This is a genomic window from Paracidovorax wautersii, from assembly GCF_900113035.1.
Lineage (GTDB): Bacteria > Pseudomonadota > Gammaproteobacteria > Burkholderiales > Burkholderiaceae_C > Paracidovorax > Paracidovorax wautersii.
Window position 1 is genome coordinate 168,492 of the sequence record NZ_FONX01000003.1, and the last position, 109,368, is coordinate 277,859.

General features: G+C 69.5%; 94 protein-coding genes, 1 tRNA gene and 1 CRISPR repeat array (1 of these 96 cut by a window edge). Of the genes, 48 read left to right on the plus strand and 47 right to left on the minus strand.

Going from position 1 to position 109,368, the window contains the following annotated elements:
• Positions 1–243, minus strand: partial view of a response regulator gene (locus tag BM070_RS05740; RefSeq protein WP_056662412.1) — the 5' portion only. Its footprint begins 390 nt before the window's first position; only the first 243 of its 633 coding nucleotides appear in the window; its start codon is at positions 241–243; its stop codon lies off the left edge, out of view.
• 161 nt (positions 244–404) lie between these two features.
• Here BM070_RS05740 and BM070_RS05745 point away from each other — a divergent pair, with 161 nt between their 5' ends.
• From BM070_RS05745 to BM070_RS05770, 6 genes are all read left to right on the plus strand, one after another.
• A complete protein-coding gene (locus BM070_RS05745; RefSeq protein ID WP_092938446.1) occupies positions 405–1,742 on the plus strand; it encodes a sensor histidine kinase in 1,338 nt (445 codons plus the stop codon).
• A 226-nt stretch (positions 1,743–1,968) separates the two neighbouring features.
• Positions 1,969–2,133, plus strand: coding sequence for a DUF1328 domain-containing protein (locus BM070_RS05750; protein WP_092938448.1), 165 nt, complete (start codon positions 1,969–1,971; stop codon positions 2,131–2,133).
• Positions 2,134–2,193: 60 nt separating this feature from the next.
• Positions 2,194–2,595, plus strand: a complete 402-nt coding sequence (locus BM070_RS05755; protein WP_092938450.1) for a hypothetical protein — start codon at positions 2,194–2,196, stop codon at positions 2,593–2,595.
• 56 nt (positions 2,596–2,651) lie between these two features.
• Positions 2,652–3,221, plus strand: coding sequence for a ferritin-like domain-containing protein (locus tag BM070_RS05760; RefSeq protein ID WP_245785116.1), 570 nt, complete (start codon positions 2,652–2,654; stop codon positions 3,219–3,221).
• Positions 3,222–3,341: 120 nt separating this feature from the next.
• Positions 3,342–3,656, plus strand: coding sequence for a BON domain-containing protein (locus BM070_RS05765; protein WP_092938454.1), 315 nt, complete (start codon positions 3,342–3,344; stop codon positions 3,654–3,656).
• Between the two features lie 248 nt (positions 3,657–3,904).
• Entirely contained in the window at positions 3,905–5,191 is a 1,287-nt protein-coding gene (locus BM070_RS05770) for a zinc-binding metallopeptidase family protein (RefSeq protein WP_092938456.1), read from the plus strand.
• A 115-nt stretch (positions 5,192–5,306) separates the two neighbouring features.
• Here the strand turns inward: BM070_RS05770 and BM070_RS05775 are convergent, their stop codons facing one another.
• From BM070_RS05775 to BM070_RS05805, 7 genes are all read right to left on the minus strand, one after another.
• On the minus strand, positions 5,307–6,329 hold the full coding sequence (locus BM070_RS05775) for a transglutaminase family protein (RefSeq protein ID WP_092938458.1): 1,023 nt from the start codon (positions 6,327–6,329) through the stop codon (positions 5,307–5,309).
• A 42-nt stretch (positions 6,330–6,371) separates the two neighbouring features.
• Positions 6,372–9,065, minus strand: coding sequence for a circularly permuted type 2 ATP-grasp protein (locus tag BM070_RS05780; protein ID WP_092938460.1), 2,694 nt, complete (start codon positions 9,063–9,065; stop codon positions 6,372–6,374).
• Positions 9,066–9,190: 125 nt separating this feature from the next.
• Complete coding sequence (locus BM070_RS05785; protein ID WP_092938462.1) at positions 9,191–12,682, minus strand: transglutaminase family protein; 3,492 nt, start codon at positions 12,680–12,682, stop codon at positions 9,191–9,193.
• 126 nt (positions 12,683–12,808) lie between these two features.
• Positions 12,809–13,303, minus strand: a complete 495-nt coding sequence (gene coaD, locus BM070_RS05790) for a pantetheine-phosphate adenylyltransferase (protein ID WP_092938464.1) — start codon at positions 13,301–13,303, stop codon at positions 12,809–12,811.
• Positions 13,304–13,440: 137 nt separating this feature from the next.
• Positions 13,441–14,115, minus strand: coding sequence for a 16S rRNA (guanine(966)-N(2))-methyltransferase RsmD (gene rsmD / locus BM070_RS05795; RefSeq protein ID WP_092938466.1), 675 nt, complete (start codon positions 14,113–14,115; stop codon positions 13,441–13,443).
• A complete protein-coding gene (locus BM070_RS05800; RefSeq protein WP_092938468.1) occupies positions 14,112–15,545 on the minus strand; it encodes a M16 family metallopeptidase in 1,434 nt (477 codons plus the stop codon). Before BM070_RS05800 ends, rsmD begins: the two co-directional genes overlap by 4 nt.
• A gap of 18 nt (positions 15,546–15,563) precedes the next feature.
• Complete coding sequence (locus BM070_RS05805; RefSeq protein ID WP_092938470.1) at positions 15,564–17,027, minus strand: M16 family metallopeptidase; 1,464 nt, start codon at positions 17,025–17,027, stop codon at positions 15,564–15,566.
• 410 nt (positions 17,028–17,437) lie between these two features.
• Here BM070_RS05805 and ftsY point away from each other — a divergent pair, with 410 nt between their 5' ends.
• The 6 genes from ftsY to BM070_RS05835 all read left to right on the plus strand — a co-directional run bounded on the left by ftsY (position 17,438) and on the right by BM070_RS05835 (position 24,267).
• Entirely contained in the window at positions 17,438–18,565 is a 1,128-nt protein-coding gene (ftsY, locus tag BM070_RS05810) for a signal recognition particle-docking protein FtsY (protein ID WP_092938909.1), read from the plus strand.
• Between the two features lie 280 nt (positions 18,566–18,845).
• Positions 18,846–20,465 carry a methyl-accepting chemotaxis protein gene (locus BM070_RS05815; RefSeq protein ID WP_092938472.1) on the plus strand — a complete coding sequence of 540 codons (1,620 nt, stop codon included), beginning with the start codon at positions 18,846–18,848 and terminating at the stop codon, positions 20,463–20,465.
• A gap of 124 nt (positions 20,466–20,589) precedes the next feature.
• On the plus strand, positions 20,590–21,531 hold the full coding sequence (gene rpoH, locus BM070_RS05820) for an RNA polymerase sigma factor RpoH (protein WP_092938474.1): 942 nt from the start codon (positions 20,590–20,592) through the stop codon (positions 21,529–21,531).
• A gap of 142 nt (positions 21,532–21,673) precedes the next feature.
• The gene (locus tag BM070_RS05825; protein WP_092938476.1) at positions 21,674–22,732 is read left to right on the plus strand and encodes a Bug family tripartite tricarboxylate transporter substrate binding protein; all 1,059 of its coding nucleotides are present in this window, start codon (positions 21,674–21,676) and stop codon (positions 22,730–22,732) included.
• 108 nt (positions 22,733–22,840) lie between these two features.
• Entirely contained in the window at positions 22,841–23,221 is a 381-nt protein-coding gene (locus BM070_RS05830; protein WP_092938478.1) for an oxidoreductase, read from the plus strand.
• A 128-nt stretch (positions 23,222–23,349) separates the two neighbouring features.
• Positions 23,350–24,267, plus strand: a complete 918-nt coding sequence (locus BM070_RS05835; protein WP_092938480.1) for a Crp/Fnr family transcriptional regulator — start codon at positions 23,350–23,352, stop codon at positions 24,265–24,267.
• Between the two features lie 23 nt (positions 24,268–24,290).
• Here the strand turns inward: BM070_RS05835 and BM070_RS05840 are convergent, their stop codons facing one another.
• The 5 genes from BM070_RS05840 to BM070_RS05860 are packed head-to-tail and all read right to left on the minus strand — an operon-like array spanning position 24,291 to position 28,652.
• Complete coding sequence (locus BM070_RS05840; protein ID WP_092938482.1) at positions 24,291–24,926, minus strand: SCO family protein; 636 nt, start codon at positions 24,924–24,926, stop codon at positions 24,291–24,293.
• Positions 24,927–24,933: 7 nt separating this feature from the next.
• Entirely contained in the window at positions 24,934–25,857 is a 924-nt protein-coding gene (gene cyoE / locus BM070_RS05845; RefSeq protein ID WP_092938484.1) for a heme o synthase, read from the minus strand.
• The gene (locus BM070_RS05850) at positions 25,854–27,125 is read right to left on the minus strand and encodes a COX15/CtaA family protein (protein ID WP_092938486.1); all 1,272 of its coding nucleotides are present in this window, start codon (positions 27,123–27,125) and stop codon (positions 25,854–25,856) included. The genes cyoE and BM070_RS05850 overlap by 4 nt, the downstream gene beginning before the upstream one ends.
• Complete coding sequence (locus BM070_RS05855) at positions 27,122–27,904, minus strand: SCO family protein (RefSeq protein WP_175518428.1); 783 nt, start codon at positions 27,902–27,904, stop codon at positions 27,122–27,124. Before BM070_RS05855 ends, BM070_RS05850 begins: the two co-directional genes overlap by 4 nt.
• Positions 27,840–28,652 (minus strand): SURF1 family protein, encoded by an 813-nt coding sequence (locus BM070_RS05860; RefSeq protein WP_245785117.1) that lies wholly within the window; start codon positions 28,650–28,652, stop codon positions 27,840–27,842. Before BM070_RS05860 ends, BM070_RS05855 begins: the two co-directional genes overlap by 65 nt.
• Before the next feature lie 15 nt (positions 28,653–28,667).
• On the opposite strand from BM070_RS05860, the gene BM070_RS05865 reads away from it, so the two are divergent.
• Positions 28,668–28,889, plus strand: a complete 222-nt coding sequence (locus BM070_RS05865; RefSeq protein ID WP_434803166.1) for a twin transmembrane helix small protein — start codon at positions 28,668–28,670, stop codon at positions 28,887–28,889.
• A 70-nt stretch (positions 28,890–28,959) separates the two neighbouring features.
• On the opposite strand, the gene BM070_RS05870 is transcribed toward BM070_RS05865, so the two are convergent.
• The 7 genes from BM070_RS05870 to BM070_RS05895 all read right to left on the minus strand — a co-directional run bounded on the left by BM070_RS05870 (position 28,960) and on the right by BM070_RS05895 (position 35,144).
• A complete protein-coding gene (locus BM070_RS05870; protein WP_092938490.1) occupies positions 28,960–29,841 on the minus strand; it encodes a cytochrome c oxidase subunit 3 in 882 nt (293 codons plus the stop codon).
• Positions 29,842–29,900: 59 nt separating this feature from the next.
• A complete protein-coding gene (locus BM070_RS05875) occupies positions 29,901–30,134 on the minus strand; it encodes a DUF2970 domain-containing protein (protein ID WP_092938492.1) in 234 nt (77 codons plus the stop codon).
• A complete protein-coding gene (locus BM070_RS05880) occupies positions 30,131–30,748 on the minus strand; it encodes a cytochrome c oxidase assembly protein (RefSeq protein WP_092938494.1) in 618 nt (205 codons plus the stop codon). The genes BM070_RS05875 and BM070_RS05880 overlap by 4 nt, the downstream gene beginning before the upstream one ends.
• 10 nt (positions 30,749–30,758) lie before the next feature.
• A complete protein-coding gene (locus BM070_RS25005; RefSeq protein WP_217648935.1) occupies positions 30,759–30,869 on the minus strand; it encodes a cytochrome oxidase small assembly protein in 111 nt (36 codons plus the stop codon).
• Between the two features lie 24 nt (positions 30,870–30,893).
• Positions 30,894–32,525, minus strand: coding sequence for a cytochrome c oxidase subunit I (gene ctaD / locus BM070_RS05885; protein ID WP_092938496.1), 1,632 nt, complete (start codon positions 32,523–32,525; stop codon positions 30,894–30,896).
• Positions 32,526–32,562: 37 nt separating this feature from the next.
• Positions 32,563–33,732, minus strand: a complete 1,170-nt coding sequence (gene coxB / locus BM070_RS05890) for a cytochrome c oxidase subunit II (protein WP_092938498.1) — start codon at positions 33,730–33,732, stop codon at positions 32,563–32,565.
• Positions 33,733–34,232: 500 nt separating this feature from the next.
• Positions 34,233–35,144, minus strand: coding sequence for a class I SAM-dependent methyltransferase (locus tag BM070_RS05895; protein ID WP_092938500.1), 912 nt, complete (start codon positions 35,142–35,144; stop codon positions 34,233–34,235).
• A gap of 71 nt (positions 35,145–35,215) precedes the next feature.
• Between BM070_RS05895 and BM070_RS05900 the strand changes: the two genes are divergently transcribed.
• The 5 genes from BM070_RS05900 to BM070_RS05920 all read left to right on the plus strand — a co-directional run bounded on the left by BM070_RS05900 (position 35,216) and on the right by BM070_RS05920 (position 39,378).
• On the plus strand, positions 35,216–35,947 hold the full coding sequence (locus tag BM070_RS05900; RefSeq protein WP_092938502.1) for a ComF family protein: 732 nt from the start codon (positions 35,216–35,218) through the stop codon (positions 35,945–35,947).
• A 75-nt stretch (positions 35,948–36,022) separates the two neighbouring features.
• Positions 36,023–36,511 (plus strand): tRNA (cytidine(34)-2'-O)-methyltransferase, encoded by a 489-nt coding sequence (locus BM070_RS05905; RefSeq protein ID WP_092938504.1) that lies wholly within the window; start codon positions 36,023–36,025, stop codon positions 36,509–36,511.
• A gap of 243 nt (positions 36,512–36,754) precedes the next feature.
• Positions 36,755–37,384, plus strand: a complete 630-nt coding sequence (gene gstA, locus BM070_RS05910; RefSeq protein WP_092938506.1) for a glutathione transferase GstA — start codon at positions 36,755–36,757, stop codon at positions 37,382–37,384.
• A gap of 20 nt (positions 37,385–37,404) precedes the next feature.
• Positions 37,405–38,370 (plus strand): Bug family tripartite tricarboxylate transporter substrate binding protein, encoded by a 966-nt coding sequence (locus BM070_RS05915; RefSeq protein ID WP_092938915.1) that lies wholly within the window; start codon positions 37,405–37,407, stop codon positions 38,368–38,370.
• A gap of 15 nt (positions 38,371–38,385) precedes the next feature.
• Positions 38,386–39,378, plus strand: a complete 993-nt coding sequence (locus tag BM070_RS05920) for a tripartite tricarboxylate transporter substrate binding protein (RefSeq protein WP_092938508.1) — start codon at positions 38,386–38,388, stop codon at positions 39,376–39,378.
• Positions 39,379–39,431: 53 nt separating this feature from the next.
• Here BM070_RS05920 and BM070_RS05925 read toward each other — a convergent pair whose 3' ends face one another.
• The 3 genes from BM070_RS05925 to BM070_RS05935 all read right to left on the minus strand — a co-directional run bounded on the left by BM070_RS05925 (position 39,432) and on the right by BM070_RS05935 (position 41,406).
• Entirely contained in the window at positions 39,432–39,896 is a 465-nt protein-coding gene (locus BM070_RS05925) for a MaoC family dehydratase (protein WP_092938510.1), read from the minus strand.
• 86 nt (positions 39,897–39,982) lie between these two features.
• Complete coding sequence (locus tag BM070_RS05930) at positions 39,983–40,603, minus strand: nucleotide-binding protein (protein ID WP_092938512.1); 621 nt, start codon at positions 40,601–40,603, stop codon at positions 39,983–39,985.
• 155 nt (positions 40,604–40,758) lie between these two features.
• Complete coding sequence (locus BM070_RS05935) at positions 40,759–41,406, minus strand: LysE family transporter (protein WP_092938514.1); 648 nt, start codon at positions 41,404–41,406, stop codon at positions 40,759–40,761.
• Between the two features lie 270 nt (positions 41,407–41,676).
• On the opposite strand from BM070_RS05935, the gene kefC reads away from it, so the two are divergent.
• The 3 genes from kefC (at position 41,677) to BM070_RS05950 (ending at position 46,489) form a co-directional block, all read left to right on the plus strand.
• Positions 41,677–43,563 (plus strand): glutathione-regulated potassium-efflux system protein KefC, encoded by a 1,887-nt coding sequence (gene kefC, locus BM070_RS05940; RefSeq protein WP_092938516.1) that lies wholly within the window; start codon positions 41,677–41,679, stop codon positions 43,561–43,563.
• A gap of 98 nt (positions 43,564–43,661) precedes the next feature.
• On the plus strand, positions 43,662–45,815 hold the full coding sequence (locus BM070_RS05945; protein ID WP_092938518.1) for a TonB-dependent siderophore receptor: 2,154 nt from the start codon (positions 43,662–43,664) through the stop codon (positions 45,813–45,815).
• A 131-nt stretch (positions 45,816–45,946) separates the two neighbouring features.
• Entirely contained in the window at positions 45,947–46,489 is a 543-nt protein-coding gene (locus BM070_RS05950; RefSeq protein WP_092938520.1) for a cytochrome b, read from the plus strand.
• 21 nt (positions 46,490–46,510) lie between these two features.
• On the opposite strand, the gene BM070_RS05955 is transcribed toward BM070_RS05950, so the two are convergent.
• The 6 genes from BM070_RS05955 to BM070_RS05980 form a co-directional block, all read right to left on the minus strand.
• A complete protein-coding gene (locus BM070_RS05955; RefSeq protein ID WP_092938917.1) occupies positions 46,511–46,969 on the minus strand; it encodes a MarR family winged helix-turn-helix transcriptional regulator in 459 nt (152 codons plus the stop codon).
• Between the two features lie 60 nt (positions 46,970–47,029).
• Positions 47,030–47,746, minus strand: a complete 717-nt coding sequence (gene pncA / locus BM070_RS05960) for a bifunctional nicotinamidase/pyrazinamidase (RefSeq protein WP_092938919.1) — start codon at positions 47,744–47,746, stop codon at positions 47,030–47,032.
• Between the two features lie 81 nt (positions 47,747–47,827).
• Positions 47,828–49,144 carry an MFS transporter gene (locus tag BM070_RS05965; protein ID WP_092938522.1) on the minus strand — a complete coding sequence of 439 codons (1,317 nt, stop codon included), beginning with the start codon at positions 49,142–49,144 and terminating at the stop codon, positions 47,828–47,830.
• A gap of 263 nt (positions 49,145–49,407) precedes the next feature.
• Positions 49,408–52,308 carry a c-type cytochrome gene (locus tag BM070_RS05970; RefSeq protein ID WP_092938921.1) on the minus strand — a complete coding sequence of 967 codons (2,901 nt, stop codon included), beginning with the start codon at positions 52,306–52,308 and terminating at the stop codon, positions 49,408–49,410.
• A 23-nt stretch (positions 52,309–52,331) separates the two neighbouring features.
• Entirely contained in the window at positions 52,332–52,889 is a 558-nt protein-coding gene (locus BM070_RS05975; RefSeq protein WP_092938524.1) for a (2Fe-2S)-binding protein, read from the minus strand.
• A 37-nt stretch (positions 52,890–52,926) separates the two neighbouring features.
• Positions 52,927–54,084 carry an FAD-dependent monooxygenase gene (locus BM070_RS05980; protein WP_092938526.1) on the minus strand — a complete coding sequence of 386 codons (1,158 nt, stop codon included), beginning with the start codon at positions 54,082–54,084 and terminating at the stop codon, positions 52,927–52,929.
• Between the two features lie 322 nt (positions 54,085–54,406).
• Here BM070_RS05980 and BM070_RS05985 point away from each other — a divergent pair, with 322 nt between their 5' ends.
• The 6 genes from BM070_RS05985 (at position 54,407) to BM070_RS06010 (ending at position 61,218) form a co-directional block, all read left to right on the plus strand.
• Positions 54,407–55,186 carry a maleate cis-trans isomerase family protein gene (locus BM070_RS05985; RefSeq protein WP_092938528.1) on the plus strand — a complete coding sequence of 260 codons (780 nt, stop codon included), beginning with the start codon at positions 54,407–54,409 and terminating at the stop codon, positions 55,184–55,186.
• 11 nt (positions 55,187–55,197) lie between these two features.
• A complete protein-coding gene (locus BM070_RS05990) occupies positions 55,198–56,034 on the plus strand; it encodes an alpha/beta fold hydrolase (RefSeq protein ID WP_092938530.1) in 837 nt (278 codons plus the stop codon).
• A gap of 71 nt (positions 56,035–56,105) precedes the next feature.
• On the plus strand, positions 56,106–57,191 hold the full coding sequence (locus tag BM070_RS05995) for a 2,5-dihydroxypyridine 5,6-dioxygenase NicX family protein (protein WP_092938532.1): 1,086 nt from the start codon (positions 56,106–56,108) through the stop codon (positions 57,189–57,191).
• Positions 57,188–57,865, plus strand: a complete 678-nt coding sequence (locus BM070_RS06000) for an N-carbamoylsarcosine amidohydrolase (protein ID WP_092938534.1) — start codon at positions 57,188–57,190, stop codon at positions 57,863–57,865. Before BM070_RS05995 ends, BM070_RS06000 begins: the two co-directional genes overlap by 4 nt.
• Positions 57,866–57,913: 48 nt before the next feature.
• Entirely contained in the window at positions 57,914–60,196 is a 2,283-nt protein-coding gene (locus BM070_RS06005; RefSeq protein ID WP_092938536.1) for a xanthine dehydrogenase family protein molybdopterin-binding subunit, read from the plus strand.
• Between the two features lie 2 nt (positions 60,197–60,198).
• Entirely contained in the window at positions 60,199–61,218 is a 1,020-nt protein-coding gene (locus BM070_RS06010; RefSeq protein ID WP_092938539.1) for an XdhC family protein, read from the plus strand.
• A 24-nt stretch (positions 61,219–61,242) separates the two neighbouring features.
• On the opposite strand, the gene BM070_RS06015 is transcribed toward BM070_RS06010, so the two are convergent.
• From BM070_RS06015 to BM070_RS06060, 10 genes are all read right to left on the minus strand, one after another.
• Positions 61,243–62,244: a tripartite tricarboxylate transporter substrate binding protein gene (locus BM070_RS06015; RefSeq protein ID WP_092938541.1), complete on the minus strand. Its 1,002-nt coding sequence runs from the start codon at positions 62,242–62,244 to the stop codon at positions 61,243–61,245.
• A 75-nt stretch (positions 62,245–62,319) separates the two neighbouring features.
• A complete protein-coding gene (gene catC, locus BM070_RS06020; RefSeq protein ID WP_092938543.1) occupies positions 62,320–62,604 on the minus strand; it encodes a muconolactone Delta-isomerase in 285 nt (94 codons plus the stop codon).
• 58 nt (positions 62,605–62,662) lie between these two features.
• Complete coding sequence (locus tag BM070_RS06025; protein ID WP_092938545.1) at positions 62,663–64,000, minus strand: short-chain fatty acid transporter; 1,338 nt, start codon at positions 63,998–64,000, stop codon at positions 62,663–62,665.
• A gap of 63 nt (positions 64,001–64,063) precedes the next feature.
• Positions 64,064–64,792, minus strand: a complete 729-nt coding sequence (locus BM070_RS06030; RefSeq protein ID WP_092938547.1) for an SDR family oxidoreductase — start codon at positions 64,790–64,792, stop codon at positions 64,064–64,066.
• Positions 64,793–64,832: 40 nt separating this feature from the next.
• Entirely contained in the window at positions 64,833–65,129 is a 297-nt protein-coding gene (locus BM070_RS06035; protein WP_092938549.1) for a YciI family protein, read from the minus strand.
• Between the two features lie 88 nt (positions 65,130–65,217).
• On the minus strand, positions 65,218–66,327 hold the full coding sequence (locus BM070_RS06040) for a cyclase family protein (protein WP_092938551.1): 1,110 nt from the start codon (positions 66,325–66,327) through the stop codon (positions 65,218–65,220).
• A gap of 19 nt (positions 66,328–66,346) precedes the next feature.
• Positions 66,347–67,147, minus strand: a complete 801-nt coding sequence (pcaD, locus tag BM070_RS06045; RefSeq protein ID WP_092938553.1) for a 3-oxoadipate enol-lactonase — start codon at positions 67,145–67,147, stop codon at positions 66,347–66,349.
• Between the two features lie 14 nt (positions 67,148–67,161).
• Positions 67,162–68,370: a 3-oxoadipyl-CoA thiolase gene (pcaF, locus tag BM070_RS06050; RefSeq protein WP_092938555.1), complete on the minus strand. Its 1,209-nt coding sequence runs from the start codon at positions 68,368–68,370 to the stop codon at positions 67,162–67,164.
• Positions 68,371–68,393: 23 nt separating this feature from the next.
• On the minus strand, positions 68,394–69,041 hold the full coding sequence (locus BM070_RS06055; protein WP_092938923.1) for a 3-oxoacid CoA-transferase subunit B: 648 nt from the start codon (positions 69,039–69,041) through the stop codon (positions 68,394–68,396).
• A gap of 29 nt (positions 69,042–69,070) precedes the next feature.
• A complete protein-coding gene (locus BM070_RS06060; protein ID WP_092938557.1) occupies positions 69,071–69,772 on the minus strand; it encodes a 3-oxoacid CoA-transferase subunit A in 702 nt (233 codons plus the stop codon).
• Positions 69,773–69,892: 120 nt separating this feature from the next.
• Between BM070_RS06060 and BM070_RS06065 the strand changes: the two genes are divergently transcribed.
• From BM070_RS06065 to BM070_RS06080, 4 genes are all read left to right on the plus strand, one after another.
• Positions 69,893–70,696, plus strand: coding sequence for an IclR family transcriptional regulator (locus BM070_RS06065; RefSeq protein ID WP_092938559.1), 804 nt, complete (start codon positions 69,893–69,895; stop codon positions 70,694–70,696).
• Between the two features lie 155 nt (positions 70,697–70,851).
• Complete coding sequence (locus BM070_RS06070) at positions 70,852–72,699, plus strand: methyl-accepting chemotaxis protein (RefSeq protein ID WP_092938561.1); 1,848 nt, start codon at positions 70,852–70,854, stop codon at positions 72,697–72,699.
• Positions 72,700–72,774: 75 nt separating this feature from the next.
• Positions 72,775–73,209 carry a DUF1841 family protein gene (locus tag BM070_RS06075; RefSeq protein ID WP_092938563.1) on the plus strand — a complete coding sequence of 145 codons (435 nt, stop codon included), beginning with the start codon at positions 72,775–72,777 and terminating at the stop codon, positions 73,207–73,209.
• Between the two features lie 151 nt (positions 73,210–73,360).
• The gene (locus BM070_RS06080; protein WP_092938565.1) at positions 73,361–75,928 is read left to right on the plus strand and encodes a bifunctional diguanylate cyclase/phosphodiesterase; all 2,568 of its coding nucleotides are present in this window, start codon (positions 73,361–73,363) and stop codon (positions 75,926–75,928) included.
• A gap of 115 nt (positions 75,929–76,043) precedes the next feature.
• On the opposite strand, the gene BM070_RS06085 is transcribed toward BM070_RS06080, so the two are convergent.
• Entirely contained in the window at positions 76,044–76,706 is a 663-nt protein-coding gene (locus BM070_RS06085; protein ID WP_092938567.1) for a c-type cytochrome, read from the minus strand.
• Between the two features lie 101 nt (positions 76,707–76,807).
• Here BM070_RS06085 and BM070_RS06090 point away from each other — a divergent pair, with 101 nt between their 5' ends.
• The 9 genes from BM070_RS06090 (at position 76,808) to BM070_RS06130 (ending at position 89,181) form a co-directional block, all read left to right on the plus strand.
• Positions 76,808–77,662, plus strand: a complete 855-nt coding sequence (locus tag BM070_RS06090; RefSeq protein ID WP_092938569.1) for an AAA family ATPase — start codon at positions 76,808–76,810, stop codon at positions 77,660–77,662.
• A 21-nt stretch (positions 77,663–77,683) separates the two neighbouring features.
• The gene (locus tag BM070_RS06095) at positions 77,684–78,292 is read left to right on the plus strand and encodes a GNAT family N-acetyltransferase (protein WP_092938571.1); all 609 of its coding nucleotides are present in this window, start codon (positions 77,684–77,686) and stop codon (positions 78,290–78,292) included.
• A 48-nt stretch (positions 78,293–78,340) separates the two neighbouring features.
• Positions 78,341–79,528: a vWA domain-containing protein gene (locus tag BM070_RS06100; RefSeq protein ID WP_092938573.1), complete on the plus strand. Its 1,188-nt coding sequence runs from the start codon at positions 78,341–78,343 to the stop codon at positions 79,526–79,528.
• Between the two features lie 84 nt (positions 79,529–79,612).
• Entirely contained in the window at positions 79,613–81,520 is a 1,908-nt protein-coding gene (locus BM070_RS06105; protein WP_434803167.1) for an autotransporter assembly complex protein TamA, read from the plus strand.
• A gap of 42 nt (positions 81,521–81,562) precedes the next feature.
• Positions 81,563–85,855 (plus strand): translocation/assembly module TamB domain-containing protein, encoded by a 4,293-nt coding sequence (locus BM070_RS06110; RefSeq protein WP_092938575.1) that lies wholly within the window; start codon positions 81,563–81,565, stop codon positions 85,853–85,855.
• A gap of 172 nt (positions 85,856–86,027) precedes the next feature.
• Positions 86,028–86,102, plus strand: a tRNA-Arg gene (locus BM070_RS06115).
• Between the two features lie 119 nt (positions 86,103–86,221).
• Positions 86,222–87,463 (plus strand): patatin-like phospholipase family protein, encoded by a 1,242-nt coding sequence (locus tag BM070_RS06120; protein ID WP_092938577.1) that lies wholly within the window; start codon positions 86,222–86,224, stop codon positions 87,461–87,463.
• Positions 87,464–87,573: 110 nt separating this feature from the next.
• Positions 87,574–88,323, plus strand: coding sequence for an acetoacetate decarboxylase (locus BM070_RS06125; RefSeq protein ID WP_092938579.1), 750 nt, complete (start codon positions 87,574–87,576; stop codon positions 88,321–88,323).
• 75 nt (positions 88,324–88,398) lie between these two features.
• Positions 88,399–89,181, plus strand: coding sequence for a 3-hydroxybutyrate dehydrogenase (locus tag BM070_RS06130; protein ID WP_092938581.1), 783 nt, complete (start codon positions 88,399–88,401; stop codon positions 89,179–89,181).
• Here BM070_RS06130 and BM070_RS06135 read toward each other — a convergent pair.
• From BM070_RS06135 to BM070_RS06145, 3 genes are all read right to left on the minus strand, one after another.
• Positions 89,142–91,067, minus strand: coding sequence for an ATP-binding response regulator (locus tag BM070_RS06135; RefSeq protein ID WP_353615602.1), 1,926 nt, complete (start codon positions 91,065–91,067; stop codon positions 89,142–89,144). The genes BM070_RS06130 and BM070_RS06135 overlap by 40 nt on opposite strands.
• Entirely contained in the window at positions 91,064–91,774 is a 711-nt protein-coding gene (locus BM070_RS06140; RefSeq protein ID WP_245785118.1) for a response regulator transcription factor, read from the minus strand. The genes BM070_RS06135 and BM070_RS06140 overlap by 4 nt, the downstream gene beginning before the upstream one ends.
• Positions 91,775–91,869: 95 nt before the next feature.
• Complete coding sequence (locus tag BM070_RS06145; protein ID WP_092938585.1) at positions 91,870–92,835, minus strand: OmpA family protein; 966 nt, start codon at positions 92,833–92,835, stop codon at positions 91,870–91,872.
• 687 nt (positions 92,836–93,522) lie between these two features.
• Here BM070_RS06145 and BM070_RS06155 point away from each other — a divergent pair.
• Entirely contained in the window at positions 93,523–94,569 is a 1,047-nt protein-coding gene (locus BM070_RS06155) for an alpha/beta hydrolase (protein WP_092938589.1), read from the plus strand.
• Positions 94,570–95,473: 904 nt separating this feature from the next.
• Here BM070_RS06155 and BM070_RS06165 read toward each other — a convergent pair.
• From BM070_RS06165 to BM070_RS06180, 4 genes are all read right to left on the minus strand, one after another.
• Positions 95,474–96,862, minus strand: a complete 1,389-nt coding sequence (locus BM070_RS06165) for a phospholipase D-like domain-containing protein (protein WP_092938593.1) — start codon at positions 96,860–96,862, stop codon at positions 95,474–95,476.
• Complete coding sequence (locus tag BM070_RS06170; protein WP_092938595.1) at positions 96,859–98,310, minus strand: ATP-binding protein; 1,452 nt, start codon at positions 98,308–98,310, stop codon at positions 96,859–96,861. Before BM070_RS06170 ends, BM070_RS06165 begins: the two co-directional genes overlap by 4 nt.
• Positions 98,307–98,966: a response regulator gene (locus tag BM070_RS06175; RefSeq protein WP_092938597.1), complete on the minus strand. Its 660-nt coding sequence runs from the start codon at positions 98,964–98,966 to the stop codon at positions 98,307–98,309. The genes BM070_RS06170 and BM070_RS06175 overlap by 4 nt, the downstream gene beginning before the upstream one ends.
• Before the next feature lie 205 nt (positions 98,967–99,171).
• On the minus strand, positions 99,172–100,716 hold the full coding sequence (locus BM070_RS06180; RefSeq protein ID WP_092938599.1) for a Do family serine endopeptidase: 1,545 nt from the start codon (positions 100,714–100,716) through the stop codon (positions 99,172–99,174).
• A gap of 282 nt (positions 100,717–100,998) precedes the next feature.
• On the opposite strand from BM070_RS06180, the gene BM070_RS06185 reads away from it, so the two are divergent.
• Genes BM070_RS06185 through cas2 form a run of 7 tightly spaced genes read left to right on the plus strand, consistent with a single transcriptional unit; the run spans position 100,999 to position 108,864 of the window.
• Entirely contained in the window at positions 100,999–103,326 is a 2,328-nt protein-coding gene (locus BM070_RS06185; RefSeq protein WP_245785119.1) for a CRISPR-associated endonuclease Cas3'', read from the plus strand.
• Between the two features lie 52 nt (positions 103,327–103,378).
• Complete coding sequence (gene cas5c, locus BM070_RS06190) at positions 103,379–104,053, plus strand: type I-C CRISPR-associated protein Cas5c (protein ID WP_092938603.1); 675 nt, start codon at positions 103,379–103,381, stop codon at positions 104,051–104,053.
• A complete protein-coding gene (gene cas8c, locus BM070_RS06195) occupies positions 104,050–105,909 on the plus strand; it encodes a type I-C CRISPR-associated protein Cas8c/Csd1 (protein WP_092938605.1) in 1,860 nt (619 codons plus the stop codon). The genes cas5c and cas8c overlap by 4 nt, the downstream gene beginning before the upstream one ends.
• On the plus strand, positions 105,906–106,802 hold the full coding sequence (gene cas7c, locus BM070_RS06200; RefSeq protein ID WP_092938607.1) for a type I-C CRISPR-associated protein Cas7/Csd2: 897 nt from the start codon (positions 105,906–105,908) through the stop codon (positions 106,800–106,802). The genes cas8c and cas7c overlap by 4 nt, the downstream gene beginning before the upstream one ends.
• Before the next feature lie 32 nt (positions 106,803–106,834).
• Positions 106,835–107,524 (plus strand): CRISPR-associated protein Cas4, encoded by a 690-nt coding sequence (gene cas4, locus BM070_RS06205; protein WP_092938609.1) that lies wholly within the window; start codon positions 106,835–106,837, stop codon positions 107,522–107,524.
• The gene (gene cas1c, locus BM070_RS06210; RefSeq protein WP_092938611.1) at positions 107,509–108,549 is read left to right on the plus strand and encodes a type I-C CRISPR-associated endonuclease Cas1c; all 1,041 of its coding nucleotides are present in this window, start codon (positions 107,509–107,511) and stop codon (positions 108,547–108,549) included. Before cas4 ends, cas1c begins: the two co-directional genes overlap by 16 nt.
• A 24-nt stretch (positions 108,550–108,573) precedes the next feature.
• A complete protein-coding gene (cas2, locus tag BM070_RS06215; protein WP_092938614.1) occupies positions 108,574–108,864 on the plus strand; it encodes a CRISPR-associated endonuclease Cas2 in 291 nt (96 codons plus the stop codon).
• 194 nt (positions 108,865–109,058) lie between these two features.
• Positions 109,059–109,362: a CRISPR direct-repeat array (repeat unit 33 nt; unit sequence GGTCGCGCCCCGTGCGGGCGCGTGGGTTGAAAC).
• Positions 109,363–109,368: the final 6 nt, after the last annotated feature.

Consider the following 109,368-nt stretch of genomic DNA (forward strand, 5'->3'; position numbering starts at 1 on the left):
GAGGATCAGAATGCCCATGTCGGGCGCCTTGGCACGCAACATGGCCAGGGCATCCAGGCCGCTCTGGCCGGGCATGGACAGGTCCATCAGCAGCACATCGATTTCTTCGGCACGCACGAGGTCGATGGCTTCACGGCCATTGGACGCTTCGCCGACAACCCGAAGGTCCACATGCTCGGACAGAAATTGCCGCAGCCCTGAGCGGACAATCGCATGGTCATCAACAATCCCGATCTTGATCATTAAGCTTTCTTTCTGAAGGTCGCTCTTTACGCGGTATCGTTCGGCCGCTGGTAGCCGTCGAACCCAAAGCATATCTGCGTTGCAAGATCCGACGAGCGACAAGCTGACTGTATTTGACATTATCCAGAAAACACCTGCCTGCCGTCCGGAGAAACCTATATATGCGCTGGCCCAATTTCCGCAAGATGGCCATCAGCCTGCCCCTGGCATTGCTGGCGGTGTCTGTGCTGGTGGGCATCAACGAGGTCGGCTATTCACGCTCGCGCGACGCCGTGAGCGCGCTCTCGCGCACCCATGCCACCCGCGCCGCGCTCGATCGCCTGATGCAGAACATGCTGGATGCGGAAACCGGCCTGCGCGGCTACCTGCTCACGGGTGACGACCGCTACCTGGAGCCCTACCAGAAGGCCGTCACCACCATCAGCGGCAACCTGGACGAGCTGCGCAACATCTTCGTCAACTCGCCTGAAGAGCTGAGCGATCTGGCACTGATGTCGCGGCAGATCGCCCGCAAGATGTCGGAGATGGAGCTGAGCCTGCTGCTGCGGCGCCAGAACAACAACGACGCCTGGAAGTTCGTCCTCTCCACCGATGTCGGCAAGGAGAACATGGACGCCATCCGCACCGTGGCGGCCCGGCTCATCGAGCACAGCACGGCGCAGACGGAGCACAGCACCCAGGCCATCCTGCATTCGCTGCTGCTCTCGCGCATCGGCATCGCCACCTTCGCGGCCATCGGCCTGCTGGCGTTCTACATGTACCTGCACCAGGCGATCACGCTGCAATCCGTGAACCAGCGCGAGCAGGAGATCCTGGCGCGCGAACGGGACCGGCTCGAACAGCTCGTGCGCGAGCGCACCGCGTCGCTGACCGAGCTGGCCAACCATTTGCAGCAGGTGCGCGAGGACGAGCGCGGCCACCTGGCGCGCGAGCTGCACGACGAGCTGGGCGCGCTGCTCACCGCCGCCAAGCTGGACGTGGCGCGGCTGAAGTCGCGGGTGGACGTGCAGGTGCCCGAGATCGCCGAACGGCTGCGCCACCTCACCGAGACGCTCAACAGCGGCATCGCCCTCAAGCGCCGCATCATCGAAGACCTGCGCCCCTCGTCGCTCTTCAACCTGGGCCTGACCACGTCGCTGGAAATCCTGACCCGGGAGTTCGCCGAGCGCAGCGGCATCGTGGTGGACGTGAACCTCGAAACGGTCGATCTGCCCGATCAGGTGCAGCTGACCGTCTATCGCATGGTGCAGGAATCGCTGACCAACATCGGCAAGTACGCGGGTGCGAGCAAGGCGCTGGTCGCCGTGCACAACTACCCCACGCATGTCTCGGTGCAGATCCGCGACGACGGCACCGGGTTCGACGCCACCGCCATCAATGCCAGCTCGCACGGTCTGATGGGCATGCGCCACCGCGTGGAAGCGGCCGGCGGGCGGCTGACGATCACCTCTCAGCCCGGCGAGGGCACGCTGGTTTCCGCCGTCCTGCCCTACGCCTGACTCCACTTCCGGCCCAGGGGCGGGCCGCAAGCGCATGGGCACGGCCGGGGCCCTGTGAACGGTGCCACACCCCACCAGGGCGGGGGTGCAGTCCTACATCCCTGCGCGCAGGACACCGGCATCTAGTGCGCGGCCTCCTGAATACATTGGACACATGCACCCGAGCCCTTCGGTGCTCTTAGTTCAATCACCGGCGCCCCCGGCATCCGGTCTTCAGGAGATGCTTATGTTGCACTACGCAGTCGTTTTTCTGGTCATCGCCCTGGTGGCCGCACTCTTTGGCTTCGGCGGCATCGCCGCAGGTGCCGTCGGCATCGCCAAGATCCTCTTCTTCGTGTTCGTTGCCATGGCCATCGTGACCTTCGTGATGGGCCTGATGAAGCGCCGCTGAGGCGGCTGGCTCAGTGCTCACCGCACGGCTCCCGAACATCTTCCACTGAAAGGTTTCCCCATGACTTTGCAATCCGCCACCCAAAAAGCCGCTGACACCGCACACTCCGTCGCCGAAGACGTGCTGGACTCGGCCAAGGACGCCGTGCAGGCCACCCGCCGCGCAGCGAACACGTCGCTGGACAAGGCCGAAGCTGGCGTGGAAGGCCTCAAGAGCGCCGTGAACCCCACCATCGACGATCTGGCCGCCCGCGCCCAGGAACTGGCCAACCGCAGCATCACCTACTGCGCCGACGCCAGCGAACGCGCCCGCCGCCAGTTCAACCAAGCCGCCGATGCCACGACACGCTACGTGAGCGACCAGCCCGGCAAGTCCATGCTGATCGCCGCCGCTGCCGGCGCCGCCTTCGCCACGCTGCTGTTCCTGACCCGGGGCGACAGCCGCCGCCGCGGCGACTACTGAGCGGCGAGCCGGCCAGGCCACCGCCACGCTTCCCCCACGATTCCAACGAGCGCCCCATGAAAAACACGACGACGATGAAGAGCCCGGCTCACAACGATGCCGATAGCCAACTGGTGCTGGACGAAGCGGCCCTGCACCAGGCCGCCACGGCGGACCTGGACGAAGGCGCCGTGACGCCGGCCTACGGCCCGCACCGCGACGCCATCGTCAAGCTGCTGAACGATGCGCTGGCGACCGAGCTGGTGTGCGTGCTGCGCTACAAGCGCCACTATTTCACGGCCGACGGCCTGGAATCTCCCGCGATCGCGGCGGAATTCCTGGTCCACGCCAACGAGGAATCGGCCCACGCCGACCTGATCGCCCAGCGCATCGTGCAGCTGGGTGGCGAACCCGACTTCGCGCCCGACCGCCTGCTGGAACGCAGCCATGCCCAGTACGACGAATCGTCCGACCTGAAGGCCATGGTCCGCGCCAACCTGGTGGCCGAACGCATCGCCGTCGAGGCCTACCGCCAGATGATCTCGCTCATCGGCGACAAGGACCCGACCACCCGCCGCATGCTGGAAGGCATCCTGGCGGACGAAGAAGAACATGCCGACGAATTGAAGGACTGGCTGCACCGCTGATCAGCGGCTGCGCCATCCGCACCCACAGTCCATCGACCACGGAGGGTGCAATAGGTCGATGAGCTGAAGCCTCCCAGCACCCGTGTTATGACCAACGATAGATCAGAAAAGGAAACAATCATGAAATACGCACGTGCACTCGCCTTCGCAGCACTGGCTGGCGCCACCATCATCTCCGCTGGCTGCTCCGTGGCCCGCGACCAGCAAACCGTCGGCTCCTACGTGGACGACGCCGGCATCACCACCGCCGTGAAGGCCAAGATGGCTGAAGACAAGACCGTTTCCGCCACCGCCATCAGCGTCGAAACGCTGAACGGCACGGTGCAGCTGTCGGGCTTCGCCAAGTCGCAAGCCGAAAAGAACCAGGCCGAAGCCATCGCACGCAACACCAAGCATGTGCGTGACGTGCGCAACAGCATCGTCGTTCGCCCCTGAGCGGCTTTCCAAGCGCAGACGCTCGGAACCGCTGAGCGCACTGCCGCCGGGCGCACCACAGGCAGGCTCAACCCCTGACTGGCACCGGCCGACGTGCTGAGCGGCTTCCAAGGGCCACGGTTTTTCCTATGAAAACCCGTGGCCTTTTTCATGGCGCCTGCCGCACCCGCTCCCATCGCCAGCAGCCTTCTTCAACCGGCTCTCCAACCGCATCGCACCCCATTCCCCCAACGCTCAGGCCTTTCATCATGCGAATCTTTCATTGCACCCACTGCGGCTCCCTGGTGTTCTTCGACAGCACGGAATGCCTGGGCTGCGGCGCCACCCTCGCCTTCGACCCGCAACGTCTGGACATGGTGGCCCTGCAGCCGGTCGCCGATGCGGCCGGCACCTGGGAACTGCTGGGCAGCTCGCCCTCCTCGACGGATTCCGCCACCGACCTGGGCAACGAGGCCGGCAACGCGGTGGCCGAGCCGCCCACCCCCGCCGAAGCGCCGCCGCACTATGTGCTGTGCGCCAACCGCGAGGCGCACAACGCCTGCAACTTCGCCATTCCCCAGGAGGCCGGCAGCGACGGCGCACAGGCGGCCGACACGCCGCACCTGTGCGTCTCGTGCCAGCAGACGCGCGTGCTGCCCGACCTGTCGGACGCCAACAACGTGCGCCGCTGGACGGCCATCGAGAACGCCAAGCGGCGCCTCTACTACACGCTGGCGCAGATGGGCATCGCCCACGTGGAGGGCGAAAGCGGCCCTGTTTATGAATTCAAGGCCGACACGCCGGAGGCCAAGGTGCTCACGGGCCATGCCGACGGCGTGATCACGCTGAACGTGGCGGAGGCCGACGACGACGAGCGCGCGCGCCGGCGGCTCGACCTGGGCGAGCCCTACCGCACCCTGCTCGGCCATCTGCGCCATGAATCCGGCCACTACTACTGGGACGTGCTGGTGCTGCGCGACGGCCATGCGGACGCCTTCCGCGCCGTGTTCGGCGACGAGCGCGCCGACTACGGCGAGGCGCTCAAGGCCCACTACGCCAGCGTGCCGCACACCGGCTGGCAGAACGACTACGTGAGCGACTACGCGACCTCGCACCCCTGGGAAGACTGGGCGGAGACCTGGGCGCATTACCTGCACATGGTGGACCTGCTGGAAACCGCGCAGAGCTACCGCACCGAGGTCTCCATTCCCAACCCGCAGAGCGAGCCGCGCTACGCGATGGTGAACCCCTTCGGCCCGCCCGCGCCCGACTTCGACGCGATGCTGACCGCCTGGGTGCCGCTCACGCTGCTGCTCAACAGCCTGAACCGCAGCCTCGGCCAGCTCGACGCCTACCCGTTCGCACTGGGTACGGGCGTCAAGGAAAAGCTGCGCTTCGTGCACGCGCTGGTGCATGGCCAGCTGACTCCGGTGGCCGTGGAGCAGTCGGTGAGCGACATGGCGAACGCGCCGGATGCAGCGCCCGTCGCAGCGCCGGTGGATGGCGCCGGCATGGCGCCCCCGCCCGTACAGACGGCCGAAACAGCGCCGGCATGAGTGGAGGAGCCTCCGGGGCAAGGCGGGGACAACCCATCGAGCCCCGGCGAGGCACCCATCAAAAACCATAGCATCAGGCGCAAGCTGAATGCGCGCTGCGGGCCGATTGGGCTGTCTATTGGTCTGGATCGGGCTGCGGTGGTTCCACCAGCACCTCGTCGGCCGGGGCCACCGTCACCGCTACGCGCAGGATGTGCCGGGCGCCTCCATGGATCACGCCGCGCAGCGGCGACACGTCGGCATAGTCGCGCCCCACGGCCAGGGTGACGTAGTCCTCGCCCGGCGCGCGGTCGTTGGTCGGGTCCAGGTCGTGCCAGGTGCCGCCGGACTGCGCACCATCGCCGCCAAGGCCATCGCCCTCGCCCGGCACCCACACCGCCACCCAGGCATGCGAGGCATCGCTGCCCACCAGGCGCGGCTGGCCTGGGGGCGGCTGGGTCAGCAGGTAGCCGCTGACGTAGCGCGCCGCCAGCCCCAGCCCGCGCAGGCAGGCGATCATGATGTGGGCGAAGTCCTGGCAGACGCCCCGGCGCATGGAGAGCGCCTCCAGCGCCGGCGTGCCGACATCGGTCTCGGCCGGGGCGTAGGTGAAATCGGCATGGATGCGCGACATCAGATCCCACGCCGCTTCCAGCAGCGGCCGGCCCGGCGTGAAGCTGGGCTCGGCATAGGCCACGAAGTCGGCATGGCGGGGGATGTGCGGGGAGGCGAAGGCGAATTCGGCGGCCGGCTCGTAGGCCGCGCCCCGGCGGTAGCGCAGCAGGTCGCGCACCGCTTCCCAGGCCGGGCTGGGCGGCAATACCGAGGCCAGATCGTGAGCGTCAACGCTCTCTTCCATCTCCAGCGCGTCGCCGGCACCTTCGCCTGGGCCGGCCGGCAAAGGCGTGCTCGTCTCCACCAGGCTTTCGGCGCGCACCCGCAGCGATTCATGCGCGAAAGGCAGGCTGAAGAAGGCGCGCGTGTTGCCGAAGACGTCGGTGCGCTCCAGGCATTGCGCGGGCGGCGGATCGATGCGCAAATGGTGCTCCAGCAACCGCTGGCCCGGCGCGTCGAGCGGCCGCAGATGGGCCATGTGCTGGGCATTGCTGACGGACGGAGCGTATTCGTACACCGTTTCGTGGATGACGCGCAGCAGCATCGGGCAGGTCTTTCCGGGTGAAAGGGGTGGGCGATTGATCGCTCAGGTGCCCAGGCTCTGGCGCAGCTCGCCCGAGTGGGTGAAATAGCGCGCGCCCAGCTGGTCGGACAGGCGCCACGATTCGCTCGTGCAGCGCGCCAGCGTCTCGGCGAGCGCCGGATAGCGGCCCGCCTCGTCCTGTTCGCAGAGCGCTTCCAGCGGCAGCTCGGCCGGGTCGAACAGCGTGAGTTCCGATTCGCCATCGGCCAGCCCCGGGCCGGCGTTGTGCTGCGCGCCGCGGTGCAGCTTGCGCAGCCGCCCGCGCAGGGTCTGTGCCACCCAGGCCAGCGAGCGCGGGTTGTCCTGGTCCAGCACCAGCAGGTCCACCAGGGCGGGCACGTCGTGGCGCAGCTGGTATTGGGCGCGGAAGGTGATGGTGCTGTCGAACAGGGCGACGATGGCCTCGAAGCCGCCCTCGTCGGTCACGGCGCCGGTCTCGAAGCCGCGCGCGAGCGCGTCGGAGAGGAAGCCCAGGCGCTCCAGGTTGCGGCCGATGGACAGCAGCCGCCAGCCATCGTCGCGCATCATGCGGTCGGTCTGCGCGCCGGTCATGGCGGCCATGTGGCCGCTGAGCACCTCCAGCACGCGCAGCGATTCGGGCGCGGAGAAGTCGCCTTCGTGCGCGCCCGTGGGGCACTGCTGGAAGAAGTCGGCCTCGGCGCGCACGATGAGGTTCCATTGCTCCTGCGAGAGCCGGTCGCGCACGGCTGCCGCCGCGCTCCGGATGCCGCGCAGGTTGTAGCCCACGCTGGTGGCGCGCGTGGTGTCAGCCAGGCCGGCGATCAGCGCGCGCTCGAACACGCGCCGGCCCCGGGGCGCGCCGGGCACCTGCGGCAGCATCAGGCCCTGGCGCTGCGCCAGCGAGCTGATCCAGGCCAGCAGCGGCTGGGAGGACTGGTCTTCGCCGTTGAGGCTCTGCAGCGCCAGCCGTGCCAGGCGGATGGTGTTCTCGGCCCGCTCGGTATAGCGGCCCAGCCAGAACAGGTTCTCGGCCGAGCGGCTGGTGACCTGGCGGCTGCGGTGGGTCACCGCCGGGGCGGCCTGGGCGGCGGGCAGCAGCGTGGTGGTGTCCACCGCGCCGGAGGTCAGCGCCCACACGTCGGCACTGCTGCCGCCGCGCTGCATGGAGGTCATCTCGTGCGTGCCGGTGGCGATGCGCGCCAGCCCGCCCGGCAGCACGCGCCAGGCGCCCGGCCCGTCGGACACGGCGAAGACGCGCAGCATGACCGAGCGCGGCGCGATGTTGCGCCCGCCGGTGGCGTTGCGCCAGGTGGGCATCTGCGAGAGCGGCTGGTAGGCCTGCACGGTATAGGCATCGCCTTCGCGCAGGATGCGCTCGCGCCAGGCGGCCAGTTCAGCGGAAGAGAGGCTGTGGCAGAGCACGGGCATGGCCGTTTCGCCGGCCACCGCGGCGGCGGGCCAGGTGGGGCGGATCACGCTCTGCGCCAGCTCCGGCAGCACCGCCTGGCGGGCCGCGTCCTCCCCGCACCACCAGGTCGGCAGCGACGGCAGCACCAGCTCCTCGCCCAGCACGTGGCGCGAGAGCGCCGGCAGAAAGCCCAGCAGCGCGGTCGATTCGAGGAAGGCAGAACCCGGCGCGTTCGCCACCAGCACATTGCCGGCGCGGATGGCCTGCAGCAGCCCGGGCACGCCCAGGCGCGAGTCGCTGCGCAGCTCCAGCGGATCGAGGAACTCGTCGTCCAGCCGCTTGAGGATGCCGTGGACCGGCTGCAGGCCGTGCAGGGTCTTCAGATAGAGATGCTCGCCGCGCACCGTGAGGTCGCTGCCCTCCACCAGCGTGAGGCCCAGGTAGCGCGCCAGGTAGGCGTGCTCGAAATAGGTTTCGTTGTAGGGCCCGGGCGTGAGCAGCACGATGCGCGCGTCGGCGCCGGCGGTGGTGCGCTGGCGCAGGCTGTCGAGCAGCGCGCGGTAGGTGGCGGCCAGGTGCTGCACCGGCATCTGGCCGAAGGCATCGGGAAAGAGGCGCGAGACGAGCAGGCGGTTTTCCAGCAGATAGCCCAGGCCCGAGGGCGCCTGGGTGCGCTGCGACACCACCCACCAGTCGCCCTGCGCATCACGCGCCATGTCGAACGCCGCGATGTGCAGGTGCGTGCCGCCCACCGGCGCCACGCCGTGCATGGGCCGCAGGTAGCCGGGGTGGCCGTGCACCAGCGCGCTGGGCAGCAGGCCTTCGGCCAGCAGCTGCTGCGGGCCATAGACGTCGGCCATGATGCGTTCGAGCAGCTGCGTGCGCTGCAGCACGCCGGCTTCGATGCGGCTCCAGCAGTGCGGCGTGAGGATCAGCGGAAAGAGGTCCACCGCCCAGGGGCGCTGCGGCCCGTGGGTGTCGGCATAGACGTTGTAGGTGATGCCGTTGTCGCGCACCTGGCGGCGCAGGCTGAGCGTGCGGCGGTCCAGGTCGGCGAAGCCGTCCTGGCCCAGGTGGCCGAAGAATTCGGCCCAGTCCGAGGTGAGGGGCGCGCCTGCTGCGGCACGCGCAGCCGCGGCGGGGCCGGCGGGCGCTACCGTGCCCGCCGCAGCCGTGGCGGCATCGGCCGCGTCTTCTGCCACCGGCACGCCCATGCCGCGCAGCTCGTCGTAATGGCCGGGCAGCGCGGGCGGCGCCAGGGCCGCGGCCAGATCGGCCGGGGTTTCCGGCGACTCGGGCTTGAAAAGGGATTCGTTGGGGTGTTCCACAGCCTCGGGATTGTCGGGTAAATCCAATCCCGCGGTCGTGGGCACCCCGCCGCCGCCCTCGGTGCCGCCTAGCGGCACGCCGGCCCGCGCCTCATCCGGCGGCGCGGGCCGCCCTGCGTGCTCGCTCAAGGCCGCATGGCGCGGCGCAGGTCGAGCGTGAACGGAAACTCGCGGCTGCCGGGCAGTTCGATGGTGGCGGGCGGCACGGCCAGAGGGCCGGGCGTGTGGCCCATGCGGAAGAAGCGCGACAGGCGGCGGCTTTCGGCCTCGTATGCGTTCACCGGGAAGGTGACGTAGTTGCGCCCGCCCGGATGCGCCACGTGGTACTGGCAGCCGCCCAGCGAGCGCTGCGACCAAGTGTCCACGATATCGAAGGTGAGCGGCGCATGCACGCCGATGGTCGGGTGCAGCGCGCTGGGCGGGTTCCAGGCCTTGTAGCGCACGCCGGCCACGTATTCGCCCGCCGTGCCGGTGGGCTGCAGCGGCAGCGGCTGGCCGTTGACGGTGACGACGTAGCGGCTCTCGTTGAAGCCGGTGACCGAGATCTCGATGCGTTCGAGCGAGGAATCGACGTAGCGCATGGTGCCGCCGATGACGCCCTCTTCGCCCATCACGTGCCAGGGTTCGAGCGCGTTGCGCAGGGTCAGCTCGACGCCGCGCGACTGCACCTGGCCGACCAGCGGGAAGCGGAACTCGAAATGCGGCGCGAACCAGGCATCGTCGAAGGCGTAGCCGGCCTCGCGCATGTCGGCCAGCACGTCGTGCAAGTCCTGCCGCACGAAGGTGGGCAGCAGCCAGCGGTCGTGCAGCTCGGTGCCCCAGCGGGCGGCGGGCGCCTTGTAGGGTGCCTTCCAGAAGCGGGCGATGAGCGCGCGCAGCAGCAGCTGCTGCACCACGCTCATGCGGGCATGGGGCGGCATCTCGAAGGCGCGCAGCTCCAGCAGGCCCAGGCGGCCGGTGCTGCTGTCGGGCGAATACATCTTGTCGATGCAGAACTCGCTGCGATGGGTGTTGCCCGTCACGTCGATCAGGATGTTGCGCAGCGTGCGGTCCACCAGCCAGGGCGGCATGTCCTGGCCATAGACGGCGCGGTTCTTCTCGATCTCGCGCAGGGCGATCTCCAGCTCGTAGAGCTGGTCGTTGCGGGCTTCATCGACGCGCGGCGCCTGGCTGGTCGGGCCGATGAACATGCCGCTGAAGAGGTAGCTCAGGGACGGGTGGTTGTGCCAGTAGAGGATCAGGCTGGCCAGCAGCTCGGGCTTGCGCAGGAAGGGCGAATCGGCCGGCGTGGCGCCGCCCATCACGAAGTGGTTGCCGCCGCCGGTGCCCGTGTGGCGGCCGTCGGTCATGAACTTCTCGGCCGACAGGCGCGTCTCGAAGGCGGCCTGGTAGAGGAATTCGGTGTGCTGCACCAGCTCGCCCCAGTGGTGGGCGGGGTGGATGTTGACCTCGATCACGCCGGGATCGGGCGTGACCTGCAGCAGCTTCAGGCGCGGGTCGCGCGGCGGCGGATAGCCTTCGAGCACGATCTGCACGCCGAGCTCTTCGGCCGTGGCCTCCACGGCGGTGAGCAGGTCGAGGTAGTCCTCCAGGCGCGCCAGCGGCGGCATGAAGACGTAGAGCACGCTGCTGGCTTCGCCCACCGTCTCGGCCTTGGGGCCGTTGGCGCGGCGCGGGTCGCGCGCTTCCACGCAGAGCGCGGTGCGGGTGTGGCCCTGGGCGGATTCGAAGCGGGCCGGCGCCTTCACGAAGTCGGCGGGCTCCTGCTGGGCATCGCCCTGCAGGTTCAACGCGGCGGATGCGTCCGTGCCGTCTGCGCGCATCTGCATCACGCGGCGGGCTTCGCGCGGGGCGTTCACGGCGGTCTGCGGTGCGGGGGCGCCGGGCGCATAGCGGGCGCGCAGGACGTTGGCGGCGGGCAGGTTCTGGGCGGCGACGGAGGGGTCGGCCGGCACCAGGTAGGGGTAGTCGCCCTCGCTCACCCAGGGCAGGGAATCGAGCGGCAGGCGGTAGCCCATGGGCGAGTCGCCCGGGATGAGGTACATGCGCTCGTCGCGGAAGAACCAGGGGCCGGTCTTCCAGGCCGTGCCGGAGAGCTGCGGCACGCCTTCGGCCGGCTCCAGCGGCAGCACGTAGCCGACCACGCTGTCGAGCTTCTGCGCGAAGACGCGGCGCAGGCGGGCGCGTTCGAGCTCGTCGTCGAGCCGGGCGTCGAAGGGATCGACGTTGACCGGCAGGCGGCGTTCGCGCCAGAGGTAGTACCAAGTGTCTTCATAGCCCGGCTGGATGTGCCGGCCGGTCAGGCCCAGCTTGCCGGTGAGGTGGTGGATGAAGCGGCGCGCGTCTTCGCTGGTGTAGTGCTGGGGCGTGCGCTCGTCGGCGAAGAGCGCCGGGTTGCTCCAGGCGGGCTGGCCGTCGGCGCGCCAGCAGATCGACAGGGCCCAGCGCGGCAGTTGCTCGCCCGGGTACCACTTGCCCTGGCCGAAGTGCAGGAAGCCGCCGTGGCCGTATTCGGCACGCAGCTTGTGGACCAGTTCGGTGGCGTAGCCGCGCTTGGTGGGGCCGAGGGCGTCGGTGTTCCATTCGGGCGCGTCGCGGTCGGCCACGGCGACGAAGGTGGGCTCACCGCCCATGGTCAGGCGCACGTCGCCGGCCACGAGTTCGGCGTCCACCGCCTCGCCCAGGGCCAGCACGTCCTGCCACTGCTCCTCGGAATAGGGCTTGGTGACGCGCGGAGATTCGTGGATGCGCGTGACGCGCATGTCGTGGCGGAATTCGACCTCGGCCTCGTCCACCAGCCCCTCGATGGGCGCGGCGCTGGAGGGCTGCGGCGTGCAGGCCAGCGGGATGTGGCCTTCGCCGGCCATCAGGCCGCTGGTGGCGTCCAGGCCGATCCAGCCGGCGCCGGGCAGATAGACCTCGCACCAGGCGTGCAGATCGGTGAAGTCGTGGTCGGTGCCGCTGGGGCCGTCGAGCGACTTGACGTCAGGGGTGAGCTGGATCAGGTAGCCCGACACGAAGCGCGCCGCCAGCCCCACGTGGCGCAGCATCTGCACCAGCAGCCAGGCGGAATCGCGGCAGGAGCCGCTGGCTTTTTCCAGCGTTTCCTCGGGCGTCTGCACGCCGGGCTCCAGGCGGATGAGGTATTGGATGTCGCTGGCCACCTGCTGGTTGATGGCGACCAGGAAGTCGATGGTGCGGCGCTCGGTGAGGTCGATCCTGTCGAGGTAGCTCTGCAGCAGCGGCGTGACCGGATCGGTGACCAGATAGGGGGCGAGTTCCTGCGCCTGGGATTCGCTGTAGCGGAAGGGGAAGTTCTCGGCGTGCGGCTCCAGGAAGAAGTCGAACGGGTTGTAGACCGACATCTCCACCACCAGGTCCACCGTGACCTTGAACTCGGTGGTCTTTTCGGGGAACACCAGCCGCGCTTGGTAGTTGGCGAACGGGTCCTGCTGCCAGTTGATGAAGTGGTTGGCGGGCTCCACTTTCAGCGAATACGAGACCACGTGGCTGCGGCAATGCGGCGCCGGGCGCAATCGCACGATCTGCGGACCCAGGCCGATCGGCCGGTCGTAGGCGTAGTGGGTGACGTGGTGGAGTGCGGCGTGGATGGACATATGAAGCCATCCTAGCAAGTCCCGAGCCCGTTGAGATGACGGGCGCCTGTCATCCGGATATTTCCCTTGGCGCAGGGCCTTTTTTTCTCAGGCCGCGTGGCGCAGAGGGCTCGATCCCTCCATCCGTCAATCGGCGCGGCCGACCTTGGCCTTGAGCCGGGCGAGCACGGGCGGCGAAACGAACTTGTCCACCTCGCCGCCCAGCGAGGCGATCTCGCGCACGAAGGTGCTGCTGATGAACTGGAAACGGTCGCTGGGCGTGAGGAACACGGTCTCGACCTCGGGCATGAGGCTGCGGTTCATGCCGGCGAGCTGGAATTCGTAGTCGAAGTCGGTCACCGCGCGCAGGCCGCGCACCATGGCCTTGCCGCCGCGCTCGACGACGAAGTCGCGCAACAGGCCCGAAAAGCTCTCCACCTGCACCTGCGGATAGGCGGCGACGGCCTCGCGCACCATGGCGATGCGCTCGTCCAGGCTGAACAGCGTCTTCTTGTGGTGCCCCGCCGCCACGGCGACGATCACGCGGCCGAAGAGCTGCGTGGCGCGGCGCACCACGTCTTCGTGGCCCAGGGTGATGGGGTCGAAGGTTCCGGGATAGACGGCGAGGACGTTCTGGGCCATGGCGGTGGGGTGTGGGGCTGATGGGTGGGCGGATTATGCAGTGCCGCCCGCCCGGCCCGCAGGCCATGGAATTTCAAGCAAAAACTGGCTGCAGCGCTTGATCCACCTGGGCTTTCAGCTATTTATTTAATAGCAGATCAATCGGCAGCCGCGACCGCGATTCCGCCAGGCACCGCCCGCAGCAGATGCGCGTGGACGGCGCCGGCCTTCAGGTGGCGGTGCAGTTCCAGCCCCAGCGGCGCGATCGCCTCGGCCGCGCAGGCGGCGGGCGCCTCCAGGTAGATGAAGCCGTCGGGCGCCAGGGCGCGGGCGGCGGCGGCCAGCGCCGGGGCGAACAGCTCGCCTGCGAAGGGCGGGTCGATCAGCACCAGATGCTGGCTGCCGGGCGCGAGGGCGCGTAGGGCCGCCACGCCGTCGCCGCGCTGCACGCGCACGGCCTGGGCGCCCAGGCGCTCGCGCAGGGTTTCGAGCTGCGCGGCCAGGCCCGGGTCCTGCTCGACCAGCACGACCTGGGCGGCGCCGCGCGAGGCGGCCTCCAGCCCCAGCGCGCCGGTGCCGGCGAAGGCGTCGATGCAGCGCCAGCCGGTCAGGTCCTGGCCCAGCCAGTTGAAGAGCGTCTCGCGCACGCGGTCGGGCGTGGGGCGCAGGCCGGGCCGGTCGGCCACGGGCAGGCGGGTGCGCTTCCAGAGGCCGCCGATGATGCGGATCTCGCCCGCACCGCCGCCGGCTCGGGCAGCGGGGGATTTGCGGGCGGCGGGGGCTGCGGCGGCCTTGGCAGGCTTGGCGGCGGCGTTGCGGCGCGGGGCGTTCAAGGGCGGGCTCCCGGCGCGGAAGCGGCAGGCGCGGGCGCAGGAGCCGCCGCGGCCTGTGCGGCAGGGGCGGCCGCGCCGCCCACCACCACGGTCACCATGCGGTCCGGCTGCAGCTTGCGCTGGAAGGCGGCGCGGATGTCGGCCACCGTGAGCGCGGCCACGCGGTCGGTCCAGTGCTCCAGGTAGTCGAGCGGCAGGCCATTGGTGGCGATGTTGACCACGTTGCCCAGCAGCTTGCGGTTGCTGTCGATGCGCAGCGCGAAGCCGCCGATCAGGTTGTCCTTGGCGGCGCGCAGTTCGGCCTCGGTCGGGCCCTGCTCGACGAAGCGCTTGAGCACCTCCTGCGACACCTGCACCGCCTGCACCGCCTGGTCGGGCCGGGTCTGCAGGCCGATGACGAAGGCGCCCGCGTTGAGGCCGGGCGAAAAGCCGCTGCCCACGCTATAGCTCAAGCCCCGCTTCTCGCGCACCTCGTTGGTCAGCCGCGAGGTGAAGCCGCCGCCGCCCAGGATGTGGTTGCCCACCAGCAGGGCGAGGAAGTCCGGGTCCTTGCGCACGATGCCGGGCTGGCCGATCAGCACATGGGCCTGGGCCGAGGCGAAGGGAATGTTCTGCTCCACCGCCTTGGCGAGCGGCTGCACCGCCGGCACGGGCGGCAGCGCGGCGCAGCCCTGGCCCTGCGGCGGCTGGGGCAGCTGCGACAGCAGCGTCTGCACCAGGGCCTGCGCCTGCGCGCGGCTCACGGCGCCGACGATGGCCACGCGGGCGCGGCAGGCCTGCAGGTAGCGCTGGTGGAAGGCCTGCAGATCGGCCACGCCGATGCGCGCCAGCGTCTCGGCCGTGGCGCGCTGGCCGTAGGGATGGCTGCCGAACACGTCGGCGGCGAAGGTCTGCGCGGCGACGGTGCCGGGGCGGGTTTCGGCTTCCTTGATGGCCGCGTCCCAGCTGGTGCGCTCGCGCTGCCAGATGTCGGCGGGGTAGCTCGGGTGGCCCATCTGCCGGGCCGCCAGGCGGACGGCGCGGTCCAGCAGCGCGGGATCGGTCAGCGAGCGCAGTGAATAGCTGAATGCGTCGCGGTCGGCGCTGGCGTCGAAGCCGGCGCCCAGATCGGCCCAGGCTTCGCCCAGCGCGTTCTCGTCGAGCGCGGGCGAGCCGTCAGGACCTGCCGCCACGCCGCGGGAGGCCATGACGGCCGCCGCACGGGCCAGGCCCGCCTGCGCGGCCGGGTCGCGCCGGCTGCCAGCGTCGAAATCGACCTGTACATCGACCATGGGAATGCCGGGGCTTTCGACCAGCCACACGCCGGCGCCGCTGGGCTCGGTCCAGTGCTGGATGGGCAGGATCGCCCAGGCGGAATGGGCATAGCAGATGGCGCCTGCGCTGACGAACAGTGCGCGGGCAGCTATCTTTTTGAGAGTATTGGAGAACATGGGCAGAGCGATCGGGGGTCAGTGCAGACGGCCAGCGGCATCGGCAGGCAGGGCCGGCGCGCGCTTGGCGGCCGGGTCGATGGGCTGGGGCACCAGGGTGCCGACGGTGAGCTGGTCGTCGCCGAAGTAGCGCGCCGCCACCGACTGCACCTCGGCCGGGGTCACGCCGCGCAGCAGCTCCAGCAGGCGCATGTCGGCGTCCAGCGGCAGGCCCTGCACCCAGTTGCTGCCCAGGTCGCTGGCCTGGCTCTGCAGCGAATCGCGCTCGTAGATGGTGGAGGCAGCCCACTGCGTCTTCACGCGGTTCAGTTCGGCCTCGCTCACGCCTTCGCGGGCGATGCGGGCGACCTCGGCGCGCAGGCCCGCTTCGACCTGCGCGGCCGTCTTGCCGGCCGAGGGCACGCCCGTCAGGAAGAACAGGCTGGGGCCACGGCCCACCACGGACGCGCCGCTGCCGGCCTGGTCGGCCACGCGGCCCTCGCCCTGGCGCAGGGCGCGCTCCAGGCGGGCGCCGTCGTAGCCGCTGAGCACGCCCGACAGCGCCATCAGCGCCAGCGCGTCGCGGTCCTGCGCGGTCATGCCGTCTATGCGCTGGAGGCTGGGCACGCGGAAGGCCAGCGCCACGTAGGCCTGCTCGGCCGGCGCCTTGAAGCTGATGCGGCGGATGCCGCGCTGCTCGGGCTCGGGGCGCGGCTTGCGCACGGGCACGGCGCGGGCCGGAATGCGGCCGTAGGTCTGCTCGGCCAGGGCGCGCACGCGCTCCGGGTCCACGTCGCCCGCGACCACCACCACGGCGTTGGCCGGCACATACCACTGGCGGTGGAAGGCGCGCACGTCGTCCGGGGTCATGGAATCGAGATCGCCCATCCAGCCGATCACCGGGCGGTGGTAGGGCGAGGCGACGAAGGTGGCGGCATTGAGCTGCTCCATCAGCGCGGCGCGCGGCTGGTCGTCGGTGCGCATGCGGCGCTCTTCCTTGATGACCTCGATCTCGCGCTTGAACTCGTCGTCCGGCCACTGGTTGTTGGCGAAGCGGTCGGACTCCAGCTTCATCACGTCGGCCAGGCGGCTGGCGGGAATCTGCTGGTAGTAGCCCGTGTAGTCGCGGCTGGTGAACGCGTTCTCCTGCCCGCCCAGCGCGGCCACGCGGCGCGAGAACTCGCCAGGCTTCACCGCCTTGGAGCCCTTGAACATCATGTGCTCGAGCGCGTGCGCCACGCCCGAAGTGCCATCGACCTCGTCGATGGAGCCCACGCGGACCCACACCATGTGGACGGCCGTGGGCGCCCGCCGGTCGGGCCGCACGATGAGGTGCATGCCGTTGCCGAGCGTGAATTCACGCGCCACGGGGCCGGCGGCAGCCGGGGGCTGCGGGGTGGAAGAGGCCGTGGTGGAGGGCACGGGGGAAGCCGGTGCGGCCGCGGGCTGGGCCCAGGCATGCACGCAGGCCAACAGGCCCAGGAGGGTGATAGCGCGTTTCATAGAATGGCTGCGATTCTAAGAACCCGCCAATGTTCAGTTTTTTCAAGAAAAAGCCCCCCACACCCAACGAGGGCGCCGCCACGCCCGCGCCGCCCTCCCCCACAGATGCGGCGCCTGCCGCGCCCGCTGCCGACCCGGCACCGGAATCGGCCCTGTCCAAGGGACTCGGATGGCTGCGCAATCCCTTCGCCGCCAAGCCCTCGGCCAGCGACGCCGCGCCTCCCGCCGGCGAAGCCGCTGCGCCCGGAGCGGGGGCGGCGCTGCCGCCTGCGCCGGTTGCGCCGGCCATCGCGCCAGAACCCGTCGCGCCGGCTCCCGTTGCCGTCACGCCGGCCGTGCAGCCTGCGCCGGCGCCGGTGAGCTTCGCGCCGCCGCCTGCCGCCTATGTGCCCCCGCCGGTCGCGAGCCCCGTGCCGGCACCTGCACCTGTGGCGGCTCCGGCACCGAAACCCGCAGCTCCGGCTCCAGTCCCGGCGTCCGCTCCCGCCCCTGCCGCACCCGTGCGGCCGGCCACGCCGCCCGCACCGGCGTTCGTGCCCCCGGCCCCCGCTCCCGTGGCGGTCGCCGCGCCCACGCCGGCACCGGCACCAGCGCCTTCACCAGCACCCGTTGCGGCACCGGCGCCGGCACCAGCCCCCGAACGCAAGGGCTGGCTGGACCGCCTCAAGACCGGCCTGCGCAAGACGGGCAGCAGCATCGCCACCGTCTTCACGGGCACGCAGATCAACGATGCGCTCTACGAAGAGCTCGAAGAGGCCCTGCTGATGGCCGACACCGGCGTCAAGGCCACGCAGCACCTGCTGGACGACCTCAAGCGGCGCGTGAAGGAAACCAAGACCACCGAGCCCGCCGCCGTCAAGGCGCTGCTGGCCGACGCGCTGGCGGACCTGCTGCGGCCGCTGGAGAAGTCGCTGGTCATCGGCGAATACACGCCCACCGTGATCATGGTGGCGGGCGTGAACGGGGCGGGCAAGACCACCTCCATCGGCAAGCTGACCAAGCACCTGGCCAACGAAGGCGCGGCGGTGCTGCTGGCCGCCGCCGACACCTTCCGTGCCGCGGCGCGTGAGCAGCTGGGCGTCTGGGCCGACCGCAACACGGTCGAGATCGTGAGCCAGGAAGGGGGCGACCCCGCCGCCGTGAGCTTCGACGCCGTCACCGCCGGCAAGGCGCGCGGCAAGGACGTGGTGCTGGTAGACACGGCCGGCCGCCTGCCCACCCAGCTGCACCTGATGCAGGAGCTGCAGAAGATCCGCCGCGTGGTCACCAAGGCCGACGCCACCGCGCCGCACGAGGTGCTGCTGGTCATCGACGGCAACACCGGCCAGAACGCGCTGGCCCAGGTGCGCGCCTTCGACGATGCGCTGCAGCTCACCGGCCTGATCGTCACCAAGCTGGACGGCACGGCCAAGGGGGGCGTGCTGGCCGCCATCGCGCAGGAACGGCCCATTCCGGTCTATTTCATCGGCGTGGGCGAAAAGCTCGAAGACCTGGAAACCTTCGACGCCCGCGAGTTCGCGCAGGCCTTGCTGTCCTGAAAGCACGGAGGCGCGCCCGGCACCACGACCGGGCAAGGCCCACAGAAAAAAAAGGGGCGCTTCGGCGCCCCTTCGGCTTTCTGGGGGCGCAGCGCCACGCCAGGCCGCAATGCAGTCCGCAGCGCCGCGATCGCCATGAAGGGATGTCGGACTACAACGCGGTACGAATTATTACGTTAGATTACATTTCTAACATCGCATGAACAAGGCATGAGCTGCTTGTCCACGCACCCCTCCCCACCGGACCGCTCCCCGATTCTGAATTTGAAAGCAAGAGAAGATGAACTTGAATAACTGGGCGATACGCACCAAATTGCTGGCCGGCTTTGCACTGGTGCTGGTCGTCGCCTGCATCGTCAGCCTGCTGGGCATCGCCAATCTCTCCAGCATGAACGCCCGCTCGGCAGAGATCTCCCGGAAGTCCCTGCCCAGCGTGGCCGCCGCAGGCGCCATCAGCCGCAACCTGTCGGCGCTGCGCATCGGCCGCCTGGGCCTGATCCTCACGGGCCCGAATTCGCCCATGCCCCAGGCCATCAAGGTGGTGGAAGACGCCAGCGTGGCGCTCACCGCATCGGTCAACGCCGCCGAGCCCCTGTTCGTGAGTCCCGAGGAGCGTGCCCTCTATCAGGAGGTACGCAACCAGGTCATCAACTACGGCTCCACCCTGCCCGAGCAGCTCAACTACGCCCGTGCCAACAACATCGACGCGGTGCGCGCCATCTTCGTGGGCCCGGCCGGCGTGGCCTTCCGCGCCGCCAACAAGGCGCTGGACGACCTGATCACCATCAACAACAAGGGCAGCGAGACGGCCGCCCAGCTAGCCACCGCCACCTATCAGCGGGGCCGCATCGAGCTGGTGGCCGGCCTCGCCATCATGGTGGGCCTGAGCGCGGTGGTCGCCGTGATGCTGGCCGGCAACCTCTCGCGCCGCGCCCGCGTGTGCGCCGAGGCCGCCGAGCGCATGTCCCAGGGTGACCTGAGCCAGGCCACGGCCGCATCGGGCAAGGATGAGCTCGCGCAGATGCTGCAGGCCCTGGAAGACATGCGCGAGAACCTGCGCGTGACGGTGGGCAACGTGCGCCACAACGCCGAAGCCGTGGCCACCGCCAGCGCCGAAATCTCCCAGGGCAACCAGGACCTGAGCGGCCGCACGGAAAGCCAGGCGAGCGCGCTGGAACAGACCTCCGCCTCGATGGAACAGCTGGGCTCGACCGTCCAGCAGAACGCCGACAGCGCCCGCCAGGCCAACCAGCTGGCCAAGAACGCCGCCATGGTCGCGGTGCAGGGCGGCCAGGTGGTGGACCAAGTCGTCACGACCATGAAGGGCATCAACGAGAGCTCGCGCAAGATCAGCGACATCATCTCGGTGATCGACGGCATCGCCTTCCAGACCAACATCCTGGCGCTGAACGCCGCCGTGGAAGCCGCCCGCGCGGGCGAGCAGGGCCGGGGCTTCGCCGTGGTCGCATCGGAAGTGCGCAGCCTCGCCGGCCGCTCGGCCGATGCCGCCAAGGAGATCAAGGACCTGATCGGCACCAGCGTCGAGCGCGTGGAACAGGGCTCGGCCCTGGTGGACCAGGCCGGCAGCACCATGGCGGAAATCGTGGGCGCCATCCAGCGCGTGACGGACATCATGGGCGAGATCAGCGCCGCCAGCGTGGAACAGGCCACCGGCGTGGGCCAGGTCGGCCAGTCCATCACGCAGATGGATCAGGCGACGCAGCAGAACGCCGCGCTGGTCGAGGAAATGGCCGCCGCCGCCGGCAGCCTGAAGAAGCAGGCGGAAGATCTGGTGCGCGGCGTGTCCACGTTCAGCCTGGGCTCCGACCGCGCCCTGCAGTACACGCCTCCAGCGGCGAAGGCCCCGTCGCGCGGCCAGGGGCTGCTCACCGCCGCCTGAGGATCTGGAAAGATGCCGCCGGCATCGCAGACAGCCCTGTCCTACGCAGGGTGAGGAACTTTCGCTTTAGCACTCTCTCCAACAGACTGCTAAAGTGAAACCCATGGAAGAAAGGATTTCTGGAATGACGCTTCAGTCTGGAACCGCTGCGAACGCTCTGGCGCCGGCCAGTCCGTGGGCCCTCATCCCCCCGCTGGGCAACCTCGACGCTTACATCTCGGCGGTCAACCGCCTGCCGATGCTGACGGCTGACGAGGAACGCACCTACGCTCGCCAACTCAAGGACAACAACGACGTGGAGGCCGCCGGCCGCCTGGTGATGTCTCACCTGCGCCTGGTCGTTTCCATCGCCCGCCAGTACCTGGGCTACGGCCTGCCGCACGGCGACCTGATCCAGGAAGGCAATGTGGGCCTGATGAAGGCCGTCAAGCGTTTCGACCCCGATCAGAACGTGCGCCTGGTGAGCTATGCCATGCACTGGATCAAGGCCGAGATCCACGAATACGTGCTGAAGAACTGGCGCATGGTGAAGGTGGCCACCACCAAGAGCCAGCGCAAGCTGTTCTTCAATCTGCGGTCGATGAAGCAGGGCTTCAAGGCCGATGCCGCCGCGCAGGACGCAGCGACCCACCGCGAGACCCTCTCCGACAAGGAGATCGACGCCGTCGCCGCGCAGCTCAACGTCAAGCGCGAGGAAGTCATCGAGATGGAGACCCGGCTGTCGGGCGGCGACGTGCTGCTGGACCCGGCCCCCTCCGATGACGGCGAGCAGGCCTTCGGCCCCATCGCCTACCTGGCCGATGGCGCTCACGAGCCCACCGCCATGATCGAGAGCCGCCAGCGCGACGTGATGGCGACCGACGGCATCGCCTCCGCCTTGGAAGGCCTGGACGACCGCAGCCGCCGCATCGTGGAAGAGCGCTGGCTCAAGGTGAACGACGACGGCTCGGGCGGCATGACGCTGCACGAACTGGCGGCCGTCTATGGCGTGAGCGCCGAGCGCATCCGCCAGATCGAGGTGGCCGCCATGAAGAAGATGAAGAAGGCCCTGGCCGAATACGCCTGAGCCGCGAGGCCCCGGCCCCGTCACGGGGCCACCCCATAATCCAGCGCGCAGCCCCTGACCGGCCTGCGCGCTTTTTTCATGGCCGCCTGGCCTGCATTCCCACGGGATGCAGCCCGCCGCGTCCTGCAGGAGATACCACCCCATGAAGCTTTCCCGCCGTACCTGGCTGGCCGCCAGCCTGGCCAGCACCGCCCTGCCCCTGGCCCTTTTCGGCACCAGCGCCCTGGCGCAGCCAGCCGGCGCTGCCAAGGCCGCCGCCACGCCTGCCGCCAGCGCCGTTCCTGCCACCCCGGGCTGGCCTTCCCGGCCGCTGCGCATCATCGTGGGCTTTCCGCCCGGCTCCTCGCCCGACCTCACGGCGCGCACCTTCGCCGATCCGCTCTCCCAGGCCCTGGGCCAGCCGGTCATCGTGGAGAACAAGGTGGGCGCAGGCGGCAACATCGGCGCCGATGCGGTGGCGAAGGCGACCGATGGCCACACCATCGGCCTTTTCATCAACGGCAACCTGACCATCGCCCGGCTCATCAATTCCCATGTGCCCTACGACCCGCACAAGGATCTGGCGCCGCTCAGCCTGATCGGCGTATCGCCGCTGGTGCTGACCGCCCCGGTGAGCCAGCCCGACGTGCCCGCCGGCGCCGATGGCCGCGCCTTCCTGGAGGCCGCCCGCCGCGCCGGCGACCGCTGGAGCTACGGTACGCCCGGCGTGGGCACGGTGGGCCACCTGGGCACCGAACTGCTCAAGGCCCGCGCCGGCATCGCCCCGGTGCATGTGCCCTACCCCGGCTACCCGCAGGTGGCCACCGCCATGCTGGGCGGCCAGCTGCAGATGGCGCTGCTGCCGCCCGCGCTGGCGCTGGCGCAGGAACGCGCCGGCAAGCTGCGCCTGATCGGCGTGACCTCCAGCGGGCGCAGCTCGCTGGCGCCGGGCGTGCCCAGCATGGCCGAGGTGGGCGTGAAGGACTTCAACCTGGAGATCTGGAACGCCTTCGCAGCCCCCGCCAGCATGCCGGCGCCGGTGCGCGCACGGCTCGCGGCCACGCTGGCGAACATCGCCCGCACGCCCGACGTGCGCGCCAAGCTGTTCCAGCAGGGCTGGCAGACGGTGGGCTCCTCGCCCGAAGGGCTGGCCAACCGCATCGACGCCGACACGGCCGTGCTGGGCCGCGTGATCCGCGAGCGCGGCATCCGGCAGGAGTAGCCATGGCGCCAGCCCTGGCGGGCCCGATCACCAGCCTTTGATCCAGGTCATGCCCCTGCGGCACGGTCGCCGGCAGACTGAGGCTTTCGACCACGGGGAGAGTTCGCCATGCCAGGGTTCCGCATCGCAATCATCGGCGCCGGACAGACCGGAACGCCGCTGCTGCGCCAGTTGCTGAGCGCGCCATTCGTGCAGATCGTCGGCGTGGCCGACCTGGACCTGTCCATGCCCGGCATTGCGCTGGCACGGGAGCACGGCGTGCCGGTCACCGCGGACTTCATGACGCTGCTGCAGCCCGACGGCTCGCCCGTCGATGTGCTGATCGACATGACCGGCGTGCCCGCCGTGCGCGACACCCTGCGCCGGCAGATGGTGGCCACGGGCAACTACCACACGCTGATCATGCACGAGCGCATCGCGCTGCTGCTGATGTCGCTGTCGGCGGGCCAGCTGATCAGCAGCCGGCACACGGATCTGGCCTACACCTGAGACGGCATGAAGGAATCCTCCATGCCCGCCATCCACCACGGCGATCGCTATTATTTCAATAGCTATCAACCCAATCAGAACAAGCGCCCACGGCACTTTTCATCCCTAATCCCTGGGCGGGCCGGCGCATGAACCCGCGCGCACTGGACCACAAGGCCTGCGCCGACTGCGCCAGCCGGCCGCACTGCCTGCTGGGCCGCCAGGAGAAAGCCTTGCGCGCCGCCTGGGAGCCGTACATCCGCGAACGGCGCGTGCAGCGCGGCGAGGTGCTGCAGCGCCAGGGCGCGGAGCAGGCCTTCGTGCAGATCGTGAAGGTGGGCACCGTGCTGCTGCAGCGCAGCGCGGGCGACGGCGTGGATCGGCCCATCGGGCTCGCGGGCTGCGGGCAGACGCTGGGCACGCCCGGCCTGCTGGAGCAGCCGGCGGACCTGTCCTGCGTGGCCGTGCTGCCCGGCCGGGTGTGCGAGATCGACGTGGCAACGCTGGCGCGCAGCGAGCTGCTGAGCGGCACCGCCCTGCTCGACCTGGCGCGTGAGCAGCTGCGGGCCTATGCCTTGCTGGCCGACTGGGCGCGCATCCTGCGGGTGCGTGGCGCCACGGGCCAGCTGGCGGGCGCGCTGCTGCTGCTGGCCGATGCGCAGCGCAGCACCCGGGTGCGGCTGCCCAGCCATGCGGTGCTGGCGGCCCTGCTGGCGACCACGCGCGAGACGGTGGCCCGCAGCATCACGCAGCTGACCAGGCTGAACGGCCTGGTGCGCCACGACCGATGGCATTGCGAGATCGTGCGGGATACGCTGGCCGGACTGGCCGAGGGCGTGCCCGCCGCCGGGGCCGCGTCACCACCAGAGCGGCCAGCGGCGTTGGAAACGGCAGGGCCGGTGGCGACGGCCGCCAATGTGGTCCCGGCAGCGCTGCCGCTACCTTCGCTCGCGCCCCATGCGGCGGGTGCAGCACCCGCCCGGCTGCCGGCCTTTCGGCCGCTCACGCCCCGGGCCACGCCGGCATCGCCTGCCCGGCGCGAGCCGGCCGCCGTGCGCGCCGCCTGAGCGCCTGCGCAGGCGGCTTCTTTTCAGCTCGCAGCGGGCGCCGGCTCCTTGAGCAGCACCTGCACGTCGTGCAGCAGCGCCTGCGTGCCGCTGCCGTAGCGGTTGTAGACGCGCAGGTGGCCCTGCGGGTCGTACACGTAGCTGCCGGCCGAATGGTCCATCGTGTAGCTGGTGGGCGTCTGGCCGTCCACCTTCTTGTAATAGACCTTGAAGTCCTTGGCCACGGCCGCGAGCTGCTCGGGCGATCCGCGCAGCGCGAGGAAGCCCGGATCGAAGTTGGCCATATAGGCGCGCAGCACCTCGGGCGTGTCGCGCTCGGGATCGACGGTGATGAAGATGCCCTGCATGCGGTTGCTGTCCGAGCCCAGGGCGCGCTTGACCTCGGCCAGCTCGACCATGGAGGTGGGGCAGACGTCGGGGCACTGCGTGTAGCCGAAGAACACCACAACCACCTTGCCGGCGAAGTCCTTCAGGCTGCGCATCTGGCCGTTCTGGTCGGGCAGATTGAAGTCGCGGGCGTATTCGGCGCCGGTGATGTCCACGCCCTTGAACTCGCTCACCTTCTCTTTCTTGGAGCAGGCGGCCAGAAGGCCCGCAGCGCCGGTGGAAAGGGCGCCTGCAGCTATCAATCGGAGAGCATTGCGTCGTTGGTTCAACATGGATCGGTCAGAGTACGTAGTGGTCCACCAGCAGGGCCGCGAAGAGCAGGCTCAGGTGGATCAGGGAAAAACGGAAGGTCTTGCGCGCCAGTTCGTCGGAGTAGTTGCGCCAGAGGGCGAAGGCATAGCCGCAAAAGCCCAGGCTCAGCACCACGGCCGCGGCCAGGTAGATCCACGAGCTCATGCCATAGACGAAGGGCATCAGGCAGCCGGCGAACAGGATCAGCGTGTAGAGGAAGACCTGCAAACGGGTGAATTCGTTCCCGTGCGTCACGGGCAGCATGGGCAGGCCGGAGCGGCGGTAGTCCTCCACCCGGTAGAGCGCCAGCGCCCAGAAGTGCGGCGGCGTCCAGAGGAAGATGATGAGAAAGAGGATCAGCGCCTCCGGGCCCACGTCGCCCGTCATGGCCGCCCAGCCCAGCACCGGCGGCATGGCGCCGGAGGCGCCGCCGATCACGATGTTCTGCGGCGTCAGCGGCTTGAGGATCACGGTATAGACCACCGCATAGCCCACGAAGGTGGCGAAGGTGAGCCACATGGTCAGCGGGTTGATCCACACGTAGAGCAGCGCCGAGCCCGCCGCGCAGAGCGCCGCCGAGAACAGCAGCGTCTGCAGGTTGGACAGCTCGCCCTTGGCCGTCGGCCGCCAGGCCGTGCGCTTCATGCGCGAGTCGATGCCCTGCTCCACGATGCAGTTGAAGGCCGCGGCCGCACCGGCCACCAGCCAGATGCCGGCCGAGGCCACGGCCATGCGCCCCCACTGGGCCGCATCGGGCAGGCCGGGCACGGCCAGCACCATGCCGATGAAGGCGCAGAAGACGATCAGCTGCACCACGCGCGGCTTGGTCAGCGCATAGAACTGCGACCAGCGCGAAGGCAGGGACAAGGGCGGCGCCGGGGAATGGGGCGCGGGGGCGGGAGCGGCACTCATGCGGAAATTCTCGTAGCGCCATGCGAGGGCGCCGGGGTCGATGTCGATGGCGGAACGGGGTCCGCCGGAGGGAAAAGGGAGGCGTTGTCGGCCACCTCGCCCGGCAGGGCGGCGCGGCTGGACGTGAGCGCCCAGGTCAGCACCACCACCAGCGCGGCGGCGCCGCCGGTGTGCAGCACGGCGGCCACCAGGGGCCAGTCGAGCACCACGTTGGACAGGCCCGTGGCGAACTGCATCAGCGCCAGGCCGGCCAGCCAGCGGGCCTGCGACGGCAGCGCCCGGGCCCGGCGCAGCCGCCAGACCAGCAGCGCCAGCGCCGCCAGCACCACATAGGCCGCCAGCCGGTGGACGTAGTGGATGGCCGTGAGCCCGGCGAAGCTGATGTTGCTGCCATCCTGCAGCATGCCCAGCGGGCGCCAGATCTCGAAGCCCTCGGCGAAGGCCATGTCGGGCCACCAGCTGCCGTGGCAGGTGGGAAAGGTAGTGCAGGCCAGCACCGCGTAGTTGGTGCTGACCCAGCCGCCGAGCACGACCTGCAGCGCGAGCAGCGCCGTCGTGCCCGCCAGCAGCCAGCGCAGGCCGGAGCCGATCGGCAGGCGGGCCGTACCCAGCGCGGCCTGGGTCTGCCGCACGGCCTGCACGCACAGCAGGGCCAGCAGCACGATGCCGCCGATGAGGTGCAGCGTGACGATGGCCGGAAACAGCTTCATGGTGACGGTGAGCGCGCCGAACGCACCCTGCAGGCAGACCCAGACCAGGGTGGCGGTGGGCCACCAGGGACTGAGCGCCGGCCCGGGCGCGGCCACGCTGCCGCCACCCTCACCATCGCCGCCGCTGCGGCGCGCACGCCGCCACTGGCGCCAGGCGATCACCGTGAGCACGATGATGAGCACGCCCACGCTGGTGGCGAGGTAGCGGTGGATCATCTCCACCCAGGCCTTGCCGTGGGTCACGGGGCCGGTCGGCATGGCCTGCTGCGCGGCCGAGATTTCGGCATGCGCGCCCACCGGGCTGGCGTTGCCGTAGCAGCCGGGCCAGTCGGGGCAGCCCAGGCCGGAATCGGTGAGCCGGGTGAAGGCGCCGAACATCACCAGGTCGAAGGTCAGGAACAGCGTGAGCACGGTGAGCGCCTGCACCCGGCGCAGCGGCGAGCTGCGGCGGTTGCGCAGCCACACCCAGGCCAGCGGCCCCAGGGCGATGAGCGCCCCCAGCAGCATGAGGCGCAGCAGCGGCGCCAGGTCGTAGAGCGGTTGTTGCACGTCGTTCATGGTTGGGCGGCGGTGGGCGCCGGCAGGTCGGTCTGCGGACGGCCGGGCTGGTCCCAGGAGGACGAGGCGCGCAGCAGGCGATCGAGGTCGCGCTTGGCCTTGGCGGCGCCGGCGCGGTCCAGCCCGGCGGGAAAGCGCATCATCCAGTGGCCCAGCGGATCGACGAGGTAGAGATGGTCGGCCAGCGCCTGGCCCGGCGCGGGCTGCAGCCACTGCGCAATCGCGGCCGCATCGGCGCGCAGCACGGTGGCGGTCTGCAGGCCGGGGGCGATGTCGGCCGGCACGGGGGCGGCGTCGGACACCAGCCAGACCCAGTCGAGCCGGTCCTTTTCCTTGCCCAGGCTCTCGCGCAGCTGGCGCTGCAGGTAGAGGTGGTTGCGGCAGTCGTCGCCGCAGGCGCCGGGCGCCACGCTCACCAGCAGCCACTGGCCGGTCAGCTGGCCCAGCGTGCCGGCCTTGCCGTCCAGCGTGGTCACGGGCAGCTGCGCGGGCAGCGGCGGCTGCTGGGCGATGAGTTCGCCGAAGTTGCGCCGGCCCTCGGGGCGCAGCACGTAGTAGGTGAGGTACGAGGCGATCACCGGCGCCGCGCAGACCAGCATGACGGCCAGCATCTTCCAGCGGCCGGCGCGCGAGCGCTGGGCATCGTCCAGCGCCGCGCCGGTGCCGGGCAGGCTGTGGATGGTGAGTCCGAGCGGGTGCGCGCCGTCCGCCGCTTCAGGCGGAGGCGGCAGGCTCGCCGCGTGGGCGAAGGAAGCGTCGGACGATTTGGAACCAGACATAGAGGAGTACCACCAGGCCGCAGAGCCCGAACCATTGGAATGCGTAGCCGTAGTGTTTGGCGACGCCGCTGTCGATGGCGGGCCAGTCGCGCCGCAGCCCCTGCGGGCCGGCATCGTCGCTGCCGGTCTGCAGCAGCGACAGGGGCGCCAGCGCCAGGCCGTGCTCGGCACCATAGGCGGCGAGGTCGAGATTTTGCCGGATGCGGGAAGACCCCTCCGGCGCGGCGGTTCCGCCGGGCTCGTAGAGGCGCGAAGGCGGCGCGGCGATCCGGCCCGCCACCTCCACTTCGCCCACTGGCGTGGGCACCTCGGGCAGCCGGGTGCGGTCCTGGAAATCGCGCGGCACCCAGCCGCGCTGCACGGCGACCACCACCTCGGGCCGGGTTGCCAGCCTGAGGGGCGTGACCACGAAGAAGCCCGGGCGGCCCTGCATCTGACGGTTGTCGAGAAAGACGGTGGCCTGCGGCAGCCACTGGCCCCGCAGCCGCGCCTGGCGGTGCAGGAGCGCATCGGCGGACCCGGCCTGCGCGCCCCCGGCACCCAGGGCCGCTGCGAGCTGGGCGGCATCCAGGGCAGGCAGCGCCGCGCGCTGGTCCATGGCGGCCTGCAGGGCCTCCTTCTGCGCGGCCCGCTGCAGCTGCCAGCGGCCCAGCGATGCCGTCAGCAGCACGGCCGCGAGCGCAGCGGCGGCGATGCACCAGAAGCGCAGCCCCAGGGCGGCGCGCCGGGGACGCGGAAGGGTGTTCACGGGATAATGCCTCGCATGCGATACATAGTGGTGCTGGCTTTTCTGGGCATTCTGGCCAGCCTGGGCTCGGCCCTCTTCTTCATGATGCGCAACGGCCGCGACAACCGGGCCCGCAGCGGCTACATGGCGCGGGCCCTCGCGCTGCGCGTGGCCTTGTCGATTGTGCTCTTCCTCGGTTTGCTCGCCGCCTGGAAGCTGGGCTACATCCAGCCCACGGGCCTGCCGGCCGGCAAGTAGCCCGGGACCTCGCCACCAAAGAAAAAGCGCCCTCGGGCGCTTTTTCTTTTGGCACGGCCACGTGAGCCGGTTAGAACCAATAGACCAGCACGTAGAGGCCCAGCCACACCACGTCCACGAAGTGCCAGTACCAGGCCGCGCCCTCGAAACCGAAATGGCGCTCGGGCGTGAAGTGGCCCTTTTGCAGCCGCAGCGTGATGAACAGCAGCATCAGCATGCCGATGAACACGTGGAAGCCATGGAAGCCCGTGAGCATGAAGAAGGTGGAGCCGAACACGCCCGAGCTGAGCTTGAGGTTCAGGTCGTTGTAGAGGTGGTAGTACTCGTAGCCCTGCACGCAGAGGAACACGAAGCCCAGCACCACCGTGGCCCACATGAAGCCGACGGCGCGCGAGCGGTGGCTTTCGCGCAGCGCATGGTGGGCGATGGTGAGCGTCACGCCCGAGGTCAGCAGCAGCGCCGTGTTGATGGTGGGCAGCCAGAACGGGCCCACGGTCTGGAAGGGCTCGACGATCTCCGCCGGCGATGCCGTGGCGCCGGTCGCCATGCTGGGCCAGACGGCCTTGAAGTCGGGCCAGAGCAGCGCGTTGTCCAGGCTGCCCAGCGCCGGCACGGAATGCGCTCGCGCCCACCACAGGGCCGTGAAGAAGGCACCGAAGAACATCACCTCGGAAAAGATGAACCAGCTCATGCTCCAGCGGTACGAGAGGTCGATCTTGTGGCCGTAGAGCCCGCCCTCGCTCTCGCGCACCGCGTCGCTGAACCACTGGTAGAGCACGAACAGCCACCAGGCCAGCCCGAGGGCGAGCGAATACTTGCCCCAGTCGTGGCCGTTGATCCACTGGCCCGCGCCCAGGATCACGAAGAAGAGGCCCGCCGCCGCCATCACCGGGTGGCGCGATTCGGCGGGCACGTAGTAGTAGGGCGTGGTGCCGGGGGTGGATGCGCTCATGTCTCAGCTCCTCAGTCTCGGTATTTTTGTGTCGTCGTTCGGTCGTTCGGTCCGGGCCCTCAGGCGTGCACGACCCAGTTCACGGCCACCATCAGCAGCGCCACGAAGAGGAAGGCCGCCACCAGGCCGATCACGATGATGTGCAGCGGCTGGATCTTCTCCAGGTCCTGCCGGTATTCGGCCCCCTTGCGCACGCCCAGGAAGGACCAGGCCACGGCACGCACGGTGCGCAGCAGCGAGCCCTTGCGCACCGGTGCGGCGGGGGGCGAAGGGGTGGCGCCGTCCTGTTTCATGAGCCCGCCTGGGGCAGCTGCGCGGGCGCGGCAGCGGTCGTCTGGGGCGCGGGCGGCGTCTTGCCGCCCACTTCGAAGAAGGTGTAGGACAGGGTGATCGTGGTCACGTCCCTGGAGAGCTTGGGGTCGATGACGAAGGCCACCGGCCACTGCTTCTTCTCGCCCGGCTCGAGCGTGTACTGGTTGAAGCAGAAGCATTCGAGCTTGTTGAAATGCGCGGCGGCCTGGCGCGGCGCATAGCTGGGAATGGCCTGGGCCGCCATGCGGCGGTTCTGCACGTTCTGGAATTCGTACATCACCGTCGTCAGCTCGCCCGGATGGACCTTGACCGAGCGCTGGGCGGGCTTGAAGTCCCACGGGCCGCGCGCGTTGGCGTCGAATTCGACGGTGATGGTGCGGCTCAGGTCCACCTGGGTGTTGGCGGGCAGTTTCACGTCACGGCCGGCCGTGCCGTTGCCGGGCACCTGGCGCTCGGACAGCGACAGGATGTTGATGCCCGTCACCTCGCAGATGTGCTTGTAGATGGGGATGAGCACATAGCCGAAGGCGAACATGCCGGCCGAGATCACGGCCAGCTTGCCCACCATCTTGAAGTTTTCGCGGCGCAGGCTCATGGCAGGGCGCTCAGTGCAGCCAGAGCATCTTGGCCATGAAGCCGACGAAGAAGGCGATGGCGATGGACAAGAGGACCAGGGCCATGCGCAGGTTGGCTTTCTTCTGCTCGGGTGTCGCCATCATGTGCCTCGCTTTGCTGCGGCGTCAGCCGATCACGCGGGTGGCGGAAGCGTCGAGCTTCGGCGGCGTCTCGAAGGTGTGGAAGGGGGCCGGCGAAGGCACTTCCCACTCCAGCCCCTCGGCGGCTTCCCAGGGGCGCTGGGGCGCGGGCTCGCCCTTGCCGCGCATGGCGGGCAGCACGACGGCGAGGAAGAAATACACCTGCATCAGCCCGAAGCCGAAGGCGCCGATGGAGGCCACCATGTTGAAGTCGGCGAACTGCATGGGGTAGTCGGCATAGCGGCGCGGCATGCCGGCCAGGCCCAGGAAGTGCATCGGGAAGAAGGTGATGTTGAAGGTGATGAGCGAGCCCCAGAAGTGGATCTGGCCGCGGCGTTCCGAATACATCACGCCCGTCCACTTCGGCGCCCAGTAGTAGTAGGCCGCGAACATGGAGAACAGCGAGCCGGCCACCAGCACGTAGTGGAAGTGGGCCACGACGTAGTAGGTGTCCTGCAGCTGGATGTCGATCGGCGCCATCGAGAGGATGAGGCCGGTGAAGCCGCCCATGGTGAACACGAAGATGAAGCCCACGGCGAACAGCATGGGCGTCTCGAAGGTCATGGAGCCGCGCCACATGGTGGCGATCCAGTTGAAGATCTTCACGGCCGTGGGCACCGAGATCAGCATGGTGGCGTACATGAAGAACAGCTGGCCCGTGACCGGCATGCCCGTGGTGAACATGTGGTGGGCCCACACGATGAACGACAGGATGGCGATGGACGAGGTGGCATACACCATGGAGGCGTAGCCGAAGAGCTTCTTGCGGCTGAAGGCCGGCACGATCTGGCTGATGATGCCGAAGGCCGGCAGGATCATGATGTAGACCTCGGGATGGCCGAAGAACCAGAAGATGTGCTGGTACATCACCGGGTCGCCGCCGCCGGCGGGGTTGAAGAAGCTGGTGCCGAAGTGGCGGTCGGTCAGCGTCATGGTGATGGCGCCGGCCAGCACGGGCATCACGGCGATCAGCAGGTAGGCGGTGATGAGCCAGGTCCAGCAGAACATGGGCATCTTCATGAGCGTCATGCCCGGCGCGCGCATATTCAGTATGGTCACGATGATGTTGATCGAGCCCATGATGGACGAGGCGCCCAGGATGTGCATGGCGAAGATGCCGGCGTCCATCGACGGGCCCATCTGCAGCGTGAGCGGCGCGTAGAGCGTCCAGCCCGCGGCGGGCGCGCCGCCGGGCATGAAGAACGAGCTGACCAGCATGAGCGCGGCCGGAATCATCAGCCAGAAGCTGAAGTTGTTCATGCGTGCGAAAGCCATGTCCGATGCGCCGATCTGCAGCGGGATCATCCAGTTCGCGAAGCCCACGAAGGCCGGCATGATGGCGCCGAACACCATGATGAGCCCGTGCATGGTGGTGAGCTGGTTGAAGAGCTCGGGGTTCACGATCTGCAGGCCCGGCTGGAACAGCTCGGCGCGGATCAGCAGCGCCAGCATGCCGCCGATCATCAGCATGGTGAACGAGAACAGCAGGTAGAGCGTGCCGATGTCCTTGTGGTTGGTGGCGAACACCCAGCGCCGCCAGCCCGTGGGGCCGTGGTGGTGGGCGTGGTCGTCGTGGTGGCCGGCGGCATGCCCGTGGTTGTCGAGAACTGCGCTCATCTTGGATTCCTCAATGCGTGGGGGCGGCTGCCGGGCTTCACTTGCCGCGCTGGGCCAGGACTTCGGAAGGCTGTACCAGCTGGCCCGTCTTGTTGGACCAGGCGTTCTTGGTGTAGGTGGCGACGGCCGCGAGGTCGGTGTCGCTCAGCTGCGCCCAGGACGGCATGGCGCCGCCGGCTGCGCCCTTGAGCAGGATCTGGATCTGCTTGGCGTGGTCTTCGTCCTTGACGATGGCGGAGCCGTCGAGCGGCTTGATCGGGCCTGCGCCCTTGCCGTTGGGCTGGTGGCAGGCCGCGCAGTTGGCGGTGTATACCTTCTCGCCGCGCGGCAGCATGGCCTCCAGCGTCCAGACCTTGTTCGGGTCGTCGGCCTTGGCGGCGGCCTTCTTCTTCTCGGCGGCCACCCACTGGGTGTAGTCCTCGGCGGAGACGACCTTGACGTGGATCGGCATGTAGGCGTGTTCCTTGCCGCAGAGCTCGGCGCACTGGCCGTAGTAGTCGCCCACCTGCTCGGCGCGGAACCAGGTGTCGCGCACGAAGCCGGGGATGGCGTCCTGCTTGATGCCGAAGGCCGGCACGGCGAAGGAATGGATCACGTCGTTGGCGGTGGTGATGACGCGCACCTTGCGGCCCACCGGCACCACCAGCGGGTTGTCCACCCGCAGCAGGTAGTCGGCCGGGGCATTGGTGAGGTTGCCGCTGTCGGACATCTGGCGCTGGCCCACGTCGAGCGTGGAGATGTAGGCCAGGCCCTCGCCCTCACCGCTCAGGTAGTCGTAGCCCCACTTCCACTGGTAGCCGGTGACCTTGATGGTCAGGTCGGCGTTGGTGGTGTCCTTCTGAGCCACCAGCACTTTGGTGGCGGGCAGCGCCATCAGGATCACGATGATGAAGGGCACGACCGTCCAGGCGACCTCGACGGCCACGGATTCATGGAAGTTCGCGGGCTTGGCGCCGCGCGACTTGCGGTGCTTCCAGATGGAATAGAACATCACCGCGAACACGCCCACGAAGATCACCGTGCAGATGATGAGCATCATCCAGTGCAGGTAATGCTGCTCCTGCGCGATGCGGGTGACGGGCGGCGCCAGGTTCAGCTGGCGCACGGCCGGGCCGCCGGGCAGGTCCTGCACCGCATGGGCGGCAGTGCCCACCCAGGCCCCGGACCACAGCAGCAAAGAAGCCAGCGTGTTGGAAATGCTCTTCATAGTTCTCACTTAACTTCCTGCCTCGATTTGGGGGACCCGTCCCTCGCGGCGCCTGCGTGGGGTCAGGCGGCCGGCAAGGCCCTGCAAAAATCTCTTGCCAGACGGCCGATGCGCGCCACCGGGCAGCGCCACCGACACGGCCTGGCGGCCCATCGGCCCGGCTTGTCTCCATCCACGGGCAAGCATGCCCACGCCAGCGGGTGAATGCAATACGCAATAGCCCGGGGCATTGGCACAGCGGCGACGCGAAGGGAAAGCACCGGGGCGCGGCACCGCCGGGCAGAGGGGAAAAAGCCGTTTCGGCCAAGCGCCCGACAGGCCCTGCGGGCGCTACAGGCCGAAGGCATGAACCAACGGCGGGCCACCACAGCCCCGTCCGCCAGTCCGATCCGGCCCAGGCCCGCTGCGCGCACGTTGGCGGGCGTTGGGCGCACAAAGACCGAAATTGTAGCCCGCCCTACCGAAATGCCGGGGCCTGCACGCATGGCCCTGCCGGCGGATCAGCCCTGCGACGGCCCCCGGCCGCTGTGCAGCATGGCGCGCATGTCCTGCAGCGACACGGCGCTGCTCTCGCTCACGCGCATGCGCGGCGCCGGCTTGAAGGCGTGGCCGTAGATGATCTCGAACGTCAGCGCCAGCTGGCCGTCGGCGCTGGTGCGGCCGAGCTGGTCGGCCAGGGCCTGCTCCAGCCGATGGCGCCAGGCGCGGCCGCGCAGGCCGGCGAAGCGCTGCGGATGCAGGTTGCAGCCCAGCTCGCGCAGCTCCTGCAGCAGCCGCTGCGGGGTGGCGAAGGTCAGCGTGACCCGCTCCATGTCCATCACCGGCTCGGCGAAGCCGGTCTGCACCAGCATGTCGCCCCAGTCGTGCATGTCGGTCATGGCGTGGCCCGCGGGCGGCCAGCCCAGCGCGGCATAGACGCCGTGCAGCTCGCGCACCGTGTCCGGGCCCAGGCAGGAGAACATCAGGTAGCCGTCCACCGCCAGAGCGCGGTGCCAGCGGGCGATCAGCGCCTGCGGGTCCGCCGCCATGTGCAGCGCCATGTTGGACCAGAGCAGCTGCACGCCGCCATCCGCCGGAACGCCGAAGCGCGGCGCCCCGCCCGTCCAGCGGGACGGGTTCCACCAGGGCGGCGCGAAATGCGCCTGCGCGCGCGCCTGGGCGGCGGGCGAGGAGGTCTCGGCGATGTGGCGCTGCGCCTGGGGGTAGCGCTGGCGCACGCGCTCGTGGCCCTGCAGCCCGCCGCGCAAAGGGTCCCAGTCGCACCAGGCGGCGGGCGCCTGGCGGATCCACTGCAGGCGGTCGTCCATGCGCCGCGCGATCTCCTCGTGCAGCCATGGGGAGGACGCCGGGGCGGCGGCATGCCAGCGGGCGGCGGCGACCGGGTCGATGGTGGGCGGCAGGGAGTGGGACATGCGTGGACGGACGGGCAGGAATGGCACGGCCACGAAGCGTGGCGGACAAGGGCCGCGAGTATATTGAGCCCATGCCTGCGACGCAGCCCCAAGGGATATCCACCACCTGGCGCCAGCGGCTGGCCGCTGCGCTGGCGCAGCGCGTGCCCAGCCAGTGCGCGGTCTGCCACGCCTGGCCGGCCGAGCGCATCTGCGGCGCCTGCGTGGAGCGCTTCACGCCGTTGGTGGCACGCTGCCGCACCTGCGCCGTGCCCGTGCCGCAGGGCGTTGCGCAGTGCGGGCACTGCCTGCGCCACCCGCCGCCGATCGATGCGTGCCTGGCCGCCGTGGACTACGGCTATCCCTGGGCCGACCTGCTGGCCGAATTCAAGTTCCAGGGCGATCCGGGCTGGGCCGCGCCGCTGGCCGAGCGGATGCGGGCGGCACCGGGCGTGCCCGAGTCACTGGCCGCGGCCGACTGGCTGCTGCCCATCCCCCTCTCTGACGAGCGCCTGCGGGAGCGCGGCTTCAACCAGTCGCTGCTGCTGGCGCGGCAGCTGGATGCGCGCCGCACCCGGGGCGACTGGCTGCTGCGCCTGCGCGCCACCGAAACCCAGAGCAGCCTGACCCGCGCCCAGCGCCTGCGCAACCTGCGCGGCGCCTTCGCGCTGGAGCCGCTGGCCGCAGCGCAGATCGCCGGCCGCCGCGTGCTGCTGGTGGACGACGTGATGACCACAGGCGCCACGCTGCAGACCGCGGCAGCGGTGCTGCGCGAAGCCGGCGCCGCGCGCATCACGGCGCTGGTGCTGGCGCGCACGGCCTGACGCCCGGCGCGCCCCGCAGGCGATCGGCAGGAAGGCAGGCAGACAGACAGCCGCATCCCGCAGGACAATGGCGGCATGTTCCATATCGTCCTGGTCGAACCCGAAATCCCGCCCAACACCGGCAACGTCATCCGCCTGGCGGCGAACACCGGCTGCACGCTGCATCTGGTGGAGCCGCTGGGTTTCTCGATGGAGGACCGCCTGATGCGCCGCGCCGGGCTGGATTACCACGAGTACGCCGACGTGCGCCGCCACGCCGGCTGGACGGCGCTGCTGCGCGACGAGCAGCCCGACGCCTCGCGCATGTTCGCCATGACCACGCACGGCTCGCAGTCGGTGTACGACACCGGCTTTCGGCCCGGCGACTGGCTGGTGTTCGGCGCCGAGACGCGCGGCCTGCCGCCCGAGCTGCGCGAGACCTTCCCGCCCGCGCAGCGCCTGCGCCTGCCCATGGTGCCGGGCCAGCGCAGCCTGAACCTGTCGAACGCGGTGGCGGTGACGGTGTTCGAGGCGTGGCGGCAGAACAGCTTTCTCCAGCCCTCCGCCGCTGAAGGCGGCGGCTGAGCAGCGCAAGACAGACAGCAGCGCTTGCGGCATCCACGCCGCAATGGCACGCGCCCTGCAGGCGCACGCCTGCTCGCAGGCAGGCGAAGCCTCCCCTTTTCACGCTCAGCTCCCCGAAGCCACGAAAGCCTCAGCCCACCGGCTGGGCTCTTCTGCGCCCCAGTGGAATCTCTCTTTTAATTTGCAAATTTATCGAATAGCATAAATAAAGCAATTTAAAAGCGATTGAGAGGCGGCCGAATCATGAAGCTTTATCACGAAGTACGTGGCTGCTCCCTCGCGGTGGACATCGTCGCGCGCGAGCTCGGCCAGCCGCTCCAGCTGGAATGGGTCGATATGAAGACGAAGCGGCTCCAGGACGGTTCCGACTATCTGCGCGTCAACGCCAAGGGCACCGTGCCCACGCTGGAGCTGCCCGATGGCCAGCATTTGAGCGAAGGCTGCGTGATCACCCAGTACCTGGCCGACCAGTGCCCGGGCAACACGCTGCTGCCTGCCGCCGGACTGCCGCGCTACCGCGTGCTGGAGTGGATGAGCTTCATCGCGGCCGACCTGCACAAGGGCGGCTTCATGCCGCTCTTCAAGGCCGTCACGCCGCCCGAATACAAGGCGATCGCGCGCAGCTACCTCCACGCCCGGCTGAGCTGGCTGGACAGCCGGCTGCAAGGCCGCGACTTCCTGACGGGGGACACCTTCACCATCGCCGACGCGCACTGCTACACGATCGCGATGTGGACGCGGGCCCATGCCATCGACACCGGCGGCTGGCCGCATCTCGAAGCGTATCTGGCGCGTTGCGGCGCACGCGCCAGCGTCTGCGCCGCCGAGGCCGCGGCGGCGGCGCAGGGCGAGCGATCGGCGCCAGCGCGCTGAACCACCAGCCGGCCACGACCATGATCGCCCTTCGGCGCCTGCTGCTCGCAGGCCTGGCCATGCTCCCCGCCATCGTTCTGGCCGGAGCCTACCCCGACACAAGCATCCGCCTCGTGGTGGCCTTCCCGCCCGGTGGCGGCACCGACGGCGCGGCCCGACTGGTCGCGGAGAAGCTGGCCGCCGAACTGGGCCAGGCCGTCGTGGTCGAGAACCGCGCGGGCGCGGGGGGCGTGATCGGCGCGCAGTCGGTGGCCCGTGCCCGGCCGGACGGCTACACCCTGCTCTTCGGCACCGGCGCCGAACTGCTGGTCAATCCGGCGACCCGCAAGACGGCGCCCTACGAGCTGCTGCGCGACTTCGTGCCGGTCGCGGAGGTCGGCCGCGTCGCCTTCGCCCTGGTCGCTCCGGCCGCCTCGGCCAACCGCAGCCTGCCCGAACTCGTCGCCGCGGCCAAGGCACGGCCTGGCGCGCTCAATTACGCCTCCTTCGGCATCGGCTCCACCAACCACCTGATCGGCGAACTGTTCCTGCGTGCGGCAGGCATCCAGGCCACGCACGTGCCCTTCCAGGGCAGCCAGCAGGCCATGGCCTCGCTGCTGGCGGGCGACATGGATTTCGCCTTCGACACGGCCGCCGTGGTGCTGCCGCAGATCCGTGCCGGCAAGCTGCGCGCCCTGGCCACGCCTTCGCCCCGGCGCCTGCCCCTGCTGCCGGACGTGCCCACCCTGCAGGAGCTGGGCTACGACGGCCTGGTCACCGAAGGCTGGATGGGCGTGTTCACCCCGGCGGGCACGCCTGCGGACATCGTCAAGACCCTGGCCTCGGCCCTGGACAAGGTGCTGCGCGCGCCCGATCTGCAGGCCCGGCTGGAAGGGCGTGGCGTCGCCGTGAGCGCGGCGGACGGTCCGCAGTTCACCCGCAAGCTGCAGGCGGAACTATCGACCTGGCGGCGCGTGGCGCGCCAGGCCAACGTGTCGCTGGATTGACGGACAGGAAGACCCATGCCTATTGAAACGAACCGGATCTCCCGCCGCGAGGCACTCGGCCTGCTGTCGGCCCTCGCCCTGGGGGCTGCGGGGCCCGCACGGGCCGCCGCCTGGGCGGAGCGCCCCGTGAGCCTCGTCGTGCCTTTCGCCGCCGGCGGCGGCACCGACACCTTGGCGCGGCTGATCGCGCAGAGGCTGCAGGCCCCGCTGGGCACGCCGGTGGTGATCGACAACCGTCCGGGCGCGAACGGCCTGATCGCCGCGCGCAGCGTGCTGCAGCAGCCTGCGGACGGCCACACGCTGATGTTCGGCAGCAATTCCACCCACGTCATCGCGCCGCTGGCCTCCAGGCAGCCGGTGGCGCCGGGCAAGTCGATGCAGGACAGCTTCTCCATCGTCAGCGTGGTGGCCAACGCGCCGCTGGTGCTCGCCGTGCGCGCCGCCAGTTCCGTTCAGGACCTGCCCTCCTTCCTGCGCGAGGCCAGGGGGAAGACGCTCAGCTACGGCAGCTTCGGCCCCGGCTCCTCGGCCCACGTGATGGGCGAGACGCTGGCGGAGTCGGCCGGCGTGCAACTGCTGCACGTCCCGTACAAGGGCTCCGCCCCGGCCCTCACCGATCTGCTGGGCGGCCAGGTGGATGCGGTGTTCCTCACCATCGCTGCCGTCGAGGGCATGGTGGCCTCAGGGGCCGTGCGGCCGCTGGCGATCACCGGGGAGCGGCGCCTGCCCACCATGCCGGCGGTGCCCACTTTCGGGGAACTGGGGGTCCGGGACATGGGCAACGCCGGCTGGTTCGCGGTGTTCGCGCCTGCCGGCACGCCCGCCGCGGCGATCGCCTCTCTGGCGCAAGCCCTGCGCGGCATCGTCGCGGATGCGCAAGTGCAGGCCCGCATGGTGGCGCTGGGGCTGGAGCCCGTACTGAGCACGCCCGAGCAGGCGCTGGCCATCTGGCGCCGCTCGCTGTCGCTCGCCGCGCCCATCGTCCGGCGCGCGCACATCGTGCTCTGAGCCTCTGCCGGCGAGATCGCGGAGATAGCCCGGAGGAGTTGAACGTGCAGCGGCTACGGCGCAGCGCCGTAGCTGCGCGTCAGCGATTCGGCGATGCACACCGGCTTGTCGCCGCCTTCGCGCTCCAGCGTGGCCAGCCAGGTCATCTGCACGCCGCCGGGCTCGGCGGGTTCCAGGGCCTGCAGCGTGAGCCGCGCCCGCACCCGGCTGCCGGCCGGCACGGGGGCCGTGAAGCGCACGCGGTTGAGGCCGTAGTTCACGCCCATCTGCGCGCCGACGATGGTGAAGGCCTCGTCGAAGAAGCGCGGCAGCAGCGACAGCGTGAGAAAGCCGTGGGCGATGGTCGTGCCGAAGGGGCCCTTGGCGGCGCGCTCCGGGTCCACGTGGATCCACTGGTGGTCGCCGGTGGCGCGGGCGAAGAGGTCGATCTGCTCCTGGGTGACGGTGATCCAGTCGGTCACGGCCACTTCCTGGCCCACGCAGGCCGCGAGTTCGGCATAGCTTTGGAAGGTCTTCATGCGGCCACTCTAGCGCCGGGGCGCTGCATGGGGCTGTCGGGCGGGCGACAACCGCCCGGCCGCCCTGCCCGATGCCAGGGCAAGGTTCAGGCTGCGTCCAGCCACTCGCACAGCGGCTGCCACTGCTCCAGGTCGCGCGCCACGCGGCCCGGGGCCACGTCGAAGAGCGTCAGCCCCTGCGCCGCCAGGTGGATGTAGTTCTGCGTGTCGCGCACGTAGCCCAGCACGGGCAGGTCCAGGCCCTGCACGAATTCCTGCAGCCGCTCGGCGGCCACGGTGCGCGCATCCACCCGCATGCCGACGAGGCCGATCTGCACGCGGCCGGCGTGCCGGCTGCTGGCCAGGTCGTCGAGGAATTCGCGCGTGGCGAAGATGTCGAACACGCTGGGCTGCAGCGGCACGATGACCTTGTCTGCCTGCTTGAGCACGTCCTTCAGGCGCCAGCCGTGCAGGCCGGCAGGGGTGTCGAGCACCGCATGCGTGGCGCCGCTCGGCGGGCGGGTGATGAGGTCGGAGGCCAGGTCCCAGACGCCGATGGGCCGTGCCTGCGGCGGCCGCTGGCCCAGCCACAGATGGGCCGAGCGCTGGCGGTCCAGGTCGCCCAGCACCACGCTGTGGCCCTGGCTGGCGAAATAGCCGGCGATGTTGGTGGACAGCGTGGATTTGCCCACGCCACCCTTGGGATTGGCGACTACGACCACTGGCATGCAGGACTCCTCGGCAGGTTGTCGGCGCTGGAAAGCGGGTTGCAGTGGCGATGGTAGCGCGGGCTGGAGGGCAAGCCGCCGCTACCGAGGCCAATCGCGCCCCGGCCCGCCTGCCACCTGCGCATAACGCTACCCAAAAGATAGCACCCGGCGTTTCAGCCGTGCTGCGCGCCGCGCTTGACGAAGAACAGCCCCGCCCCCACGGCCATCAGCAGGCCGCCGAACACCCGGTTCTGCGTGCGGGCCGCGCGCGGGCTGCGCATGAGCCGGCGCAGCGCGCTGGCGCTGGCGGCATAGCCGTGCATGACGACCAGATCGACCGAGACGGTGGTGGCGGCCATCACCAGCAGCTGCGTCCAGAGCGGGCGGGCGTCGGTCATGAACTGCGGCAGCACGGCCACCATGAAGATGATGCCCTTGGGGTTGGTGGCGTTGGTGAGGAAGCCGGTCAGCACCCGGCGCTGCCAGGGGCCGGCGGCGGCCGGGGTGGCCTGCGCGTCTTCCTGCAGCGCAGCGGCGCCGGCGGAACGCCACTGGTTGAAGCCCAGGTAGATCAGATAGCAGGCGCCCAGCACCTTGACCACGCTGAAGGCCATCTCGGAGGCGATCAGCAGCGAACCCACGCCCGCGCCGGCGACCACCAGGATCAGCACCAGCCCCAGCTGCAGGCCGGCGATGGTGGCGCTGGCCTTGCGCACGCCGAACGAGAGGCCATGGCTCATCGCCAGCACGGCGCCGGAGCCCGGCGAGATGGCGATCAGGCACGACGCGGCGAGGAAGGCCATCCAGGTATGCAGGTCCATGGGAGAAAAGAGGAAGATGAGAAAAAGGAAGGGGGCGGAGCGGCCCGCACGGCAGCCATGCGCGCCGGCCGAGCCGGTGCGCAGCCGGGAGGCCGATTCTAGAAGAGGCCCCGCCCGCACCTCGCCGCGGATTGCATGCAGAATAAGGCGGTAGCGCTTGTTCCGCATACGCATGCCGCTACATATTGCATAGCAAATCAGCCCGCCGGCCGCAGCACCGCCTCCACGCGGTGCCGTACCCTCCCCCGTTCGCAGCCACTTCACCGCCCCATGCAACACGCCCCTACCTGGCTCACCTACGGATTCCTCTACCTGGCCGCCGCCGTGGTCGCCGTGCCCATCGCCCGCGCGCTGGGCCTGGGCGCCATCATCGGCTACCTGGCCGCGGGCATCGCCATCGGCCCCTGGGGGCTGGGCGCGGTCAGCAACGTGCAGGACATCCTGCACTTCGCCGAATTCGGCGTGGTGCTGATGCTGTTCCTGGTCGGACTGGAACTGCAGCCCAGCCGGCTCTGGAGCATGCGCCGGCCCATCTTCGGGCTGGGCACGGCCCAGGTGCTGGCCTGCGCGGCCCTGCTCTGGCTGGCGGCCTGGGCCTGTGGCGTGCCGTGGATCACCGCGCTGGTGGCGGCGCTGGGGCTGGCGCTCTCGTCCACCGCCATCGCGCTGCAGACACTGGCCGAGCGCAACCTGATGCGCACGAACAGCGGGCAGAAGGCGTTCTCCATCCTGCTCTTCCAGGACGTGGCGGCCATCCCCATCCTGGCGCTGCTGCCGCTGCTGGGCGCGGCCGCGCTCGGGGCCGGCGGGGGCGCGGCGGCCGCGCACCATTCGCCCGCCGACATGGCGCTGGAGGCCGCCAAGATCGTCGGCGTGGTGGCCGGCATCGTGCTGGGCGGGCGGCTGGCGCTGCGGCCGCTGCTGCGCTGGATCGCGCGCAGCAACACGCCCGAGATCTTCACCGCCGCGTCGCTGCTGCTGGTGGTGGGCATCGCCTACCTGATGGTGCTGGTGGGCCTGTCGATGGCGCTGGGCGCCTTCCTCGCCGGCGTGCTGCTGGCCGAGAGCGAATACCGGCGCGAACTGGAGGCCGACATCGAGCCCTTCAAGGGCCTGCTGCTGGGCCTCTTCTTCATGGCCGTGGGCATGTCGATCGACTTCGGCGTGCTGATGCGCTCACCCGGGCTGATGGCGCTGGTGCTGGTGGGCTTCCTGGCCATCAAGGCCGTGGTGATCTACACGCTGGCGCGCGTCACCGGCACGCCCTACCAGGAGCGGCCGGTGTTCACGCTGCTGCTGGCGCAGGGCGGCGAGTTCGCCTTCGTCGTCTTCCAGGCCGCCGCCACGGCGGGCGCGCTGCCGTCCGAGACGGCCTCGCTGCTGATCGGCGCGGTGGCGCTGTCCATGCTGCTGTCGCCGCTCCTGCTGGTGCTGATGGACCGGGTGCTGCTGCGCCGCTACGCCACGCTCAAGATCGAGGTGCCGGCCGAGGCCGAGATCTCCGAGCCGCAGCAGGCGCCGGTCATCATCGCGGGCTTCGGCCGCTACGGGCAGATCGTGGCCCGCACCATGCTCACGCAGGACATCGCCACCACCGTGCTGGACCACAGCGTGGAGATGCTGGAAGTGGCCCACACCTTCGGCTACCGCGTCTTCTACGGCGACGCCACGCGGCTGGAGCTGCTGCGCATCGCCGGCGCCGCGCAGGCGCGCATCCTGGTGGTGGCGGTGGACGACGTCGAGCAGTCGGTCAAGATCGCCGCGCTGGCGCGCTCGCATTTTCCGCAGCTCACCGTCGTGGCGCGGGCGCGCAACCTGGCGCACTGGAACGCGCTGCGCGACCTGGGCGTGGAGCATGTCGAGCGCGAGCTGTTCGAGTCCAGCCTGAAGACCGCGCGCACGGTGCTGGAGCTGATGGGCATGCCCGCGCAGGAGGCGCTGCACGTGGCCGACCGCTTCCGCACCCACAACACCGACCTGGCCAACCTCATGTATCCGCACCACAAGAACCGCGAGAAATTCATCGCCGTGGCGCGCCAGGGGCGGCAGCAATTGCTCGAACAGATGGTCAAGGAACGTGCCGAGGCCAAGGCCCGCGCCGCGCAGGAAAAGGCGAACGAGGAAGAAATTAAAAGTAATGCAAACAATTCTCAATAGAATTCACACCGTGCCACGTCCGTCCACGTAGCCGCATGCTGGCTGCGTGCGGTGGCGGGAGCGGATGGCGCTCCCGTTTCCATCGCACGCATCCATCCATGTCCGCCACCCTCTCCTCCCCTTCTTTCGCCCCCGTTCGATCCACCCGCCGCCGCCCCGGCACCACCCGCTGGGCGCTGAGCCCGCTGGCCCTGTGCCTGGCGCAGGCCGCGCTGGCACAGCAGCCGCCCGAACCCGGCGCCGCCGCGCCGCAGCTGCAGGAAGTGCGCATCAACGCCAGCACCGAGAAGGACGTGGGCTTCGCCCCCACCGAGGCCCAGACCGCCGGCAAGGCGCCGATGCGCCGGCTGGAGACGCCGCAGTCGATCAGCGTGGTCACGCGCGAACAGATGGAGTCGCGCCAGATCACCAACCTGCAGCAGGCGCTGCAGACCGTGGCGGGCGTGAGCCCGGTCAACTACGGCCGGCGCGGCTTCGACGACGTCAACATCCGGGGCTTTCGCTCCACCGAATCCATCCTCATCGACGGCCTGGTGCAGAGCGCCGGCATGTGGACGCGCCTGAACCCCTACGGCTACGAGCGCTTCGAAGTGCTCAAGGGCGCCGCCTCGGTGCTCTACGGCCAGGTGCAGCCCGGCGGCATCGTCAACGCCATCAGCAAGCGGCCCAAGCGCGACGCCTTGAGCGAAGTGGGCGTGGAAGTGGGCAGCTACGGCCTGCGCACGCTGCAGGCCGACCTGAACCGCCCGCTGAACGAGTCGGGCAAGGCCGCGTTCCGCATCAACGCGCAGGTCTCCAACAGCGACGATCCGACCGACTTCGTCTATCGCCGCGACCGCTGGATCGCGCCGTCGCTGTCGCTGGACCTGGGCCCGCAGACCGACCTGGTGCTGTTCGCCACCTACAGCCAGAGCAACTGGCTGCGCCAGCAGGGCGTGACGCCCTACGGCACCTTGCTGCCCAACCGCAACGGCCCGGTGCGGACCACGCTCTTCACGGGCGACCCGAGCTTCGGCGGCTACGACATCGAGACCAAATCGCTGGGCTACGCGCTGGAGCACCGCTTCTCGCCCGCGCTCACGCTGCGCCAGAACGTGCGCTACGAAACCGAGAGCGGCGCCGGCAACCTGGTCGCCAACGGCGCGCTGCAGCCCAACCAGCGCCTGCAGAACCGCACCGCCACGCGCCAGTACATGGACGACGACATGCTGGCCACCGACACCTCGCTGCTGGCCCAGTTCGCCGCGCTGGGCGTGCAGCACCGGCTGGTCACAGGCCTGGACGCGCGCACCGGCAAGACCTGGCTGGGCCGCCGCAGCTGCCGCATCGGCGCGCTGGACCTGTTCAACCCGGTCTATGGCATGACGGCCACCTGCCCCACGGGCTACTCCAACGATGCGCCGGAGCGGCTCACCGTGGCGGGCCTCTACGCGCAGGACCAGATCAAGTTCGCCCCGCAATGGACGGCGCTGGTCGGCCTGCGCCGCGACTGGTCCAGGAACCGGATCGACGACCACGTCGCGCAGCAGCGCACGGTACAGAAGGACACCGCCACCACGCTCTCGGCCGGCCTGGTGCATGAATTCAGGCCCGGCTGGGCGGCCTACGTGAGCTACGGCGAATCCTTCCTGCCCGTGGCCGGCACCACGGCGGGCGGCACGCCCTTCGCGCCGGAAACCGGCAAGCAGTGGGAAACCGGCCTGAAGTACGAGGCGCCCGACCACGGCGTGACCGGCTCGCTCGCGCTCTTCGACCTGCGCCGCCGCAACGTGACGGTGAGCGACCCCGTCAACACCGGCTTCAAGATCGCCACCGGCGAGCAGCGCTCGCGCGGGCTGGAGCTGGAAGTGGGCGCCGACCTGCAGCGCAACCTGAAGCTCACGGGCTCCTACACCTACATCGACGCCAAGGTCACGCGGGACACCGACAGCACCCTGGTGGGCCGGCCGGCGCTGCCCACGCCGCGCCACACGCTGGCGCTCTGGGCCACCTACAAGCTGCCGCAGATGCCCCAGGTCACGCTGGGCGCGGGCGGGCGCTACGTGAGCGAGCAGCTCACCAGCTACCCCTTCAACCTGCCCGCCTACACCGTGGTGGATCTCTCGGTGGGCTACACCGGCCCCAACTACCGCATCACGGCCGGCGTCAAGAACGTGTTCGACCGGGCCTACTACGACGGCGCGATCAACGCCAACGTGGTCTCGCCCTCCATGCCGCGCAACTTCAGCCTGGGCCTGACGTACTTCTTCTGACCCGGCGACGCCATCGCCTGACGCAGCGCAAAGAGGTGGCGCGCGAGAAATGGCAAACTCGCGTGCTCCAGCGGCGGGCACTCCCCCCGGCACTCACCCCTGCCCGCCGCACCGCTACAGGAGCTCCCCCGATGCCTGCCCACTCCAACAACAAATACTCGGCCACGCTGCGCGCGCTGCACTGGACCATGTTCGCGCTCGTCGCGCTGGCCTACGCCACCATCAACCTGCGCAGCGTCTTCGAGCGCAATAGCGCGCCGCGCCTGCTGATGGTCGAGTCGCACTTCCTGCTGGGCATGCTGGTGCTGCTGCTGGTGGTGCCGCGCCTGCTGGCGCGCTGGCGCTCGCCGCAGCCACCCATCGCGCCGCCGCTCTCCGCGCCGCTGCGCATCGGCTCCCACATCGGCCACGCGCTGCTCTATGGCTTTCTCATCGCGCAGCCCCTGCTGGGCATGGCCTGCCGCCTGCTGGGCGGGCGCGGCATCGCCCTGCCCTTCACCGACGCCGTCATTCCCTGGCCCATCGAATGGGTGAACAAGGAATGGTCCGGCATTCTGGAAGAGGCCCACGAATGGCTGGGCACGGCCTTCTACTGGGTGATCGGCCTGCACATCGCAGCAGCGCTCTGGCACGCCTTCGTGCGCCGCGACAACGCGCTGCGGCGCATGTGGTGACCATTCACCGCGCGGGCCCGCTCATTCGCCCTCGTCGCTCTCCAGCATCTTGCGCAGCAGGAAATCGAGCGCCAGGCGCTCGGCAGGGTTGAGCCGACCGTAGGTGCTCTGGGTGATCTTGCGGGCGAACGGCTGCATCTTGCGCACGAGATGGCGCCCCTCGCTGGTCAGCTCGATCACCACTTTGCGCCGATCCACACGGTCGTGGTCCACGCTGATAAGGCCGCGCTGCTTGAGCCGATCGACCACGCCCCGGATGGTGGCCTGATCGATAACCGTCGCCTTGACCACCTCTGCGAGGGAGCTGCTGCCCTGGTCGTGCAGCGAGCACAGCACCACGAACTGCGCTGCCGTCAGTTGGGAGTCCGGGATGTACTCCTGGAACAGCGCCGTATGCCGCTGATAGACGCGGCGAAGCAAGTGCCCTACCTGTTCGGAGAACACATAACCCTCTTCCTGGCTATCGGTCTTGTTTGGCATGCAGCCATTGTAGGTAGCGCCCATGGCGAAGCTCTACGCAGCCCGGCCCACCATGGCGTATCAGACGGCCAGGTCGGTGGACTGGATGCGTCGCACGCCCGCCTTCTCCATTGCCTCCCAGGCCTTGGCCAATGAACCGTTGAGGTCGATGGCGCGGGTGGCGTCCTCAATGACATACACATTGAAGCCCAGCTTGCGGGCATCCAGCGCCGTCCAGGCGACGCAGAAGTCCGTGGCCAGCCCAGTGACATAGACGGTGTCGATGCCGCGGTCCTTCAGGTAGCCCGCCAGGCCAGTGCGGGTCTTGTGATCGGCCTCCTCGAAGGCAGAATAGCTATCGATGTCCTGCTGGAAACCCTTGCGCACGATGACCTGGGCCGTGGGAAGCTTCAGGTCCTTGCGCAGATCGGCATCGGCCGTGCCCTGGATGCAGTGGTCGGGCCACAGCACCTGGGTGCCGTAGGACAGCTGGATGGTCTCGAAGGGCCGCTTGCCGGGATGGCTGCTCGCGAAGGAGGCATGGTGGCTCGTATGCCAGTCCTGCGTCAGCACGATGTTGGCGAAGGCCAGGCTGATCCTGTTGATTACCGGCACCACCTCCGCGCCGCCCCCGACGGGCAGGGTTCCGCCATCGACAAAGCAGTTCTGGACATCGACCACGATCAGGGCCGAGCGGTCGTCGGGCTTCAGGCCCTGCGCCTGTGCCGCCAGCAGCTGCGACCCGAAGCCGAGCGCGGCTAGCTGGCCGATCAGTTGGCGGCGAGAGATAGCTTTCATGATGGCATCCTCATGGATCTGGCGGGCTCGCACCCGCCTTTGTTTGAAGAAAGACCCGCTGGCGCAGCATGCAGGGCTTGATCAGTCGAGCGCGCGGTTGCGCGATTCCACGTCCACGGCCCAGATGGAGAGCGCGCCGCCCACCAGCATCGCGGACAGTACGGCCAGCGCCAGCGTGAAATGCGTGGCCATGATGGGCGCAATGATGGCCGGCGCGAACAGGCCGCCAAAGCGCGCCACGGCACCCGCCATGCCCATGCCGCTGGCGCGCAGGTCGGTGGGATAGACCTCGGGCGTGAAGGCGTAGAGCGCGCCCCAGGTGCCCAGCAGCGAGAAGCTCATGAGCAGCGTGGAGCCGACGACCACCACCTGCGACGAGCCCAGGCTGTAGAGCATGCAGCCGACGGCGCTGAGCAGCAGGAAGCCGATCAGCGTGGGCTTGCGGCCCCAGCGCTCCACGCCATAGGCCGAAAGCGCGAAGCCGGGCAGCTGCACCAGCGCCAGCACTACCAGGAAGACCTGGCCGCGCATGAAGGCGAAGCCCTCGCTGCCGAGCTTGACAGGCAGATAGACGAAGACGCCGTAGTAGGCGATGGAGATCAGCGCCCAGGCCAGGAACAGCGCCAGGCTGCGGCGGCGCAGCTCGGCAGAGAAGAGCGAGAGCAGCGACTTGCGCTCCTGCTTCTCGGGCTGCAGCGGCGGGATCTGTGCGGAGTTGCCGTTGACCTTCGCCACACGTTCGAGCACCTGGCGCGCCTGGTCGGAGTTGCCGTTGCGATTCAGGTACATCGGCGATTCGGGAATGTAGAAACGCAGCACCACGCCGATCAGCGCCGGGATGCCGGTCACGAAGAAGATCACGCGCCAGGCGTCATTGCCCCAGGACACGGCCACCAGGGCCAGGATGGCCAGGAAGATGGTGCCGACGGCCCAGAACGATTCCAGCAGCACCAGCCAGCGGCCGCGGCGGTCGCTGGGCAGGAACTCGGCCATCATGGTGTAGTCCACCGGCAGCGTGCCGCCCACGCCGATGCCGGTGATGAAGCGCAGCACCAGCAGCCAGGCGAACTCGGGCGCGAAGGCCGACGCCACGCCGGCGCAGGCATCAATCACCACAGCCATCATCAGCACAGGCCGGCGGCCGATGCGGTCGGCCAGGCGGCCGAAGACGAAGGCACCGATCAGCATGCCGATGAAGAAGAAAGTGCCGGTCTGCAGCGCCTCGGGCACCGTCTTGCCGAAGGTCTTGGCAATGGACGGCGCACTGAAGCCGATGGACAGCACCTGCATGGCATCGGCCAGCCAGACCAGTCCGAAGATCACGAAGAGCCGGTACTGAAACCGGCCGACACCCGCTGTTTGGATGCCTTTTTCCACCGAAACAAATGAAGATGACATGGAAACTCCTTGGTTGTTCATCGCCTACCCGTTGATTCCTCGTTCCGGCAAGGCGCGCTGGCATGCCCTGCCTGAAAACCTCTGGCGCAAGCGGTCCCGTCGGCCCTTGGGGAAGGGTCGTTCAAGAAAACCGCTTATTCGCTATGGCCGTCCGGCGCCGGGGCGCCGCGGTGGCACCCAGCCGGTTCCGGCGTCAGATCGCTGTCAGGCGCAGGCCGGTGCTGCGCCTCGCCGCTGCCCGGACGCCGCCGGGCCCGCCCGGCTCACGGCGCCGCATGCGCCGCGGCACGCAGCCGTCTAATAGTGGTTGTCGTATCGTCTGGCCACGCTTTTTCCTCCGGTGCAAATCTCGTGCGCAGATAGCCGAGCAGATCGGCGATCTGCCGGTCGTCCAGGCTGTCCCTGAAGCCCGGCATGTAGCCCAGGGCATCGTCGGCGGGTGTCTGTATGCCGTTCAGGATGACCTGGACCAGGTTGTCTGGCGTCGCGGCATGCAGGTTGGTGTTGAGCCCCAGCAGCGGCTTGACACCGAAGAGGGTCGGGCCGCTGCCTGCCTCATGGCAAACCGCGCAGGCGTTCTGGTAGATGCGTTCGCCGTTGACGTGTCGATCCAGGGTCCCGGTGGGAGGTGGATGCGGCGCAAGCACCGGCGCGGCGACTGCCATCGGCGCGGCTGCGGCCTGCCGGGCCTGGCCCGGCAATTCCATCAGGTAGGTAGCCATGGCACGCACATCGGCATCGGGCAGCTCGGCCAGGCCGTGGATCACGGGGGCCATGGGCCCTGCGGCCACGCCGTGGCGTGCGGAGAAGCCGGTGCGCAGGTACTGGTACAGCTCTTCGCGGTTCCAGGGCAGCTTGCCTCCAGCCAGCTGGTTGAGTCCTGGGGCGCTCCAGCCCTCAGCCTCTCCGCCCTCCAGGTAGTGGATGCCGCTCTTCTCGGCACCCAGCGCGTTGCGCGGCGAGTGGCAGGCCGCGCAGTGGCCCGCCCCCTCCACCAGATAGGCGCCCCGGTTCCATTCGGGGCTGCGGGCAGGATCCGCCTTGAACGGCGTGGCGTCATGAAACAGCAGGTTCCAGCCGGCCATGGCCGGACGCAGGTTGTACGGGAAGGCGAGCTTCGTCTCGGGTGCCCGGGCCTTCACAGCGGGCTGGGACATCAGGTAGCCGTACAGCGCCTGCAGATCGCCGTCGCTGAGCTTGGCGAAGGCCGTGTACGGAAAGGCCGGGTAGAGCTGGCGCCCATCCTGGTGGATGCCCTGGCGCATGGCGCGCTCGAAGGCCGCGTACGACCAGCGGCCGATGCCGGTTTCCGTGTCGGGCGTGATGTTGGTCGAGTAGATGATGCCGAATGGCGTCTCCAGGCCCAGCCCTCCTGCGTTCGCCGCACCGCCGGGCGCGGTGTGGCACACGACGCAGTCCCCGGCCGCGGCGACGAGGCGCCCGCGCTCCAGGGCCTGCGGCGAATAGAGCGACACATCGGGCCCGGCGGTCAGCGGCAAGGCCGGCTTCAGCGGCCACACCATGGCTCCCAAGCCCGCGATGGTGGTGATGCCGGCCGCCAGCCAGCCCAAGCCGCGGCGCAGTGCTGGTCGGGCCAGGGCTCGGTTGCCAGAGCCCGCCTCGCCGGCCAGCGCCAGGCGCAATTGCTCGGGCTGGAAGGGCACTTCGCGCAGGCGCACGCCCGTCGCATGACGGATGGCATTGGCAATGGCGGCGGCAGCAGGCAAAGTGGCGACACCATTCAAGTCCAGCTGACCATGGCGGATCAGGGCCGCTTCGCCCGCATTGCCGGCCAGCAGTTGGCCGCGCGCGGCCGGTGCCTCGGCAGCGCCGGCAGAGCTGCCCCATGCGTCGAAAGCCGCAGGTACGCCCAGCAGCCGGCGCGCGCCGGCCAGCCATTGCGCATCCTGCTGCACGACTTGCGTGTGCAGGCCTGCGCCCTGCGCGGCCTGCAGATGCTGGCTGTCGTGACCCGCGACCACGCGGGTGACCTCGATCTCGCCGGTCTGCGGATGCACGGCCACCTCGGCCACCCAGGCGCTCCAGGCCGTGCGGTCCCGGCCCTCGGCATCGAGGGTCTGCAGTTGGGCAGTGGCAAAGCCGCGGCCACGCAGGCGACCATCGGTGCCCAGGGCGGCATCGGGCCACGCGGCCTCCTGGGCCACACGCGCAGCCAGCTCACGCGCAGGCCCCTCGGGCAGATGGCGCAGGCGCCAGTCCAGCGGATCCCGCCCCAGTTCCAGCGCCTGTTCATGCCACAGGCTTTCATGGGCGAAAACCTGGGCCGCGTTGAGTTCGTCCACACCGGCCTGTGTGAGGCCGGTGGCGGCCGGGCCCGACTGCACAGAGCCTGCGCCCAGCACCGTGGCGCGGCCCGCGGCGCGGGCCCGTGCAGGCTGAGCCAACAGCCGCGCGCAGCTGGGACGCACGGCCCAGGGCCGTTCGGACGCGAAGGCCAAGGCAGGTGGCGCCACTGCCGTTGTCTCGGCATCGGTCGGCCGCAAAGCGGTACCGTCAGCGGCAGCAGCAGGCACTGCCATGGGCTGCAATGCCAGCGCCGGCGCTTCGATGCACACGTCGCACGCCACGCTGACGGGCCGGCCCACGGCCTGGGACAGCAGCGCCGCATCGGCGGCCGCGTCCATCAACGCAAGCGAGTGCGACGCGTGCCCTTCCAGCTGCAGCACCTGTACGGACCGCAAGGAGCACTGCAACAGCTCGGCGATCTCGCCGACCACCATGGCCTGCACGTCAGGGGCGCAGCGGGGCAGCCACAGGCTGGTGCGGCCATCTAGGTACCACGCGATGGCCTGCGCGCCTGCCGGCCGATCGGCCTGGGGAGCTCGCCAGACGAAAGCCTCGCCACCGGCTGCGCGGACGCGGCCATCGCACCACGGCGTTCCGGCATCGGCGCCGTGCCAGTGGGGCGCGAGGCCGGCGGCCGCCTGGCGCGCGTGGACGGGTGACATGGCGACCACGCCGAGGAAATTCCTGTACTGCACCGCGGCGACCACACCGGACATGGCGCGTGCCTCGTCCAGCCGCGCACCGATCAGTTGGGTACCCTGGTACCGCAGCCCGTCCCAGCCCATCTGCGGCGGCCGGACGGCCAGACCATGCAGCAGCTCTGCAGGCAGTGCCACTGCGTCAGCGGACGAGGGCATGGCGACGGAAGGGGCCTGCAGGTTCACGGCCGGGCCTCCTGCGCTTCAGGGGGCACGGACAGGCTGGAGCGGCCTGCACGCAGCTGCACCGCACGCAGCGCGGCCTGCACGATCTCCACATGCGTGCCGCAGCGGCAAAGGTTGTGATGCAGCTCGTTGCGCAGCTCCTGCTCGGTGGGCTGGGGGTTGCGGCGCAGCAGGGCTTCGACGGTCATGACCATGCCGTTGAGGCAGTAGCCGCACTGGGCGGCCTGGCAGTCGATGAAGGCCTGCTGCGTGGGGCCGGGGCTGCGGCGCGAACCGAGCCCCTCGAGCGTGCTCACATCGCGGCCGACAGCCGCCTGCACGGGAATCACGCAAGAGCGCGCTGCCACGCCGTCGATCAACACGGTGCAGGCGCCGCACTCGCCCAGGCCGCAACCGTACTTCGGCCCGTTCAGTTCCAGATCATTGCGCAGCACATGCAGGAGCGCGGTGCCAGGCGCAGCTGGCACTTCGCACTCGCGCCCGTTCACCCGCAAACGGATACCTGCAGGAATGGCCGCGGTGCTGCTGGATCTGACGGGAACAGGGCTTTTCATGAGGGACGTTCGGCTGCGGGATGGGAGATCGGGGGGCTCAGGCGGTGGCCGCGACCTTGGGTTCCACCAAGGGCACGTTGAACACGTCGTAGCCGAAGCACCAGGACGGATCTTCGTTCGTGCGCAGCCAGGTGTTGTCGTGCGAGATGCGCTGAACCTTGCTGGCACGCTCGGCGCGGTTGGCTTCGTACAGAGCGAAGGCGAGTTCGTGGTTGTGCGCACCGACCTCCTTGAGGCAGCGTGCCAGCATGGCGCCGTCCTCGATGGCCATGGCCGCGCCCTGCGCCATGTGCGGCTTCATGGGATGGCAGGCATCGCCCAGCAGCACCATGCGGCCACGGCTCCAGAGCGGCAGCGGATCGCGTTCCAGCAGCGACCACTTGGTCACTTCGACGGTGGCATCGATCAGCGCCTGCACCGTGGGATGCCAGCCCGCGAAGGCTTCGCGCATCTCGTCCTTGCTGCTGGGCAGCCAGCGGTCGTTGAGGTCCCACTTCTCGACGGGCACACCGGTCACGTAGTAGAGCTCGTCCGCCTTGCCAGTGACGAAGTAGGTCATCATGTGGCGGTCATCGCTCCACCACTTCACGCACGCGTCGAAGGGCAGCATGCCGGCCTTGATCTCAGGCGTCGGAAACACGGCGCGGTGGGCCAGGTAGCCCGCGTATTTGGGCAGTTCGGGGCCGAGCAGTTCTTCGCGGATGCGGGAGTTCACGCCGTCGGCGCCGATGACGATGTCGGCCTCTTCCGTCGTGCCGTCAGCGAAGTGCATGACCACCACATCGCCACGGTCCTCCACCTGTGTGAGGAACTTGCCGTAGGCCATCACGCTGCCTGGCAGCGCATCGATCAGCAGCGCGTGGAAGTCGCCACGGTGCACGGTCAGGTAGCTGGCGCCGTATTCCTTGACAGCGTAGTCACCCAGCGGAATCTGGGCCAGCACATCGCCGGTCTGCCAATGACGGCTGTACCAGTAGTCGGGGTGCGAGCCCTGTTCGTTCAGCGCGTCCTCGATGCCGATGCGTCGCAGGATCTTCATCACGTTGGGCCCGACGTGGATGCCGGCACCCAGGCGCGAGAAGCTGGGAGCCTGCTCGTAGACACGGACATTGAATCCTTCCTGCAGCAGCAGTTTGGCGGCAGCAGCGCCGCCGAGGCCGGCGCCGACGACGGCGATACGAGGGGATTGGGACACGTTTTCTCTCCTTGCGGGAATGTTGAAAGTCGGACGGATGGCCGTCGCTGCAGCTGGCTCCTGCCAGGGTCAAAGCACTATCCATGCCATGAAAAACACCACTTATTTAAGCGTGTGCACCCTATTGATTGATTCAAATCAAGCGCACCACAAAGCAGAAGAATAAATCTCATCGCGCTTTTTTTGGTGCGTTTCACGCACAAAATGAGTGCAAACCCCTAAGAAAACAGCGTTTGCCAGACGGCACGACTTTTGCAAAAATAGAGCGTATACACCCATCTGATCTTTATCAACGCGCGCATCCCGCGAACAAGGCAAAGCCATGACTCAGACATTCCGCATAGGCCAGATCGTCCCCAGCTCGAACACCACGATGGAGACCGAAGTGCCGGCCATGCTGCAGGCCCATTCCACGCTGCGTCCGCAGGACCGCTTCACCTTCCACTCCAGCCGCATGCGCATGAAGAAGGTCCAGAAGGAAGAGCTCGCAGCCATGGATGCAGAGAGCGACCGCTGCGCGCTGGAACTGAGCGACGCGCGCGTGGATGTGCTGGGCTACGCCTGCCTCGTGGCCATCATGGCCATGGGCCGCGGCTATCACCGCGTGTCGCAAAAGCGCCTGACCGAGCGCACCGAAAGCAACGGCGCCACTGCCCCCGTGATCACCAGCGCGGGCGCGCTGGTCGAAGCACTGAAGGTCATGGGTGCGAAGAAGATCGCTCTGGTGGCGCCCTACATGATTCCGCTGACCCAGCTGGTCATGGACTACATCGCCGCCGAGGGCTTCGAGATCGTGGACTGGCGCGCGCTGGAGATACCCGACAACCTCGAGGTCGGCCGACACGATCCCGCCAAGCTGCCCGGCATCGTCGCCGGCATGAACTACGCCGACGCCGACGTGATCGTGCTCTCGGCCTGCGTGCAGATGCCCTCGCTGCCGGCGGTGGCCCAGGTAGAGGCAGCGACCGGCAAGCCCGTGCTCACGGCCTCCATCGCCACCACCTACGCCATCCTCAAGTCACTGGGCCTGGACCCGGTGGTACCGGGCGCAGGCGCGCTGCTGTCGGGCGCCTACCCCTACGACAACGCCGCCAAGGTCTGAGGAGCATCCGCATGAGCCAAGACACCAGCACCCTCCTCTACGGCGGCCATGTGCACGCCAACGGCATCCGCCAACACTACCTGCGCTACGGCGGCGCCCAGGGCCAGCGCGCAGGGCGCGACGCCGTCATCCTGATCCCGGGCATCACCAGCCCGGCAGTGACCTGGGGCTTCGTCGCCGAGCACCTGGGCCGCGAGTTCGACACCTATGTGCTGGACGTGCGCGGGCGCGGCCTCTCATCGTCCGGCCCGGGCCTGGATTACGGCCTCGACGCTCAGGCTGCCGACGTGGCCGCGCTCGCTGAGGCCCTGGGCCTGCAGCGCTGGGCATTGGTAGGCCACTCCATGGGCGCGCGCATCGCCGTACGTGCTGCACGCAGCCAGCCGGACGGACTCACGCGCCTGGTGCTTGTCGATCCGCCCGTATCCGGCCCCGGCCGCCGCTCCTACCCGGCCGCCCTGCCCTGGTACGTGGATTCCATCCGCCAGGCCACGCAGGGCATGGATGCCGAGGCCATGCGCGCCTTCTGCCCCACCTGGACCGATGAGCAGCGCCAGCTGCGCGCCCAGTGGCTGCACACCTGCTATGAGCCTGCGATCGTGCAGAGCTTCGAGGACTTCGGCCGCGACGACATCCACGCCGACCTGCCCCGGATCGCGCAGCCCATGCGGCTCGTCACCGCCGAGCGCGGCGACGTTGTGCGCGCCGAAGACGTGGCCGAGTGGCAGGGCTTGGCGCCCCAAACACAGCACGTGCGCGTGCCACAAGCCGGCCACATGATCCCCTGGGACAACGAGGCCGGCTTCTACGCCGCGCTGGGCGACTTCCTGGGGTCGCGGGTGGACTGACGGCGATCCGGCCCGGATCGCCTCTTGCTTGACCTCTCTCATACCTTCATCGCGACACCAAGGAGACGCACATGTCCGTCAGCGATACCGATCTGATCCAAGCCTGGAAACAGGTGCTCATGCTGTCCCGGCTCGAAGCTGGGCAAACCGTCACCGTGCTCACCGGCGCAGACACGCACCCGCAGACGCTGCGCTGCGCCATCGCCGCCGCCAGCGACATGGGGGCACGCGTCAACCGGCTGGACCTGCCGCCCGTCAACGCCGAAAAGTCGCTCAGTCGCGATTCGCTCGCCTACCTGGGAACGACGCCGCTGACAGGCAACCCAGCCGCCATCGCCGCGCTCAAGGCCAGCGACCTGGTGCTGGACCTCATGACCCTGCTCTTCTCGCCAGAGCAGCACGAGATCCTGCAGACCGGCACCAAGATTCTGCTGGCCGTGGAGCCGCCCGAGGTGCTCTGCCGCCTCGTGCCCACCGAGGGTGACCGCGCGCGCGTGCAGGCCGCGTCGAAGCGCATCGAGGCCGCCAAGCAGATGCGCATCACCTCGGTGGCCGGCACCGATCTGCGCTGCCGGCTGGGCGAGTTCCCCGCCATCTGCGAATACGGCTTCGTGGACCAGCCCGGCCGCTGGGACCACTGGCCCAGCGGCTTCGTGCTGACCTGGCCCGACGAAGGCCAGAGCAACGGCCGCGTGGTGCTGGACCGCGGCGACATCCTGCTGCCCATGAAGGACTATGTGACCGAACCCATCGAACTCACGATCGACCAGGGCTACGTCACGCGCATCAGCGGCGGCCTGCAGGCCGAGATCCTCAAGGAATACATGGCCGCCTACGAAGACCCGGAGGCCTACGCCGTCTCCCACGTCGGCTGGGGCCTGCAGCCCCGCGCCCACTGGTCCATGCTGGGCCACTACAACAAGGAAACCCACATCGGCATGGACGCCCGCGCCTTCGAAGGCAACTTCCTCTGGTCCATGGGCCCCAACAACGAAGCCGGCGGCAGCCGCACCACGGCCTGCCATATCGACATACCCATGCGCCACTGCACCGTGGCGCTGGACGGCACGCCCGTGGTGATCGACGGCGTAGTGCAGGACGAACAAGGACTGGCGCGTGCCGCCAGAAGATCCCAGCAAGGCAAGGACATCGCATGACGAACCCCATCACCAGCGCCCAGGACATCCCCGCCGCAGGCGTGCAGGGCGACATCTCCGCCTACGCCCGCCAGGGCTTCGGCACGCCGCTGCCGCTCAAGGCGCCCTTCGGCCTGCTCATCATCGACTTCGTCAACGGCTTTGCCGACCCGGCGGTGTTCGGCGGCGGCAACATACCCGGAGCGATCGCCCGCACGCGCGGCCTGCTGGCCCACGCGCGCGAACGCGGCTGGCCGGTGGCGCACAGCCGCATCGTGTTCTCGGACGACGACGCGGACAGCAACATCTTCTGCCTGAAGGTGCCCGGCATGCTGACGCTGAAGGAGGACAGCCCGGCCAGCGCCATCGTGCCGGAGCTGGCCCCCGCGCCCGGCGAGTACGTTGTGCGCAAGAGCACGCCCTCGGCCTTCTTCGGCACCATGCTCGCACCCTGGCTGGCCCAGCGCGGCGTGCAGACGCTGGTGGTGGCAGGCTGCGTGACCAGCGGCTGCGTGCGCGCCAGCGTGGTCGATGCCATGCAGTCCGGCTTCCGTCCTCTGGTGGTGGCAGACTGCTGCGGCGACCGCGCCCTGGGTCCGCACGAGGCCAACCTGTTCGACATGGCGCAGAAGTACGCGGCCGTGATGCCCCTCGACCAGGCCCTGGCCGACACCGACGCGCTGGAAAAACGCTGAACAAGCCCCTGGCATGCCCGATCGCGTGCCAGCGAAGACCGCCACCCCATGAACCTTCCCCAGCCCCAAGCCCTGCACGCGCAGCTGCTCGATCGCACCGACGCCCTGCTCGTGCTGCGCCAGCCGGTAGCGCCTCCACCACCCGCACCGGGGCAGCCGGGCTCGGCCACCAATTACGTGCCCGCCGCGCCAGAAATCTTCGTGGCCGTGCTGGCCGACGCCGATGCGCCGCAGGGCTGGCGCGCCCTGGCCTTCAACGGCCATGTGGACCTGGGCACGGGCATCCGCACGTCCCTGGCACAGATCGTGGCCGAAGAGCTCGAAGTGCCGCTGGACCAGTTGGACATGGTGCTGGGCCACACGTCCGCGTCGCCCAACCAGGGGCCGACCATCGCCAGCGCCAGCATCCAGATTTCCGCCGTGCCGCTGCGCCGCGCCGCCGCCCAGGCGCGCGAACAGCTGCTGGCGCTGGCCGCCGCGCACTGGGGCGTCGCCGCCGACCAGCTGCAGGCCCGCGACGGCCTGGTGCGCTTCGCCGATGAAGGCGATGCGCGTACGCTCCATTACGGGCAGTTGCTGCAGGACCAGCAACTGCACCTGCCGCTTGCAGCGCCCGAGCAGGCAGTCAAGCTCAAGCCCGCCAGCGACTACCGGCTGGTAGGCCGCGGCGCTGCGCGCGTGGACATCCCCGCCAAGGCCACCGGGGAGCTGAGCTTCGTGCACGACGTGCGCGTGCCAGGCATGCGCCATGGCCGCGTCGTGCGCCCGCCGCACCCGGGCCGCGACGGCGGCGGCTTCATCGGCCGCTGCCTCGTCGCGGTGGACCATGCCTCGGTCGTCCACCTGCCGGGCAATGTGCAAGTGGTCGCCGAGGGCGACTTCGTCGGCGTGGTCGCCGACCGCGAGGAGCAGGCCATCGCAGCCATGCGCGCGCTGCGCGTGCAGTGGCGCCCGGTGCCACCCGCCCCCGACCTGAGCGACCTGGCCGGCGCCATCCGCGCGAACCCGGCGCAGCGCCGGGCGCTGGTGGACGAAGGCGACGTGGATGCGGCCTTCAAGGGGCTGGAGACCGCCGCCGTGCTGGAACGCAGCTACGTCTGGCCCTACCAGATGCATGCCTCCATCGGCCCGTCCTGCGCGGTGGCCGACTTCCAGCAGGGCCGGCTCACAGTGTGGGCCGGCACGCAGAACCCGCATATGCTGCGCACCGACCTGGACCGGCTGCTGCAGCTGGGCGAGGACCGCATCGAGGTCGTGCGCCTGGAGGCCGCGGGCTGCTACGGCCGCAACTGCGCCGACGACGTCTGCGCCGACGCCGCCCTGCTCTCCATGGCCGTGGGCGCACCCGTGCGCGTGCAGCTCACGCGCGAGCAGGAGCACCAGTGGGAGCCCAAAGGCACGGGCCAGCTCATGGACGTGCGCGCCGCCATCGGCCGCGATGGCAGCCTGCAGGCCTACGACTTCGCCGTGCGCTACCCCTCCAACGATGCGCCCATGCTGGCACTGCTGCTCACTGGCCGTGTGCCGGGCCAGCCGCGCACGCTGGAGATGGGCGACCGCACGGCCGTGCCGCCCTACCGCTACGCCAGCCGGCGCATCGCCTGCCACGACATGGCGCCGCTGGTGCGCTCCTCCTGGCTGCGCGGCGTGTCGGCCCTGCCCAACTCCTTCGCCCACGACTGCATGATCGACGAACTGGCCCATGCCACCGGCGCCGATCCCGTGGACTACCGGCTCCGCCACCTCGACGACCGGCGCGCCATCGAACTAGTCGAAGCCACGGCCCGCCATGCGGGCTGGCAGTGCGGCGGCCCGGGCACCAGAGGAGTGCCCGGCGCAGACGGCCTGCTGCGCGGGCGTGGCGTGGCCTATGCGCGCTACGTCCACAGCCGCTTTCCCGGCTTCGGCGCGGCCTGGGCCGCCTGGGTCATAGACATCGAGGTCAACCCCGCCAGCGGCCGCATCGCCGTGCGGCGCGTGGTGGTGGGCCAGGACACGGGCATGGTGGTCAACCCCGACGGCGTGCGCCACCAGATCCACGGCAACGTCATCCAGACCTTGAGCCGCAGCCTGATGGAACGCGTGGCCTTCGATGCCCAGGGCGTCGCAAGCCGCGAGTGGGGCGGCTACCCCATCATCGGCTTTCGCGACGTGCCGCCTATCGAGGTGGTGCTCATGCCCCGACAGGACGAACCGCCCATGGGTGCCGGCGAATCCGCCTCGGTGCCGGGCCCGGCCGCGCTGGCCAACGCGCTTTTCGACGCTACGGGCCAGCGCTTCTACCAGGCCCCGTTCACCCCGGATGCCGTGCGCGCCGTGCTCGAAGGCTGACGGTGGAGGCCACGGACCTCGACAGCCTGGTGCTGCGCACAGCGAACAGCTGGCTGCAGGCCGGCATTCCCGCCTGGCTGGTGAGCGTGGCGCGCACCTGGGGCTCGTCGCCCCGGCCGCCGGGCTCGCTCATGACCCTGAACGCTCACGGTGAGGTGGTGGGTTCGGTCTCGGGCGGCTGCATCGAGGACGACCTGATCCGCCGCGTGCAGCAGGCCGCGCAGGCGCCGTCGCCATCGTTTTGGACTGCGGCCGTGCCCGAAGTGCTTCGCTACGGCATCTCGGCGGATGAGGCCCACCGCTTCGGCCTGCCCTGCGGCGGCACCATGGAACTGGTGATGGAACCCCTGCAGCCCCACAGCCGGCTCCCCGAGTTGCTGGACGCCTGCGCGCAGCGGCGTTACGTGGAGCGCACGCTGCATCTGGCCACCGGCAATGCGCTGCTGCGCGAAGTGCCGCACGGCGCGGCGCCGCAGCTGGATACCGAGCGCTTCGTGGCATGCTTCGCCCCGGCCGCCCGCCTGGTCGTCATCGGCGCGGGCGATACGGCGTTCTACGTGTGCCAGATCGCACTGAGCGTCGGTTTCGACATCGTGCTGAGCGATCCGCGCCTGGAGCGGGCGCCCGCCTGGGCGCAGGGGCGCATCGCCTTCACGCGCGAGATGCCCGACGACATAGTGCTGGCCCTGCGGGAAGACGCCAGCACGGCCGTGCTGGCGCTGAGCCACGACCCGAAGCTGGACGACCTGGCCCTGATCGAGGCCTTGCGCTCACGGGCCTTCTATGTCGGCGCCATCGGATCACGCAACAACAGCGCGCGGCGGCGCGAGCGGCTGCAGCAGCACTTCGGCCTGAGCGACACCGAGATGGATCGCCTGCATGGCCCCGCCGGCCTTTTCATCGGCAGCAGGACGCCGGCCGAGATCGCGCTCTCGATGATGGCCGAGGTAGTCGCGGCGAAGAACGGCGCACTCGTAGCACCTGCCTTCGTCCAGCAGACCCCGCGGCCCCTCTACGGATGAAGGCAAGTCCGCGCCCGCAGTCGATCAGTCCACGCTGGCGCCGGATTCCTTCACTACCTTGCCCCACTTCACGCTCTCCTTCTGGATGAAGGCGGCGAACTGGTCGGGCGTCTCGCCGGCGGCTTCGGCGCCCTGCTCGGCGAGCTTCTTCCTGATGTCCGGCTGGGCCAGCACCTTGACGATGGTGGCGTTGAGCTTGGCGACCACCGGCGCGGGCGTGCCGGCCGGCGCAAACATGCCGAACCACGAGGTGGCCTCGTAGCCGGGCACGCCGGCTTCGGCGATGGTCGGCACGTCGGGCAGTTCGGGCGAGCGCTTGGCCGTGGTCACGGCGATGGCGCGCAGTTTGCCCGAGCGCACGTGCTGGATGGCCGAGGGCATGTTGTCGAACATGATGGCGATCTGGTTGCCCAGCAGGTCCGTCACGGCCGGCGCGCTGCCCTTGTAGGGCACGTGCTGCATGTCCACCTTGGCCATGCTCTTGAAGAGTTCGCCCGAGAGGTGGATGGAGCTGCCGCTGCCCGAGGAGCCGAAGTTGATCCTGCCCGGATTGGCCTTGGCATAGGCGATCAGCTCCTGCACCGTCTTGAACGGCTGGGCCGGGTTGGCAACCAGCAGGTTGGGCACGTTGGCCACGCGCGTGAGCGGCGCGAAGTCCTTGATCGGATCGAAGGGCATCTTCTTGTAGAGCGCCGCGTTGATGGCGTGCGTGCCCACCGTGCCCATGAAGAGCGTGTAGCCGTCGGCCGGCGCCCGCGCGGCCAGCTGGCCGCCGATGTTGCCGCCCGCGCCGGCGCGGTTGTCCACCACCACCGGCTGGCCCAGCTCCGCGCCCATGCCCTGGGCGACGACGCGCGCCAGGATGTCGGTGGTGCCGCCGGCCGCGAAGGGCACGATGATGGTGATGGTCTTGCTCGGGAACGCGCCTTGCGCCGCGGCCAGGCCGGGCAGGAGCGCGCAGGCGGCTGCAGCGGCTGCGGCGGCGATCAGCCCGCGGCGCGGGATCGGGGAGTGGCAAAGGGTCATGGCTTGTTTCCTCTATCTCTTCTTTCTTCTATGGGGATGGCGGTGCAGGCGGCGGCGGGCACGTGGCCCGCAAGCTCATTCCTGCACGATGGACGACGGGTGGTTGGCCAGCGGAGTCACCTTGATCTGCATGTAGGGAAAGAGCGGCAGGCCGCTCAGCAGGGTGTGCAGCTCGTCGTTGCTCGCCACGTCGAAGATGCTGACGTTGGCGTATTCGCCCACCACGCGCCACAGGTGGCGCCACTTGCCTTCGCGCTGCAGCTGCTGCGAATATTCCTTTTCCCTGCGCTTGATCTCGTCGGCCACTTCGGGCGCCAGGGTGGACGGGATCTGCACGATCATCTGAACCATGAACAGCATGGGAATCTCCTTCGAAGGTTGATGGAAAGTCGGGCGGCCGCGCCGCCCCGGGGAAAACTCAGAGATGCGGCCAGATCAGCATGGTGGCCGCGTAGATGGCGCCCACCAGCAGCATGGAGACCACGGTGTAGCCCATGATGTCCTTGAGCTTGAGCTTGGACAGCGCCAGCGCGGGCAGGATCCAGAAGGGCTGGACCAGATCGTTCCAGCCGTTGCCCAGCATCACCGACATGGCGGTCTGCGCCTGCGATGCGCCCAGCGTGCGGGCCGCGTCGATCATGAACGGGCCCTGCAGCACCCAGTGGCCGCCGCCCGAGGGCGCGAAGAAATTGATGACGAAGGAACTGACGAAGCCCCAGAGCGGCAGCGTGGCCGCCGTGGAGATGTTCACGAACACGTGGGCGATGGATTCCACCAGGCCCGAGCCGTGCATGATGGCCATGATGCCGGCGTAGAAGGGGAACTGCAGGATGATCCCGCCGATGGTCTTCACGCCCTCGTTGACCTTCTCCACGTACTTCATCGGCGTGCCCAGCAGCAGCACGCCGAGGAACAGGATGAAGAAGTTGATCATGTTCAGGTCGAGGTTGCCGCCCTTGATGAAGTGCATCGCCACATAGGCCATGCCGCACAGGCCGATCAGCAGGCTCAGCACGCGGCTGTGGTTCAGGCGGTACGCCAGCGTCTTCTCGTCGCCCAGCAGGCCTTCGGCGCTGGCGGCGGGCTTGGCATCCGCCACGGTGGCCGGGTCCAGCTCGATCACGGTCTCGCCGCGCTTGGGGTGCATGGCGGCATTGAGCAGCGGCAGCGTGACCAGCACGGCCAGGCTGGTGAGCAGGATGGGCGCGGAGAAGATGGTCTGCGTGAGCGGGATCAGGCCCATGCTGCCCTCGAACGCGTGGCCCTTGGTGGAGATGAGCACCGGGATCGTCGCCGAGAAGCCCAGGCTGTACATGGTGAAGCCGGTATAGGCCGAGGCGATGATGAGCGGGTAGTGCACGCCCTTCACCTTCAGCGCCAGCTTGCGCGCCATGATGCCGCCGATCACCAGGCCGAAGCCCCAGTTGAGGTAGCTGCCCACGCCGCCCACTATTGTTGCGACGATGATGGCCTGGTGCGGCGTGTGCACGCGCGCCGCGATGCGGTCGAGAAAGCGGTCCACGATGGGCGCGGTGGCCAGCACGTAGCCCATCACCAGGATCACCGCCATCTGCGTGGTGAAGGCCAGCAGGCTCCAGAAGCCCTTGCCCCAGTCCTGCACCACGGCGGCGATGGGGCGGCTCTCCACGCCGAAGGCCAGGGCCATGGTCAGCAGCGTGAGCAGGATCGCGAAGACGAACGGATCGGGCAGGTAGCGCCGCATCAGTTCGGTGAAGAAGGCGGTGATCTTTGACATGGGTTTTGTCTCTTTGATGTTGTGCGTTTGAGAGAAAGTGAGCGGAGAGGAAAACGGTGGCCGTCAGACGCCAGCGACGCCTACGGTCATGCCGCCGCAGACGTAGAGCACCTGGCCGGTGACGAAGCCGCTGCGCGCATCGAGCAGATAAGACACGGCATGCGCCACGTCGTCGGGCGTGCCCACGCGCTTGACGGGCACCGCGTCGATGATGGCCTGCGTGCGCGGCGCATCGGGCGGGTTGGCGCGGTCGAAGAGCTCGGTGCGGATGGGCCCGGGGCCGATGGCGTTGGCCGTGATGCCGTGGCGGCCCAGCTCCAGCGCCCACACCCGCGTCATGCCGATCAGGCCGGCCTTGGTGGCCGAATACGCGGTGCGCAGCTCCTTGCCCAGGGCGGCGCGCGAAGACATGTTCACGATGCGGCCGAAGCCGGCGGCCTGCATGCCCGGCAGCAGCGCCTGCATGCACTGCAGGCTGCAGCGCAGGTTCAGCGCCACGGCCAGGTCGAACTGCTCCAGCGTCTGCTCGGCCGCCTCGGCGGGCACCACGATGCCCACGTTGTTGACCAGCCGCGTGATGGGGCCGCCGGCCAGCGCCTGCTGCAGCGCACGCGCCGTCTCCGCAGGGTTGGACAGATCGGCCTGGATGCCGCCCGGCACGTGATCGACGCTGCGGTCGATGATGACCGGCTCGTAGCCGTCGGCGCGGCAGCGCTCGGCCGTCGCCGCGCCGATGCCGGCGCCGCCGCCGGTGATGAGGACGCGTTCGCGCACGGAAATGGAGGAGCTCATGGGAGTCTTTCAGGAAAACAGGGAACGCCGGCAGAGCGCGCTACAGGTAGCACTGCCCGTCCACATAGGCCTTGCGCCAGCGGGTGAGCGTGACCCGCTCGAACAGGCCGGCCGCATGGAACGGGTCGGACTCGATGAAGCGCAGCGCCTCCTCGCGCGAATCCAGCGCCACCACGTAGAGGCCGCCGCCCAGGTCCCGGCCGTCGTCGTCCAGCTTGGCGCCGCAGGCCAGCAGCAGGGCCTTGTGCTGGTCGAGGAACTCCAGGTGCGCGGCGCGGTGGGCCTGGCGCACCTGCTGGTGGCCGGGCTTGTCGAAGGTTTCGATGATGAAAGGCATGTCGGGTCCTTCAGGAAGACAGAAAGGCAAAGGCCGAGGCCGGGGCGCAGCGGGCCGGCCTACGCAGCAGCAGGCGCATGGAGAGGGCTCAGACCGTGGCGACGGGCGTCACGGGCGAGCCCACGGCGCCGGGCAGGTTCAGCGGCGGCGCGGTCAGCAGGAAGCGGTGGCGGCCGTGCCCGCGCAGCCAGCGGGCCAGCGGCGTGAGGTGCCAGAGCTCGCCCAGGTGCACGCCCAGCTTGAACAGGCAGTGCTCGTGCAGCGGCAGCGCCGCGCAGCAGGCCGGGCCCGGGCGCGCGGGCAGGCCTTCGACGGCGTAGTTGTCTGCGGCGAGGGCGGCGAGCTGGCTGTCGGTGATCCACTGCAGCAGCTTCTCGTCGCGCCCGTCGAGCACCGCGCAAGCGCCTTGCAGCACGGCCGGATCTGGATGCCGGCGCATGCCCAGCACCACGTCGGCGAAGCCGGTGTGCAGGCAGACGATGTCGCCGCGCTCCACCGCCACGCCGTCGGCTTCCAGCACGCGCATCAGCGTGTCGTAGCCGACCAGCGTGCGCGCGTCGCCCAGGTGGGCGCGCAGGTCGATCATCACGCCCCGGCCCTGCACGCCGGTGCGGGCCATGCCTTCGATGCCCAGGGCGTGGGCGGCCGAAGTGCTGGCAGAGGCAGCGCCGGGCGCACCGGATGCACCGGATGCACCGGACGCACCGGACGCACCCGGCACGCCGGTGTCGCGCACGTCCTGCGGGCCGACGATGTGGCGGCCGGCCGCGTAGCCGTTGTAGTAGAGCGCCTCGGGCAGGCCGTCGCCGTTGGCATCGAACATCGAGCCCGCATGCGCCAGGCTGTCCCACTGCGTGGAGTACTGCAGGTAGAGGATGGCCAGGTCGTCGGACATCACGTCGGTGCGGCCCGGCTCCAGCTCGGCCATCAGGCAGTTGAAGTTGACCAGCCCCTTGCGCAGCGTGGGCCGCAGCACGGGCGGATGGCGGTTGGGGTTGAGCGCGCTGCCGCCGGGGTAGTCCAGCGGCAGGCTGAGCGCGAAGCTCAGGCCTTCGCGCACCTCGGCCACGCCCTGCCGCACCTTCTCGGGCGTGAGCAGGTTCAGGCGGCCCAGCTGGTCGTCGGGCCCGAAGTCGCCCCAGTTGGAGCCGGGCGGGCGCTGCTTCCAGCGGGGGTTGGTGAGCGGGGAGGCTTCCATGGCGGCAGTGCCTACAGGGCTAGGCCGTCGGCAGGAAGGCGGCCAGCGCGGCCTCGAAGGCCTCGGGCGCTTCCAGGTTCGAGAGGTGCGAGGCCGGCACTTCGGCCAGCTGCGCGCCCGCGATGGCGGCCTGCATGGCCTGCGCGTCGGCCACCGTGGTGACCGGGTCGGCCATGCCGGCGATCAGCAGCGTGGGCACGGCGATGGCGTCGATGGCCGAGCGCAGGTCGGCCCGGGCCAGCGCTTCGCAGCAGGCGGCATAGCCTTCGGGCGGGGTGCCGGCGATCCAGCCCTGCGCGCGGCGCACCACGCCGGGCTGGGCGGCGGTGAAGGCTTCGGTGAACCAGCGCGCGGGCGACGAGGCCGCCAGCTCGGCCATGCCGGCCGCGCCCTTCTCGCGCACCATGGCGGCGCGGGTGGTCCAGCCATCGGCCGTGCCGATTTTGGCTGCGCTGTTGGCGACCACCAGGCGATCGAGCCGCTGCGGCGCGTTCACGCCCAGCCACAGGCCCGTGAAGCCCCCCATCGAGATGCCGCAGAAGCTGGCTTTTGCGATGCCCAGCGCGTCGAGCAGCGCGACCACGTCGCCGCCCAGCTGGTCGAAGGTGTAGGGGCCGGGCGAGGCCACGCTGGCGCCGTGGCCGCGCGTGTCGTAGCGCACCACGCGGTGGGTGCGGGCGAAACGTTCGGCCTGCGCGTCCCACATCTCCAGCGTGGTGCCCAGGGAGTTGGAGAGCACCAGGGCCGGCGCGTCGGCGGGCCCTTGCACCCGCACGCGGAAGCTGCCCGCAGCGGTCTTCAGCACTTCGTTCATGGACATGCCTGCGCCCCCGCTCACACGCGTTCCAGGATCACGGCGATGCCCTGCCCCACGCCGATGCACATCGTGCAGAGCGCGTAGCGCCCGCCCGTGGCATGCAGCCGGTTGACGGCCGTGGTGGCCAGGCGCGCGCCGCTGGCGCCCAGCGGGTGGCCCAGGGCGATGGCGCCGCCCCAGGCGTTCACGCGCTCGTCGTCGTCTTGCAGGCCGAGCATGCGCAGCACGGCCAGGCCCTGGGCGGCGAAGGCTTCGTTGAGTTCGATCACGTCGAGCTGTTCCAGCGTGATGCCAGTCTGCGCCAGCACCTTCTGGGTGGCGGGCGCGGGGCCGATGCCCATCACGCGCGGCGCCACGCCGGCCGTGGCCATGCCGACCACGCGGGCCTTCGGCGTGAGGCCGTGCCTGGCGGCCGAGGCTTCATCGGCCAGCAGCAGCGCGCAGGCGCCGTCGTTCACGCCGCTGGCGTTGCCGGCCGTCACGGTGCCGCCTTCGCGCACCACGCCCTTGAGGCGGGCGAGCGCCTCCAGGCTGGTGGCGCGCGGGTGCTCGTCCTGGTCCACCACGATGGCATCGCCCTTCTTCTGCGGGATGGTCACGGCGGTGATCTCGCGGGCCAGGTGGCCGGCCTGCTGGGCGGCCACGGCCTTGAGCTGGCTGGCCAGGGCCATGCGGTCCTGCGCCTCGCGCTCGATCTTGTAGTCATCGGCCACGTTCTCGGCCGTCTCGGGCATGGAATCGACGCCGTACTGCGCCTTCATCAGCTTGTTGACGAAGCGCCAGCCGATGGTGGTGTCATAGACCGCGTTGCTGCGGCTGAAGGCGGTTTCGGCCTTGGGCATGACGAAGGGCGCGCGGCTCATGCTCTCCACTCCGCCCGCGATCATCAGGCCGGCCTCGCCCGCCTTGATGGCGCGCGCCGCCGTGCCCACCGCATCCAGGCCGGAGCCGCACAGGCGGTTGATGGTGGCGCCGGGCACTTCCAGCGGCAGGCCGGCCAGCAGCGCGCTCATGCGCGCCACGTTGCGGTTGTCCTCGCCGGCCTGGTTGGCGCAGCCGTAGAGCACGTCGGCCACCGCGGCCCAGTCCACGTTCGGGTTACGCGCCATCAGCGCCTTGAGCGGGATGGCGCCCAGGTCGTCGGTGCGCACGCTGGAGAGCGCGCCGCCGTAGCGGCCGAAGGGCGTGCGGATGGCGTCGCAGATGAAGGCTTGCGAAGAGGTCATGGTGTGGTGTCTCCTTGAGGGGTTCAGGCGCGGCGGATGGGCAGGCCCACCAGGCGTTCGAGTTCGGCGTGCTCCAGGCCGGGCACGGCGTCGATCAGCGCCAGCCCGCCGGGCGTGCAGGCCAGCGTGGCGAGGTCGGTGTAGATGCGCTTGACGCAGCCGATGCCGGTGAGCGGGTAGCTGCATTGCGCAACCACCTTGGACTGGCCCTGCTTGGTCAGCAGATCCATCATCACCCAGGTCTGCTTGGCGCCGATGGCCAGGTCCATGGCCCCGCCCACGGCGGGAATGGCGCCAGGCTCGCCCGTGCTCCAGTTGGCCAAGTCGCCCGTGGCGCTGACCTGGAAGGCGCCCAGCACGCAGATGTCCAGGTGGCCGCCGCGCATCATGGCGAAGCTGTCGGCATGGTGGAAATAGGCGCCGCCCGGCAGCAGGGTGACGGGCTGCTTGCCGGCGTTGGTGAGGTCGTAGTCCTCCAGCCCTGCCGCCGGCGCCGGGCCCATGCCGAGGATGCCGTTCTCGCTGTGCAGGATGACCTCGCGGTCGGCCGGGATGTGGTTGGCGACCAGGGTCGGCTGGCCGATGCCCAGGTTGACGTACGCCCCTTCGTGGATGTCCTGCGCCACGCGGCGGGCGAGTTCATCCTTACTACGCTTTTGATAGCTGCTCACGCTGGTTCCTTCTGCGCTCAAGGCCGATTTCATGCCGATTTCTTGAAGCCCGCTGCCTGCGTGGCCGTGCGCTCGATGCGCACGATCTGGCTCACGAAGATGCCGGGGGTGACGATGGCTTCGGGGTCCAGCCCGCCCAGTTCCACGATCTCGTGCACCGTGGCGATGGTCTGCCTAGCGGCGGTGGCCATCACCGGGCCGAAGTTGCGCGCCGACATGCGGTAGGTCAGGTTGCCCCAGCGGTCGCCGCGCTCGGCCTTGACGAGGGCCACGTCGCCGTGGATGGGGTACTCCAGCACGTACTGCTTGCCGCCGATCTCGCGGGTTTCCTTGCCCTTGGCCAGCTCGGTGCCGTAGGCCGTGGGGCAGAAGAAGGCGCCGATGCCGGCCCCGGCGGCGCGCAGGCGCTCGGCCAGGTTGCCCTGGGGCACCAGTTCCAGCTCGAGCTGGCCGGCGCGGTAGAGGCCGTCGAACACCTGGCTGTCCGCCTGGCGCGGAAAGCTGCAGATGATCTTGCGCACGCGGCCGGCCTTGAGCAGCGCGGCCAGGCCCGTCTCGCCGTTGCCGGCGTTGTTGTTGACCACCGTGAGCTCGCGCGCGCCCTGCTCGATCAGGCCGTCGATCAGCTCGCCCGGAATGCCCGCCGTGCCGAAGCCGCCGATCAGCACCGTGGCGCCGTCCTGGATGCCGGCCAGGGCCTGTGCGACGGAATCCGCAATCTTGTTGATCATGTCGTTGGAGAGGGGGGTGAAGACGTGAGGGGGACAATCCGCCCGGCTGCCGATACAGGCCGGGCAATTTGTTCGTATATCGAACATTTGTTCGTATAATGAATTCTAGGACCGATCCCCATGGATGACACCCCCTCTTCGACTAGTGATAACCCTAGGCCGGGCGACAGCTATGTGCAGTCATTCGCGCGCGGGCTGGAAGTGATCCGCTCGTTCAGCGCTGCCGCGCCCCAGCAGACGCTGAGCGAGGTGGCCGCCGCCTCCGGCCTCACGCGCGCCGGCGCCCGCCGCATCCTGCTGACGCTGCAGACGCTGGGCTACGTGGAAAGCGACGGCCGGCTGTTTCGCCTCACGCCGCGCATCCTCGACCTGGGCTTCGCCTACCTCTCGTCCATGCCCATCTGGGACCTGGCCGAACCCACCATGGAAGCGCTGGTGGACCAGTTGCACGAATCGTGTTCGGCCGCCGTGCTGGACGGGCGCGACATCGTCTATGTGCTGCGCGTGCACACCCACAAGATCATGAGCACCAACCTGGGCGTGGGCTCGCGCCTGCCGGCCTTCTGGACCTCCATGGGCCGCATGCTGCTGGCCGGCCAGAGCGACGACCAGGTGCAGGCCCTGCTGGACGGACTGCCGCGCCGGGCCCTCACCCCCCACACGCTCACCAGCGACAAGGACCTGCTGGCCGCCGTGCGCCAGGCGCGCACCCAGGGCTGGTGCCTCATCAACCAGGAGCTGGAGGAAGGCCTGATCTCCATCGCCGCTCCGCTGCGCAACCGCGCCGGCGAAACGGTGGCGGCGCTCAACATCAGCGGCCAGGCCAACCGCACCAGCGCGGAGATGATGCAGACCCAGTTGCTGCCCCCGCTGCTCAAGGCGGCCGAAACCGTCTCACGCCTGCTGGGCACGCGGCGGCGATGAGAAATCCACCAGGCGGAATATCATGAAATACCGACACTGGGCGGCTGATGCGGCGATGCGACGGGCACGCGATGGTCAAGGCACGCCTGCTGACAACTGGTCACAATCGCATCCATCCCCATTCCCCGACACCTGAAGCCACTAGCGACTCTCCTATGAAAAACCTCAAACTGGGCCTTCGCCTCGGGCTGGGCTTCGCCCTCGTGCTTGTTCTCATGGCCCTGGTCACCGCGCTGAACCTGGTGCGGCTGAACCAGCAGGACCACGTCTCGCAGGGCCTCATCAACGAGCTCTACCCCAAGGCCAACGCCAGCCAGCAACTGTCCTACGTGACGCTGGACATCTCCCGCGTCGTGCGCAACATCATCATCCTGACCGACGACTCGCAGATGGCGCCGAACAAGGCCGTGCTGGACAAGTCCATCGCACAGACGGCCGACTACATCGCCACGCTGGACCGGCTGGCCGAAACGGCCGAAGAGCGCACGCTGATCCAGGAGATCAAGACCCAGAGCGCGGCCTACATCGCCTTCAGCAAGGACGTGGCCGACCTGGGCCTGCAGAACAAGAACATCGAAGCGCAGCAACTGCTGTTCAGCGCGCGCTACGCCACGCAAGGGGCCTACCTCGCCACCCTGAAGAAGATGGTCGATCTGCAGGAAAAGAACATGCGCGACGGCGGCGCCGCCGCGCACGAGGCCTACCTGCAGGCCCGCACCATGGTGCTGGTCGCATCCGTCATCGCCGCGCTGATGGCCGTGGGCTGCGCCCTCGTCATCACCCGCTCCATCACCGCGCCGATCCAGGACGCGGTCGATGCCGCCGACCGCGTGGCCGACGGCAACCTGAGCGTGCCGATCCACACCGACGCGCGCGACGAAACCGGCGCCCTGCTCAAGGCCCTGCAGCGCATGCAGGACAACCTGGTGAACACCGTGCGCATCGTGCGCGGCAATGCCGAGAGCGTGGCCACCGCCAGCGCCGAGATCGCCCAGGGCAACGACGACCTGAGCCGGCGCACCGAGCAGCAGGCATCGGCCCTGGAAGAGACCGCGGCCTCGATGGAGCAGCTGGGCGGCACCGTGCGCCAGAACGCCGACAACGCCCGCCAGGCCAGCCAGCTGGCACAGGAGGCCAGCGACGTGGCCGTCAAGGGCGGCGACGTGGTGAACCAAGTGGTGGACACCATGAAGGGCATCAACGAGAGCTCGCGCAAGATCAGCGACATCATCTCGGTGATCGACGGCATCGCCTTCCAGACCAACATCCTGGCGCTCAATGCCGCCGTGGAAGCCGCCCGTGCCGGCGAGCAGGGCCGAGGCTTCGCCGTGGTGGCCAGCGAGGTGCGCAGCCTGGCCGGCCGCTCGGCCGACGCCGCCAAGGAAATCAAGAACCTCATCAGCACCAGCGTGGAGCGCGTGGACCAGGGCACGGCCCTGGTGGACCAGGCCGGCCACACCATGCAGGAAGTGGTGGCCTCGATCCGCCGGGTGACCTCCATCGTCGGCGAAATCAGCGCCGCCAGCCGCGAGCAGAGCGAAGGCGTGGGACAGGTGGGCGAAGCCATCGTGCAGATGGACCAGGCCACCCAGCAGAACGCCGCGCTCGTCGAAGAGAGCGCCGCCGCCGCCTCGGGCCTGCGCACGCAGGCCGATCAGCTGGTCCAGGCCGTGGCCGTGTTCCAGCTGGCCCAGGGCAGCGGCAGCCACTTCGCCGCCCCGTCGCCCGCCCCAGCGGCCAGGCATTCGGCCGGCAGCACGGCAGCAGTTGCTGCACCGGCGCCCGCGAAATCCGCCAAGCTGGCCGCAGCGCGCCTGACGTCCGCGCCCGCATCGGCCGGCAAGGGGGCATCGGCCTCGGCCACCCACGCGCCGGCGCCTGCCGCCGCCGCCCCGGCCGCACCGCCCCAGCCGCGCCCTGCGCTGGCTCCCGCAGCCCCCAAGCCCGCACCCACGGCCACCGCCAGCAAGAAGCACGACGAGGACGACTGGGAAACCTTCTGATCCCGGCCGGGATCTCGCCCCGAACCGGCTCACGCGCGGCCGGTCCGGGGCGCAGCCCATGCTACGCTGACGGCCATGTTCAATCCCTCCCAAGCCGACGTACGGCGCTTTTTCTGCAGCGTGTACGCCAAGGACCGGGCCGGCCAGCCCATGGAAGCGATCGAGACACTCGCCAGCCTGTGGATCGCGGAACACCCGGAGTACCACGCCGAGCTGGCCGACGTCGATGCCGCCCTGGCCCGCAACTACGACGAGACGCCGGACCGCACCAATCCCTTCTTGCACCTGTCCATGCACCTGTCCATCAGCGAGCAATGCAGCATCGACCAGCCCCGCGGCATCCGCCAGGCGGTCGAGCTGCTGGCAGCCCGGCTGGATTCGCTGCAGGACGCCCATCACGCCGCCATGGAATGCCTGGGCCAGATGCTGTGGGAGAGCCAGCGCTCCGGCCGCCCGCCCGACGGCGATGCGTACGTCGCCTGCGTCCAGCGGCGCGCCACGCGCGATTGACCGCAGCGGCCAGGGCCCCGTCCAGGTTGCTCATCATTTCATAGCACAATAGCGCCATTGCAAAAGCGCTGCAGGCCAAAAAGATGACTCCACCGGACTCCCCACCCACTGCCGGGTCACCCACTCGCCCTGCAGCCGGCGTGACGCGCTGATGCCACCCCGCCGCTGGCAGCCATCGCTGCGCCTGGCCATCGCCCTGCCGATGGCATTGCTGTTCGCCTGCACCGTCGGGCTGATGGCGGTCAGCCAGCACCAGCAGGTGCAGGCCTTGATCGACCAGGAGAGCGTGCGGCTGCTCAGCGCCATCACCTCCACGGCGAACAGCCGCCTGTCCAGCTATCTCGACGCGCCCTTCCAGGCGCAGCGCACCATGGCCGACGCCATCGCGCGCGAAGACCTCTACCGCCCGGGCGACATGCGCCACATCGCGGGCTACCTGCTCGATGCCGTCTCGCGGCGCTATGAGGAATACGCCCAGATCGGCCTGATGGGCTTCGGCAGCCGGGACGGCTGCTACGTCGCGGCACGCCGCACGCAAGGCCTGCAGCTCATCGTGCAGGACCGCAGCACCGGCGGCCACCTGAACATCTACCGGGGCGCCGACACCCGGGAGCTGTCCCGCTCCATCGAAGGGTTCGACCCCACCCGCAGGCCCTGGTACGTGGCCGCCGCGCAGGCCGGCCGCTCCGTCTGGTCGCCGGTGTACACCACCGTCAGCAAGCAGGGCGACGTGATCCTGTCCGCCACCACGCCCGTGGTGGTGCGCGGCGAGACGGTGGGCGTGGTCGGTGCCGACATCCGGCTGGACGCGCTGCACCAGTTCCTGCGCGACGAGCCGCTGCGCGGCAACGGCATCATCTTCATCACCGAGCCCGACGGCCTGCTGGTCGCGCAGAGCGAGCCGGAGGCCGTCATGGGCGAGCGCACCGGCTCATCGCCGCTTGCGCCGCGCGCACGGCGGGCCGCGGCGAGCAGCGCCAACCCGCTGATCCAGGCCGCGGCATCGCACCTGGCCGCCGCCACGCGCGGCGACGCCAGCTTCAGCATCCAGCAGAACGGCGCGGTGTATTTCGGCCGCGTCAGCCGCTTCACCGGCGCTCCCGGGCTCGACTGGCGCATGGTCGTGCTGCTGCCCGAATCCGACCTGCTGGGCGACACGCGCACCCGGCTGCGCTACCGCACGGCAGCCGCCGTGCTGGGCGCCGTGCTGGCCCTGCTGGCAGCGCTCTGGGCCGTGCAGCGGGTGTCCCGCCCCATCCTGCAGACGGCCGAGGCGGCGAACCGGCTGGCGCAGGGCGACTGGTCGGCCGTGCCCGTCGAGCGGGACTGGCTGCGGGAGACCGCCACCCTCTCGCAGGCCTTCAACCGCATGGCCTCGCAGCTGCAGCAGTCCTTCGGCCAGTTGCGCGACCAGCTGCTGACCGACCAGCTCACCGGCCTGCTGACCCGCCGCGGCCTGCTGGAGCGGGCCGACTGGCATGGCGAGCGCACCGTGGCCCTCACCCTGCTCGGGCTGGACGCCTTCCGCGCGCTCAACGACAGCGTGGGCTTCAGTACCGCCGACCGCCTGCTGAAGGCGGTGGCCGACCGCCTGCGCAACCGCCTGCCCGAGCCGCTCCTGATCGCGCGCACAGCCGGCGACGAATTCGCCGTGCTGCACCTGGGCGTGGAAGGCCTGTCGGAACAGGCCATCGGCAAGGCCGTGCTCAATCTCTTCGCCATGCCGTTCACGGCCGGCGACGACGAGCTGCAGATCAGCGCATCGGCCGGCGTGGTGGCCGGGCCGCTGCACAGCGGCGACCTGTCGGAATGGCTGCGCCGCGCCAGCATCGCCCTGGGCGAGGCCAAGCGCGGCGGCCGCAACCAGTGCGTGGTGTTCGAGGCGCCGATGATGGAGCGCTCGCTCGAACACTCCCGCCTGCTGACCGAGCTGCGCCAGGGCCTGGACCGCGAACAGCTCGTGGTGCATTACCAGCCGCTCATCGACCTGCCCACCGGCCGCGTGACCGGCGCCGAGGCGCTGGTGCGCTGGAACCATCCCACGCGCGGCCTGGTGCCGCCCAACCTGTTCATTCCGCTGGCCGAAGAGTCCGGCCTGATCCTGCCGCTGGGCGAATGGGTGCTGCGCCATGCCACGCGGGCGATCGCCGATCGTCTCGGCACGCTGCCGCCCGACTTCAACCTGCACGTGAACGTGTCGGCACGCCAGCTCATCCAGTCGGACTTCACCGCCCGGCTCAAGCAGGTGCTGCGCTCCAGCGGGCTGCCGGCCGGCCAGCTCACGCTGGAGCTGACCGAATCGCTGCGCATCGGCGATGGCGACGTGGGCACGCGCGCGCGCCTGGCCGCCATCCGCGCCATGGGCGTGAAGATCGCCATCGACGATTTCGGCACCGGCTACTCGTCGCTGGCCTATCTGAACGACCTGCCGCTCGACTGCCTCAAGATCGACCAGCGCTTCGTGCGCACGCTGCTGCAGTCGCCGCAGGACGCGGCCATCGTCGCGTCGGTGCTCAGCCTCGCCCGCGGCCTGGGCGTGCCGGTGGTGGCCGAAGGCGTGGAAACCGAATCGCAGGCCGAGTTCCTGCGCGGCATGGGCTGCGACTCCGCCCAGGGCTACTGGCTGGGCCGGCCGGTGCCGCTGGATACGCTCAACCTCGCGTCGCGCACCATCGGCCGGCAGCCCGGCGAAGACGGCACGGGCGACATGCACGCCTGAGCCGGCCGCACGGCAGCCGGGCAACGAAGAAATAAAGAAAGAAAAAAAGAAAAAGGCCCGGAAGATCCGGGCCCTGTGGGTGCGCAGCGCGGCAGGCGCGAAGCCCTGGCTTTCTTCAGCGAAAGCGCGGCTGCTGCACCACCTGGAGGTCGCCATCCAGCGAACCGATGTAGCCCGCCATGGCCTTCAGCTCGGCATTCGTGAACTGCTTGGCGACGCCGGCCATGATGGCGTTGGAGCGGCCCACCTTGGGGTTCTTCTCGGTCTTGTACGCCTTGAGCGCGACGTAGAGATAGTCGGCATGCTGGCCGGCGATCTTGGGATAGGACGGGTCGATGGGCTGGGCGAAATTGGCGCCGTGGCAGGACACGCAGGCGCCCTTTTGCAGCAGTGCCGCCACCTGGGCGCTGGGCTCGCGGCCGGGCTTGGGCGGCGGCGCGGCATGGCCTGCGCCCTGCGCGGCGTAGTAGGCCGACACGTCGGCGATGTCCTGGTCGGAGAGCGAATCGGCGATGCCGCGCATGGTGGGATGGCGGCGGTCACCCTTTCTGTAGGCCTCCAGCGCGGAGGCGATGTAGCGCTCGCCCTGGCCGGCGATCATGGGCACCTTGTAGACCTCGGGAAAGCTCGCCTGGTAGCCCGGGATGCCGTGGCAGCCGATGCACATGGCCACCTTCTTGCTGCCGGCCTGCGCGTCGCCCTTGACGGCCTCGGCCAGCGCCACACCCGTCGCACACGCGACAACCAAGCCGAATACCGTGTTCCGTGTCTTGTTCATTTTGCGCGCACAATTCCGTGGGTGGTTGTCTCTCTAATGAGCAGAAATTATAGGAGGGGGCCCCCGGCCCCCTTTATCAACGATTACCCTATTCACGGCCCATGAAATTCCAAGGTTCCGAGAGTTACGTCGCCACCCAAGACCTGAAACTGGCGGTCAATGCCGCCATCACGCTGCAGCGTCCGCTGCTGGTCAAGGGAGAGCCCGGCACCGGCAAGACCATGCTGGCCGAAGAGGTCGCCCGCGAGCTGGGCCTGCCGCTCTTGCAGTGGCACGTGAAGTCCACCACCAAGGCGCAGCAAGGCCTCTACGAATACGACGCGGTGAGCCGCCTGCGCGACAGCCAGCTGGGCGATGCCGACAGCAGCGAGCGCGTGAAGGACATCCGCAACTACATCGTGCAGGGCGTGCTCTGGCAGGCCTTCACCGCCGATCAGCCGGTGGCCCTCTTGATCGACGAGATCGACAAGGCCGACATCGAATTCCCGAACGATCTGCTGCGCGAGATCGACCGCATGGAGTTCTACTGCTACGAGACGCGCGAACTCATCCGCGCCAAGCACCGGCCGCTGGTGTTCATCACCTCCAACAACGAGAAGGAACTGCCCGACGCCTTCCTGCGCCGCTGCTTCTTCCACTACATCAAGTTCCCCGACGCGGACACCATGCGCCAGATCGTGGCCGTGCACTTCCCCACGCTCAAGGGCGAACTGCTGGCCGTCGCGATGAAGACCTTCTACGACGTGCGCGCCCTGCCCGGCCTGAAGAAGAAGCCCTCCACCAGCGAGCTGATCGACTGGCTCAAGCTGCTGGTGGCCGAAGACATCCCGCTGGCCGCGCTGCAGAGCGCCGACCAGAAGGTCGCCGTGCCGCCGCTGGTGGGCGCGCTGCTCAAGAACGAGCAGGACGTGAGCCTCTTCGAGAAGCTGGTCTTCATGAACCAGCGCAACCGCTGACAGCCGCTGGGGAGAGAGCCCATGGCAGCAGCCGCCTTCGTCGAACCCGTCACGCTGCGCGAGCGCGGCGTGCGCCTGGAACCGCTGGCCCTCGCGCATGAGGCCGGCCTGGCCGCAGCCGCCGCCGACGGCGCGCTCTGGAACCTGCGCATCACCTCGGTGCCCGAGCCCGAGAACACGCGCGCCTATATCGAAACGGCACTGCAGGGCCGTGCCGATGGGCACCGCTTCGCCTTCGCGGTGCTGGACGATGCCTCCGGCCGCGTGCTGGGCACCAGCAGCTACCACGACATCGTGCCGGCCCTCAAGCGGCTGGAGATCGGCTGGACCTGGTATGCGAAGAGCGTGCAGCGCACGCACGTCAACACCACGGCCAAGCTGCTCCTGATGGCGCATGCCTTCGACACGCTGGGCTGCCACGTCGTGGGCTGGCGCACCGACAACTTCAACTTCGCTTCGCAGCGCGCCATCGAGCGGCTGGGCGCCAGGAAGGACGGCGTGCTGCGCGGCCACGCGCTGCGGCGCGACGGCACCATCCGCGACACCGTGATGTACAGCATGCGCAGCGGCGAATGGCCCGAGGCCCGCGCCCAGCTGCTCTATCTTTTGCAGCGCCACGCCCAGGCCTGACGCGCGCAAGCGGCCATCCAGACCCTTGAACACCAGGAAGCACCGGGCATGCTGATCGACTTCTTCTACACGCTGCGCGCCGCCGCGCTGCCCGTTTCGGTGAAGGAGTACCTGACGCTGCTCGAAGCCCTGCAGGCCGGCGTGGTCGGCCCCCGCTCGGAAGACGGCTGGAGCCTCGACGACTTCTACCATCTGGCCCGCACCGTGCTCGTCAAGGACGAGAAGCACTTCGACAAGTTCGACCGGGCCTTCGGCGCCTACTTCAAGGGCGTGGAGATGGTGGCCGACTTCCGCAAGGAGATCCCGGCCGACTGGCTGCGCCAGGTGCTGGAGCGCGAGCTCACGCCCGAGCAGAAGGCCGCCATCGAGAAGATGGACTGGGACGAGCTGATGGAGACGCTGAAGAAGCGCCTCGAAGAGCAGCAGGAACGCCACGAGGGCGGCAGCAAGTGGATCGGCACCGGCGGCACCAGCCCCTTCGGCCACGGCGGCTACAACCCGCAGGGCGTGCGCATCGGCGGTGCCGGCAAGAACAAGAGCGCGGTCAAGGTCTGGGACCAGCGCGCCTACCGCGACTACGACGACACGCAGGAGCTGGGCACGCGCAACATCAAGATGGCGCTGCGCCGACTGCGCCGCTTCGCGCGCGAAGGCAACGCGCTGGAGCTGGACCTGGACGACACCATCCGCAGCACGGCCGCCAACGCGGGCTACCTGGACATCAAGATGATCCCGGAGCGCCACAACAACGTGAAGCTGCTGCTGCTCATGGACGTGGGCGGCACCATGGACGAGCACGTGCAGCGCGTGGAAGAGCTCTTTTCCGCCGTCAAGAGCGAGTTCAAGCACCTGGAGTTCTATTACTTCCACAACTGCGTCTATGACTTCATGTGGAAGAACAACCGCCGCCGCTTCGCCGAGAAGTTCCCGACCTGGGACATCATCCGCAAGTACAACAAGGACTACAAGCTCGTCTTCGTGGGCGACGCGACCATGAGCCCCTACGAGATCCTGCAGCCCGGCGGCAGCGTGGAATACAACAACGAGGAAGCCGGCGCCGAATGGCTCACGCGCCTGCTGCACGCCTTCCCGCGCCATGCCTGGATCAACCCCGAGCCCCAGGGCGTGTGGCAGTACCGCCAGAGCATCGCCATCATCCAGCAGATCCTCGGCCAGCGCATGTTCCCGCTGACCCTCAAGGGCCTGGAGGAGTCCATGCGCCTATTGTCAAAATAGTCCTACGAACGGGCTGGAAGCCTGAGGGCGCGGCGCAGCACGTTAAGCTGACACTATGCGCCACCACTCTTCGGGCCCCGTTTCTTGAAAGCACATCTCCCCACCGCATTCCGACTGCCCCGACCCGCCCGCCGCTGGCCCTCGCTGCTGTTGATCTGCGGGGTGCTGGCGCTGCAGGGCTGCAGCCTGCTGCCGGGCAGCAAGAAGGACGATGCCGACGGCGACGCGAACGCAACGCAGACCCTGGGCGACGCCAACGCGCCCGATGCCTTCACGCTCAAGGTGCAGGCGCCCAAGGACATCGCCGAATACCTCACGCGCTACATGGAACTGCAGCGTTACCGCAAGCTGCCGGGCCTGCAGGCGAGCGAACTCTCGCGCCTGCTGGGCGCGGCCGACACCAACGCTCGCGACCTGCTGGGCACCATGGGCTATTTCAGCCCCAACATCACCATCGAGATGCGCGAAAGCGCCGCGTCCGATGAGCCTCCGCGCACCATCACCGTGACGGTGGACCCGGGCCCGCGCACCGTGGTGCAGAGCGCTGACATCGGCTTCACCGGCCCGGGCGCCGATGCGCCCCGCTTCGCCAACCGGCGCGCGAGCATCCAGAACAGCTGGTCGCTGCCGCCCGGCCAGCCCTTCACGCAGGAGGCCTGGGACGGCGCCAAGTCGCAGGGCCTGCGCCAGCTGCAGACGCGGCGCTACCCCACCGCGCGCATCGATTCGAGCCGCGCCGAGATCGACGCCGACAAGAACGAGGCCAAGCTCTCCGTCACCTACGCCCCCGGGCCGGCCTACCGCTTCGGCCCGATGCGCGTCTCGGGCAGCGAGCGCTACGACCCCGATGGCGCACGCCGCATCGCCCGCCTGCCCGAGGGCTCCGACTACAGCGAATCGGCGCTGCTCGACGCCCAGCAGCGCCTGGCCAGCAGCGGCTACTACGACGCGGTGTTCCTCTCGCTCGACACCGACGGCTCCGACCCGCAGGCCGCACCGGTGGTCGCCCAGGTGCGCGAGGCGCCGCTGCAGAAGGTCGTCTTCGGCGTGGGCGTCTCCACCGACAGCGGCCCGCGCCTGAGCCTGGACCACGTCCACAACCGCATGCCCTGGCTGGGCTGGCGCGCCGTCAGCAAGCTGTCGGTGGACCGCAAGAACAAGCTCGCCTCCACCGAATGGACGGCGCTGCCGGAAGAATCCGGCTGGCGCTGGTTCACCGGCGCGCAGGTGCAGCGCGAGACCACGGGCAGCTACGAGGTCAACAGCGGCCGCGTGCGCGGCGGCCGCACCAAGAGCACCGACCGCATCGACCGCAGCTACTTCCTGCAGTACGACATCGCCAAGAGCCAGGGCGAGAGCGCCCCGCCCTCCAGTTCGGCGGTCAGCGCCAACTACGGCTGGACGGGCCGCTACTTCAACAACAACACCGCCCCCACGCGCGGCTGGGGCCTGGGCGCCGAGCTGGGCGTGGGCACCACGCTGCGGCCCGAGCGCGACCCCTTCGTGCGCGCTCTGCTGCGCTGGCAGGGCTTCGTGCCGCTGGGCACGGTGGACATGGGCGAAGGCATCAAGCGCGGCAGCCGGCTGTCGCTGCGGGCCGAAGGCGGCGCCGTGCTGGCCCGCGAAGGCGCCAACATCCCCGTCACCCAGCTGTTCCTGACCGGCGGCGACACCACCGTGCGCGGCTACGGCTACCGCAAGATCGGTGCGCGCACCGACAACGACACGCTCTACGGCGGCCGCTACATGACCGTGGGCAGCGTCGAATGGCAGCGCCCCATCGAGCTGCGCGGCAACCGCACCGACTTCGAGAGCGCCGTCTTCATCGACGCCGGCGCCGTGGCCGACCACGTGGGCGACATGCAGCCCCGCGTGGGCGTGGGCGCGGGCCTGCGCTGGCGCAGCCCCGTGGGGCCGCTGCAAGCCGACGTGGCCTATGGCGTGAAGACGCAGGAGGTGCGGCTGCACCTGCGGCTGGGCTTCAGTTTCTAATCTTTCCTCTTTCCCGGACAAGGCGTGCGCGCCGAACCCCGCATGGCCACACACCAGACACCCAACCCCTACGCTGCCGCCGTGGCACCCAAGCCCCCGCCGCCCCAGCGCCGCGGCTGGCGCATCGCCGGCTGGATCATCGCCGCCCTGTTCGCGCTGCTGGCCGCCCTGCTGGGCGCCGCCTGGTGGTGGGCCGGCAACGACACCTCGCTCGCCGCCGCCCTGAACCGCGCCGCGCGCTACCTGCCCGCCGGCCAGACGCTGGAAAGCCGCGACGTCACCGGCTCGCTGCGCGGCGGAGGCCGCATCGGCTGGCTGCGCTGGAGCAGCCCGGGCATGGCCGTGGAGGTCGATGACGCGCGCATCGGCTGGCGCCTGGCGCCGCTGGTGCTCGACCGCCGGGTGCAGCTGGGCGAAGTGCATGCGGCCCGCGTGCAGATCATCCCGAAGGCCACCGAAAAATCCGCCGAGCCCCTGCAGCCGCTGCAGAGCCTGCCGCTGCCGGTGCAGGTGGACCTGCCCTTCCGCATCGACCAGCTGGTCTGGGCGCCGCCCGCATCCAACCCCCTCACCATCGGCCAGCTGGCCGGCCGCTACGACTACGACGGCAGCCGCCACCAGTTGGTGATCGAGAACATCGACATCGCCCAGGGCAGCTACTTCGGCCGCGCCACGCTGGGCGCGCAGGCGCCCATGCCGCTCGACGTGCAGCTGGACGGCAAGGTCCGCACCACCCCGCCCGGCGGCGGCGCCGAGCTGGAAGCCACGGCCCATGCCACGGTGCAGGGCACCCTGGCCACCGAGGCCGCGCGCCTGCAGGTGGCCGCGCAGCTGCGCTCCTCGCTCGGCGATGGCGATGCCGCCCCATCGGCAACGGCCACGGCCTCCGCCCCCGCCCCCGCATCGGCCGCCGTAGCTCAGGCCGCCGACCCGGCCCGCCGCAAGGACCGCTCTTCACGCAAGGCCGCCGCCACTCCGGCAGCGCCCGTGCCGCCCGCAGAGCCCATGCAGGCCGACGTGCAGGCCCAGATCGCCCCCTGGGCGCCGCAGCCGCTGCTGCAGGCCCAGGCCGCCCTGCGCGCGCTGGACCTGGCCGCGATATGGCCGCAGGCCCCCGTCACCCGCCTGAGCGGCGAGGTGCGCGCCGAGCCCAAAGCCGCCACCCCCACGGCTTCCGCCGCGGCCAGCGCCGCCGCCCCGGCGTCCCCGGCCGCCACCGGCTGGAATATCTCCGCGCAGCTGAAGAACGCCCTGCCCGGCCCCTGGGACCGCCAGCGCCTGCCGGCCAGCGCCATCGACGCCCGCGCCGCCTTCGACGGCACGCAGTGGACCGTGCCCCAGGCCGCCATCACCGTGGGCGAAAACCAGGGCCGGCTGGAAGCCGAGGGTGCCTACACCCCCGCCACCCGCGCCCTGCAGGGCCGCCTGCAGCTGCGCGACCTGCGCCCCGACGCCATCTACAGCACGCTGGACCGCGCGCCGCTCTCCGGCACCGCCACCGCCCGCGGCGGCGACGACGGCCTCATCCGCTTCACGGCGGATGTGCGCAGCACCGTCGCCGCTGCAGCGCGCACCGGGGGCAAGGCCGCCGGCACCGCCCCGCTGCGCATCGACCGCCTGGCCGCCGAAGGCAGCTGGCGCGACGGCCGGCTGGATCTGGCACGCCTGCAGCTCGACGGGCTGCAGGCCCAGGTCAGCGCCCGGCAGGTGCAGATCGACACCGCCGGCCTCTCCGGCCGCGGCCAGCTGCAGGCCACCGTGCCCGGCGCCAGCCTGCAGGCCAACGGCCAGATGGCACCGCGCTCCGGCGCCGGCACGATGGACCTGAAAGTGGCCGATGCCCTGCGCCTGCAGCGCTGGATCGAGACCCTGCCCGGCGGCGCAGGCGCGCTGCAGGGCGCCCTGCTGGAAGGCAACGCCACCCTGGCCACCCGCTGGAACGGCGGCTGGCAGACGCTGCAGCGGCAGCTGCACGCCGCCGGCCTGCTGGGCGGTGCCGCTCCCGAAGGCGGCGCAGGCGGCAGCGGCTTCACGCTGCAGGCCCAGCTCGACACCCCGCGCCTGAAGGCCGACCTGCCGCCACGGCCCGGCACCAACACCGGCCCGCAGTCCCTGCAGCTGACCGATGTGCAGGCCAACCTGTCGGGGTCGCTCCAGCAGTTCACGCTGGCCTGGGACGGCCACCTGCGCCAGGGCGAGCAGCGCGCCACGCTGCGCCTGCGCGCCGGCGGCGGCCACTCCGGCGCGCCGGGCAACTGGCGCGCCCAGATCAGCGAGCTGCGCGTGGTGGCCTCCATCGACAAGCAGCCCGGCCCCTGGACGCTGCAGCTCGCGCAGCCGCTCTCGGTCACCGCGCGGCAGAAACCCACGCTGCAGATCGAAACCTCGGCCGGCGGCGCCAGCGTGACCGGCCCGCTGCCCGGCACGGCCCGCCTGAACTGGCAGCCCGTGCGCTTCGCGCAGACCCCCAAGGGCGGCATGCAGCTGCGCACGCAGGGCGAACTGCAGGGCCTGCCCACCGCCTGGGCCGATGCCTTCGCGGGCAACGACGGCCCCTGGCTGCAGCGCCTGGGCCTGTCCAGCAACCTCGTGCTGGGCGGCGACTGGAACATCGACCTGGGCGACACCCTGCGCGCCAGCGCCACCGTGCGCCGCGCCAGCGGCGACCTGCGCATCCTGGCCGGCGACACCGGCAGCGTGCCCGCCACCATCGTGGTGCGCAGCAGCGGCCAGGGCACCGGCACCGGGGCCGCGCAGATGGGCGACGGCTCGGGCACGCTGGCCGGCATCCGCCAGGCCGAAGTCCGCATCGACGCCGAAGGCGATGCCGTGCGCGCCCGCGTGCTGTGGGACAGCGAACGCGCCGGCCGGCTGCAGGCCGACGGCAGCACGCGGCTGGCCCGCGGCGCGGACGGCGGCTGGCTCTGGCCGGCCGATGCGCCGCTGGCCGCCACCATCAAGGCCCAGCTGCCCGACGTGGGCGTGTGGTCGGCCCTGGCGCCGCCGGGCTGGCGCGTCAAGGGCACGCTGCAGGCCGATGCCACCCTGTCGGGCACGCGCACCGCGCCGCGCTGGAACGGCACGCTGGGCGCCGACCAGATGGCCGTGCGCTCGCTGCTCGACGGCGTCGATCTACAGGATGGCCGGCTGCGCGCCGTGCTGCGCGGCGACCGGCTGGAGATCACCGAATTCCGCGTGAACGGCGGCCAGGGCAGCAATGCCCGCATCCCCGGCTTCAGCGGCAACCTCACGCCGGCGCCGAAAAGCGGCGGCACGCTGACGGGCACGGGCACCGTCTCGTGGGCCGGCGCGCAGGGCGGCGCGGCGGGCGGCTCCGGCATTGCCATGGACTTCAACGCCGAGGCGCGCGCCCTGCAGGTGCTGGTGCGTGCCGACCGGCAGGTCAGCATCTCGGGCAACGTGCAGACGCGGCTGCAGAACGGCCAGCTCACGCTGCGCGGCAAGCTCACCACCGACCGGGCCACCATCATCCTGCCAGAGGCCGGCGCGCCCACGCTGGGCTCCGACGTGGTGGTGCGCTCGGCCGCGAAGGACCGCGAAGCCATGGCGCAGGCCCAGAAGGCCGCCCAGGCCGAGGCCCGGGTCGAGGCCTCCCGCCCGCCCGACATCGCCATCAGCCTTGATCTGGGCAACGACTTCGCGCTGCAGGGCTACGGCATCACCACGCGTCTGGCGGGCGATCTGGACATCCGCAGCTCCAGCACGGCGGGCGCGCCGCCGCGCGTGACCGGCGAGATCCGCACCGTCCAGGGCCGCTACCGCGCCTGGGGCCAGTCGCTGGACGTGGAAACCGGCCTGCTGCGCTTCAACGGCCCCTACGACAACCCCGCGCTGGACGTGCTGGCCATCCGCCCGAACATCAGCGTGCGGGCCGGCGTGCAGGTCAGCGGCACGGCCAAGATGCCGCGCGTGCGCCTCTACTCCGACCCCGACCTGCCCGACGCCGAAAAGCTCTCCTGGGTCGTGCTGGGCCGCAGCAGCGCCGCCGGCGGCGCCGAAGCCGCGCTGCTGCAACAGGCCGCGCTCGCGCTGCTCAGCGGCAACGGCGACGGCGGCTCGGGCAACTTCGCCCGGCGCCTGGGCCTGGACGAGATCGGCTTCCGCGGCCCCGGCAGCGGCGACGACGCCAGCGGCGCGGCGCTCACCTTCGGCAAGCGCCTGTCAAAGGACCTGTACGTGACCTACGAGCGCAGCCTCTCGGGCGCCCTGGGCACGCTCTACATCTTCTACGACCTGTCGCGGCGCCTCACCCTGCGCGGCCAGACCGGCGCGCAGAGCGCGGTGGATCTGATCTACACGCTGCGCTACAACTGAGCCCGGCCGAACCCTGCCGGCGCCGCCGGCAGGGTTTCAGGCCCGATTCAGCCTCTGGCGCAGGCAGGATCTGCGCGTTCAGCTATTAAATCAATAGCAAACCATTCGCCCTGCAGCCGTACCCGCCCCAGCCCGTGAGAGGGCCGGAGGGCGTTCTACAATGATGGGCTGTCTCCTCATAGTTCAATGGATAGAACGAGTGCCTCCTAAGCGCTAGATGCAGGTTCGATTCCTGCTGAGGGGACCACTGCCTTGTGGCGTCCATGCACTGCGCGTAGCGGCCTGCGCTGTAAGACAAAGCCGCATTCCTGCGCTTTCGCTTGCCACGCTGCGGAACCTTCTGCGGCCGCCCCTCCACAATGGGGTATGCGCGCCACCACTTCGACACCCCCTTCCCGCTCCACTTCTGCCCGCACCGGCTCCGGGCACGGCCCCACGTCGGGCCCTGCCGACCGGGCCCTGGTCCTGCAAGGCGGGGGCGCGCTCGGTGCCTACCAGGCGGGCGTGTACGAGGCCCTGGCCGAGACCTCCGCGACGATCGACTGGGTGGCGGGCGTCTCCATCGGCGCCATCAATGCGGCCCTCATCGTGGGCAATGCGCCCGAGCACCGCGTCGCGCGGATGCGCGAGTTCTGGAACCAGGTGTCTTCCGGCTGGGGGCAGCAGACGCCCCCCGGCCCGTTCGGCGACCGCACGGCGCTCAACCAGTGGAGCGCGGCCACGGCCGTGCTGTTCGGCATTCCCGGCTTCTTCCAGCCGCGCTGCGAACCGGCGCTGGCGCTGCTGGGCGGCAACGCCCCCGTCACCAGCTACTACGACACCAGCCCGCTCAAGAACACGCTGGAGCGGCTGATCGACTTCGACCGCATCAACCACGGCGAGACGCGCCTGAGCGTGGGCGCGGTCAACGTGCGCACCGGCAACTCCGTGTACTTCGACAGCCAGCAGCAGCCCCTGCGCGCCGAGCACATCATGGCCAGCGGCGCGCTGCCGCCGGGCTTTCCGGCCATCCACATCGACGGCGAGGACTACTGGGACGGCGGCGTGGTCTCGAACACGCCCCTGCAGTACGTGCTGGACATGCACCCGCGCACGCGGCCGCTGCAGGTGCTGCAGGTCGATCTCTTCAGCGCCCGGGGCGCCGTGCCGCGCACGATGTCGGAGGTGGCGCAGCGGCAGAAGGACATCATGTATTCCAGCCGCACCCGGCTCAATACCGATGCGCTGTCGGCCAACGTCAACCTGCAGCAGGCCATGTCGGACCTGATGGCCAAGCTGCCCGAGGAGCTGCGCAGCGACCCGAGCGTGAAGGCGCTGTGCGCGCAGCTGCGGCACGAGCCCATCGAGATCGTCCACCTCATCTACCGCAACCGGCCCTACGAGCTGGACTCCAAGGACTACGAGTTCTCGCGTGCCACCGTGCTCGACCACTGGGAGGCCGGCATGCGCGACATGCGCCACACGCTCTCGCATCCCGACTGGCTGGAGCGCCAGACGCACCATGGCGTCACCACCTTCGACCTGTCGGACGACGGCCCCGCCGCGTCCGTGCGCCGGCCGAAGCTGGATCTCACACCGGACTCGGCCACGGCCTCCGGCAGGCGCTGAAGCCCAGCCATACGGCGCGACGCGGCGCGCTGCAGGCCGTCCTTTTCTTTTAAGTCCGGTCTAAGTGCCGGGCTCCACACTGTTTCCAACCACTCCAGAGGAATGCAGCCATGAAGATCGAAGACGTTCGCAGCCAGGCTTTCGCGATGCCGCTGACCAGCCCGGCCTTTCCGCCCGGGCCCTACCGCTTCATGCGGCGCGAGTTCATGGTCATCACCTACCGCACCGACATGGATGCGCTGCGCGCCGTGGTGCCCGAGCCGCTCGAAGTGACCGAGCCGGTGGTGAAGTACGAATTCATCCGCATGCCCGACTCCACCGGCTTCGGCGACTACACCGAGTCGGGCCAGGTGATCCCCGTGCAGCTGCGCACCGTGCGCGGCGTGGAGCAAGGCGCCTACGTGCATTCGATGTACCTCAACGACCACCCGCCGATCGCCGGCGGGCGCGAGCTCTGGGGCTTCCCGAAGAAGCTGGCCCAGCCGGCCTTCAACTACGAGACCGACGTGATCGTCGGCACGCTGGACTACGGCCGCGTGCGCGTGGCCAGCGCCACCATGGGCTTCAAGCACCGTCAGCTCGATGCCGGCCCGGTGCTGGCCGGCATCGCGCAGCCGAACTTCCTGCTCAAGATCATTCCCCACGTCGATGGCACGCCGCGCATCTGCGAGCTGGTGCGCTACCACATGGTCGATGTGAACCTGCACGGCGCCTGGACGGCTCCCGCCTCGCTGGAGCTGCACCCGCATGCGCTGGCGCCCGTGGCCGACCTGCCGGTGCTCAAAGTGGAGTCCGCCGTGCACTACATCGCCGACATGACGCTGGCGCTGGGCACTGTGGAGCACGACTATCTCGCCTGAGCGCCGCCGGCCCCCGCTTTCTCCCCCCTTCCATCCACCCAGTCATCCATTCATTCATCAACCGAGGAGAACTTCATGCAACTCAAGGACAAGGTCGCTTTCATCACCGGCTCGGCCAGCGGCATCGGCAAGGAAATCGCCACCGTCTTCGCCAAGGAAGGCGCCAAGGTCGTGATCGCCGACCTGAACAAGGATGCCGCCACGGCTACGGCCGAGGAGCTGAAGTCCACGGGCGCCCAGGCCATCGGCGTGGCCGTCGATGTGACGGATGAAGCCCAGGTGGATGCCGCCGTCGAGGAAGCCGCCAAGGCTTTCGGCGGCATCGACATCCTGGTGAGCAACGCCGGCATCCAGATCGTGCACCCGGTCGAGGAATTCAGCTTCGCCGACTGGAAGAAGATGCTGGCCATCCACCTGGACGGCGCCTTCCTCACCACCCGCGCCTGCCTCAAGCACATGTACGCGCAGGGCCGCGGCGGCAGCGTGATCTACATGGGCTCGGTGCACTCCAAGGAAGCCTCCAAGCTCAAGGCCCCCTACGTCACGGCCAAGCACGGCCTGATCGGCCTGTGCAAGACGGTGGCCAAGGAAGGCGCGGCCCACGGCGTGCGCGCCAACGTGATCTGCCCCGGCTTCGTGCGCACGCCGCTGGTGGAAAAGCAGATCCCCGAGCAGGCCAAGACGCTGGGCATCACCGAAGAGGAAGTGGTGAAGAACGTGATGCTCAAGGAAACGGTGGACGGCGAATTCACCACCACCAACGACGTGGCGCTGGCCGCGCTGATGTTCGCGGGCTTCCCGACCAATGCGCTGACGGGTCAGTCGCTGGTGGTGAGCCACGGCTGGTTCATGCAGTAAGAGTAGGCCGAGACATCGCCGAAAGCCGCGCCGCCGTGCGCGGCCCCATCGCCCTGCGCGACCTGCAGGACGGCGCGCAGCAGCGCCGCCGGAACCACCGGCTTGAACAGGATGGGCACGCCCGAAGCCCGCGCGCTCAGCAGGCGCTCGGGCGAAGTCTCCCCGGTGATGAGCAGCAGCGACTGCGGCGTAAGGAAGCGCTCGCACAGGCGCTGCCCGGCCTCCAGGCCGTCGGCACCGTCGGCCAGGCGGTAGTCGCACATCAGCACCACGAACGGGCGGCCGGGCGCGCCGCCCGCCAGCCACTCGGCCGCCTCGGCCTCCCCCGGCACCGCCACGGCCTCGATGCCGTAGCTGCCCAGCAGCTCGGTCATGGCGGCGCGGATGTCGGCTTCGTCGTCGATCAGCAGCACCCGGCCGGGCAGCGCCAGCGCGGCTTGCCGCAGCGGGTGCTGCAGATCGTGCGTGCAGTCCGCATCGTCCTGCGCCTGCGCCGGTGCTGCGCCCACGGGCAAGTCCACCGGCTCGGCCACCGGCAGGTGCACGCGCAGCCGCGTCCCCCGCCCGGGCCGCGAGCGCAGGCTCACGGGGTGCCTGAGCAGCTGCGCCAGCCGCTGCACGATCGACAGCCCGATGCCCAGGCCCCGCGCCCGGTCGCGCCCCGGGTTATCAACCTGGTAGAACTCCTCGAAGATCCGACCGCACTGCTCGGTGGCGATGCCGATGCCGGTGTCGGTCACGTCGATCTGCACCGACTGGCCCACCTGCCGCGCGACGACGCTCACCCCGCCCTGCTGCGTGTATTTGAGGCCGTTGTCGATCAGGTTCAGCAGCATGCGGTAGAGCAGCTGCATGTCGCTGCGCACCCAGAGCCCGCGCGAGCGCAGGCGCAGCTGCAGGCCCTTTTCCTCCGCCATGCCGGCGAAGGTCTGGTGCAGCGCAGTGAACAGCCCCGACAGCTCCACCGGCCGCTCCTCCACGCCCACCACGCCAGCATCCAGCCGGGAGATGTCGAGCATGGTGTCCAGCGAGGCGCCGAGCGCCTCGACGGAGCGCATCATGCGGTCCACGTTGTCGCGCGCCGGGTGGCCGGCCAGCGCGCCCTGCAGCGCGGCGCCGAACAGCGCCACGGCATGCATGGGCTGGCGCAGGTCGTGGCTGGCAGCGGCTAGGAAGCGGGTCTTCTCGGCGCTGGCGCGCTCGCTGATGGCGATCTGCTCCTGCAGGCTCGCGGCCAGCGCCTCGTTCTCGAAACGCAGCCGCAGCGATTCGGTCAGCCGCTGGTTCTGCTGCACGCCGGCGCGCAGCGTGAGCACCAGGTTGACCGTGATGAAGGCCGCGAGCAGCCAGTGCACCAGCCCGCCCTCGATCGCCAGCGCCAGGATCAGCCCGGACATCATCGGAATGCCGTAGCCGAACATGGCCGGCTTGATGGCCCAGCGCGCCTGCACCGCGCGCGTCCAGCTGCCCATCATCACCACGGTGACGACCGTGGTGATGGCGTCGGAATGGATCGCCATGAGCAGAAAGCCCGCCGGGGCCGTCGCCAGGCTGGGGAGCGTCACCAGCACGGTGTACCTGCGGGCCCAGCGGGCCGTGTCCTCGATGGGCACCTCGGGCGTCCAGCGGCCGGACAACAAAGCGTTCAGGTCGGCCGCGCACAACACGACGAACCAGGCCACGATGGCCGGATGCAGGCCAGGATCGACGCGCGGCCAGCTGAACAGCGTCAGCGCCGCCGCGAAGGCCAGGTGTGCGCTGACGGCCATGGTGTGGCCGGCATAGGCGGTCGCCACCTGCTCGCGCAGCACGCGCTGCTCCAGGCTCGCCGGAGCGTGTTCGCCCGTGCCGTTCGTGATGCCCGCCTGGTTCGCAGCCATCGTCATCGCAACGCCGTGATCAGCTGCGCACGCGAACGCACGCCGAAGCGCAGCAGCAGGGTGGAAACGTAGTTCTTCACCGTGCCCTCGCTCAGGTGGATGGCCTGCGCGATCTCGCGGTTGGTCTTGCCTTCCAGCACCAGTTGCAGGACGTGGACATGGCGCGCGGGCAGCGTGCGCAGCGCCGGATGGCCCGATCCGCCGGGAGCGAAGGCGGCCCTGCCGCCGTTGCCGCCCATGCCCGCAGGCCGCAGCGGCGCACGGGCCGGCCCCCCTTCGCCGTGCCAGCGGCAGGTCTGCTCCAGCAGGCCCACCAGCTCATCCAGGCAGGCCGCCTTGGGCAGGAAGGCCACGGCGCCCATGTCGAGGGCGGAGCGCTGCAGGCCTTGCTGCGTGAGCGGTGCGGGGCATAACCCGGTGATCACCGCGATGCGTGCCGCCGGATAGCGCGCCAGCCACTGCGCGACGCCGGACAGCCCCTGCGCATCGGGCAGCGCCAGATCCAGCAGCACCAGATCGACCGCCTGCCGGCGGCATTCGTACATCGCCAGCGCCTCGGCCAGGCTGCTGGCCTCCAGCAGATCCACCGCCACGCCCGCCGGCAGCGCCTGCGACTGCAGCAACGCACGCACGCCGAGCCGGATCAGCTCGTGGTCATCCACCACCAGGATGCAGATGGTCCTTCGGAGCGGGGAGCGGAGGGTGTCGGTCATGGCAGGCGATGGAGCGGCCAACGGGCCGGCTACATGCGGCACATCGGCGCACGGGCGGGAGGCACGAGGGCCGCCCACCGAGCCAGGGCATGGAGCTATTGAAGCACCAGTTCCACGCGCCGGTTGCGGGCCCGGCCGGCATCGTTGGTGTTGGCGGCCACCGGCGCGAGCGAAGCCACGCCCTTGGCCACCATGCGCTGCGGGTCGATCTTCATGCCCGCCAGCGCCTTGGCCACCGCCTCGGCACGCCGCTGCGAGAGATCGAGATTGCCTGCGAGCTGGCCCACGTTGTCCGTGTGGCCCACGATATAGACGCGCATGGCCGGGTTCGCGGCGAGCAGCTTCGCCATCTCGTCCAGCGACGGGCGGGATTCCGGCTTGATGTCGGCCTTGGCCGTGTCGAACTGGATGCCGTAGATCGCCACGCTGCCGGTGCTGTCGATGCCCTTCTTCAGGTCGGCGGCGGTCAGCACGCTCACCTGGCCGGTGGCCATGGGCCTGGCCTCCACCACCTGCTCGAAGACCAGGGTCCGCTCGTTGGCGCCGTCTTCGGCCACCCAAAGCAGCACGCTGACATCGCCCTGCGCGTTGCTGCGGCGCGCGGCCAGGTAGCGGTTCTTCGGGTCGAAGCTGGCGTTGAACCCCAAAGGGAGCACCTTCTCGCTGTTGGCGAGATAGCCGCCCATGCCGCGGCCGCAGCGATCGCCCCCGCACTGGAAGAGGGTCTGGAAACCGGCGGCGGCCAGCGCCTGCTCGTAATTGCGCATCACCTCCAGCGCCGTCTTGTTGCCCGGCACCGAATAGTCGATGCGGGTGATCTTGCCCTCGGCGGTGGCCAGATCGGTGGCCGCCACCTTGTCGGGCTCCGCGATCGGCTTGATCGGCATGACGGCTTCATCGAAGTCGCGCGTCTGGTAGTGCGTGATGACCGCACCCTTGAAGCGGGTGAGCAGCGGGTGGTCCTTGGAGCCCGGAACGTCTGCTGCTGCCGCTGCGGCGGTGCAGACCAGCAAAGCCGCAAGGGCCGCGAAGGCCGAGCAAGCGCGTTGAAACCGATGCATGGGTTGACGAGCCTTTCTGGGTGCTTTCAGGAAGCGGGACGCATGAAAAAAGAGGCCGCGGTGCGCGCATGCCGGGCTGCCGCACGGGCGGGAGCACCGCATCGCCAAGGACGCCAAAAATTCTAGGCGGCGATATCAGGAATGAGAGTGACTTTCGTCACCAATCCGTAAACCCTGGTTAAGAACGTGTTCCCGATCTCCCAGGGGTCGCGCAGCGGTGTGGGCGGGATGGGATGCAAGGCGCGGTGCGCAGTGGATAGCTCGGGCTATCCACAAGCGCCGCAACGCCGCAGACCGCCCGCCCACACCGCTGCCCTTCGGGTTGGAGCGAAATCGGGCGATTGGACGCCCCGGCTGCTTGCATGGGCATGAGCCCATGCGGCGCATCCGAGGCATCCACTCATCCCGATTGCGCTCCAACGCGATCCCCTGCGAGATCGTGAACACGTTCTAGGAGGGCCGGCCAAGGGCTCTGCCCACCCACAGCCCCGCCCCCTGCCCGCCCACGGGCAAAGCAGCACGCGACCACGCGGCCCCTGGCAGCCGTCCGACAACCCGGCTGCGGCCCGCTGCCTACAGTGCCCACAGCCCCTGCGGCGCTCCGTTTTTTTCTTTCTTTCTTTCCTCTCCTCTCGTCCCTCTTCCTCGTACCGGCCACAGGCCTTCCCCAGCAAAGGACTCTTTCCCATGAGCAGCGACCAAGACAACGGCCACGGCCAGCCCAACCCCATCCTCAACGCCGTCTCCAACGCGATCGCCGCCGTGCGCGCGGACGACGACCAGCAGGCGCTCTACAAGGCGCACGAAGCGCTTCAGCCCAAGGCCATCGAGAAGCTGGAAGTGGCCGAGGCCCGCCGTCAGCCCACGGTGGCCGACGCCGTGAACCACCTGCTGCGCGAACAGGGCCGCCCGACCGACCCTGCCCAGCTGGTGCCCGGCGTGACCACCCGCGAGATCACCGTGGACGGCGCCGCCGGCCCGCTGCCCGCCACGGCCTATGTGCCCGAAGGCGGCACCGTGGGCGCGCTGCCGGTGGTGCTCTACTTCCACGGCGGCGGCTGGGTCATCGCCGACCGCAAGGTCTATGACGGAGGCGCTCGGGGCCTCGCCCGGCAGGCGCATGCCATCGTGGTCTCGGTGGACTACCGCCAGGCGCCGGAACACCGCTTTCCCGCCGCCTGGGACGACGCGCTGGCCGCCTACCGCTGGCTGACCACCCATGCCGACACCCTGGGCGGCGACCCGCAGCGCCTGGCGCTGGCCGGCGAAAGCGCAGGCGGCAACCTGGCCGTCGCCACGGCCATCGCCGCCCGCGATGCCGGCCTGCCCGCGCCGCGCCACGTGCTGAGCGTCTATCCCGTTGCGCAGACCAGCCTGAACACCGAGTCGTACATCGAGAACGCCATCGCCAAGCCGCTCAACCGCGCGATGGTGAAGTGGTTCGTGGACCACCTGGTGCGCTCCGAAGACGATCTGGCCGACCCGCGCCTGAGCCTGATCGACGCCGACCTGGCAGGCCTCGCGCCGGTGACGATCATCAATGCCCGCATCGATCCGCTGCGGGGCGATGGCGCCAAGCTGGAAGACGCGCTGCAGAAAGCGGGGGTGGCGGTGGAGCGGCGCGACTACGAGGGGGTGGCGCATGAGTTCTTCGGGGCAGCGGCGGTGCTGGAGAAGGCGCGGGAGGCGCAGGCCTATGCGGGGGAGAGGCTGCGGGAGGCGCTGCGGGTCTGAGCTGGCTACCTCGCTGGTGATACACGGCGCTCCGGATATTCCGGGGCGCTTTTTTTGCTCGATTCGCCTGCTCGCGCTTGGGGGGATTGCGGGGACAGCTATCGATATGGGAGCGGGGTTTTTTCCTGTTCTGACCGAGGACGAATGGAGCTTGCGATTCGGCTTTGCTTCCCGGGACCGGGATGTGCGCCCGGCGGCGCACTCACTTTCTTTTGCTTCGCCAAAAGAAAGTAAGCAAAGAAAAGGCGACCCCCAGTCTGCGACCCCTACGCTGGCGCTACGGGGCAAACCTGCGTCGGGGCGCTTGCGGGGTGCCGCCGCAGAACTCACTGCGCGCTGCGCGCTCCGTTCGGACATCCGCGGCGAGTCAGAGCACGAGGCATGCGCGCACAGGCGCGCATGCGCACCCCGCAAGCGCCCCGCCGCAGGCGCAGCCAGCAGGGGTGGGGAACCGCACACCGGCCATTGCTTCGCTCGGCCTGGCACGCGCGCGCTTCGCGCTGCGCTGGGCTTTCCCAGTGCGAGGGCCGAGCGCAGCAATGGCCCGGCTGTTTCCCCCAACCCTTCTGTGCGTGCCGAGAAGCGCAGGGCGGCGGGTGCGTGCGTGTGCCGCAGGACACACGCACTTCGTGCTCTGACTTGCCGCAGCATGTTTGAACGGAGCGCGCCAGCGCGCAGTGAGTTCTGCGGCAGCACCCGCCGACCGAGCATCGCAGGTTGCCCGTAGCGCAGCGGAGGGACACGCACAGTAGGGTCGCCTTTCTTTTGGGTACTTTTCTTTGGCGAAGCAAAGAAAAGTACCTCGCCCGCCGGGGCGAGACCCGGCCCCGGAAAGCAAACGCTCCGCAGAGCCCAATCAGCCCTGAACGCCAATCAGCCTGCCAGCCCCCCCGGCAATAGAGCCCTACAACTGAAACCCCACAGCCCTCACCACCCCCTCCGCCACATCCCTCGCCCAGGACGGCCTGCGCGCCCGATACCGCTGCGCCCGGCCGATCTCCGCCGCGCACCAGTCCGACAGCCACCGCACCTCGGCCGGCGAATAGAACGCCGTCATCGCCTCGTAGTTGAGGAACAGGCTGCGCGCATCCAGGTTGAGCGACCCGCACATCGCCAGGTCGTCGTCGATCAGCACCGCCTTGGCATGCACCATGTGCGGCGCCAGCCAGACCTGCGCGCCGGCGGCCACCAGTTCGCGCAGGGCACGCTCGCGGGCCCAGTCGGCCAGGCGGTGGTTGGAGCGGGCGGGCACCAGCAGGGTCACCTGCACGCCGCGCCGGCAGGCCAGGCACCAGGCGTCGAGCAGCGCGTCGTCGGGCACGAAGTACGGCGTGAAGGCCACGATGCGCTGGCGTGCGTGGTAGGCCCCGGCCAGCAGCAGGGCGTGCACGGTGTCGTCGGCATGGTCGGGGCCGCTGGGCAGCCACTGGGCCAGGGGGCCGGCCTGGGGCTCTGCCACCGGCGTGCGGGGCAGCACGGTGCGCGCGGCGCGGCCGCTGGCGGCCTGCCAGTCGGCGGCGAACTGCAGCGCGGCCTGCGCGGCGAGCGGGCCCTGCGCTTCGTAGCTCAGGTCCACCCAGGCCGGCTCGCCGGGGCGGTCCAGAAAGTATTCGACGGCCAGGTTGCGCCCGCCGCTCCAGAGCCGCGCGCCATCGGACACCGCCAGCTTGCGGTGGTTGCGCAGGTTGGTGCGGCCGCGCAACGGGTTGTGCAGCACGGGCATGAAGCGCTGCACCTGCACGCCGCCGCGCCGGAGGGCGCGCAGCAGGCGGTGCGGCATGTGCAGGCTGCCCACGGCATCGACCAGCAGGCGCACGGCCACGCCGCGCTGCACGGCGCGCAGCAGGCCCTGGGCCACACGCTCGCCGACCTCGTCGTTGCCGAAGACGAAGGTGCAGACGTCCAGGCTGCGCTCCGCGCTTTCGATGGTGTGCATCAGGCCGCGCAGCGCGGCGGCGCCGTCGGGGTGCAGTTCGACGCCGCCGTTGCGCGCCGAGGGTGCCAGCTCCATGCAGGCCAGCAGCTCCAGGGCCCAGGCGGGGCCGCCCGGGGGCAGCGGAGCGTCGGCGGGGGCGCGCGCACGGCGCACGGGCCGGGCGAACTTGCGCGTGCCGAACAGCAGGAAGAGCGGCACGGCGAAATACGGGAACGCGATGATGGCCAGCACCCAGCCCATGGCCGCCGCGGGGTGGCGCCGCTGGTGCCCGATGCGCGTGGCCATCACGTAGATCAGCAGCCCCACGGCCACGAAGACCGCATGGCTCAGGCCCGAGAGCACCGCCACGCGGATCATGCGCCGCCCCCCGCGCGTTCCGCTGCGGCCGGCTGCAGGGGCAGGCGCACGCTGACGCTCAGGCCGCCCAGGCGGGCGGAGCTGCCCAGATCCACCGCCGCGCCGTGCATGCGCGCGATGGTCTGCACGATGGAAAGGCCCAGCCCGCTGCCGGCGATGGGCCGGCCCTGCGCATCGGCCTGCGTGGCGCGATGGAAGCGCCCCAGCACCTGCGCGCGGTCTTCGGGGGCGATGCCGGGGCCGCTGTCTTCCACGGCCAGCACCAGGGCGTCGCCGCCCTCGGCCCGCGACACGCTCACGTCCACCGTGCCGCCGGCGGGCGTGTATTTGATGGCGTTGTCGATCAGGTTGCGCAGCAGGATGCGCAGCGCGTCCACATGGCCGGGCACGGTGCCGGCATCGGCGCGGCCCAGCCCCAGGTCGATGCCGCTGGACTGAGCGTGCAGCGCCGCGTCTACCACGGCCTGGCGGGCCAGATCGGCGAGCGGCACCGGGATGGGCGGGGCTCCGGCGGTCAGCTTGGCTTCCTGCCGGGCCAGGGCCAGCAGCTGCTCGACCAGGGCGGTCGCGCGGTCGATGCCGGCGGCCAGCCGGCCCACGGCGCGCTCGCGCGTGGCTTCGTCGGGCGCGCGCTGCAGGCCCTGCACCTGCAGCTTGAGCGCGGCCAGGGGGGAGCGCAGTTCGTGCGCCGCATCGGCCACGAAATGCTGCTGCGCCTCGAAGGCGCGCTGCACGCGGCCCAGAAGCAGGTTCAGCTCATCGACCAGCGGGCGCACCTCGGCGGGCAGCGCATCGCCATCGACGGGAGAGAGATCGTCCGCCTGCCGGCGTGCCACCTGGCGGCGCACGCGCTCGACCGGCGCCAGCGATCCGCTGACGGCCCACCACACGGCCAGCGCCAGCAGCGGCGCCAGCAGCGCGATGGGCGCGGCCGTGCGCAGCGCCAGCGTGCGCGCCATGGAGCGGCGCGCGGCCATGTCTTGCGCCACCTGGATGACCTGGGTCTGCGTCTGCACCGACAGCACGCGGTAGGTGGTGCCGTTGGCCGCCACGTTGGAAAAGCCCAGCACGGCCCGTTGCGGCAGCGCGGCGCCGATGGCGGATTCATAGACGCGCAGCCCGCTCGAAGACCACACCTGCACCACGAATTCATGGTTCTCCCGCTCGCCGGGCAGCAGCTGCGCGGCGCCCGAAGGCAGGGAGGGCAGGCCCGGCCGCAGCGCCTGGACGGTCTGCTGCATGTGGTAGTCGAACAGCACGTCGGCCTCGTCCAGCGCGGCGCGGTAGGCCAGGCCGATCTGCGCCAGCGCCGCGAGGGCGATGGCCGCGAGCAGAAACCACAGCAGCCGCGCGCGCAGCGACGACGAAGAAGACGACGGCGACGATGCGCGCGGGGCGGTGCCGCCAGAGGACGACGGCTTGGAGCGTTCGGCGGAATCCGCCGTCATGCCTTGGGCACCATGTAGCCCACGCCGCGCACGTTCAGCACCAGCTCGGCGCCCAGCTTCTTGCGCAGGCCGTGGATATAGACCTCCACCGCGTTGCTGCTGATCTCGTCGTTCCAGCCGTAGAGCTTTTCTTCGAGCTGCTGGCGCGAGAGCACGGCGCCCGGGCGGGCCAGCAGCGCTTCCAGCACGGCCCATTCGCGGGCCGACAGCACCACGGGCTGGCCGCCCACGGTGACTTCGCGGGTCGCGGGGTGGATGACCACGCCCTGGTGTTCGTAGGCCGGCTCGGCACGCCCCGCGGCGCGGCGGGTGAGCGCGCGGATGCGGGCCAGCAGCTCGTCCATGTCGTAGGGCTTGAGCAGGTAGTCGTCGGCGCCGGCGTCCAGGCCCTGCACGCGCTCGGACACGGCGTCGCGGGCGGTGGCGATCAGCACCGGCGTGCGGTCCTTGCGGGCGCGCAGGTCGCGCAGCACGGCCAGGCCGTCGCGGCGCGGCAGGCCCAGGTCCAGCAGCACCAGGTCGTAGGCCTGGGTGCGCAGGGCGGAATCGGCCATGGCGCCATCGCGGGCCCAGTCCACCGCGTAATGCTCGGCGCGCAGCAGGTCGTGCACGGCCTCGCCGATCATGGTGTCGTCTTCAACCAGCAGCAGGCGCATGCGGCAACTCCGAGGGGATGCAGGACACGAAAGCCGCCGCCGCGCCGGTCAGGGCGCCGGCACGGCGGCGTGCGGGGCAGCGCGAGACGGCAGGGCGTGGGATGGGCGGCGGCATACCGCCAAGCATAGCGGCAGCCCACGGCCCTGCGGGGACACGACCCCGCAGCGCGCCGCCCTGCCCTGCTGCCCTACGCCTCTGGCTGAATCAACCCAGCTGCACGGGCACGAAGATGCGGTTGCCGTCGCGCTCGATCAGCAGCGCCACCGACTTGCCCGACTTGGCCACGGCTTCGCGCACCTGGTCCAGGCTCTTGGCCGGCGTGCCGTTGATGGCCAGCAGCACGTCGCCCGGCTCCACGCCGGCCAGCGCCGCCGGGCCCCGCACCTGCTCGATCACCAGGCCGGTCTCGATGCCGGAATCGCGCCGCTCCTGCGGCTGCAGCGGGCGCAGCGCCAGGCCCAGCTGGCCCTTGCCCACGGCCTGGCTGGCGTCGGCCACCTGCGATGCCTTCTTGTCGTTCACGTCACCCAGCGTGGCGACCAGCTCTTCCTGCTTGCCACGGCGCCAGATTTCCATCGTCGCCTTGGTGCCCGGCGCGGCCTGGCCCACGAAGGCCGGCAGGTCGCCCGACGCCACGATCGGCTGGCCGTTGATGCTGAGGATCACGTCGCCCGACTTCAGCCCCGCCTTGTCGGCCGGCCCGCCGGGCTCCACGCCCGCCACCAGCGCGCCTTCGGGCTTGGGCAGCTGGAACGAATCGGCGAAGGCCTGGTTCACCTCCTGCACCGACACGCCCAGCCGCGCATGGCTGGCCTTGCCGGTCGCCATGATCTGGTCCTTCACCCGCTCGGCCACCTCGATCGGAATGGCGAACGACACGCCCTGGTAGCCGCCCGAGCGGCTGTAGATCTGCGAGTTGATGCCCACGACCTGGCCGCGCGTATTGAAGAGCGGGCCGCCGGAGTTGCCCGGGTTCACCGCCACGTCGGTCTGGATGAAGGGCACGAAGCTGTCGTCGGGCAGCGCACGGCCCTTGGCGCTCACCACGCCGGCGGTCACGCTGTTCTCGAAGCCGAAGGGCGAGCCGATGGCCAGCACCCATTCGCCCACGGCCAGGTTCTTGGTGCTGCCCAGCTGCACCACCGGCAGATCCTTGGCGTTGATCTTCAGCACGGCGATGTCGGTCTTGGGATCGGAGCCCAGCACCTTGGCGCGGAACTCGCGGCGGTCGGTCAGCTTCACCGTCACGCTGCTGGCGCCCTTGACCACGTGGGCGTTGGTCAGGATCACGCCGTCGGGGCTGACGATGAAGCCCGAGCCCTCGCCGCGCATGGGCACGTTGCGCTGCTGCGGCATGCCGCCGCCGGCACCCGCGCCGGGGAAGCCGAAGCGCTTGAAGAACTGGAAGAAGGGGTCGTCCGGGTCCATGCCCTGCATGCCGCGCTGCTGCGCAGAGGCGGCGCTGGCATCGTCGCCGTCATCCCCCTCGTCGGACGTCTTGGTGGTGCCCACCACGCTGATGTTCACCACCGCAGCACCGTTGCGCGCGGTGATCTGGGCGAAATCGGGCATGGCCACGCCGCCGCCGCTGATCGGCGCCGTGGGCACGGCAGCCGTGACCTGCGCGGGCGGCTGCTCGGCATGCCCCGGCCGCATGTTGGTGACCAGCCCGGCACCGGTGGCGCCAATGGCACCGGCCGCGACCAGCGCCAGCGTCAGGCGGCGAGGAGTGGAGAGGATGGAATTCATGGCAGACCTTTCGGTGGGTTGTTGCATGGCAGGGAGTGTGCGAAAGGAGACTTAGACAAGGCTTAGGGTTGCGATCGGACACACAATCGCAGGGGGCGCGGGGCCTCGCGCTCCGCAGAAGCCCTATCGCTGCTTGATCTCGGTCAGGGAATTCCCTCCTCGGTGCCGGCCTCCAGTGACACGCCCCGGCCCCTTGTCCACAATGCAACGCGACGCGCCCCCCTACACGCCTGGGAGCAGAGCGCGGCCTCTGTCTGTGAACCAATGGGGGAGGGAATAGCGTTGACAGAAGAAGACGACGACACGCCCGAGGCAATACGGGCCCCGGCATCCGCCGGCACGTCCAGCCCAGCGGATTTCTACGCGCATTCGGTCCAAGGCCAGCCAGAGAGCCGCTGGCAGACGCTGCCCGATCACCTGCACGCCGTGGGCCGCATGGCCGGCGAATCCGCCGCCGCGTTCCATGCCAGGGAACTGGCCCAGGCGATGGGCTGGCTGCACGATCTGGGCAAATACACCGAGGCCTTCCAGGCACGGCTGCGCGGCAGCCCCGTGCGCGTGGACCATTCCACCTGGGGCGCCCGCATCGCCCAAGAACGCCTGGGCACCATGGGCCGCGTGCTGGCCTACGGCATCGCGGGGCACCACGCGGGCCTGGCCAACGGAGAAGGTGAAGGCGAACGCACGGCACTCGCGGACCGGCTGGCTGGCACAGACCTGCCACCGCTGGATACGGCCTGGGAAAAAGACATCACCCTGCCCGCCAAGCTGGGGGCACCCGCAGGTTTCCAGCTGTATGGCAAGAACCTGCAAGAGGCCAAAGACCGGCAGCCCTTCCAGCTGGCGTTTCTGTCGCGCATGCTGTTTTCCTGCCTGGTGGATGCAGACTTCATCGATACCGAGCGCTTCTACCTCCAGTCCCAGGGCGACCCGGACCATCGCAACGCCGGCCCGGCCCATCCGCCACTGACGGCCTTGCGCGAGCAGCTCGACCACTACCTGGGCCAATTCAAGGCCGATAGCGACGTGAACCGGCTGCGCGCCGACATCCTGCGCCAGGTTCGCCAGGGCGCCGAGCACCGGCCGGGCCTCTTTTCGCTGACGGTGCCCACGGGCGGCGGCAAGACCCTGGCTTCGCTCGCCTTTGCGCTGGACCACGCCATCCGCCACGGGCTGCGGCGCGTGATCTTCGTGATCCCGTTCACCAGCATCGTCGAGCAGAACGCTGCCGTGTTCCGCAAGGCCCTGGGCCCGCTGGGCGATGCCGCCGTGCTGGAGCACCACAGCGCCTTCACCGAACGCCAGCCGCCCCGCGACGACCCGGAGAAATACCAATCGGCCCAGAAGCTGCGCCTGGCCATGGAGAACTGGGACGCGCCCATCATCGTCACCACGGCCGTGCAGTTCTTCGAAAGCCTCTTCGCCGCACGGCCCTCGCAGTGCCGCAAGCTGCACAACATCGCGGGCAGCGTCGTCGTGCTGGACGAGGCGCAGACCATGCCGCTCAAGCTGCTCAAGCCCTGCGTCGCCACCATCGACGAGCTGGCACGCAACTACCGCGCGAGCGTGGTGCTCTGCACCGCCACCCAGCCGGCGCTGGAGGCCCCCGCATTCGATGGCGGACTGACGGGCGTGCGCGAACTGGCGCCCGAACCCACTCGGCTGTTCCAGCAGCTGGAACGGGTGCGCGTGCGCCACATCGGCACGCTGGACGACGCGGCCCTGGCCGGGCACATGCGCGAGCGCGAGCAGGTGCTGTGCATCGTCAACAACCGCCGCCATGCCCGGGCCTTGTATGAAGCCATGGCCGACCTGCCCGGCGCGCGGCACCTGACCACGCTGATGTGCGCGAAGCACCGCAGCGAAGTGCTGAACGAGATCCGGCAGATGCTCAAGGCGGGCCAGCCCTGCCGTGTCGTCAGCACCAGCCTGATCGAAGCCGGCGTCGATGTCGATTTCCCCGCCGTGCTGCGCGCCGAAGCCGGTCTGGACTCCATCGCCCAGGCCGCCGGCCGCTGCAACCGCGAAGGCCGCAGGAGTCCCGACGCCAGCGAGGTGCTGGTGTTCGCCAATGCCAACGAAGACTGGGCGCCGCCGCCCGAACTGAAGCAATACGCACAGACCGCCCGCGAGGTGCTACGCCAGTGCTCCCACGCCCCGCTCTCGCCCGACGCCATCACCCGCTACTTCGCCCAGCTGTACTGGCAAAAGGGCAGCAAGGAACTCGACGCGCCGGACCTCATGGGCCTGCTCGAGGCCAGCCGGCCCGAAAGCCTGCCGATGGAGACCCTGGCGACGAAGTTCCGCATGATCGACAGCGTGCAGATGCCGGTGGTCGTGCCGTATGACGACGAAGCCAGGGATGCGCTGGAGCAGCTGCGGTTCGCCGAAGGCAGCGTGGGACTGGCACGCAAGCTGCAGCCGTATCTGGTGCAGTTGCCACGGCAAGGGTTCGATGCGCTGTACCAGGCCCGGGCCATAGAGCCGGTGGCACCGGGAAAGTGGGGGGACCAATTCATGGTGTTGACGCACATGGATCTCTACCACCCACGGTTCGGACTGCACTGGGACAACCCCACGTTCATTCACAGCGAACGCTTGAATTGGTAAGACTGGCGTAGGAAAGCCAGCGGATGATCACCTTCCACAATAGGGAGAGGCTATGGCCTATGGAGTGAAATTGAAGATATGGGGTGACCGCGCCTGCTTCACCCGGCCCGAGATGAAGGTGGAGCGTGTGAGTTACGACGCCATCACCCCTTCCGCCGCCCGCGGCATCCTGGATGCGATCCACTGGAAGCCCGCCATCCGCTGGTCCATCGACCGCATTCACGTGCTCAAGCCCATCCGCTTCGAGTCCATCCGGCGCAACGAAGTGGGGGGCAAGCTCTCCCCCGCCAGCGTCGCCAAGGCCATGAAGGCTGGCACGCCGGCCGGCCTGGCGAACTACGTTGATGAAGACCGCCAGCAGCGCGCCGCGACCATCCTGCGCGATGTGGCCTATGTGATCGAAGCGCACTTCGAGCTGACGGCCAAGGCCGGGCCCGACGATTCGGTGGGCAAGCATCTGGATATCTTCAATCGCCGTGCCCGCAAGGGGCAGTGCTTTCAGCAGCCGTGCATGGGCGTGCGGGAGTTCCCGGCCAGCTTTGCGCTGCTGGAAGAAGGCGACCCGATACCGTCTCCGCATGAAAGCCTGCTGGAGCCACGCGATCTGGGCTGGACGCTGCACGACATCGATTTCGACCGCGGCATGGCGCCCCGCTTCTTCCGGGCGCAGATGGTGGGCGGCGTGATCGAGGTGCCGCCCTGGCACAGCGAGGAGGTGAAATCATGATCCTGCAGGCCCTGGCCACCTACTACCAGCGCCTGCTGGCCCGCGGTGAGGAGGGTCTCTCGCCCTTCGGCTACAGCCCCGAGAAGATCAGCTACGAAATCCTGCTGGCGCCCGATGGCCGCGTGGTGGATGTGAACGACATCCGCGACACCTCGGGCAAGAAGCCCCTGCCGCGCCTGATGAACGTGCCGCAGCCGGAAAAGCGCACGGTGGGCATCAAGTCGAACTTTCTCTGGGACAAGACCAGCTACGTGCTGGGCGCCAGCGCCACCAGCAAACGCGCGGACAAGGAGCACGAAGCCTTCAAGGCGCTGCACCAGCAAAGCCTGGCGGGCACTGACGACGCAGGGCTCAAGGCATTCCTCGCCTTCCTGTCGAGTTGGAGCCCCGAGCGCTTCGCCGCTGCGCCGTTCACGGAAGAGATGCTGGATACCAATGTGGTCTTCCGGCTGGATGGCGAGAAAGCCTATCTGCACGAACGCCCGGCTGCGCAGAAGGTGCGAGCGACACTTCTTGCCTCACAGGAAGAAGACGCCTTGCTTGGAACATGTTTGGTGACTGGGGAACGGGCCACACTTGCACGCTTGCATGCGTCAATTAAGGGCGTTCTCGGATCTCAGACAAATGGTGCGTCCATAGCGTCGTTCAACGACGATGCTTATCTGTCTTACCGAGGATCCAACCTCAAGGCTTTGTCCGCAAAGAAAGAGAACAACACAGGTGCAAATGCTCCTATCTCCGTTCAAGCCGCTTTCGCATACACCACTGTACTCAACCATCTGCTGCGCCGAGGCGATAACAATCGCCAGCGGCTTCAGATGGGCGATGCCACCGTGGTGTTCTGGGCCGAGGCCGCCAGCGAAGATGAAGCGCAGGCCGCTGAATCCTTATTGACCGCCACCTGGGAATGGGACGAAGCCCCGACGGACGCGCAGGAGTCCGGCGCGCTGCGCCTCGCACTTGAAAAGCTCGTCCTAGGCCGGCCGCTGCGCGAAATAGACCCACGCCTCAGCGAGACCACACGCATCTACGTACTTGGCCTCGCGCCCAACGCATCGCGCCTCTCCATCCGATTCTGGACGGCGAACACGCTGGGAGCCTTGGCGCAAAACGTGGCCTGGCATGCGCGCGACTTGAGTCTTCAACCTGCACGCTGGAAGGTCATGCCATCGCTGTGGCGTCTGGTGCTGGCCACCGCCCCGTCACGAGACGGCCGCGCCAAAGCCGAAGACGTGCCGCCGCAATTGGCCGGAGAACTGATGCGATCCATCCTGCAAGGCCACCGCTACCCCGGAAGCCTACTGGCCAACACGCTGATGCGTATGCGCGCCGACGGCGACCTGTCGGAGGTACGCGTAGCGATCTGCAAGGCTGTATTGGCACGCTCCGGGCGGCTTGCCGAAGCTACCGCAACAAACAACGTCACAGAGGAGGTTCCCGTGAGTCTCGACAAGCAATCCACCAACCCGGGCTACCGGCTGGGCCGCCTCTTCGCGGTGCTGGAGGCGGTGCAGCGCAGCGCCCTGGGCGGCCAGGTCAACGCCACCATCCGCGACCGCTACTACGGCGCCGCATCGGCCACTCCCGCATCAGTCTTCCCCGTGCTGCTGCGCAACACCCAGAACCACCTGGGCAAGCTGCGCAAGGACAAGCCCGGCCTGGCCGTGAACCTGGAAAAAGACATCCGCGAGATCGTCGATGGCCTGCCGGAGCAGTTCCCCCGCAGCCTGCGCATCGAGGACCAGGGCCGCTTCGCCATCGGCTACTACCACCAGTCCCAAAACCGCTTCATGAAGGGCGAAGACAGCACCGCCACCGATTCCAACGCAGACACCACCGAGGGAGCCTCCGCATGACCGCCATCGCCCACCGCTACGAATTCGTCTATCTGTTCGACATCACCAACGGCAACCCCAACGGCGACCCGGACGCCGGCAACCTGCCACGCCTGGACCCGGAAACCAACCGCGGGCTGGTGACCGATGTGTGCCTCAAGCGCAAGATCCGCAACTTCGTGAGCCTGGACAAGGAAGACACGCCCGGCCATGCGATCTACATGCAGGAAAAGGCCGTGCTCAACCAGCAGCACCAGAAGGCGTGGGAAGCGCTCGGCATTCCGCCCGATGCCAAGGAGCAGTTCAAGAAGCTGCCCAAGGACGAAGCCAAGGCCCGCGAGATCACCGCCTGGATGTGCGCCAACTTCTTCGACGTGCGCACCTTCGGCGCCGTGATGACCACGGGCGTGAACGCCGGCCAGGTGCGTGGCCCCGTGCAGATGGCCTTCGCCACCTCCATCGACCCGGTGGTGCCGCTGGAGATCTCCATCACCCGCATGGCCGTCACCACCGAGAAAGAGGCCGAAGCCCAGAGCGGCGACAACCGCACCATGGGCCGCAAGCACATCATTCCCTATGGCCTCTACCGTGCCCACGGCTTCATCTCGGCCAAGCTGGCCGAGCGCACGGGCTTCTCGCCGGCGGACCTGGATCTCTTCTGGAACGCGCTCCTCAACATGTTCGAGCACGACCGCTCCGCCGCACGCGGCGAGATGGCAGCGCGCAAGCTCATCGTCTTCGAGCACGAAAGCGCCATGGGCAACGCGCCCGCGCATGTGCTGTTCGATGCCGTGAAGGTCGAGCGCTCGCAGCCCGAAGCGGACGCCGCCGCACCGCGCCGTTTCGCGGACTACCGCGTCAGCATCGACCATGCCGCCATTCCTGCGGGCGTGTCGGTCCGCGAACGCCTCTGACCCCAAGGCCGCCAGGAACCGGAGCAGACGCCATGGATGGGGACGAGGACTATCTGCCCCTTTCGGCCCTGCAGCACTACCTCTACTGCCCGCGCCAATGCGCGCTCATCCATGTGGAGCAGCAGTGGGCCGAAAGCCGTCACACGGCCGAGGGCCGGGTACTGCACGAACAGGCCGACAAGCCGCGCGGCGAACGCCGCCGCGGCGTGCGCACCATCACGGCGCTGCCCCTGGCACATGCCGGCCTGCGCCTCGGCGGCATTGCCGACGTGGTGGAGCTGCATGATGGGCCCGACGGTGAACAAGCCTTCCCGGTCGAATACAAGCGCGGCCGGCCCAAGGCCCACCGGGCGGACGAGGTGCAGCTGTGCAGCCAGGCCCTCTGCCTGGAAGACATGCTGGACCAGCCCGTGCCGCAAGGCGCACTCTTCTACGGCGCCACCCGCCGCCGCACCGACGTGGTGTTCGACGCCGAACTGCGCCGCCTGACGCTGGACACCATCGCCGCCACCCGGGCCATGCTGGATGCCGGCATCACCCCGACGGCCGAATACAGCGCCCGGCGCTGCGACGCCTGCTCGCTCATCGATCTATGCCAGCCCCGGCTGCTGCAGCGCCGCACCGGCGTCAATGCCTGGCTGGCGCGGCAGCTCAAGAGCGATCGCAACGACAACGGCAACCATGAAGGCGGCGAGGAGCGCGGCACATGCGACGGCAACTGAACACGCTCTACGTCACCACCGAGGGCGCCTGGCTGCACAAGGACGGCGCCAATATCGTCATGGAGGTCGAGCAGCAGGTGCGCGCCCGTCTGCCCGTCCACATGCTGGAAAGCCTGGTGTGCTTCGGCAGGGTGCTGGTGTCGCCGCCGCTGCTGGGCTACTGCGCGGAGCAAGGCATCACCACCTGCTTTCTCACGCCGAACGGCAAGTTCCTGGCCCGCGTGGAAGGCCCTGTCTCCGGCAACGTGCTGCTGCGCCGGCAGCAGTACCGTGCCAGCGACGACCCGGCCCGGTGCTCTGCCATCGTCTGCAACCTGCTGCAGGGCAAGCTGCACAACCAGCGCGCCGTGCTGGGCCGGGCGCTGCGCGATCACGGCGGCAAGCTGGAGGCCGAGAACGAAGCCGCGCTGCAGCACGCCCACACCCGGCTGGAACGCATCGCGCGCCAGCTGTCGCCCGAGCAGTCCGTGGATCTGCTGCGCGGCTACGAAGGCGAAGCGGCTCAGGCGTACTTCGGCGTCTTCGACCATCTGGTGCGCGCGCAGGAGCCCGCCATGCGCTTCACCGGCCGCAGCCGCAGGCCGCCACTCGATGCCGTCAACGCACTGCTATCGTTTCTGTACACCCTGGTCACGCACGACTGCCGCTCCGCGCTGGAAAGCGTGGGGCTGGACCCCGCTGTGGGTTTTCTGCACCGCGACCGCCCCGGCCGGCCCAGCCTGGCGCTGGACCTGCTGGAAGAATTCCGCCCCCTGATGGCCGACCGCCTGGCCCTGTCGCTCATCAACCTGAGGCAGATCGGCGAACGCGATTTCCAGACCCTGGACAACGGCGCCGTGCTGCTGCGCGAGGAATCCCGCAAGACCGTCCTCACCGCGTACCAGGAGCGCAAGCGCGAAGAGCTGCGGCACGTGTTCCTGGAAGAAAAAGCGCCCATCGGCCTGTTCCCGTTCATCCAGGCCCAACTGCTCGCTCGCCATCTGCGCGGCGACCTGGACGCCTACCCACCGTTCCTCTGGAAGTAGCAAGAAGAAGGAAAGCGACGCGCCATGATGGTCCTGGTGAGCTACGACGTCCGATCGCAAGACAAAGCCGGTGCCCGCCGCCTGCGCCAGATCGCCAAGGCCTGCCTGGACTTCGGCCAGCGCGTACAGTTCTCCGTCTTCGAGATCGAGGTGGATACTGCCCAGTGGGTCGCGCTGAAAGCCCGCCTGACCCAGATCATCGACCCCAGCCAGGACAGCCTGCGCTTCTACTATTTGGGCCAGCACTGGCAAAGCAAAGTCGAGCACGTCGGCGCCAAGCCGGTGCTGGACCTCAACGGCCCGCTGGTTCTCTGACAACCTATCCCCAGCGCCTGCGAACCGGAAGCGACTGCCGCCTTCCAGGCGCGGTTCGCAGAGCGGTAACTCCTTGATTTCCCGAAGAATCTCGATCGACAGCGCCGGCCTTCGCCGAAAGCAGAGGCAAGGTCGCTCCGGTTCGCTGAAAAGCGGGGATTTAGCGAATGAACGCGGGCAGTTATAAAGACGCGGGTCGCGCCCCGTGCGGGCGCGTGGGTTGAAACCGACCGGGATGCGTCAGCACGGCGGCCGGCGCATACGGTCGCGCCCCGTGCGGGCGCGTGGGTTGAAACTTGGTTGGAGAGCCAGCGGCCTTCGCCCCTGCACCGGTCGCGCCCCGTGCGGGCGCGTGGGTTGAAACGATCCTGTCTGGCGCAACGATCCCGCGGCAGTGGGTCGCGCCCCGTGCGGGCGCGTGGGTTGAAACGTTCGGGCAGCCCAACCCGGCCAGCAGCGTGCGCGGGTCGCGCCCCGTGCGGGCGCGTGGGTTGAAACGGACAA

Excerpts from the sequence above, each read along its gene's own strand:
- BM070_RS05925 (WP_092938510.1), bottom strand. The coding sequence starts at position 39,896 with ATGAAGACCTTCCAAAGCTATGCCGAACTCGCGGCCTGCGTGGGCCAG.
- catC (WP_092938543.1), bottom strand. The coding sequence starts at position 62,604 with ATGCTGTTCATGGTTCAGATGATCGTGCAGATCCCGTCCACCCTGGCG.
- BM070_RS05985 (WP_092938528.1), top strand. The coding sequence starts at position 54,407 with ATGACTCAGACATTCCGCATAGGCCAGATCGTCCCCAGCTCGAACACC.
- BM070_RS06175 (WP_092938597.1), bottom strand. The coding sequence starts at position 98,966 with ATGCGCCTGCTGCTGGTTGAAGACGACACCATGATCGGCGAGGCCGTG.
- BM070_RS06085 (WP_092938567.1), bottom strand. The coding sequence starts at position 76,706 with ATGAACAAGACACGGAACACGGTATTCGGCTTGGTTGTCGCGTGTGCG.
- ctaD (WP_092938496.1), bottom strand. The coding sequence starts at position 32,525 with ATGAGCGCAGTTCTCGACAACCACGGGCATGCCGCCGGCCACCACGAC.
- BM070_RS05880 (WP_092938494.1), bottom strand. The coding sequence starts at position 30,748 with ATGAGCCTGCGCCGCGAAAACTTCAAGATGGTGGGCAAGCTGGCCGTG.
- coxB (WP_092938498.1), bottom strand. The coding sequence starts at position 33,732 with ATGAAGAGCATTTCCAACACGCTGGCTTCTTTGCTGCTGTGGTCCGGG.
- BM070_RS06165 (WP_092938593.1), bottom strand. The coding sequence starts at position 96,862 with ATGATCCGCGTGGCGGTGCTCTCGGGCCTGAGCCATGCGGTCTTCGTG.
- BM070_RS05895 (WP_092938500.1), bottom strand. The coding sequence starts at position 35,144 with ATGTCCCACTCCCTGCCGCCCACCATCGACCCGGTCGCCGCCGCCCGC.
- BM070_RS06100 (WP_092938573.1), top strand. The coding sequence starts at position 78,341 with ATGCTGATCGACTTCTTCTACACGCTGCGCGCCGCCGCGCTGCCCGTT.
- BM070_RS05935 (WP_092938514.1), bottom strand. The coding sequence starts at position 41,406 with ATGGACCTGCATACCTGGATGGCCTTCCTCGCCGCGTCGTGCCTGATC.
- BM070_RS05800 (WP_092938468.1), bottom strand. The coding sequence starts at position 15,545 with ATGTTCTCCAATACTCTCAAAAAGATAGCTGCCCGCGCACTGTTCGTC.
- BM070_RS05965 (WP_092938522.1), bottom strand. The coding sequence starts at position 49,144 with ATGTCATCTTCATTTGTTTCGGTGGAAAAAGGCATCCAAACAGCGGGT.
- BM070_RS05970 (WP_092938921.1), bottom strand. The coding sequence starts at position 52,308 with ATGCCCTCGTCCGCTGACGCAGTGGCACTGCCTGCAGAGCTGCTGCAT.
- BM070_RS06120 (WP_092938577.1), top strand. The coding sequence starts at position 86,222 with ATGCGCGCCACCACTTCGACACCCCCTTCCCGCTCCACTTCTGCCCGC.
- BM070_RS05950 (WP_092938520.1), top strand. The coding sequence starts at position 45,947 with ATGCCTGCCCACTCCAACAACAAATACTCGGCCACGCTGCGCGCGCTG.
- BM070_RS06145 (WP_092938585.1), bottom strand. The coding sequence starts at position 92,835 with ATGCATCGGTTTCAACGCGCTTGCTCGGCCTTCGCGGCCCTTGCGGCT.
- coaD (WP_092938464.1), bottom strand. The coding sequence starts at position 13,303 with ATGGCCCAGAACGTCCTCGCCGTCTATCCCGGAACCTTCGACCCCATC.
- BM070_RS05805 (WP_092938470.1), bottom strand. The coding sequence starts at position 17,027 with ATGAAACGCGCTATCACCCTCCTGGGCCTGTTGGCCTGCGTGCATGCC.
- BM070_RS06090 (WP_092938569.1), top strand. The coding sequence starts at position 76,808 with ATGAAATTCCAAGGTTCCGAGAGTTACGTCGCCACCCAAGACCTGAAA.
- BM070_RS06155 (WP_092938589.1), top strand. The coding sequence starts at position 93,523 with ATGAGCAGCGACCAAGACAACGGCCACGGCCAGCCCAACCCCATCCTC.
- BM070_RS05750 (WP_092938448.1), top strand. The coding sequence starts at position 1,969 with ATGTTGCACTACGCAGTCGTTTTTCTGGTCATCGCCCTGGTGGCCGCA.
- BM070_RS06080 (WP_092938565.1), top strand. The coding sequence starts at position 73,361 with ATGCCACCCCGCCGCTGGCAGCCATCGCTGCGCCTGGCCATCGCCCTG.
- pncA (WP_092938919.1), bottom strand. The coding sequence starts at position 47,746 with ATGAAAGCTATCTCTCGCCGCCAACTGATCGGCCAGCTAGCCGCGCTC.
- kefC (WP_092938516.1), top strand. The coding sequence starts at position 41,677 with ATGCAACACGCCCCTACCTGGCTCACCTACGGATTCCTCTACCTGGCC.
- cyoE (WP_092938484.1), bottom strand. The coding sequence starts at position 25,857 with ATGAGTGCCGCTCCCGCCCCCGCGCCCCATTCCCCGGCGCCGCCCTTG.
- BM070_RS06180 (WP_092938599.1), bottom strand. The coding sequence starts at position 100,716 with ATGAATTCCATCCTCTCCACTCCTCGCCGCCTGACGCTGGCGCTGGTC.
- BM070_RS06140 (WP_245785118.1), bottom strand. The coding sequence starts at position 91,774 with ATGACCGACACCCTCCGCTCCCCGCTCCGAAGGACCATCTGCATCCTG.
- BM070_RS05825 (WP_092938476.1), top strand. The coding sequence starts at position 21,674 with ATGAAGCTTTCCCGCCGTACCTGGCTGGCCGCCAGCCTGGCCAGCACC.
- BM070_RS06035 (WP_092938549.1), bottom strand. The coding sequence starts at position 65,129 with ATGCCTTTCATCATCGAAACCTTCGACAAGCCCGGCCACCAGCAGGTG.
- BM070_RS06130 (WP_092938581.1), top strand. The coding sequence starts at position 88,399 with ATGCAACTCAAGGACAAGGTCGCTTTCATCACCGGCTCGGCCAGCGGC.
- BM070_RS06000 (WP_092938534.1), top strand. The coding sequence starts at position 57,188 with ATGACGAACCCCATCACCAGCGCCCAGGACATCCCCGCCGCAGGCGTG.
- cas7c (WP_092938607.1), top strand. The coding sequence starts at position 105,906 with ATGACCGCCATCGCCCACCGCTACGAATTCGTCTATCTGTTCGACATC.
- BM070_RS05920 (WP_092938508.1), top strand. The coding sequence starts at position 38,386 with ATGCCTATTGAAACGAACCGGATCTCCCGCCGCGAGGCACTCGGCCTG.
- BM070_RS05875 (WP_092938492.1), bottom strand. The coding sequence starts at position 30,134 with ATGAAACAGGACGGCGCCACCCCTTCGCCCCCCGCCGCACCGGTGCGC.
- gstA (WP_092938506.1), top strand. The coding sequence starts at position 36,755 with ATGAAGCTTTATCACGAAGTACGTGGCTGCTCCCTCGCGGTGGACATC.
- BM070_RS05930 (WP_092938512.1), bottom strand. The coding sequence starts at position 40,603 with ATGCCAGTGGTCGTAGTCGCCAATCCCAAGGGTGGCGTGGGCAAATCC.
- BM070_RS06125 (WP_092938579.1), top strand. The coding sequence starts at position 87,574 with ATGAAGATCGAAGACGTTCGCAGCCAGGCTTTCGCGATGCCGCTGACC.
- BM070_RS05855 (WP_175518428.1), bottom strand. The coding sequence starts at position 27,904 with ATGTCTGGTTCCAAATCGTCCGACGCTTCCTTCGCCCACGCGGCGAGC.
- BM070_RS05955 (WP_092938917.1), bottom strand. The coding sequence starts at position 46,969 with ATGCCAAACAAGACCGATAGCCAGGAAGAGGGTTATGTGTTCTCCGAA.
- BM070_RS05830 (WP_092938478.1), top strand. The coding sequence starts at position 22,841 with ATGCCAGGGTTCCGCATCGCAATCATCGGCGCCGGACAGACCGGAACG.
- BM070_RS05760 (WP_245785116.1), top strand. The coding sequence starts at position 2,652 with ATGAAAAACACGACGACGATGAAGAGCCCGGCTCACAACGATGCCGAT.
- BM070_RS25005 (WP_217648935.1), bottom strand. The coding sequence starts at position 30,869 with ATGGCGACACCCGAGCAGAAGAAAGCCAACCTGCGCATGGCCCTGGTC.
- cas2 (WP_092938614.1), top strand. The coding sequence starts at position 108,574 with ATGATGGTCCTGGTGAGCTACGACGTCCGATCGCAAGACAAAGCCGGT.
- BM070_RS05865 (WP_434803166.1), top strand. The coding sequence starts at position 28,668 with ATGCGATACATAGTGGTGCTGGCTTTTCTGGGCATTCTGGCCAGCCTG.
- BM070_RS05990 (WP_092938530.1), top strand. The coding sequence starts at position 55,198 with ATGAGCCAAGACACCAGCACCCTCCTCTACGGCGGCCATGTGCACGCC.
- BM070_RS05850 (WP_092938486.1), bottom strand. The coding sequence starts at position 27,125 with ATGAACGACGTGCAACAACCGCTCTACGACCTGGCGCCGCTGCTGCGC.
- BM070_RS06060 (WP_092938557.1), bottom strand. The coding sequence starts at position 69,772 with ATGATCAACAAGATTGCGGATTCCGTCGCACAGGCCCTGGCCGGCATC.
- BM070_RS06025 (WP_092938545.1), bottom strand. The coding sequence starts at position 64,000 with ATGTCAAAGATCACCGCCTTCTTCACCGAACTGATGCGGCGCTACCTG.
- cas8c (WP_092938605.1), top strand. The coding sequence starts at position 104,050 with ATGATCCTGCAGGCCCTGGCCACCTACTACCAGCGCCTGCTGGCCCGC.
- BM070_RS05765 (WP_092938454.1), top strand. The coding sequence starts at position 3,342 with ATGAAATACGCACGTGCACTCGCCTTCGCAGCACTGGCTGGCGCCACC.
- BM070_RS06075 (WP_092938563.1), top strand. The coding sequence starts at position 72,775 with ATGTTCAATCCCTCCCAAGCCGACGTACGGCGCTTTTTCTGCAGCGTG.
- BM070_RS05755 (WP_092938450.1), top strand. The coding sequence starts at position 2,194 with ATGACTTTGCAATCCGCCACCCAAAAAGCCGCTGACACCGCACACTCC.
- BM070_RS06065 (WP_092938559.1), top strand. The coding sequence starts at position 69,893 with ATGGATGACACCCCCTCTTCGACTAGTGATAACCCTAGGCCGGGCGAC.
- BM070_RS05905 (WP_092938504.1), top strand. The coding sequence starts at position 36,023 with ATGTTCCATATCGTCCTGGTCGAACCCGAAATCCCGCCCAACACCGGC.
- cas5c (WP_092938603.1), top strand. The coding sequence starts at position 103,379 with ATGGCCTATGGAGTGAAATTGAAGATATGGGGTGACCGCGCCTGCTTC.
- pcaF (WP_092938555.1), bottom strand. The coding sequence starts at position 68,370 with ATGACCTCTTCGCAAGCCTTCATCTGCGACGCCATCCGCACGCCCTTC.
- BM070_RS05785 (WP_092938462.1), bottom strand. The coding sequence starts at position 12,682 with ATGTCCATCCACGCCGCACTCCACCACGTCACCCACTACGCCTACGAC.
- pcaD (WP_092938553.1), bottom strand. The coding sequence starts at position 67,147 with ATGTCCATGAACGAAGTGCTGAAGACCGCTGCGGGCAGCTTCCGCGTG.
- BM070_RS06070 (WP_092938561.1), top strand. The coding sequence starts at position 70,852 with ATGAAAAACCTCAAACTGGGCCTTCGCCTCGGGCTGGGCTTCGCCCTC.
- BM070_RS05900 (WP_092938502.1), top strand. The coding sequence starts at position 35,216 with ATGCCTGCGACGCAGCCCCAAGGGATATCCACCACCTGGCGCCAGCGG.
- BM070_RS05835 (WP_092938480.1), top strand. The coding sequence starts at position 23,350 with ATGAACCCGCGCGCACTGGACCACAAGGCCTGCGCCGACTGCGCCAGC.
- BM070_RS05995 (WP_092938532.1), top strand. The coding sequence starts at position 56,106 with ATGTCCGTCAGCGATACCGATCTGATCCAAGCCTGGAAACAGGTGCTC.
- BM070_RS05840 (WP_092938482.1), bottom strand. The coding sequence starts at position 24,926 with ATGTTGAACCAACGACGCAATGCTCTCCGATTGATAGCTGCAGGCGCC.
- BM070_RS06005 (WP_092938536.1), top strand. The coding sequence starts at position 57,914 with ATGAACCTTCCCCAGCCCCAAGCCCTGCACGCGCAGCTGCTCGATCGC.
- BM070_RS06135 (WP_353615602.1), bottom strand. The coding sequence starts at position 91,067 with ATGACGATGGCTGCGAACCAGGCGGGCATCACGAACGGCACGGGCGAA.
- BM070_RS06095 (WP_092938571.1), top strand. The coding sequence starts at position 77,684 with ATGGCAGCAGCCGCCTTCGTCGAACCCGTCACGCTGCGCGAGCGCGGC.
- BM070_RS05745 (WP_092938446.1), top strand. The coding sequence starts at position 405 with ATGCGCTGGCCCAATTTCCGCAAGATGGCCATCAGCCTGCCCCTGGCA.
- BM070_RS06110 (WP_092938575.1), top strand. The coding sequence starts at position 81,563 with ATGGCCACACACCAGACACCCAACCCCTACGCTGCCGCCGTGGCACCC.
- BM070_RS05815 (WP_092938472.1), top strand. The coding sequence starts at position 18,846 with ATGAACTTGAATAACTGGGCGATACGCACCAAATTGCTGGCCGGCTTT.
- cas1c (WP_092938611.1), top strand. The coding sequence starts at position 107,509 with ATGCGACGGCAACTGAACACGCTCTACGTCACCACCGAGGGCGCCTGG.
- BM070_RS05945 (WP_092938518.1), top strand. The coding sequence starts at position 43,662 with ATGTCCGCCACCCTCTCCTCCCCTTCTTTCGCCCCCGTTCGATCCACC.
- BM070_RS06030 (WP_092938547.1), bottom strand. The coding sequence starts at position 64,792 with ATGAGCTCCTCCATTTCCGTGCGCGAACGCGTCCTCATCACCGGCGGC.
- BM070_RS06015 (WP_092938541.1), bottom strand. The coding sequence starts at position 62,244 with ATGACCCTTTGCCACTCCCCGATCCCGCGCCGCGGGCTGATCGCCGCC.
- BM070_RS05770 (WP_092938456.1), top strand. The coding sequence starts at position 3,905 with ATGCGAATCTTTCATTGCACCCACTGCGGCTCCCTGGTGTTCTTCGAC.
- BM070_RS05870 (WP_092938490.1), bottom strand. The coding sequence starts at position 29,841 with ATGAGCGCATCCACCCCCGGCACCACGCCCTACTACTACGTGCCCGCC.
- BM070_RS05775 (WP_092938458.1), bottom strand. The coding sequence starts at position 6,329 with ATGCTGCTGCGCGTCATCCACGAAACGGTGTACGAATACGCTCCGTCC.
- rpoH (WP_092938474.1), top strand. The coding sequence starts at position 20,590 with ATGACGCTTCAGTCTGGAACCGCTGCGAACGCTCTGGCGCCGGCCAGT.
- cas4 (WP_092938609.1), top strand. The coding sequence starts at position 106,835 with ATGGATGGGGACGAGGACTATCTGCCCCTTTCGGCCCTGCAGCACTAC.
- BM070_RS06170 (WP_092938595.1), bottom strand. The coding sequence starts at position 98,310 with ATGACGGCGGATTCCGCCGAACGCTCCAAGCCGTCGTCCTCTGGCGGC.
- BM070_RS05915 (WP_092938915.1), top strand. The coding sequence starts at position 37,405 with ATGATCGCCCTTCGGCGCCTGCTGCTCGCAGGCCTGGCCATGCTCCCC.
- BM070_RS05975 (WP_092938524.1), bottom strand. The coding sequence starts at position 52,889 with ATGAAAAGCCCTGTTCCCGTCAGATCCAGCAGCACCGCGGCCATTCCT.
- BM070_RS06040 (WP_092938551.1), bottom strand. The coding sequence starts at position 66,327 with ATGGAAGCCTCCCCGCTCACCAACCCCCGCTGGAAGCAGCGCCCGCCC.